Below are 115,343 nucleotides of genomic sequence, written 5' to 3'. Positions count from 1 at the left end.
GGCAAGGAAATGGAAGGACTTCGGAAGAAGTCCTTGGTCAGACTAGGCTTTCTTGTCAGCCTTCTTCTGCTTGGACCAGCGGAGGCGCTGAGCGGCGGCGATCTTCTCCTTGGCTTCAGGAGACATGACGCGCTTCTTGCGGCCGGTTGCCTTTTCAGCCTTGGCCAGTTTCTTCACCGCCTTGTCACCACCCAGAATGCCAGCCAGTTCAGATTGAAGCTTTTCGATCTGACGGGTGACTTCCAGAGCGCGGGTGAGTTGATCTACAGAAGGAAGAGAAGATGCCATAAGGTATTATTTAGTTGGATGAAACCGACAATTTCACTGTCTAAGTATTCCAAACCCTTGTCAATCAAAGGTTAGACCTTTTTACACCCTCTAGCTTATTCGTAAAAACACAAGCTTCCGGGGACTAACCACGGCTAAGATTGGGGAAGATAGCTGGCTTCCAGGTCCAGTTTAAATCTCCAAGTCACCACTTCATCTGGTTGCCCTTCGGCCCGCTTGAAACTCAAAGTCACCGCACAGTCCTGACGGCGCAGGCGATAAGGCAGGCGGTAAGTCACCGTCATGCTGGCCGGGTCATACACTGCGGGAACTGTCCCCAGGCCGGCGATGCGCAAGCGCACACTTCCAGGAACGACTGCCCCCACCCGCTGCAAGCTGGCGCGAATGGTGGGGCGGCGATCCTTGATGATTTCTTCGGGTGCCGGACTTAGCGTGATCAGTTGCTGACCTTCCGAATCCTTGGCATCAGCCTTCAAAAAGTGGTTGGATGTCACATCCCCACGGCCACGAAAACTGGTGGCCAGCTTAAAGTTGGTATCGCTTTCGCCGTGGATGATAAAGCGGCCAATCTTCCCCATCGGAGTATCCCAGTTCACCTTCTGGCTGTTCACGGTCACCAGCGTCTCATACCCCACCTGAAGCCCGGTTTCGGCCATGCTGTCGTCATAGATGCCAAAGGGGTAAGCGAAACTGGTGCATGGCACACCCAGGTTCTTTTCAAGGAACTCCTTGGATTCTTTCAGCTCTCCCAGCACCCACTGAAGGTGCTCGGCGTCTGTGCGCCCCTTCTTGGCCCGCAGGCTTTCATGAGAGACGCTGTGACTGCCAATCTCACAGCCAAACTTCATCATCTCTTTAATCTGATCCCAGCTCAAACTACGCCCACCAATGTTCACATACTTTTTGTAAACATAGACTGTGAAGGGAAAACCGTACTCTTTAAGTACTGGGTAGGCATAGGTATAGACGCCCTCCCACCCATCATCCATCGTGATTACAAGACACTCTTCAGGAATATTCTTCAGTCCCTTCCGCCAAGCCAGGACATCACTCAAAGGGATCACTGGAATTCCAGACTCTTTGATCGCCTTCATCTGTTCCCGGAACTTGGTCGCGGCGATAATCATCGGGCTGCCCCCACGTTCACGGAAGTCATGATACCCCAGGATGGACACCACGGCAGATTTATTCAGTTCAAAGGGTTCAGCCTTCGGAACTAGGTCCTCGGCTTTGGCCGCCTCAAAGACGGAGCTTTCCTGCAGCTTCTTCTCCATCGCCTCCTGGGCAGGAGTCAGCACAGGCTCAGCAGCCACCTTGGCCGGTGCTGGGGCGGGCTCCTGGGTGATCCCGGCGGCCCGCGCCAGGCGGTCCAGTTTGGATTCGATGCGTTTGCAGGCCGGGAATGCCAGAAGGCCGAAAAGGGAAATAGTAAGCGCGAAGTATCGCATCCTCAGAGCTACATACACCTGGGAGGGAATGCAACCTTGACGCGTGCCGGGCTTTAAGCACACTGGACGGTGCTCCGAATCCAGCTCAAATCCAAAATCCATCGCGCCACCGTCACCGATGCCAACATTCATTACGAAGGCAGCATCACCATTCCGGAAGATCTGATGGAGGCCTCGGACCTTTGGAATGGCGAAAAAGTACTGGTGACCAGCGTGACGAGCGGCAACCGGCTGGAAACTTACGTCATCCCAGGTCCCCGTGGTTCTGGCCAGATCGTGGTCAATGGGGCCGCCGCCCATTTGATTGATCAGGGCCAGGTGGTGACCATCATGGGCTTTGGACTTTCTGATCAGCCGATCCAGGCCAAGCGCCTGCTGATGAACGAGCGCAACGAAATCGTGAACACGACCGTGCTCTGATCACCCGCCCAGCCGGACGTAGAGCTTTTCCAGGCTCTCCGGCTTGCGGCAGGCAATGGCCGCTTCCGCCAGGATCATCGCGACATCCAGGCGGCTGATCTTGATGCCCTGCTGCACCTGCTCCCAGCTCGCTGCCTGCATACGCGCCACCGTCTTGATCCCTAGCAGAAGAGGCAAGGACGTAGCATACCTCAGTTTGCCATCGGCCACGTGCTGCACATAGCTCAGCCCGGAGCGCAAACGCTGACGGCAGATCCCCAGCCAATGCGCCCACGCCGTCTTCAGGGCCACCTCCCCCTGCAATCCCCCTGGGAGGTAGCAGCGGCCATCCCGCATGTCTTCACCGATGTCCCGCAGCACATTGATGAGCTGCAGGCCTTTGCCAAAGTCCGCGCCCCAGGCCTTCATTTGAGCCAGTGACACGCCAGCATCCAACGATTCAGGTTTCTCGACCGCGCACATCTCCGTCCAAAATTCGCCCACACATCCGGCCACCAGCCAGGTGTATTCATCCAGCTCTTCTGCATTGGCCAGCGCACGCACCTGCCCATCTCCAGGGAATCGTTGGATGTCGAGAATCTGCCCACGGATGATGTGGTGCAGCACCTCCCGAATCGCCTTCAAGGGTGCCCCTTTCATGGTCCCCAGCCAGGACAGGCCATCGGCAAACCGTAGCATGAGTTGCCTCTCGGCCTCGTCGGCCTGCAAGCTGACAAAGCTCGACTGAATCGTCGCCGCCAGATCGTGGCCCGAACTGTCCGCGCCTTGCACCAGCGCCTCATACTCATTCAGACAGCGCAGCCGCACCTCCGCGGGCACTGCGGCTGTATCCGCGATCGTATCCGCCGTGCGGGCCAGCAGATAAGCCAGCGAGATAGGCTCCCGCAACTCGCGCGGCAGAGCCTTGAGGGTAAGGTAAAAGGAACGTGAAACGGAGGCCAGGAGCTGCCCTCCCAGTTCGCGCTCGTGATGGGATTCATCCAACATGTTCGGCTCAGATAGGCCCGCAGAGGGCCGGGCTCCAGCACAAAAAAAAGAGACGGCTCAGCGCGTGTGCTTCACGATGAAGTCCACTATGGGGCTGCTGTCCTCCAAACCATGCGGGTGATGACCGACCCCCGGCTTGACGATCAGAGTGATACTGCCGCCCAGTGCCTTGTATCGCTCCGCAATCATACCGGTATTTTCATCCCACGGCACCACATCATCAGCATCGCCATACACGTGCAGCAGCGGCACACCGTTTTTAGCCAGAACAGCTAGTTGGTCCACCGGATTCACCTGGGCCGCCATCGCTTCGGCGTCATCTTTAAAGCCCCACAGCTTCAGCACCAGTGCCCAGTTTTTGGGGTCCCCCTTCCCTTTGCCTTTGCCACCGGGCCAGCTCTTAAAGTCACACACAGGCGCGTCGGCATAGATGCAGGAAACCTTGTCCGGATTCGCCGCAGCCCAGTTGTAGCAGTAAAGGCCACCCCGGCTCAGTCCCACTAAAGACGGCTTTTTGCTGAATCCATAACGGCCCGTCAGCTCCTCATGCAGGGCATTCCAATGCTTCACCGCCGGTGGCGAACCCAGCATGTCCTGCACCTTCATGTAAACGATGTGGTAGCCCTTGCCCAGCAAGGCAATGTCAGGCGCAGGCTTGTGGCCAAAGAACTCACCGTGCCAGACCCAGGGTTTCCCTTTCGCGACCTCTTTCGGCACCACGACGGAAACAACCTTGCCATCCACCACGAATTCATGCTTGGCATAGCCGTTCCAGTCCGAGACCGTTCCAGGTAGCCCGGCCGCCGTTTTTCCCAGGGCGAGGTCACGCGCCTTGGCATCCAGTTCTGCCGCCTGCTTTTCAGCTTCCGGCAGAGGCAGCCCGGCTTTCACTCCAGGCCGCTTGTGCCCGGTCTCCGTCAGCCACGCATCCTTCAGCAGATTTTGCTTCCGCTGGATGGCTTCAAAAATGGCGCTGCCACTCGCATGGTCAGGCTTCCCATCCGGGGTCACTTTCAGGCCCCAATGCTCAAGCAGTGGCCGGGCCATCACCAGATGCCCGTCCGCATTGGGATGGATGCCATCCTTGCAGAAGCTGAAGGCCGGATCCTTTTTGCGTGCCTCAGCCAGCGCCTTCGCCATGGCACCATGCACATCCAGCACCTGCCAGCCTGCGTTACGCTGTTCCAGCAGCCATTGAGCATAAGCGGCCAGGACTTCATCATAGCCCGCATAGGGTTGCGGGTAGTCCTTCAGGCCCGCAGGCAACACACGCGCCTGAATCGGCAAAGGATCAAACACTGGCGGAGTCAGATGAAGGATGGTCGCACCTGCAGCCGCCACTTTTTCACGCAGCTTTTTCATGCCCTCCTGATAGGCCTTCATGCGTTCCGGACTCAGCGGGTAATAGATGCCATCGTTCATCCCATAGCAGGCAATGACGAACTCAGGCTTGGTCTTGGCCAGGATGCGGTCCAGACGCTCGTGAAGATCGGGCCGTGGGAACTTCCCTCCCGCGTGACCTTCCTCTGACAGCCCGGAAACCGTCTCACTGGAAAGCCCGAGATTCAGGATCTCATAGCGTTCCCCGGGATGCTGCGCCACCAGCGCCGCCTCAATGATCTGCACATAGGTGCCGCCATAGGTGATGCTGTCGCCGAGAAAGAGAATCCTCCGGGCCTCCGGCAGGGCGGCATGCAAAGGCAGCAGGAAGAGGCACAGGCAGGAAAGCAAAAAGGCACGCATGTTGGGGAAGCAATTACGCAGACTGTGGCCAGAACTGATCACAGAATCAATGCTCCAGACACAGCTTCAGATGGGGTGCGCCCCCTTCTGTCTTGTAGGCTCAATGGGGAACTGCACCCTTCATGCTCTGTAGCATCTCCAAAAGGCGGGCAGTAATCTTGGTGCTGGCCTCCACTTCCAAACGATTGGTGCCCAGCCAGGTTTCGTAACCGCCCAACCGATGATGCTCCGGCGTGGGCAGATAACCAAAGTACCCGCCCGCGATGCTGTGGGTGAAGGAGGGTTTGAAGGGACTCTTTAATTTCAGTTCAAGCCCTGTTTCCACAAAGGTCTCGCAGGGGATGGCGCAGATGCCAGCCTCCCCAATGCGCAACGTCTGCAGAGGAAGATCAATGTGGGGTCCGACGGCGCGGAGCTTGAGCGTGCGCTCCGCATACACCACGTCCAGAAGAGCCTTGCCCCCGATGACACGGGGCTTGGCAACGATGCCTTCAGCCCGGGCTATCTGTTCTGCGGTCGGCCGGCGTGCATCCAGACGCAGCTCGCTGAAACGTGAATCCAGGGGCACCCAGTCACGGTAGGTGATGCCTTTCATGGCCTCAAAAGCCGCCTCGGCCACCTCATCCGCCACCGCTTTGATCTTGCTGTACGGAGGACCTGCCTTGGCGGCAGGTTTCGAATAGTCATTGTTATTGATGTTGCCGCTGGTGCCATTGCTCAGCATGGCAACGAAGGGCACCTCCTGCCGATCTGCGCCTAACAACTGTTGCAAACGATCACAGAAGACGGCGAAGTAATCCGCCGAAATATGGCCATTGCCCACATCGCCCACATAGTGAAGCGAGTAGTTCGCCAGCACGGCCAGGGGCTTGCCATCGGCAGTCTGCAGGGAGATCACGCAGACCTCGGGGTCCGTCGGCCCAGCGGGCTTCACCAGATTGGGTCCACGTGGGGGATTCATCTTCACCTGATCAATGCCGCCAAAGGGATTCGGCGGCACCGTTCCCTCCTTCATGAACCAGCGTCGGTTGAAGACCTGATCCGGCTCCTGGCCCACGGCCCAGCCAATCTTCACAGGGACCAGATTATTGACGGCCCGCGTCACCCCATCGGCAATGCGGCGTGCCACAAAGGCCTGATATTCATTCAACGGCTCGTCCAGGGAATAGCGGTTCTCGCTCAGGGCGCTGGAGGCGGAATGCGTGTGCGTGGCCGACATCAGCACACACTCACGGGGGATGCCCGTCTGCGCCTGGACCAGCCTCGCCGCCTCATCAAACATCTGGCGCGCTCCGCCGAGGAGATCGCACACCACAATGGCCAGACGCTTTTCACCATTGTCCAAAACGAGGCAGCGCGCATGCAGCTCATCGTGAATGTGGGTGGAGGGAAAAGGTGAAAATCCCCCAACAATGGCTCCGCCAATCGGTGGCGTGATATTGCTGGTGGCCGCCCCCGCCAGCAGCTTTTTGGCAGGTTCCTGGGCCCCTGCCGTGACAAGGCTGAGAGCGATCCAAACAAGGAGATGACGCATCTCAGCAATACGCCATCCCACCAGCAGATCCTTCGCCAAGTTCAATGGCTTGCCCCCGTCCTCAACGGAAGTAACCGCTCACCTTCAGCTTGCGGCCAAAGATCTTGTCTCCGGCAGCCACATACAGAATGTCGTGATCCTTGCCTGCAAACTCAGCGCTGACGATCTTGCCATCCATCACCGGCTTGGCAATGATCCCGGCGAGCCGTCCTGCCGGATCAAAGATCTGCACGCCGAGATCAGTCGTCACAAAGTAGCGTCCTTTAGACTCCGTGGTGGCCCCATCACCAGCCGCCGTTTCTTTGCCCACAGGCAGCCACATGGTCATGAAGGGAGCCCCGCCGCTTAGCGTGCCATCTTCCTCGATGCGCCACGTCCACACATGCTTGCCGCCGTGTTCGGAGACCACCAGAGTCGCTTCATCGGGAGAGATGGTGATGCCGTTGGGTTTCGCCACATGCCCTTCATCCGCCACCACGTGCTTCTTGTCCGCCGTGATCAGGTGGATGCGCTGAGTGGGGGTCTCCGTAAAATAAAGATTCCCCTTTTTGCTGACGACGAGGTCATTGCACTTCACGCCCGTCAGCAGGACCTCCACCTCGCCTTTCATGGTGATGGCGATGATGCGCTGTTCACGGTTGTGACAGGCATAAAATCGGCCATCGGGTCCGATCTGCAGACCGCTGATACCCGGCAGATTGTCGAGAAACAGGTCCGTCTTGCCCGTCGCAGCATCCAGCTTGTAGATCCCCTTCCCGGCCTTCACATCCGTGAAGAAGAGATTGCCAGCCGCATCTGTGCAGAGGCCATCGGTGAAGTTGTAGCCGGAGACCGCCTCTTTCCAGGGCTGGTCATCGCTGAGGTATTCATGCAAGGAAGTGTCCTGGGCGGAGGACAGCAGGGGCAAAAAGGCCAGAGAAAGAAAGGCGAGATATTTCATGCAAAGGATAACAAAAAGTGTGTACAAAGAACTGGAGGCTTACTTCTTCCACAGCCAGCGAAGCGTGTCTGGCAGCATGGCCGCGCCGTGCTTGCCATTGTGGGTGCCTTCCCCCAGAACAAACTGGTAGTCATAACCGGCAAATTTCAGCGCCGCCGCCATATCCTGATTGGCCAAGGGCCAGTTGCCAAACTGGTTGTCCAGATCGTTCTTGCCGTCCTGGAGAAACACCTTGAGGGGCTTCTTGTCCGTCTTGCGGATGAGGGCCGGGTAAACATGTCCACCGCGGATGTTCGTGAAGGAGCCGATGTGGCTCACCACCTTGCGAAAGGCGTCCGGCTTTTCCCAGGCCACCGTGAAGGCACAGATGCCGCCGCTGCTGTTGCCGCAGATCGCGCGCTCATCAGGATTCGTGGTCAGGCTGTAGTCCTTGGCCACGGCGGGAAGGATCTCCTCCAGCAAGAAACGGGCGTAAAGATCCCCCAGGGAATCATACTCAAAGCTGCGGTTGCTCCGGGCCTTCACCTTCGGGTCTTTGTTTGGAAAGGTGCCGGGCTGAATGAAAATGCCAATCGTCACAGGCATCTCCCCTTTGGCGATGAGGTTGTCAAAAACCACCGGTGCACGGAACTGGCCGTCGGGCTTCACAAATCCGCCTCCGTCACAAAAGACCATCACCGCGGCAGGCTTGTCCTTGGAATACTGGGCAGGCACATACACCCACCAGTCGCGGGTTGTTCCTGGAAAGATCTTCGAGTCTGTCCAGGCGGGCATCTGGGTCACCTTGCCCTGCGGCACCCCAGCCTGCACCTGAGAGTCAGGCCCCAGAACGTATTGGTCGTCCTGCGGCGCAGCATGGAGATTGAAACTGAGGGCGAGAAACAGACAGGCAGCAAAGAGCTTCATAGAGAGCCTCAACAAACGTCCCTCAAAGCCGCTTGTTGCAACTGCAAACCCGGATTTCCACCAAAAACTCAATGAGCAACCACCGTGACAGGAACGGGGGCCAGCAACTGCTGCAAAGGCTTCGGATAGACACCGATCACGACGATCACCACCGCCAAAACAATGGCACCGGCTTTCGTTCCCGTTGCAACCTTCAAAGGCTCGGCTGTCTGCGCATCCGTGGCATACATGACCAGGATGGCACGGAAGTAATAATAGAAACCCACAGCAGCACCGATCACCGCGCAGGCCAAAGCACCCCAGGCGGCCTGATCCACAAGGCCGAAGAACACGAAAAGCTTGCCCATGAAACCGGCCGTGAGAGGAAGACCTGCAAGGGATGCCAGAGACAAGGTCATCGCCAAAGCCAGCACCGGACTGCGGCGGGCCAATCCCCGGAAATCCTGGATATCTTCACCGCCGCCATTGGCACGGAGAATGGCCAGCACCAGGAAACTCAGAACCGTCATCGGCAGGTACGTTGCCAGATAAAAGGCCACCACCCCGCCGGAGCTGAGATCAAACCGGGCCGAACCTGCACCCAGTGCCAGGAGCAGATAGCCTGCATGGCTGATGCTGGAATAGGCCAGAAGGCGCTTGATGCTCGTCTGGAACATGGCAGGCAGGCTGCCCAGGAGAATCGTCAGCGCACCACCCACAATGAGCAAGCCCTGAACCTCAGCGGCAATCACCGAGCCTGTCGCCATAAATGATTCCACCGTGCGAGTCAGCACCACAAAACCAGCGGCTTTTGAGCCGACCGAAAGAAAGACCGTCACCGGAATCGGAGCTCCCTGATAAACATCGGGCACCCACATCTGGAAGGGCGCGGCAGCGACCTTGAACCCCAGACCGGAAAGCAGAAAGGCTGCCCCCAGAAGAGCGGCAGTCCGGGAAGTTTCAGGCAGAGCCAGTGCCGTCCCGATACCCTCGAAACTCAGAGCTCCCGTGGCACCATACACCCAGGCAATGCCATAAACGAGAACACCCGTGCTGAGTGCCCCCAGAATGAGGTACTTCACACCGGCCTCCAGCGCCAGATTGCTTTTGCGGGCAAAGGCCACCAGCACGTAGAAAGACACCGTCACCAGTTCCAGCGACACAAAGACCGTGATCAGGTCCTTGGCCGAAGCCATCCACATCATGCCGACACACACCAGGATGGGCAGGCTGAAGAGTTCACTGAAGTTGCCACCAGGGGTGAACTTCGTGAGGTAGGCCGAGCTTTCCACCGTCAGCCAAAGCACCAGCAAGGTGATGACCAGCGCAAAGCCTTTATAAAAGACCGCCAGCGTATCGAGCTGATGATAAGGCTGCACAAAGGCGGGCAGATCTGCCCCAGATTTCGAAGCAAACAGAAACAGCACAAAGGCCAAGGCCACGCCGCCAATGCTGATGCCCGCCAGCGTGCGACGAGTAAGCGTGGGGACAAGGGCCTCAAGGCACAGCAGCGCCAGACCAAAAACAACCAGGAAGATTTCGACGGAGAAAACAGACATGGATCGGAAAAAAATCAGTTTCTACATCACAGCCACCTTGGCCGCAGACAGCGACTTCAGCAGGTCCAGCAGAAGCCAGGGGCAGCAACCGACAATCAACAGGGCTGCGGCGAGCAGAATCAAAGGAATGCGCTGGCTGAAGGCCGGGTCATTCATGAACAGGCCCGCATTGGCAGAACCTTGGAAAATATCGCGGAAGGCACGCAACATGTAAACGGCCGACATCACCACGCCCCACAGAGCCAGGATGACCGTCCACTGCATGGGCCCAATAGCATGGCCACCATTGCTGCCGTAAGCACCCAGGAACACCATCACTTCACCGGCGAAGTTCGCCAGACCCGGAAGCCCCAAAGAAGCAAAGGCCCCAAAGGCAAACAACAGCGTGAAGACCGGTGCGTGGGAAGCAAGCCCGCCCAGCTTGGAAAGCTCCAGCGTGCCCAATTGATTCCGCATACGGCCTGCGAGAGCAAACAGCAGAGCAATCGAGATGCCGTGAGCAAACATGAGCAGCACGGCACCTTGCAGGGCGATCTCCGTCCCCGCAGCGATGCCGAGGAAGATGTAACCCATGTGCATCACCGAAGAATTGCCCAGCACCTGGTCCAAGGAACGCTGGGCGATGGTGACAAAACCAATGACCAGAATGTTACCCAGCAGCATGAAAAGCAACGCCTGCTGCACCCACTCCACCTGCGCACCTTGCGGCAACAGCGGCAGTGCAATGCGGATCAGACCATACAGGCCAAACTTTTTGAGCACACCCGCATGCAGCATGGCAACAGGTGTTGGAGCAGTGGCATAGGCGGGTGCCGCCCAGCTATGCAGAGGGAAAAGGCTGACCAGCGTGCCAAAACCCAGAAGCAGCACGAAGAAGATGAGACCCTGCTTTTCCACAGGCAAGGGCGTCGAGGCCGCCTGAGCACGAAGCGCATTCAGATCGAACGTCAGTTTCTGACCGCCGCTGTATTCCAGCACCAGCCAGGCAAGGCCAGCCAGAAGGACAAGGCTGCCAGCTCCAAGATAGATCGTTGTCTTCCAGGCCACCGCTTTGCGATGGGAGTCTTCACCATGGCCATAAAGGCCAATCATGAGGAAGGTCGGGATCAGCGCCAGTTCATGAAAGGCGTAGATAAAAAAGACATCCGTGGAAAGGAAAGCCCCCAGACCACCTCCTGCAATGAGCAGAGAGGCAATGTGATAAATGGCGGGCTTGTCCGAAGCAATCTGCCAGACAGCCGCAAACGTGACGAGCACGGTCAGCAAGGCAAGAATCAGAGAAACACCGTCCGCGCCCACTCCGAAGGAGATGGCCGGATTGTCCAAAACCACACGGGCGCTTTCGAAGGCCATGCCCGCACCTCCCGCCGAGGCCGACTTGAACTGGAAAAGGAGTCCCAGGACAATGAGCAGGTTAAGGATGGCCGAGCCCACCGAGGTGGCACGGGCCGGTGCCCCGAGCCAGATGGCTAGGGCGGCGACAATTGGTAGCAGGATGACGATTTCGAGAACGCTCATTCCATTCCTCCATCAATGGCCCACAGAGGGCAGGACAAACACGACGACATAAACAACAAGCAGGACGCCGAGACCCAGCAGGAAGGTATAACCCTGCAAGTGACCACCCTGAAGAATCCGCGCGGCAGAACCGACACGCGCGGCGAGGTAAGCTGGCAGGCGAGCCATGATGCCGTCCACAATCAGACGCTCAAGCCCCGCCACGATCCACGCCACCGCATCCTGAAACACTTTGACGATGACCGCATAGACCTCGTCCACATAAAACTTGTTGGCGAACAGCTTGATGTTCAGCGGGTCTTTGTCCTTGCCCTTGTAAAGGAACAAACCACCGAACAATCCGATGGCAAGAGCCACAATGGAAGCAATGACCACGGTCGGATGATCTTCGGCATGGGTAGGCTTCATGGCTTCAAAGACCCCGGCAAGTGGCACTGAACCAAGGGTGAGCAAAGCGAGAATGATCAGAGGCAAGACCATGATGATCGGGGCCTCGACGGCATGGTGTGCAGAGTCTGTACGAGGTTTGCCAAAGAAGGCCACAACAAATAGACGGGTCATGTAGAAGGCCGTCAGCATGGCGGTAACAACACCGATCCAAAACAGAGGTCGACCTCCTTCCACTTCAAAAGCGACGCCGAGAATGGCTTCTTTGCTCCAGAAACCGCTGGTGATATAAGGGATCCCCATGAGCGAGGCTGTGCCGATGGCGAAAGTCACAAAGGTGACCGGCATGTGCTTCATCAGGCCGCCCATCTTCCACATGTCCTGCTCATGGTGGCAGGCATAGATGATGGCGCCCGAACCCAGGAACAACATGGCCTTGAAGAAAGCATGCGTGTAAAGGTGGAACATCGCCGGGTGGCCAGGGCCTGCCTCGTGATGATGCCCGCCCACCTGCATGGCAAGAAGACCGACAGCCATAACCATGTAACCAAGCTGGGACAGGGTGGAGTAAGCGAGCACGCGCTTGATGTCATTCTGCTGAGTGGCCATCAGTGCGGCAAAAATAGCAGTGATGCCACCGATCCAGGCGATGACCTGGGCGGCATCAGGAGACGCCTCGATCACAAAGGCGCAACGCACTAGCATAAACACGCCGGCGGCCACCATCGTAGCCGCGTGAATGAGGGCCGAAACCGGAGTCGGGCCTTCCATGGCATCCGGCAGCCAGACATGCAGAGGCACCTGGGCAGACTTGCCTACAGCACCCATGAACAGGCAGAGAGCGGCCGCCATCATGAACGCAGGCTGGGAGGCGGCGAGGTGATGCAGCGTGCCACTGGCGAAACTCTCGCGGAGACCATCTGCACCCACAAAATCCACATTGCCATGATTGGCCGCGAACAACATCAGAATGCCGATCATGAAGCCAAAGTCGCCGATACGATTGGTGAGGAAGGCTTTCTTGGAGGCATCCGCCGCAGAGGCTTTCTCAAACCAATGGCCAATCAGCAGGTAGGAACTGAGACCGACCAGTTCCCAGAAGATGAACATCATCACCAAGTTTCCGGCGAGCACGATGCCCGTCATCGAAAACATGAACAAGGACAGCGCCCCGAAGAAGCGAACCTTGCCCGCATCTTCCTTCATGTAGCCCAGGGAGAAAACATGCACCAGCAGACCGATGGAGGTGACGATGAGCATCATGCCACGGCTTTGCTGATCAATCAGGGCATCAATCGCGATCTTGAAATTGCCAACGCTGATGAACGGCAGCAGGACTGGATTGGAATCCTGGGAATGCAGCAGCAGCACGCTGATCACAAAGCAGATCGTGGCGGAGGCCACGGAAAGGAACACGCTGACGTTTTTCAGCAGTTTGTGTCCAAGCAAGATGGTCAGTGCCGTAAAAAACGGCAGCAGCAGCAGCAATGAAGGGAGTGTGGGGGCGGCGTCCTGGGCGGGCATGGAGCGGGAGATTCTCGGTTGCGCTTAGCCTTGCAGCTTGGTGACGGATTCAGTTTCGACGCTCTGCTTCGCACGGTAGAGAGCAACGATGATGGCAAGACCGACGGCCACTTCGGCAGCGGCCACCGTAATGGTGAAGAATACCAGCGACTGGGCGGCGTAATCAGGTAGGCCATCCGTCACCCGAAAGCGGGAAAAGGCCACGAGCGTCAAGTTGGCAGCGCTCAGCATCATCTCCAGGCACATGTAGATGATGATGATATTGCGCCGTGCGATGACCCCGGCAAGACCGAGGGCGAATAGCATGCCGCTGACGATAAGGTAATGATTGAGTGTGACCATCAGGCGTCCTTGACTCCTTTCTCACGCTTGCTCAGCACCACCACGCCGACTGTGCCCACGAGGAGCAGCAGTCCGACCACCTGGAGGTGAAAGCCGTATTTCTGGAAAAGCGTCAGACCCATGAGCTTCGTATCCGGAAGCACACCAGCCTTGAGATCGTTGGCAATAGTCGGCAGCTTAGCCGTTTCACCCGCCTGCTGAAGGGCCAGAGGTGCATCCTTAATTTTGACTGCTCCGTTGTTAAAGCTACTGCAGACCGTGGTGATCTGAAGGGCCAAAATCACCGCCAGTGTGATGCCGCCGATGACCGCAGGCAGATTCGGCTTCTTGCCTTCCTCAGCCTTGATGTCCAAAAGCATGATGATGAAAAGGAACAGCACCATCACGGCACCTGCATAAACCAGGATCTGGATCGTGCCGATGAAGTAGGCGTCCAGCCCCAGGAAAAGGGCGGCCAGGCCGACAAAGCTGGCAGCCAAAGACAGGGCGCTGGTGACCGGATTCCGCGCAGTCACCACCAATAGGCCGAAGCCCAAGGTCATGGCGCTGAAGAGATAGAAGAAAATGGACGGCATGGCTCTACTTCAGTTCATTCCACTTGTTGACCAGCCCGATGCGCTTGCCGCCGATCTCATAGAGCTTCTTTTTATCGTGCACCAACTCAGCGCGTGACTCGCCCGTGATGGCGTAATCTTTGCGGAGGTAGATGGCCTGCTCGGGGCAGACTTCTTCGCACATGCCGCAATAGATGCAGCGGGTCATGTCAATATCGAATTCCTTCGGGCGCTTCTCCACCTTTGCCCACGGATCATCGCTCGGAATTTCCCCTGGCGTGATGCGGATGGCCTTGGGCGGGCAGATGAACTCGCAGAGCTGACAGCTCACACAACGCTCGCGATCCTGCTCATCAGTCACCAGGGCAGGCGCACCACGGTAGTAAGAAGGCAGGCTGGCATCCCACTTCTGCTCGGGATATTCCATGGTCACCTTCTCCTTGCCGCCGACGATTTCGCGGAAGGTTTTGAGGGCGTGTCCCAGCGTGATTTTCAGACCCTTAACGAGCGTGGAAATGAACCACCTCTCATGCCAGGAGAGCTTGGGGCGTTGGACGATAATTGTTGCCATCGGAGGGGAGAATTACTTCACAAAGCAAGCCATGATCACGGCAGTCAGGATGACATTGGCCAGGGCCAGTTCGAACATGAACAGCCAGCCCAACTTCATGAGCTGGTCAAAACGGAAACGCGGTAGCGACCAGCGAATGAGGATGAAGAAAAGGATGAAGACGATGACCTTCAGGAAGAAGGTGGCGATGTGCAGAAGGCCCAGCCAGATGGGGGTGGAACCAGCGGCGTAATGAAGCTGGAAGCTGCTGCCAAACCAGCCAAAAACCGTGTCCATCCCGATCTTCTGCCCGATGTATTCAAAGAAAGGCCAGAAAGGAATGCTCCATCCGCCCAGGAAAAGCGTCACCGCCAAACCCGAACCAATGATCATGGCCGCATATTCACCCAGGAAGAACAGGGCGAACTTCATGGAGCTGTATTCAGTGTGGTAACCGGCCACGAGTTCCGTTTCACACTCGGCAAGGTCAAAAGGTAGACGGTTGGTCTCGGCGAACATCGCCACCGTAAAGATGCAGAAAGAAATCACCATCGGCACCAGCAGCACCCAGCGCTCGAGCGTCAGCCCTTCGCCCCAGAAAGGCAGCAGCAGCCAGCCGTTGGCATCCTGGAAAGCGGACATCTTAGAAAGGTTCAGCTCACCGAAAACCATCAGCACCGGAATGATGGAGAGGCCCAGAGACAGCTCATAGGAGATCATCTGCGCCGAGGCGCGCACCCCACCGAGGAAAGGATACTTCGAATTGGACGACCAACCAGCCAAAACGATGCCGTAAACGCCCAGTGAAGCGATGGCGAAGGTGAACAGAGGACCGACATTGAGGTCGGCAATCACGGATTTCACCGGGGCGGTGAATCCTGTGCCACCCAGCTTTTCAATCAGGGGATTGAGGAAGGAAAGGTCCAGTTCGCTGCCAAAGGGAAGCACGGCGCAGGTCATCAGCGCAGGGACCATCGTCAGCGCCGGGGCGAGCCAGTAATAGAAGGTATTGACCGACTTGGGAGTAAAATCTTCCTTCAGAAGGAACTTCAGGCCATCTGCCATGGGCTGCACCAGACCGCCGATGCCGAAGATCTGGATGTCTTTCTTGAAACCAAACAAAGTCAGGGGAATCCCGGTTCGGTTCGGGCCGACACGGTCCTGGATGATGGCCGAAAATCGCCTCTCCGCATACACGGAGTAAGCGACCATGGGCAAGATGACCAAAAAGGTCAGGAAAACGATCTTCACCACCGAAGTGATGAGGAAGGCAAAGTCGAAGCTGGCGAGAAGTGCTGCCATGGGGGCGTGTGCATTATCAGGAAGGCTTTACGACGGGCAACCCGAATTTGTGAAAAATTTCACAAGCTCATGCTTTTGGGACCTCAAAATGGCCACTCCCCCCTCATTTTTAGCCTGATTGCGGGCTTGCTTCTACCATGAAAGCATGCAGCGGGGCGCGTATGGATGAGGGTCCTGTTCAGAATCGGCCTCAGTTGCTCTTCGATTTTTGTCCAAAACCATTCAGAATGCGCCGATGCCACCCTGGATCGAGTATTCCGCCTGCGCTGTCTGTGCCGTTTCAGGCGTCCTAGCTGCCGAAGGCAAGCGCATGGACCTTTTCGGGGCCGTGGTGCTGGCCCTCGTCACGGCCGTGGGCGGTGGTACCATCCGCGATCTTTGCCTGGGGGTGCGCCCCGTCTTCTGGATCCAGGCCCCAGATCACATCACTTGGTCGCTGGTGGCTGCGGTGGGCACCTTTGTGCTGGCCCGTTTCATTGAGATCCCCAGCCGTGCCTTGACCCTGGCCGATGCCTTTGGCCTGGCCCTGTTTGGCATTGTGGGAACGGAGAAAGCCCTACTGTTAGGCTCCCCTGGAGTGATCGCCGTCTTGCTCGGCATCGTCACCGGCGTGGCCGGCGGCATCCTGCGGGACGTTTTACGCAGTGAGATCCCGTGGGTGCTTCGGGCCGAGGTGGAGCTATATGCCACCGCCGTGGGCATTGGAGCCACGGTCTTTGTACTGTTGGAGAGCTATTTCCCGCCTTCGGAAAGCCATCGCTACGCAGCCATGTCGGTCATTTTGCTCCTGCGCCTGGCCGCCATGAAGTGGAAAGTGCGGTTACCCACCTTTCAAACACGACCCAAAAAGTAAAACGCCCCGCATCAGAGCGGCTCGCGTCCGGTGGCCTCGATGAACTGCTGGCGCAGGCTGTTGTAGCTGGTCTCCCACTGGTCCAGCGAGCGCTGATACTCCACGATCTGCTTTTCCAGAAGCCCCACACGCTGCTGCAGGACGGCATCGGTGCTGCCGCGCTGGAGGTCCGGCCACTGCGATCCCATCAGCGTGGTCTCGGCGCTGCGGGTATGACGCGGGCTGAAGCCAAAAAAGGCCTGGTCGGAAAGACGCGATTCCGTGGCATCCACGCAATTGATCAGCACCACATTTTCATCGATTTCCCCAGTCGCCAAAAATTCTTGAATCGTGGCCACATTGGTCGGCCCATACAGATACTGGTCCGGCATCTGAATGAGCCAGTCCATCTGCAGTTCCAGGATCATCGGCGCGCGCTGCCAGCTCCGTCGCCCGTCATTGGAAAGTTTGTCCATGGGCGAGATTTTGGCCTCGCTGGCCCAGCCCATCAGGGTTTCGGTGGTGATGGGGCCATACTCCTGCTTATCAGCCGCTTTGATGAGATGCCAAGTCGTGTCGCTCATGATCAGGATGCTACTCAAAAGCCCCCGCCTGCGGGAAGCAAAAAATGAGCAAAAGAGCCCGCCGGGCAGAACGCAATTCCCTCCATCTCCAAGGCCCTGGCGTGGCGAAGCACCCAAACCCGCTCAAGGACCGTCAAAAATCGTCGGATCAGAAGTCGGCGGTGGCGAGCCAATGCCTTTGGTATGGACGATCCCCAAAGCTTTGCGTTTGCGGGCATCGGCAAAAAAAGCCTTCAGCAAGGCGATGCTGTCCTCCGCCAAAACCCCTGGCGTGATTTCACTGCGATGATTCAAATTGGGCGCCTGCAGCAGATTCCAAAATCCCCCTGCGGCACCGCCTTTGCTATCGCCACAGCCAAAGATCACCCGGCGGATGCGGCAGTGAACAATGGCACCAGCACACATGGGACAGGGCTCCTTAGTCACGTAAAGATCGCAATCAGCCAGGCGCCAGTCTTCCATCGCGCTCTCTGCCTGAGTCAGCGCCAGCATCTCCGCATGGGCCGTGGCATCCTTGAGGGTCTCCACCTGATTCCAGGCACGCCCAATGATCTGCCCTTTGTGGACGATCACAGCACCGATGGGCACCTCGTCCTGGCGCGCCGCCTTTCGCGCAAGCCGCAGGGCTTCGCGCATGTAATGCTCGTCCGAGGCAATGTCGATCGTGACCGGCAGTTCCAGGCTCATAGCAGTTCCTCGACAAAACGTTGACTGTTGAAGGGCTGAAACTCCTCCACCTTTTCTCCCAGACCAATGTAGCGCGTGGGCACGCCCAGCTCCTGCTGGATGGTCACCAGGATGCCCCCCTTACCGCTGCCGTCCAGCTTGGTCACGATGACGCCGGTGAGAGGGATGATCTTGTTAAACTCACGCGCCTGCTGCAGGGCATTCGCCCCGGTGGTGGCATCCACTACCAGCAGCACCTCGTGCGGGGAGGTACTGTCCTTGCGACCCAGGATGCGATGGATCTTTTTCAGCTCCTCCATGAGGTTGTGCTTGTTGTGCAGGCGGCCGGCCGTGTCACACAGCAGGAAATCAGCCTGCGTGCGGCTGGCGAGGTCGTAAGCCTCAAAACAGACGGAGGCAGGGTCCCCATTCGGCGGCCCCTTCACCATCGGAATGTTCAGCCGCTGAGACCAGACTTCCAATTGCTCCACTGCTGCCGCGCGGAAGGTATCCGCCGCTGCCAGCACCACCGTTTTTCCGCTTTGATGGAGCAGATGCGCCAGCTTGGCTGTGGAGGTGGTCTTGCCGGTGCCATTGACGCCGATAACGAGGACGACCTTCGGCTTTCCTTCGAAAGGGGTCAAAGCAGCCGCCTTTTCAGGCAAGATCTTGCGGATGTGCTCGCGCGCCACCTGCACGATGTCCGCGCCATGCAGCTTGCGGCTCTGGGCCTTCAGGTCGTCCACGATCTGCATGGAGAGCTTGGGGCCCAGGTCCCCGGTGATCAGGGCAGCCTCCAGCTCATCCCAATCGATGTCGGGTTTGGTGAATCGTTGCAGGAGGGACTTGAAAAAACCGGCCATAGAAAAGGAGAGGAAAGGAAAAGGGGCTGTTTGCTAACTCCATTTTGGCGATCACGCCATCACGGAATGATGAATGCACGCCGGAAGAATACACGTTGCAGCGGCGTTGTTGTATGCCCTTGTTTCATTCTCCATCATGAAGTTCACGCCCCTGCTCTCAGCCATCCTTCTTGGCACCTTTTCATTCAGCGCCTCAGCCGCCACCTTCACGGTGGAAAAAACCGCCACCGGTGGTGCCGTGGTCAAAATTGACGGTGAATTTTTCACCGAATACGTCGTGGATCAGGCCAACAAACCCTACCTCTGGCCCATCATCGGCCCAGGCGGTCAGACGATGACCCGCGCCTACCCCATGAAGACCGTGGAAGGCGAGCAGCATGACCACCCTCACCATCGCGGCCTCTGCTTCGGCCATGAAAACATCGGCGGTTACGATACTTGGGCCGAGCGCGCCACCTTTGGCGACAAACCCAATGCCAAGACCGAGGAGCGCGTGAAGCACCTGGGGGCCATCAAGCACCGCGAACTCAAAGACATCCAGGCTGGCGAAACCGCCGCCTTCACCACTGTGGCCGACTACGTGGACGCCTCCGGCAAAAAGACCCTCGAAGAAGTCCGCCGCCACACCTTCAAAGTCGTCAACGGCACCCGCCTGATTGACGTGGACATCGACCTCATCGCCACCGAAGGCGACACCCTGGTGGACGACAAAAAAGACTCCGGCCTCAGCATCCGCGTGCCAACCAACATGGCCGTGGAAAAGGAAAAGAAAGAGCGCGGCACCGGCAAGATCATCAACAGCGAAGGCCAGACCGATGCAGACGCCTGGGCCAAGCGTGCCACTTGGTGTGACTACCACGGCATCGTGGATGGTAAGCACGTCGGCGTCGCCATGCTAAACCACCCGAAGAGCTTCCGCCACCCCACCCCATGGCACGTGCGCACCTACGGCCTCTTCACCGCCAACCCCTTCGGCCTTCAGTCCCTGGATCCGAAGTCTGAGAGTGGTGCCATGACCCTGAAAAAAGGCGAGAAGCTCACCCTCCGCCACCGCTTCATCTTCCACCTGGGCGATGAGAAGGCGGCCAAGATTGCCGAAGCCTACGCCGATTACGCCAAGGAGCCCTGAGGCCCTGCCAGCACGGCCTAACCAAGTTCAAAACAAAAAGTCTTCGGCAGAAATGCCGAAGACTTTTTTATGGAGATGTTAAGAGCGGGTTTCTACCGCGAGTGGATCAGGCATAGTCTTCCACCCGATAGGTCCAGGGCAGCGGGCCGTCGAAGCCGTTGTTGTAAGCAGCACTGTTCATGAAGTAGGCGATGTCATAACCAGCGCCACCATCCACATCAATGTAGCTTTTGAACACATTCCCCACGGTATCTACCACGGGGTTATGACCTGCCAGGAAAACGTCGTCACCATTGCCCAGGAGCACACGGACATAGCCGTCAAAGAAGCTTTTGATGGACGAGACGGCGGTATCCGTATCGAACTGCACATAGTCCACACCATTGCCCGTGGCCACGGTGACGTTGCGGTCAAAGATGCTATCGCGAACGATCACATCGCTGTCCGCATTGCCGCGCAGACTGACACCGACATTGCTCAGGAAATCACTTTCCAGGAACTGGACGGTATCCGCATAGCCGAAACCGGCATCCGTGATCACACTCAGGTTGCCCTCGATGAAGCCATTGCGCACCATCACTTCCGAATCGCCAGCCCCGGTGCTGATGCTCACCCCGCCACGAACAGTGATGAGATCGGAATTCCCTTCAAATTGGCCGATGTCCACAACGTCCGTGCCGGTACCACCGGTGTAACGAACGCCGCCCACACTGGCAGCCACGGCATTGATGCCCAAGGAGTTGCTCCCGCTGGAGGCATTCATCGTGACGATGCCACCCACGAAGACTTCGGGTCCATCGAGAATCAGGTCGTCCTGCCCAATGCCGCCGGTATAGGTCAGGGCACCGCTGGCACCGAAGTATTCAGACGTAAAAACATCCAGCTTGTTCGTTCCCGAACCCGCGCTGAAGGCAAAATTGCCCTCAATGATCACTTCCCGAGCTTCCAAAAGAAAATCGTCATCGCCCGTCCCTCCAGTGTAGGTAAACCCACGGGAAGAAAGCTCGTCCAAATTGGTGGTGATGACGGTATTGGCGCCATTCCCCATGCGCAGGGCCAGCAGGCCGCCGACATTCAGGTCACCGCGCAAAGTTACGATATCCTCTCCGCCGAGGGCGTGCAGCGTCATCGCCTTGGTCACGGTGAGGGAATCCGTCAGTGAGTCGCCAATCTCAAAGTCGGTGAAGCTGTTGGTCGTGGTTCGCAGAGTCAGCGCCCCATTCACTTGCCCAACGCCCGTTTTGAACAGGAACTCCTGCCCCTCCGAGACCGTGCCGCCTGCCAAGGCCGAGATGTTGCCATTGGAGGTCAAAGTGACCGCATTCACCTCAAAGGTATTGGATCCGTTGCCCAGGTTTACGCTCAGGCCCCTGCCAAAAAACAGGTCACCCCCGGCTGTGAAATAATCCCCACCATTGCCCATGACCACGGTGGCCGTACCACCCAGGGCCGTAGAGGTAAGATCCAGAATGTCATCGCCATCTCCTGTGTTCACATTCAGCGCACCGGGGAGTGAGATACCATCCAAAATCATCTCGTCATTGCCAGCGCCCAGAATGGCCTTGACGGACAAAGGCGCATCAAAGGTGAGCGAGGTGGATGCAGCTCCACCATTGAGCTGGAACTGCGTGTCTGTCGCGCCACCGGCCAAGGCGGTGATCGTCCATTGGTCGCCAGATTCTGTGATGACAAAATCATTGTGATCCGCATCGCCAGTGATGGTCAGGGCACCTGCGGCGGTTAGGTTTAGAGTCACCAGGCCAGCGGGGGCCAAGCGGGACTCCAGAGTCTCCAAAACGGAGGTGGGGTTGAAAGTTTTCATGGGGGGAAAGTGGCTGGTTTACCCCTGCATAGACCCCTCGATGGCCGGAAGTATTCACCCTTTCCTGAAATTCAGCGATTTCATGAACTTTGCATGATGACTTCGGAGGTTGCCAATCCGCTGATTTCCCATGCCTCGGAGCAGAGTTGGCCATGCCTTCGCGAAATCCAGGGAGACAAAGTCACGTATCTTCCTTCATACTGCCGTTTTACTCGTCATCATGAAGTCACGACTGCTCCTATTCCTGGCCCTTGCCACCGCCACCCAGGCTGCGCCTGGAGGGAATCTGCGCTACAACCGCGACATCCGCCCCATCCTCTCTGACTACTGCTTTGCCTGCCACGGGCCGGATAAAAACCACCGCGAGGCAGATCTGCGCCTGGATGTGCGGGAGGCGGCGATCGAGATGAAGGCCATCCTGCCGGGCAAACCCGAGGAAAGCAGCATCCTAGAGCGCATCCACAGCCACGATGAGGATGATGTGATGCCGCCTCCGGAATCGAAAAAAACACTGACCGAGGCCCAAAAGACCCTACTGGCCGAATGGATACGCCAAGGGGCCGAATACGAGCCGCACTGGTCTTACACACCTCTGGTTAGGCCCAATCTCCCGCCCACGAAAAAAGCCCAAGGCCATGCCAACCCGGTTGATGCCTACATTCAGGACACCCTTCAGAAAAAGGGCATCTCCCCTTCCCCCCTGGCCGCACCACGCACCCTGGTGCGGCGGCTCAGCCTGGACCTTGTGGGCCTGCCTCCCACCCCTGAGGAAGCGGCCGAATTTGAAAAGGCCTTTCAGATCAATCCCCAGACAGCCGTGAACACCCTGGCAACCCGGCTGATGAAGTCGCCCCACTTTGGCGAACGCTGGGCGGCCTGGTGGCTGGATGTCGCGCGCTTTGCCGACACCGTCGGTTTTCATGGCGACCAGAACCAGCGCATCTTTCCCTACCGCGATTACGTCATTGCCGCTTTCAATTCTAACAAGAGGTTTGACCAATTTACGCTCGAGCAGCTCGCGGGCGATTTGCTGCCCCATCCCACGACGGAACAACTGGTGGCCACAGGCTTCAACCGCCTCAACATGATGACCCGCGAGGGCGGTGCCCAGCCGAAGGAATACCTGGCCAAATACCAAGCCGACCGCGTGCGCACCGTGGGTGGCACCTGGATGGGGGCCACGCTCGGCTGCGCGGAGTGTCACGATCACAAGTTCGATCCCTACACCGCCCGTGATTTCTACTCCATGTCCGCCTACTTTGCCGATGTGAAGCAGTTCGGCGTCTATGCCAGCTACGGTTACACGCCCGTCGAAGAGCTGAAGGGCTGGAGCAACGAGCACCCCTTCCCGCCTGAGATCCTGGTGGACAGCCCCTACCTGAAAACCCGCCTGGAAAAACTGCGCAGCCAGATGCAGCAGCTCGCCCTCCACGCCATCCAGGCTGCACCCGCCGCGCAGGTGGCCTCATGGAGGCAGGAAACACTGGCGGTGCTGACCCGCTCGCAGGATCCCTGGCAGATTCCGCCGCTGGAGGCATCCACCCGCCTGGCACCCCCAACCAAAAAAGGCGCTCCACCACCCAAACCTGCGAAGGAGGCTCCGCCGCCACCGCCAGACCCTTCCACGATTACCCAGATGCCGGATGGCAGCCTCCTCATCGCCGCCAAAGCCGCACAGGCCACCACCGTCACCTTCAAGCCTGAACCAGGACGCATCGCCGCCGTGAAGATCGAGCTCCTGCCCCGTGCTAGCCATCAAGACAGTCTTGAGCTTTCAGGCACCGCCAATGGCCTGATGATCGCCCCTGCCTTCAGTCATCGCCCGGCCGCTACCGAAAAAGACACCCCACTGGCCGTCTTTTTCGCCGATGCAGATGTCAAAGAGCCCCTCTACGCCGGCACCGTGGAAAAACCCGGTGTCACCGCTGGCTGGAAGACTTCAGCCAAACAGGCCAAAAGCAAACAGACTGCGGTCTGGCTACTGGATGTGCCCGTGGAAGTGAAGGCTGATGAGACCTTCACTGTCCGAATCCCCAATCACAATGCTGGCTGCCTGCGCATCTCCCTCGCCCGCATCGCCCCGCTCAGCCCGTTGGCAGAAAATTGGCAGCTTCCGCTCATGGAAGCTTTGAAGAAGGGCGACCTTAAAGATGTCACTCTTGCCCAGGCCTGGCTGCGGCAGTCTGGCCAAAGCCCAGAGGCCAAGACCACCTGGCAGGGCCTTCATGACCAAGTTCTAGAATGCAATGAAGGCAAGGCCTGGACCCAGGTGACGGTGCCCATTAAGGCCCCCCTCACCATCCGCCGCCTGCCGCGTGGCAACTGGATGGATGAGACCGGCGAAATCTGCCCGCCTGCCCCGCCGCAATTCTTGACGGGTGGTTCAGCCAAAGAAGGCAGCCGCCAGTCTCGTCTGGATCTGGCACGGTGGCTGACTTCGGCTGAAAATCCCCTGACAGCTCGCACCTTCGTCAACCGCTTGTGGAAACAGTTCTTTGGCAATGGCCTCTCCCAGGCCGTGGATGATCTGGGAGCCCAGGGCGAAACGCCCAGCCATCCTGAATTGCTGGATTGGTTGGCCGTGGAGTTTCGGGACAGCGGATGGGACATCCAGCATCTCATGCAACTCATCGTCACCAGCCACACCTACCTTCAGGACAGCCGAACCCGCCCAGAACTGAAGGATGCAGACCCGGGCAATCGCCTGCTCGCCTTCCAAAATCCACGCCGTCTGGAGGCCGAATTTGTGCGCGACAACGCCCTCTTTGCCGCCGGTCTGCTGAATCTGGATCTCGGCGGCCCCAGCGTGAAACCTTACCAGCCTGGAGGCTATTACGAGAATCTACAGTTCCCCAGCCGGGACTACCTGGCCAGCACCGATGACCGGCAATGGCGCCGGGGTGTTTACATGCACTGGCAGCGCACCTTCCTGCATCCTATGCTGGCCAACTTTGATGCCCCAGCCCGCGATGAATGCACCGCCACACGCAATGTCTCCAACACTCCGCAGCAGGCCCTCACCCTGCTGAATGACCCCACTTTCGTCGAAGCAGCCCGCACCCTGGCGGAAAAACTCCCCGCTGGCAGTGACGCTGACCGCCTCCGAATCATCTTCCAGCGCACCTTGGCACGTCAGCCCAAGCCCGCCGAAGAAACCAGCCTCCTAGGATTTCTCAAAAGCCAGCGGGAGGTCTTCCAGACCACCCCGGAAGACGCCAAAAAACTCCTCACCACGGGCATTCGCCCCGCTCCCTCAGGCGACCTCCCAGAACTCGCCGCCTGGACCAGCCTCTGCCGCGTGGTGCTAAACCTCCACGAAACCATCACCCGCTACTGATCGCTTCATACCGACCTGACGAAATAAGAAGTCTAATACGATTGGCAAAAATCACCTCGATTCCTCACCCCTGCCTTCTCCTCTCTGGGGAGGGGGACGTCTTTTTGCCTTAAATATAGCAGACCAAGCGACTGTCCCTCTCCCTCTGGGAGAGGCTAGGTGAGGGGCTGGCGATATCGATCTACCAGATTAAATTTCAGGCTGGTGTTCGTTCGTCACCTTCATTGAATAAAGCGGTGGCTGCGCTGCATCTTATTTCGGCTTGCGGAGAGGTGCGAAGCCGCGAAGCGAATCTCCGCGCTCCCCTCGGGCGGCTGCGCCGGAAGGAAAAGACACTTCACACTCCCATTTTAGGCTGAATGCTATTTGGACGCCTCAGAAAAGGGGCAGGCGAATCAGACTTTGGCGGGTGCAGGCGGTGCGTCCTTGCGAGCAGCAGGGGTGTAGTAGTAGCTGGCGTAATTGTAATACGTGTACTCTTTGAGGCTGGTGGAAGCCCGGTTGAGGATCACGCCGCCGACATTGACCTGACGCTCATACAAGGAATCGAGCGCCTTACCGCTGAGTCGGGCCATGGTGGAGGACATGCGGACTACAAAGAGGACCGTATCCACTTTCGGGGCAAAGCTGCCCGTGTCGTCCGCCACGAGAACAGGAGCACTGTCGAAGACGACGTAATCGTATTCAGCCCCCATCTCATGCAGCACTTCCTCGGCTTTTTTGGAAAGCAGCATCTCGGAAGTCTGGTCGAACACTTCACCACGGGCCAGTAAGTGCAGATTGCGGGTGGAGGTTTCCTGAACGGCATCACGCCAATGCAGGCTGCCGCGCAGAACCTCGGTCAGACCTGGGCTGACAGGGAGCTTGAACAATTCGCTGACACCGCCACGGCGCAAGTCGCAGTCTGCCAGCAAGACGCGGGCACCGCCAAGGGCGAGCGTCACAGCGAGATTCGAAGTGACCGTCGTTTTACCTTCGTTCGGAACCGCACTGGTAATCAAGATCGTCTTGGGCATTTTACCCTGCCAGTTTTTGAATAGAATGGACGAACGAATGTTGCGGAATGCCTCTGCGTAGAGATGGCGCTGATCATTGGGCTGCAGCAATTGCACGTCGCCACGCTGGCGCTGATCGGGAACCTGACCCAGAACGGCCTCCCCAGGGAAAATGGACTGGAACTCACTGAAGGAGTTCATCCGGTCATCCAGATGATCAAAAATCAGGAGGATGATGACGCCCGCAGCCAAACCTAAAACAAGGCCAATGCTGAGAGGTGTCAGCCATTGAGCATCAGTCTTCAGGGCCAACGAAGCATGCTCCTGCACCGCCACGTAGTCGGTCTGAACGTTCTGCAACTGCTGGAATTCCTGCACACGCTCAAACATGCGGTCGTGGGCCAGCTTGGTCGCCTTAAACTCTTCCTCAAGGCGTTCGTGCTGGGCCAACTTGGACCCCAGCTCAATGGCCTCCTTTTCCTGGGCCACAATCTGCTGCTCCATACCGCGCACACGGCGCTCTAAGTCGGCCTGCTGGCCGCGAAGCTCCTTGATGATCTCCTCCTGGAAATTGGCGAGGAGAGCTTTCTCAGACTCGATTTTTTCATCCACATCCACCACCATCGGGTGCTGTCCCTTGAAGGACTTGAGAAGTTTCAGCCGCTCATTTTCCAATCGTAGGATGCTCTTGCGGGTTTCCAGGTAATCCCGCTCGACGGAAGTGAGTCCGAGACTGTTGTTGGTGGTCTCAACATTCGGTGCCGGTTTATCTGTGGGAGCTGGGGCCGCAGGGCTGCCTTGGGGAGCAGTGGTGAGAGAACGCTCACGGTTGATCATCGCCTGATCCACATCTGCCAGGGCCAGGGTGATATCGTTCAGTTCCGTCTCAAGAGACTTCTTTTTAATTTTGAGGCTGATGAGGAAGGCCGCCGCTTCGTTGTTGCCATTCGTCAGGGTCACGATGTTGTTTGCTTTGCGGAAGGCCTCCAGCTTCTCCCCACGATCTTCGAGTTCCTTGCTCTTTTTAACCACCGTCTCGGTGAAGGTGTTCAGGGCGCGCTCCAATCCCTGTTCGCGGATCTGCTGGCGGAAAGAGACAAACTCATCCAGCAGAGCTTCGAGGAAAATCTGCGTGTACTTCTGTTCTGCACCGATGGCAAAGACGTTAAAAATGGCCGAACCACGGGTCTGGCTGACCTTGATTTCCACCTCGGAGTCCTTGAGATCCGGGTGCAGGGCCTGCACGCGGGTAAGGGTGCGCTTCTTCAGATCGGCACTTTCCAGGGTCTCGGTGATCGTCCCGTAAAAGTCCTGCATGGTCTCCTGCCAGTTCAGGTCCCCCTGTGCCACCATGCGGCCACCAGCCACCAGTTTGGCCAGCGAGGTGTAGTTCACCGGCTTGTTCATGATCTGCAAGGCAGCAATGCAAACCCCGATGCTTGCAGTCAGCAAAAGAAACCACCAGCGGCGGGCCAGCAACAGGCGGTAGCGCTGAAACTTGGCCGAAGTCTCATGAATCCGGTTCAGGTTGGTGGACGGGTTCTGCCCAGGCAGAGCCAAGTTGGCATCCAGAAGGTTCGGAGGAGGATTATTCACGGCAAAAAGATAGAGTCATCTGTGGTGGCAGATGCATGGACATGCATGATGCCACGCCAAAGCGGCCTTTGCATTCGAAAGTTCAGGACACGCACAAGTTCAAAAAGACCCTATATCTAACCAGCGAGGGCCTTAAAAGTTCACTTTTTTCTCGTCCACGATGATCACATCGTTTTTGCGGAGGTAAACGTCGTAGTCGAGGTTTCCCTGGCGCATGATGCTGTCCAGATTCACTAGAATGGTCTTGTTGCCTTGGGCGGTCTTGCGCACCAGCTTGACCTTCTGAGGATTGGCAAACTGCGCAAAGCCACCCGCACGAAGGATGGCCTGGCTGATAGTGATGTCTTCGTCTTGAGGAAGCTCATACTTGCCCTGGCGGAGCACTTGGCCATAAACCGTGAAGAAATCGATCTCGGAGCTGCCGTAACGCACGCGAGCATTTGGATCGTCCTGACGCTTAAGGTCAATGGACACCACGACGGTAGCGGAATTGTAGTAGTTCTGCTCGAGACGGCGCTTCACTTCAAAAGCAAGCTGGCGGCAGGTGCGACCAGCAGCTTTGACGAGACCAATATGCGGAGCCGTCACTTCTCCCGTGGCACCCACGCGCATTTGCTGAGGTTCACGGCGATCTTCCACCACGCGCATGCTGATAAGATCTCCAGACTCGATGATTTGGGTGTCATCAAGGACATCCATCGAATTGAGAACGGCAGCAGAACGAGCGACGTCCCCGGTCGGGGCTGGTGTCGGCGTAGCAGCACGGCGCTCGTCAAGTTCACGAAAGCCCGGATCCTGCGCCAGAGAAAAGCTGGCGGAAGTGAAGAGAAGAAAAGCGCAGGTGCGAAAAACAGACATGGCAGTCAGATAAAAGAATCGAACGGGCGAGAAATACAGCCCGAAACAGATCAGAAGTTGTAATTGACGCCTAGAATGACGCGGTTCTGCTCAAAGTCCTGGTTATTGAAGCCTGGAGCTCCAGAGGTGACATCAGTGATGTAGTACCGATACCCCAGGGACACATTGCACTTCGGCGAAAGCACATACGTCAGGTCAAAGTTAAACGCGTGCTGATCGAAGTTGCCGAAGCTTGCAAATTCACCAGCGGCATTTGAATTGGTGCGGCCAAAGTGATAACCAGCACCGAGACTGATTTTAGAGGACAAGCGATGGGCGACGTGGAAGTCGAGACCATACTGGCTAAGGTCCTGAGCATAGGCACCGCCAGAAGCTTCAGCGTCTTCATAATAACCGCTGAGGGAGATGCGGCTACCTTTCCAGGCGATGACCGAAAGGCCATAGTTGATGTAGTCAGAGGTGATGAAGTTCGAAGTCACGTTCAGGGAAGACTCATGACCAAAGGACAGGGACTGGCTGACGCGGGAATTCAACTGATTGCTGATGGTTACGCCGTAGTAGAAGTCACTGAGGTCATTGTTGTCTTCGTTGGTCAGAGGGATGCCGCCAATTCGTGGGAATTGCGTTGAACCTTTGGCGAAGCGGACATCTTCAAAGTCGAAGTTCTGGTAGCCAGCCGCCAGACGGATGTAGGTGGTGTCCCCCACTGGCAGAACAAAGAAGCTGCCGAAGTTGCTGAGCGTGCCGTCGTTGTTGAAGCCACCATTGTAAAGGAGGCTAGTGATACCACCTTCGACGCCAGCCACCCAGCTACCCGTGGGGCTGTAGCTGAGGGAACCGTGAAGGGAATCTGTGGTGCGGCCAAAGTTCTGGGAGTCATTGACGGCGTCCACGGTGCCTTCTTCAGCTTCCTCAAGAGGATCGGCAAAAGAATGCATGTAGTTAAGGGCCAGTGTCCAATCGGAGTTGATGCGCCAGTTGGCAGCAACCCCTGTGTCATTCTGAAACACTCCGAACACTTGGTTTTGGGTCAAAGCGAAGTCATTGCGGACAGCCGGACGGACAGAAGTGCGGTTATAGACTGTGATGAACACTGGGCCGGCCTTGATATCAAAGGCGATGGTGCTGCCCGGAAGCACGTTCAGCACAAAATCGCCGCCGCCATAGGGGGCGAGATCGGGATTGTCGAAGTAATGGTCAAAGCCAATGGCCGTCGAAATGGACAGGCGGTTGTTTTGGGTGACCTGATAATTGGCATCAATGTTCAGCAAAGTGGTGCTGATGACATCCGACTGCGGGTTAGTGCCCGAGCGATTGACGTTGTCGTTGTATTCAAAACCCTGGTAGAGGCCAAAACCGACGTTGATGGGCCCCACCTTCACGTTGCGGCGACCGTTCAGGAATGGATCTGAAACGTAGGTCGGCGCGAAGAAGCCTGTCGGCGATGTGTACTGGCCAGCGTAGTTGGTGTAATCACCCACTGTGCGGGCAGAATAGGCTGCACCACCGCTGCGGACAGAAGGACGGGCGATCTCACGGGCGGCCTGGTAGTCGGTGGAGCGCTGCCCCATGCCTTCCTCTTCGTTGGAGCGATAAACGCCACTCTTGTAATCATAGGTCACATCGCCATCACGAGTGCCTGAATTCGTGGCCGCACGCTCTGCCTTTTGGCGGGCACGAAGGTCGTCGAAAAACAGGCCAGTCTGTGTGGGGGAGGCACCATACTGAGCCAAAGCGGAAGAAAGTCCCATCAACTGCACGCCGCCTAATGCGATGGCGATCAACAAAGAGCGGTGAGAATGGGGTGTGCAGGCTGTCATACGTGAGGGAAAGGCGGAGATTGGGGGGATAAATTCCGATTCGCTAAAAAGTGATAAAAGCAACTGTGGTGCCGCTTGTCTATCCTAAAAACGACCTTTGAAGCGAAGAGAATGTTTCAAATGTCACTTTTTTACCACTTGGAGCCCGATTCAAACGCATTGAGCCTCAGGGAAATTTCCTGATTTTTCATTCTTTAATCAGGTTTAATGCAATACTGAGGATTCGACGACACCCCCTTCCAGCCATCGCTGGCGGGCAAGCGCACCCCGCGTATCGCCAAAGTCGAGCTCGAGCTGTATGTCTCCCTGACGGCTTGACAGCAAATCCCGACGACGAACGAGCGATCCATTATCCGTATGGATCACTTGCTTGAGATGGCGAATGAGACGGGAGATCTTATTGTGACGCTGTTGGTTCATAAGCATTAAGTATTTAAAGAAATAGTTCTTTTGAACACACATGCAATAAATCATTTGAACAGTAGTCACATTTATTTCAAATCATGCCTTCTTCGTTGACGCTTTTGGGCGTTTCGGCTCTGTCTGCCCATGCCAAATTCCAAGACCCGACTGACGATCCCTGAATACGCGATGGCACTGGCCCACGTTGCCAGCCTGCGATCTGAGGATCCCTTTCGCAAGGTCGGGGCCGTGGCCATTGATTATGACAACCGCGTCATTGGCACCGCCTACAACGGTTTGGCCCCCGGCTACAACGCTGATCCAGAATTTTGGATCGACCGCGATGACCGCCGCAAATACATGCTCCATGCGGAGGTGAATCTGTGCAGCCTGTTTACCCGTGGCAATGTGAAGCTGGTGGCCTGCACGACCAAACCCTGCACGAGTTGCATGCAGATGCTCTGCGCCTACGGCATCAAGGAAGTCTATTATCGCGATGACTACCCGGAATCCGAGGCCGATGCGATTGCCAGTCGTTACAGCATTCAACTGGTTCAACTGACCGACTATCCTCAGGTGGTTTCCCCTTTCGACCAGTCACCGGGCTGATCGCCCTTCGGCTTTCAGGCGGGCAAAATACCGGTGGCTGACACCCACTTGCCTCGGGTGACGATGCGCTCCCAACGGATTCCCAAGGCGGTGGCCACGGCCAGGCACGGGGTGGCCTGGGTTTTTAAAATGCCAGAAACCATGAGTGTGCCGCCAGGCTTCACAGCGCGGACGATCTGGGGAAACCCCGCTTCTAGGATGTCGTAAAAGATATTGGCAATGACGATGTCGTATTGCTCGCGGGCCTTCCACTTCAGAATGTCGGTTTCGGTAAACTTGATGTCCGGGGTGCCATTGCGCTTGGCATTGTCCACAGAGACTTCCACAGCCTTGGGGTCAAAATCGCAGCCCCAAATTTTCGTGGCTCTGAGTTTGGCAGCGGCGATGGCGAGGATGCCGCTCCCGCAGCCCAGATCGGCCATTTTCCAAGGACGTCCCTGAAGGGGTGCCGCCGCATCCACCAGCATGCGCAGCACAGTGGCCGTCGTGGCATGGTGTCCTGTTCCGAAAGCCATGTCCGCAGGGATGCCGATGACTTCTTTTCCCGCGTGCTCCGACTGGGCTTTTTTGAGCTCGGCTGCTGTTCGGGCACTGCAAATGACCAGTTTGCCTCGCACCTGAATCGGGGGCATGGCACCAGCAGAAAGGGCTGCCCAGTTGCGGTTTTTAATTTCACGGACGCTGCCGCCAAACATTTTCTGCACAGCCAGGACTTCCTTGCGCTTCTCCGCGTAGGCTTCCACGCGGATCGTGGTTCGCCCAGGGACGGTGGTGATGACCAAATTCAGGGCGGTATTGCCTGCGAAACGTTCCTCCCAGGCATCGCTCCATTTTTCCGACGACAGCTTGGACCAAACGAACATGAAAATAAGGAAATTGGCTGAGGGTGCCTTCCAGTTCCTTATTAGTTAGAACTGGAGCGGGTGACGCGATTCGAACGCGCGACATCTTCCTTGGCAAGGAAGTGCTCTACCACTGAGCTACACCCGCTTTTTGCTGGGCTGTGAGTATGGATCAGATCCTGAGGCATGCAAGATGAAAATGCATCTTTTTGCGTTTTTTTCGTCTTTTTGACCTCGAATTGTTGTTTCAGCCCCTGTTTTCGGCCCTTTTGGGTCGTTTTGCGTGTTCATGGACTCCTCAACTATTAAAGGAAGGGCCGAAAACGACCGGGAATGCCGCCGACTTGGACTCTCCAGCTAATATTCCTACTGGCACGCAGGCTGAGAGCCGCCATCATAGGGGCACATGGCCCCACGCAAAGAAGTCACCTTATCGTTGCTCAGCTTCATCCTCCTCGTGGCGCTAGCCTTCGGCTTGGCCTACTTTTATCGTGCCTACAGCCTGGGCTTTCGCCCCATGCACACCGATGAGGCGATCCTGGGTATCAAGCTGGGGGAATTCTGGAACAGCGGCCATTTTCAGTATGACCCGAAGGACTTTCATGGTCCGGCACTCCATCAGGTGAGCATTCTCTGGGGCAAATTGGCGGGCTGGGCTTCCCCGGACACCTGGACGGAGGCCAATCTGCGAATGGTGGCGGCCCTCTGCGGACTCGGTGTCCTGATGACGGTGCTGCTGTTTGCCGATGCCCTGGGGCGCTATGGCACGGTGGTGGCCATGCTGCTGACGGCGGTTTCCCCCATGATGGTTTATTACAGCCGCTACTTCATCATGGAGATGCTGCTGGTGCTGCTGGTTTCGCTGACCTTGGGCTGCTTCTGGCGTTACTCCCAGGGGGGAAGCCGGCTATGGCTGATTCTCGGGGGCTGTGCGCTAGGCTTTCAGCATGCGACGAAGGAAACCTTTGTCCTCAATGTCGGAGCAGCCCTGGTGGGTTGGTTTGTGGCCCGCGCCCTGGTGGGTGAGTTCACCCCTCGCAAAGGCAACAGCATGAGCCTGGGGCCATCCCGTACCAAAAACAGACCCGCACGTCCCTGGCTGTGGGTGGTGCTGCCTGCCATTTTGGTTTCTGTGGCCGCCTTTTCCAATGGCTTCCGTGACTGGCATGGCGTCGCCGACAGCTTCACCACCTACATCAGCTACCTGGAGCGCAGCGGGGGCAGCGGCCATGAAAAGCCCTGGCATTATTACCTGATGCTGCTGGTCTGGCACAAAGATACCCTGGTCTGGTCGGAGGCGCTCATCGTGGGCCTGGCCGTCATCGGCATGGGATATTCGGTGGTCGGTGAGTTTAAAAACACCGGAAAACAGGCCTTTCTGGTCTTCCTCTCCGTTTACAGCCTGGTGCTGCTGGGCGGCTATTCCGTGCTCAGCTACAAGACTCCATGGTCCATCCTCAGCGTCCAGCATTCGCTCACCCTGCTCGCAGGTGTCGGTGCCATGGCGATTTGGACAGCGGTGCCAGGCCGGGTGATACGGATGCTCTTCAACCTCGCTCTCGCAGCGGGCCTGTATCACCTGTGCGACCAGTCCATCCGGCTGACAGGCACGCATCAGAACCCGCAGTTTGAATATTCGGCGGATCCCCGCAATCCCTATGCCTACTCGCACACGCAGAAGAGCCTGCTGAAAATGATGGGCGAGGTGAAAACCTATGTGGCTACCCGCAAAGGCGAGACCAAAATCCAGGTCATCACCCGGGATGCAGGCTGGCCCCTGCCCTGGTACTGGCGCACTTGGAAAAATGTGGGCTATCAGGACAAGGTGCCTGCGGCTTTGGATGCCGATGTGATCGTGGCCGACACTGAGTTTTACGATGAGGTGAAGTCCAAGATCCAAGCCGGTGAATACAGCGAACACTACCCCTACGGCCTGCGCCCCGGCATCATCCTGACCGTCTTCCTGCGCAAAGCAGCCCCGGAGCCGGTGAAAGTGCCAGAGATACCTCCTGCTGCCCCATCGCCGGCAGCCCCAGCCCCTTCCATGAGCCCCCCAGAGGGCACCATCTCCCTGCCGCCCTCCTTTTCTCCCACCCTGCCTGCATTCCCCGGCAGTCTCAACCTGCGACCATGATGGAGTACCATCGTTTCTCACATGATGCGATGGCCACCACTTTTGAGGTCATCATTGCCCAAGGGGATGTGGATGCGGTCTATGCAGCCCAGGCAGCCCAGGCAGTCTTTGCGGAAATCGACCGTCTTGAGGATGAGCTGAGCCGCTTCCGCCCAGGGAGTGATGTGGCGCGGCTGAACCAGTTGCGCGCTGGGGAATGCGTGTCCGTTTCCCTGGCGGCATGGGACTGCCTCAGCCTGGCCAAAACCGTGCATGAGGAAACCGACGGAGCCTTTGACATCACCATCGGTCCGCTGATGCATCTCTGGCGCAATGCCGAGGGTAATCTGGTGGAGCCGGAGGCAGAGCGCTTGGCACTCGCCCGCGACAGCGTCGGCAGCCAGTTGTTTGAACTTTGTGAAGAGGGATTCCTCGTTCGGGTGCTGGCAGACCACATGATTTTCGACCTGGGAGCCGTGGGCAAAGGCTATGCGCTGGACCAGGCCGTGCAGGTACTGCAGGACTGGAGCATCACCCGTGCTTTTTTGAATGCGGGAGACAGCACGCTGCTGGCCCTGGAAAGCCCCGAAGGCGAAGAAACCTGGGCGGTCACACTGGCGGATGAATCCCAGGAGAGGAAGCTGAAGGACCGCGCCCTCAGCGGCAGCGGCTTCATGGTCAAAGGGGCCCACATCATGAATCCGCGCACGCTGACGCCCGTGCCCATCCAGGGGAAACGCAGCTATGCCCTGGCCCCCACCGCGGCGCTTTCGGACGCCCTTTCCACCGCCTTCATGGTGATGAGCCCTGACGAGATCAGGACACTGTGCGAACGCTGTCCCGAAGTCGAGTGGCTGGAGATTTGAGCCTCCCCGCAGAGGTCACTTCTTCACGGCATCCCAGACACGGGTGTACTTCGCCAGATCTGCCCCCAGATCCTGGATGACTTCGCTCCTGGCCTTGATGTCTTCCGGAATGGTCACCGCCGGATTTTGCAGGAACTCCGGGCTCACTTTTTTCAGCGCTTCCAGGTTGGGGCAAAGGTAGCCCATCCACTCCATGTTCTCCGCCGCGATGTCAGGTTCGAGAAGGAAGTTGATGAAGGCATGGGCCAGGGCTGGCTGCTGAGCCGTCTTTGGAATCACCATCTCATCGCAGCTCATCGTCACCCCCTGCTGGGGAATCAGCAGGCGGACTTTGCTGTTCTCCTGGGCCACCTGAAAAAGGTCGCCGCTATAACCATGAACGAGCAGGAACTCGCCCGAGTCGAGCCCCGCCTTGTAACCTTCGTTGTCAAATTTGGCGATGTTGGGCTTCCATTTCAGCAACACGTTACGGGCTTCCTGAAGCTGTTTTTCATCGCGTGTATTGATGCTGTAGCCCAGGCTTTTCAGCGCGGCACCGATGGTCTCGCGCATGTCATCCAGCAGCGTCATGCGGCCAGCCAGGGACTGGTGCTCAAAGACCTTCCAAGTGTCTGGATCTGCGGGCAGCTTGTCCTTGCGGCAGGCCAGGATGGCATAGCCCACCGTGTAGGGCACACTGCGTTTCATGCGGCGGTCATGGATCTTTTCCAGGACCGATGGATCGACATGCTTCATGTTAGGCAGCAGGGTGCTGTCGAGATCCAGCAGCATGCTCTCCGTCTCCATCACCTGGATCATGTAGCTGGTGGGAAAGATCACATCGTAACCGGAAGCGCCCGCCTTCAGCTTGGCAAACATTGCCTCATTCGAATCAAAGGTGTCCACCACCACCTTGCAGCCATGCTTCTCTTCGAACTTCTCCACAACCTCAGGCGAGACATAGTCGGCCCAGGTATAAACATGCAGAGTCTCGGCTGCGGCCAGAGGCAGCGCCGCGATCAGGAATAGGAACAACTTCATCATCCTGGGATGAAACGCGGTCCACGCCCGACGGCAAGCGAATGCATGCAAAACAAAAAAAGGGCTGCACCGCCCGGTATCGCCCGAGGGTGCAGCCCTAAAATGCAGCCTGTTATTTGAACATCGCGTTCGCCTTGTCCCCACCGCTGAGGACGTAGGCGAGGAGGTCGAGAATCTCTTCCTTCTTCAGCATGGCCAGCAGCATCGGAGGCATTGGGGAAACCTTGCTCGGCTCGATGCTTTTCACCTCTTTGCGGTCCACATTGGTACGCTGGTTGGGGTCGCTGAGGTCCGTGTTCAGAGTGACGCTGTCACCGCTGAGATTGACCACCACGCCGCTGAACACTTCACCATTGTTCTTGGTGACCACGATGGGGGCAAACTGCTCGTTGATCTCCTTGCTTGGATTGATGATTTGATCCAGCAGATCGTGCGGGCTGTAACGTCCGCCGGCACCGGTGAGGTCAGGTCCATTCATGCCGCCGGCATTGCCAAAACGGTGGCAGGCATAGCAGGCGGCAGCGCCAAACATTTTGCGACCATTGTCGAAGTCCCGGCCCTTCATGCCAGTCTTCGTGGCAGCGCTGAGTTCCTCCAAGGTCCACATGGTGGGCGTGCGGCCGACCAGCATGGCACCGACGTTTTCGATGGCGGATTTGCGCTCCGGCTTTTTGGCGATGAGGGCAGCGAGCTGGGTCTTCTCCGCCTCCGTAAAGGTGGCGAGGCTGTCATTGCGGATGAACTCGATGAATTTGTCAAAGCTCGCGCCTCCCTTGTAGTTGGCCGCTTTCAGGAACCACTCGAGCTGGGCCGTGCGCAGCTCCGGCGTCCAGCCTGCTTTCAGCATGCGGAGGCTGCGGGCGAATTCCATCTGGGGCTCCTGGCTGTCTGCCGCGGCAATGAGGGCCATGCCTTTGGCGGCAGTGTTCGGTGCCTGGAGATAGGCCAGGGTTTCGCACAGGAGCCAGTTCAGCTCAAAGCTCTCGGCTGGAAAAGCAGGATCCAGTTTGGCAATGATGGCGTCCACGGTGGACTGATCCGGATTGCCAAAACGATGGAGGATGATCTGGGTGAGGCGCACGTAAGTGAGACGCTGTTCAGCAGAGAGGCTGGCCCAGTCGAGCTTCAGCATAGCCGCCAACATCTTATCACGGCTGGCGGTGTTGATCGCCGCACCTTCCGGGCGGTGCCCCACACTGCTGCCCGTCACATGAGCCAGGGCCAGCAAGGCTTCCAATTGGCGACCAGCATCGGACTCTGCGAGAGCCTTGGCTTCCCACTCAGCCACGGGCTGGTGCTCCAGGACCACGCGTGCAGCGGTGCGGATAAAACGGTCCTTGTGGTTCAAATACGGCCAGGCTGCTGCCACCGCTTTGGGGTCCTGCTTGCCGTGATAGGCCTCAAGCTGATGACGCAGGCTACGTTCAGGCGTGGTCTTGGCCGTCATGTCCACAGGGGAAGTGTCCTCACTGCCCACGTAAGTGACCCGGTAAAGACCCGACTGCACACGGCGACCACCGATGGCAAAGTACATGGCGCCATCTTTCGGATGAACGATGGCATCCGTCAGCGGCAGCGGCGAGCCTGTGATAAAGTCTTCTTTGACCGCGCTGTAGGTAGAGCCGTCTTCCTTCAGATGCACGGCATAGAGTTTCCCCCAGCTCCAGTCCATGATGTAATAGGCCTTCTGGTACTTGGCAGGAAACTTTGCCCCATAACCAAAAGTGGTACCGGTGGGGGAACCTGGGCCAATATTCAGCGTGGCCGGCAGATTGTCCGCGTAGAACTCAGGATACTTCCCTGCCCCGTTGCGCCAGCCATACTCACCACCGCTGACGACGTGATTCACACGGGTCGGGCGGTACCACGGCGTGTTAAAATCATACTCCATGTCCGCATCATAGGTGAACAGTTCACCATCGCTGTTGAGGCCCGCGTCATAGATGTTGCGGAAGCCGGAGGCAAAGATCTCAAACTGCTTACCGTCCAGGGACACGCGGTAGATGATGCCGCCTGGGGCCAGCACATGACGGTTGTGACCACGGCCATCCGGCATGCGTGGCAGCAGATGATCGTCCCCCCAAACTTTCGGCACAGGAGAACTTGCGGGCGTGCCGGTGATCGGGCCTTCGTTGAGCACGGCATTGTTGCCCGTGATGAGATAAAGGGCCTTGCCATCCGGCGTGGGCAGCACGGCATGCACGCCGTGGTCGCTCTTGGAATCAAAGGCGCGCAGCAGCTCCACCTTGTCCAGTTGGTCGTCCGCATCGCTGTCGGAAATGCGGTAGAGACCGCTCTGGGTCTTCTGCTCGTAGTCGTTCACACCAGCGTAAAGAGCGCCAAAGGCAAAGACCATGCCGTTGATCGCACGAATGTTGACTGGCACCTTCTGCACGTCCTCAGGCTTCAGCACCTGGCCGACCGCAGGAGGGGCAAAGCGATAAAGATCGCCATACTGGTCACTCACGTAAATGCGCCCCTTGTCGTCATTGCAGAGGGCCACCCAGGAGCCCTGCTCACCACCTGGAACGGAGTACAAAAGCTCCACCTTGAAGTCTTTGGCGGCCTTGATCCGGGCCACGGGGGTCGCCTTGTTTTCACCGATGGCAGGGCCGACGGCATCGGGCCGACGTGCCTTGGCTGGTGCTGCCGCTGCTTTGTCCTTGCCAGCACCTTTGCCTTTGCCTTTGGCGGGAGGACCTTTCTTGGCCGCTGCCGCAGGTTTTTCGATTCTCTGCGCATCATTGGGAATGTCTGCCTTCGCAAAGGAAAGCTTGCCGCCCTCAGGCAGCTCTTTGAACATCACGTCCTTGATTTGAACCTGCATGGCTGGGCCACGATGAATCTGGAAAGCCAGCAGACCAGCCAGGGACAGCGCCTTTTCCTCATGATCCACGAGGTCAATGGTGACTTTGCCATTGAGCTTGTGGATGAGGTGGTTTCCCTGAGCGATGACGGTGTACTCATTCCACTGGGCCACATCGGCGGCCACGGGATCGCGCTCGGCCACCAGCCACTTGCCCCCCTGAGGATCAATCACCACGCTCTGGCCATTCTGGCAGATGATGCCGCGCCCGCGCTCCTCATACACCATCGCATTGTTAGGCGCGGCGGGATGGATGTCGCACTGATAACCCCCGATGGACCATTTGCCCACTTCGGTCAGCTCCTTGCTGCGGTATTGGATGCCCGTGTTGTTGCCGGTGACCTTCACCTGTACGCGGAGTTCGAAGTTTTTCACTTCGCCACCACGCCAGATGAGAAACTGATTGTAGGCGAGCTGTTCGGGCCCGGTGGTCTTGCCAGTGATGCAGCCGTCTTCGACGGTCCACAGTTCAGGATTGCCCTCCCAGCCAGTGAGGTCCTTGCCGTTGAACAAAGGATGAAATCCTTCCTGGGCGTGGACTGCAGAGAGTCCGAAGGCACCCAGGGCGAGGGTCAATAATACGGTCAGTTTCATGGTGGTTGGAGGCACAGCGGCGTGCGTGGTTGCGATATTTGAAACGTCATCTTTCACCAAAACCCACGGCAAAAGATGTGTCTAATTCGGCAATCGAGCCTCCGCAGCCTGGCCTAACCGGGACTTTAGAAAGCTGCGCATGGCATAGCGGAGCAATTGGGAACTGGGTCCATACAGAGGATAATCAAGGGCATGAGTGGCCCAGGGCAGGTCCAGGAAATGATGCGCCACCCCTTTCTGCCGCAAATGCTCAGCCAGACGCCGACTTTGCAACTGCCACACCAGAATGTCGCGCTGCCCATGTATCAGCAGCACGGGAGGACAGGCCGCGTCTGCCGTCAACGTGGCCGAGGCGGACTGATAAAGCTCCGGCAGAGCCTCAGGCTCTCCACCCATGTATTGGCGGATGAGCTTGAAGGAATCCAGCACGTCCTCAGGATCCGCAAAACGACGGGCAAAAACCATGTCCGCTGGCGCATAGAGGCTGATCACGCCACGGATCGCCGGATCCCGCAACTGCACGGCTGCAGCGGTGGCGATCTGGCCACCCGCGCTGCGGCCCAGCAATACGATGCGGCTGGCATCCACATGCCATTCCTCCGCGTGAGCCTTCACATACGCCAGGGCATCCCTGACATCTTCCAGAGGCGCGGGCCAAGTCCATTTCGGAGCCAGACGATACTCCAACGAGACCACGGCATACCCTTCCGCCGCCCATTGGCTGCTCCATTCAGGAAATTCCTCGGCGGAGCCATTTTGCCAGCCCCCGCCGTGGATGACGAAAATGATCGGCGCTGGCTGAGGCTGGTCTGAAGCTGCCGGGAAAAGGAGCAGCCGCCTAGAAACTCCGGCATCCGTATCGGGCAACCGATGTTCAGTGGGAGTCACGCGGGCTGCGCCGAAGCCTAACAAAAGGTCTTTCAACGAAAGGGGTGCCCCCGATTCGGCATGACCAAAGGCTGCCGTCATCTGGGCAGGAAGATCCCTGGCCAGCAACAGAGCCGTCAGCAGCGGGGTCAGCAAAACAAGGGTCGCTGTGCTGGCCAGAACGGTCGCCAGCACCTCCTTGCCCCGCCAGCACCCGATGGCCAGCAAGGCCGTCAGAACGGCCAGACGATGACCATACTCCCCGACGATGAGCGTCGCCTTCCAAAACCACAATGTTTGGAATGTGACCAGCAGGGGCAGCGGGAGCAACAGGCTGAAGATGGCCAGGGTAAGACGCAACATCGGCTGAGAATGCGCGCCTCAGGCAAAGCCGGTTTCAAAAAACTCAGGCCCCATTTGCCAATCAGCGATGCTCGATCACGACAGCCGGTTCAAAGCGCACCTTCGGAAGGCTGGCATAACGGTCATCTGAATGACGGTAACCAGCCGGGCAAAGCACGGCCGTGGTCCAGCCCTGGACATCCAGGCCTAGAATTTCATCAAACTTGGCAGGCACAAAACCTTCCATCGGGCAGGTATCCACACCGTGCAGCGCAGCGGCCAGCATGAACTGCCCCAGGGCAATGTAGGACTGGAGTTTGGCCCACTGTTCCAGCCCGCCTTGAGCCTCCATGCCATCACGGAACCCGGTCAGCATCTTGCGAAAACCCATGAGCGCATCCGGCGTGCCACCGCGCACCTCGGCCATGCGCATGAGGTTGGCATCAATGTGCGATTCGGGCATCACTTTCGGCACGGCCATGACGACGAGGTGGGAGGAATCCGCCACCTGGCGCTGATTCCACGCATGCGGCACCAGCCGCTCCCTCAATGAAGCATCCTGGATGACGATGAATTTCCAAGGCTGCAGCCCGAAGCTGGAGGGCGTGAGCACCAACGAATCCTCAAGGGTCTGCCAAAGGTCTGCTGGGATCTTTTTGGCGGGATCAAAAACCTTGCAGGCATAGCGCCAGTTGAGGGCGGAAAGGATGTCGGACGGGGTGCTCATGAGATATTCAGGTCTGTGCCTGCTGCCCTTCACAGGTCAAACAGGAAGTCTTGCCAAAAAGCATTCTTCAATCTGGCTGCACTTAAACTCCGGGAGAATGCGCCTTCGGGTCGAGCTGCTTATACACGCCGAAATCGTGGTAAAAGTAACGTTTGGCAATTTTGTACATCCAGTGTTTTTCGGGGATCTCCTCCTCTTCGCGCCACTGGCTGGTGCGGGGCGTCATGGCCTCAATCTCGGCCATGGCAGTCTGGCGGATGGTCGTGTCCTTCGCCCCATGCTTGAGGGCCAGGTTTTTGACCAAGTCCGGGCGCTCCAGCACGATGCAGCCACGGGTATGCTGGGCGGCCGTTTCACGGAAATCCTTGAGAAAGCCGGACTCATTGAAGACATCAAAAATGTCGCGGTCGGTGCGGATGTTTTCCGTGGCAAACTGGATGATTGGGCAGGGCTCCAGACCACCGGTGGGCCCGATGTGGTGGCTGATCCCCGTGGCCATGGGGCAGAGCGCCTTGCCGTTGTGATCGTAGTAGGCATCCACAATGGCGATGGGCATCTCAGCCCGCATGCTGGTGACGAAACGGCGTACCTGGGTGATCTGCTCCGGAGTCAGCGCCAGTTGGTCATTGATCTTCGGGCCCACGGGCCGGTAGGTGTGGTACCAGGTGTAGTGGACGCCCATATCAATGAGCTTTTGCAGCCACTCGCGGGTGAGCAGGTCATGGATGTTGGTCTGGCAAAGACTGGTGGCCACCCCGGTCATGAGCTTGGCATCCAGGCAGTTTTGCAGGCCGCGAAGGGTCTTGTTCAGCACATCCTTTTTACCGCGACGCTCATCACTTACTGTGCTGTTGCCCTCCACACTGACGAGAGGCGTGGCATTGCCCAGCTTGCGCAAGACCTCGGCCGTCTTCGCCGTGATGAACTGGCCGTTGGTAAAGATCTGGAAGTAACAATCCGGATGCATCGCCAGAAGATCCAGGAGTTCTGGATGCATGAAGGGCTCCCCGCCCAGAAGGCCGAAAAAGGCATTCCCATGCTTCTTGGCGTCGTTGATGATCTTGTTGAGCTCATCCAAGCTGATCGCCTCTCGAGGCTTGTCCACATCCACCCAGCAGCCTTGGCAGCGCAGGTTGCAGGAATTCAGAATGGAGATGTAGAGAAACGGCGGGAAGTAAGTCCCCTGCTCCATGCGCTTTTTGAAAAGCAGAACTGAACGCGCGCCTTTGTAACCAAAGTTCCAGGCGATCTTCGTGAGACATTTCGGGTCCACGGTGCGCAGCATGCGGGAGGTAAGAGAAAAAATCATCTGAAGAGGAATACGAACAGAAATGGGAACAGGCAGAGGTAACGCTGCAACGGCACAGGTTCATGACGGCAATTGCATGAATTTCGTCTCGCCCCCGGCCCGGAACGATGGCCCTACCTTAAGGCCTAAAAGACAAAAGGCAGCCGGGAAAGGCTGCCTTTTGAAAAGGGATCTTGGGTGAGGCTTAGCGGCTCTGCGGCATCATGGAGCCGTAGCGGGCGTTGCCTTCCCACTTGGGTGGCCGGTTCCAGGGCAGGCTGCTGTCGCCCACGGCCGGAGGGGGAACCCGCTCGCGGCGTTTGGGCTTGTCCGAAGAAGAACAAGATGCAAGCACCTGGACCATGGCCAGTGCGAGCAGAGTCTGAAGGATGAAACGGGGGTTCATGAACTCAAACTACGCACGTTTTTCAATTACTGATACAGGTTTTCCAAAATGACGCGGTCACCAGGGGCGATGGTCATTCCTTCAGCCAGTGTATCAGGCAGGATGTTGGCAATCGTGCGATTTCCCTGGATGGAGACAATGCTCAGCTTGCCCACGGTCTGGGTGCCACGGGTAACCAGCAGTTTGGTTGCTTCGGTGATGCCTTTGCTCTGGCCGGCATTCACCACCACAAAACCCCAGTCGCTGTTCACGGCGACCACCTGGGCGGTGAGGCCATTGCGCTCAAAGGATTTTTTGCGGTCTTCGATCTTGCGAACGAGATCGTCCAGGCCTTTGCGGGCTTCGACCACCTTCACTTCTTCGGCGTCCACTTCCTTCTTTTTCAGTTCTGCAGCGACCTGGAGTTCAGCAACGGCCTTCTTGATGTTGTTCTTGTCTTCTTCCAGGGTTTCTGGCTTCACGCCCTGAGGAAGCTTGGCCAGCTTGGTTTTGAGCTCATCCAGCTTCTTGTTGCGGGTGTTCAGGTCTTCCTGGGTGCGCTTGGTGTCATTGTCAGCCTGGGTGATCTTCAGCTTCTGGGATTTGACCTTTTCGGCCTCGACATCGATTTCCTGCTTCACTGCGTCCACGTTGTTGGAAACATCGGTGACTTGTTTGACGATGGCGGTCGCGGCATTCAGCTCGCTCTGCAATTTAACATTGGTGGTCGAGACGCTCTGACGAACATCGACGAAGGCCCGGCCATTCTGATAGGCAAAGAAAGAGGCAACGAGGATGACGACCGCGCTGAGGATGAAGAGGACTTTGGTCATTGGGGAGGAGTAAAAAAAGTGGCCTGAGGGGTGACTGTAAAACCAGAAACCCAGTTCTTAATTGGCAGGAGCAGGAGCGGGAGCAAAAGGATCGGTCGCGGGAGCCGCTGGGGTTGCGGGAGCGGCTGGGGCTGCAGGTGCACCGAAAGGATCGGAATTCATCGGGGCGGCTGGCGCTGCTGGAGCGGCTGGTGCACCAAAGGGATCCGAATTCATCGGGGCTGCAGGTGCGGCTGGAGCAGCAGGGGCACCGAAGGGATCGGAATTCATCGGAGCGGCAGGAGGAGCCGCAGGGGTGGCTTCGCCTGTCGGAGTGGCAGGTGTAGGGGTGTTGCTCTTCTTGTCATCTTCGACGCTCTGCTTGGCAGCAGCGACCACCACATCACCGGTGCGGATGGCATCACCTTTGGCCAGAGTTCCTGGAATGAGGTCAGCGATGGAACCATTCTGCTCGACGTTACGAACCTTGAGCTTGGCGATGACCTGACGGCCACGCTTCACTTCGAGGTCGGCATTGGCAAAGACGCCCTGGGAATTGCCCTTGGTCAGGATGGCGAAATCCCACTCAGGGAAGTATTGAGCGATGCGGGCGGTGAAATCCGGAGCCACCACACCTTTGCGGCCCTGGGCCTCGGTGTCGCGCAGCTTGGTCATCTGGCTGACCACATAATCATATTGCTCTTTGGCAGCAGCGACGCGCTGGCTCTGATTGGCCACCGCACCTTCAGCATCCTGCTGTTCTTTTTTGAGCTTTTCGATCTGGGCCACCAGTTTTTCGATGTCGCCTGCGTCATCAATCTGCTTTTCCACCGAAGTCACCTGGGAGGAGACCTGATCGAGATTGCCTTTGATCACTGCGAGAGCGGCTTCTTTTTCCTGAGCCTCAGCCGTCAGCTTCAGCACTTCTTCGCGTGCCGTGTCACGGTCTTTCTGAGCGGCGATCAAAGCCTCCTGCTTCACTTTGAGGGCAGCGTCACCTTCAGTTTTGCGCTCCTGGGCTGCCTTGAGGTTGGCATTGGCCGCAGCAAGGCGGGTCCGCTCGTTTTTCAAGTCCGCTTGATTGGACCATGCGAAGTAGGCGGCACCTGCGAGGCAGGCAGCGGTGAGTGCAGATAGAATCTTCCAGACCATGATATTGTTGTTGGGAAATGTGAATTAAGTCCCGTCTTCTACCGAATCTGTGCTTTTTCGACAACACCATTTTTCACATCTGGTGATTTCGTGTGATTTTTATCCGAGAAACTTCATTTTTGCCGCTTGTCGAAGTGCTTTCTCTGCACTAATCCAAATGTGTCAGGGGCCGCGGATGTCCAGCTTGTGAATCCCGCCAGGTCCTGACGGAAGCAACGGCAGCATGCCTGTCCATGCTGCGGTTCCCTGACACTCCTTTGCTCCACGATTGAGCGGGAGTTGCCATGTGCGGCAGGCTCGCCACAGTCGTAGCCCTTTCCCAATCATGTCGAAATCATCCGCCCCTTCCTCCCCAGGCATCTGTTACCTTGTCGGCGCCGGCCCTGGCGATCCCGGCCTGCTAACGATCAAGGGCAAAGAATGCATCGAGGCCGCCGATGTCCTGGTCTATGATTACCTCTGCAACCCAGAGTTCCTGCGCTATGCACGCCCTGGCACCGAACGCATTTATGTGGGGAAAAAGGCCAAAGACCACACTCTGACGCAGGACCAGATCAATGAACTGATCGTCAAGTTGACCCGTGAGGGCAAAGTGGTGACACGGCTCAAGGGCGGTGACCCAGTTCTCTTTGGGCGCGGGGCGGAAGAAGCGGCCGAACTGGCCGAAGCCGGTGTGCTTTTTGAAATCGTGCCCGGCATCACCAGTGCTATCGCAGGCCCGGCTTATGCAGGCATTCCGGTGACCCACCGCGACCACGCCAGCCAGCTCACCATTTTCACCGGCCACGAAGACCCGACCAAGGAAGAAACCAGCCTGGATTATGCCAAGCTGGCGAAAGCAGACGGCACCAAGGTGTTTCTCATGGGCGTCGAACGCATGGAAGAAATCACCGGGAAATTCATCGAGAACGGAGCCGATCCTGAAACGCCCATGGCCTTGGTCCGCTGGGCCACGCACGGTCGCCAGCAGACGCTCATTGCCACCCTGGGGACCATGGCCGCCAAGGTCAAAGAGGCAGGCTTTAAGGCCCCCGCAGTAGCCGTCGTTGGCGATGTGGTGAAGGAGCGCAAAAACATCAACTGGTTTGAAAACCGTCCTCTTTTTGGCAAACGCGTGGTGGTCACCCGCACCCGGCAGCAGATCGGCGTGCTGAGCAAAAAGCTGCGCACCCTCGGCGCAGATGTCATCGAACTGCCGACCATCCGCATTGAGGAGCCGCATAACCTAATGGCCTTTGGTGAACTGGTGCAGGATTGCCACACCTATGAATGGCTGATTTTCACAAGCCCCAATGCGGTGGATGCGTTCTTCAAAATGTTTTACAAGATCTACAACGATGCCCGCAGCATCGGAGGAGTCCGCATTGCCGTTGTGGGACCAGGCACGGCAGAAAAAGTGAAGGAACACCACCTGGCCGTTGATCTGATGCCGGAAAAGAATTTTGTGGCTGAAGGCCTGGTGGCCGCCCTCAAGGACTTCCAAAACATGGAAAACGTCAATGTGCTGTGGGTGCGCGGCGAGGAAACCCGCGAGGTCATCGCCAACGAACTCACCGGCCTGGGAGCCATCGTGGATGAGGCCATCGCCTATCGCACGGTCCCCGAGAAGGATGACAATCTGGAAGCCATCGCCCGGCTGGTGAACGAAGGTGCCGACATGATCACCTTTACCAGTGCCAGCACGGTGGAATGTTTCCTAGACCTGAACATTCCCCTGCCCGCCGGCATCCAGGTGGCCAGCATCGGCCCCATCACCTCCGAGGCAGCCCGTAAACGCGGCCTGACAGTGGATGTGGAGGCCAAGGCCAATACCATTCCTGGTCTTGTCGAGGCCGTGTTGGAAGCATTGAAGTAGCCATTCGTTTTCAAACGGGGCACCTGGAAACAGGTGCCCCGTTTTAGTTATTGCGACGCAATCGCGTAATTTCACTTGCACGCTTTTTATCCTTCTTCACCATCAAGGCGGTCAAAATGCGACCGCTTCTCAGTCGCATGAGGCCCCATTCCCAACCTTCATGAAACGACTTTCCCGCCTTTCTGCCCTGCTCCTTCTAGGTAGCAGCAGTGCCTTTGCCCAAACGCCTCAAGCTGAAGCACCTGCTTCAGCAGAAACGACCGTGTTGGAAGAAATCACGGTGTATGGCGAGGCCGAAAATGATTCCGTCATTCAGAATCCCTTTCTGGCACCCGTGGAAGGAACCAAGGTCTTTGCGGGCAAACGAGCGACCGTGATTGACCTGGATGCTCTGCCAAAAGTGCAGGCGAACAATTACCGCCAGGCCCTGGCGCTGACCCCCGGCCTGCTATTTTCTGAAGAAACGACACCTCTCGTTAGTCTGGGTTATCGCGGCATCGGGGAACCCCATCGCATGCAGTTCATGCAGGTGCTGAAGGATGGCATCCCCATCCATGCCGATCCTTTTGGTTATCCCGAGGCTTACTACACACCGCCGCTCGATACGGTGGACCGGATCGAATTCATTCGTGGCGGCGGCTCCCTCATGTATGGCCCCCAGCCGGGCGGTGCCCTGAACTACATCACCTACATGCCAAACCGGGAGTCCCCTTTTTCATTCCGGACCCAGAACATTGTCGGCTCCGATGATCTTTTCTCCAGCTACACGGCGGTGGACGGGACGCTGGGCAGCCTCGGCTACTACGGCTACTTCAATCACCGGGAATCCAACGGCTTCCGTGAGGCAAACAGCGACTACCGACTGGACGGGGGGCACTTCAAGCTGGCCTGGGACATTGATGCCGATACCCGACTCATCTTCGCCTTTGACGGATACGAAGAAGAACACGGGGAACCTGGTGGACTGACCGCTTCCGATTTTGCCAAAAATCCCGACAAAACCACGCGCTTCAATGATCAATTCCGCCTGAAGCGCTACGCAGGCTCTTTGGAGCTTCAGCACACCTTCCAGCCCGGCACTGAACTGAGCGTCAAATCCTGGGCGAGCTACTATCAGCGCTGGAGCAAACGCCAGCGCGGGGGTGGCTTCGGCACCCTGCCCACAGGCCCGAACGCCTTGACCAACACGATCGAAAACCAGGAGTTCTACACCTTTGGCATCGAGCCCCGCATCCGTCATGACTGGGAAGCCTGGGGAAACACCCACACCTTGGCTGCGGGCATGCAGTTTTACTACCTGACCTCCCCCCGGCAGGACCAGCGCGGCTTTGAGCCGGATGCAGACAATGGCATCACCACCCAGGATTCCCTGCGCGAGACGGTTTACGGCTCTCTCTTCGTGGAAAACAAATTCACCTTTGGCAAATTCTCCATCACTCCCGGCTTCCGCATGGAGATGATCAATCAGTCGGTCAACGTGCAGAATTACAACCCAGCCACAGGGGCGCTGACCAGTGAAGCGGCCCGCGCTGACTTCGAGGCCCAGCCCCTGTTTGGCATCGGTCTTTCCTATGATCTGGGCAGTGACACAGAACTCTACGCCAACGTTTCCCAGAGCTACCGCACCACCGTTTTCAGCGAGGCCATCGTGGCCGAAACCGGTGTGACCACCACCGATGCCGGCCCTGGGGTCGGCTGGAACTATGAGCTGGGCTATCGCGGCACGCCGCGCACCTGGATCACGTATGACACCAGCCTCTTCCTGGTGGATCTGGACAATCGCTTCGGTCTCAATGGCAATGTTCTGCGCAGTGTCGGCCGCAGCATCAACTACGGCTGGGATGGTGCCCTGCAGGTGGACGTCATCGGCCTGGCAGATCAGCTCAACGGAACCAACAACGTCGAGCGCATCGGCTCCCTCAACGTTTATGCCAATGCCACCCTCCTTCAGGCCAAGCTCTACGGCGGCCCGAATGACGGTGCCACCCCTCAGTATGCCCCAGAGTACATCATCCGCACCGGCCTGATCTACAATTTGAAGAACAAGGTCAAGATCTCCTTTCTCGGCACCTTCGTGGATGACCATTTCGCCGATGACGCCCAGACGGCCAACCGCTTCATCCCCGGTTACATGACCTGGGATTTGACCGCTGAAGTGAAAGTCACCAAAAACTTCACCGCCATGGCAGGCCTGAACAATGTCTTCGACGAAAGCTACTACTCACGGGTACGCAATGACGGCATTGATCCGGGCTACGGTCGCAATTTCTACGTGGGCGGCTCTTTCCAATTCTGATCCCCCTTCGTGTTTCCTCTCAAGGTGCCTGTGAAAGCAGGCACCTTTTTTATTTGCCCTTCATCCAGGCAACCCGCGCTACTTTGCCGTGGCCGCAGCCGTCAGCATCTGGCGCTCCGTTTCATTGAGGCCCTCCGCCCGAAGGGCCAGGAGCAAGGAGGCGCATTCACGTGCCTGGGGCAAATTGGGCGAATCCGCATGCAGGCAGAACTTCAGCGTTTCGCACATTTCCTTTGAATCGAGGGTCCTGACGGCTGTCTTGCCCACCAGTTCACGGACTTCAGGATCACTCGGCGGATCCAGCATGAGCCAGCGCAGCAGGGCCCGGTGCTGACGGCTGCCCTGGGAAGCCACCATGGTGCGCCCCTGCACATGCGGGATCGCCTCCCGCAAGCTGCCACTTTTCACCAGGCTATGCAGCCGGGTGAGGTCAGGCATCGCCCCAGCGATTTCCGCAGCCTCGGCGAGGCGGGATTGCATGGCGGGAGAAAGCACCACAGGAACGACCGCCGGGGCAGCAGGTGGTTCAGGCCGTTTGACACTGGCGATTTTCACGGGCGGGGCCTCCACCGCTGGCAGGCGATCTGCCAAAGGTTGCGGGGTCTTTACCGGAGGCTCCACGGCATGGAAGGAAAAGACGGGAGGCGTAGGCTCCGACCGCGAGGGAGCTATCTGGCTGGCGATCCCTGCGGTCTCCTGCTGTGATTCCCCAAAATATACCCATTCAGGCAGCGGCAGCTTATACAGCACCCACCAGCCGGTCAGCATCATGCAACCGATGCCAGAGACCAGCCCCAGGACGAAGGTGGAAAGTGACCGCGCCCGTGGCCCTGCGGGCAGCGGTACCGTCCCCTGCCCGGCCCGCCAGAGAGACCACCAGCAGCGCGGCAAGGCCGCCTGGAATAGCGGCAAGGTTTCATGCTGCATCGGCAGCAGCGGGGCCAGACGCTGAAGTGCATCCAGCGCCTCATTGCTCTCCCAGTCCCAGTCGCTTTCGGGTTCACGCAACCGACGGTTCCAGAACAGCCTATCCTCCTGGGGCAGCGGCAGCAGAAGCTGGCCTACTTCCACCCATTGGGCAGCCTCCTTCAGCAGGTGCGGATCCACGGAGTCCTTCAACAATGGACGGCAAGCGGCCAGCCAGCGAGGTGCCTGGACGGGACGCAGCACGCCTAACAAACTCGTTAGCAAGGCCATGATCTGCCCCGCCTCATGGGTGAGCACAGGCGGTTGGGCCTCCAGCAAAGCCTCCGCCAGACGCACCAGCTTGTGAGTTTCTCCCTGCCGTGTCCATTGCGTGACCACCACACGTGTGAGCTGGCAGCAATTCTGGCGCAGTTCCGCCACCAGATGCACAGGCTGCACCAGACTGGCCAGCCACAGGCCGCTGTCATCAAAGGCCCGTAAAAGCGCCACGCTGCCCAGACTGGCTGACTCAGGATTGACGAAAGCCTGCTCACAAAAACGCGTCATGCCAAACTCGGCTCCGGATTTGACGACCTCCGGATTGGGAATCTGGGCGGAAGCTGGCCCCTCTGGAAACACCTGGGGATCCGCTGCGAAAAGCGCCCCCCCCTGATCTGCTCCGGGCAGCCTCGGCAGTTCCTGGTCATGAGGCGGCGCACCACCCAGTGCTGTGGTGACATTTCCCTGATCCGATTTGGAGTTAAATTCCATGCAAAAAGCAACCTTCAGCGCGAGGGGCCTGCGTTATCAAGCACGAACCTTGCCCACAAGCACATGTGAGGTTACACTAAAGGATGCTCCCCTGGCTGCATAGCGATCATTTTCCTCTCTACCTGGCCCCGATGGCCGGTGTCACCGACGTGACTTTCCGTGCTCTGTGCAAAGAAATGGGGGCCGATGTCATGGTCACGGAATTCGTCAGTGCCGAGGGCATCCTCCAGCGCGACGACCGCACGCGCCACTACACCGAGTTTGACGATGTCCAGCGCCCGCTGGGCGTACAACTCTTCGGCGCGGACGGTGTGCGCATGGGCGAGGCTGCCCGCAAGATCATTGACTGGAAGCAGCCCGATTTCATCGACATCAACTTTGGCTGCCCGGTGAACAAGGTAGTGTCCAAAAACGGCGGCTCCTCCTTGCTCAAGAATTGCCCGCTGCTCGCCGAAGTGGCGCGTGAGGTGGCCAAGGCGGTACCCATCCCCGTCACCGCCAAAATGCGAATCGGCTGGGATGCGCAGACCATCAATGCAGTCGAGGTCGCCCGTATCTTGGAGGACAATGGCATCCAGGCCATTACCGTCCATGGTCGCACACGCGCCCAGGGCTACACCGGTGTGGCAGACTGGGACGTGATTGGCCAGGTGGCAGATGCCGTCAAAATCCCCGTGATCGGCAATGGTGACGTTGCCAGTGGCATGGATGTGGAAGTCCGCCGTGCCCAGACCAATGTGAAGGGCATCATGATCGGTCGCGCAGCGATGGCGAATCCCTGGGTCTTTCAGGAGGCCAAGCATTACCTGAGCACTGGCGGGCATGCCGTCCCGGCCTCCGTCCAGCAGCGTTTTGCCCTGATGCGTCGTCATTGTGAGATGGCCGTCGCCCGGAGCACCCGTGGGGGTGAATTTGAAATCGTGCGTTCCATGCGTTCCCGTCTCATGAGCTACACCCGCTGCATTCCCGGCGGGAAGTTTTTGCGTGGCCGGTTTGGCCAGATCGCCAGCATGATGGAACTGGATGACATCCTGGCTGAGTACCTGACCCACAGCGACCGCTTTCACCAGCGGCCCGACGTGGACGACGACATCACGGTGGAGTCAAACTGAGCCGTCATAGGTCTTGGCAAACGCCTGCATCCGAGGCATGATGCAACCATGGCAGACGAGCCCTCCCCGCCTATCCCTCGTGATCTTCATTGCGAATACGAGGAGCGTGCCTTCCGCCACTGCACCCGCTGTGGTGAAACTCTGGAGGACGATCAGGGCGGTTTCCAGATCTCCAAAGCCTATAAAAAGGGCGAGTGTGTGATGGAGTACGCCCTGTGCGACCACTGCCGCATTGCCATGATGGAGGAGTTTTCCCAGGAGTCAAAAAAACGCCTCTCGGACTATCAGCATGAAAATGTGGATCTGCACCGGGGCCTCCATCATTGCTCCGTCTGCGGGGTGGCCCGGAGCGAGGAAGGCATGGATGATTTTGTCATCACAGGCATCTGCGAAGGAGTCCATCTCATCCACAGCATCATGGTCTGCGGCAAATGCGGGGATGGCATCCAGGAGCTGATCTCCGTCAAAACTCGCGATACCTGGCGTCGGTTTGTGGATGAAAACTTTCCGGGTCCTCCCAGCGAAGGGGAATACCCGGAGATCGAAGAAGTCCCCTCCCCTCACGCCATTCCCGTCTTCACCACCCAAGGCTGACGCCACCTTGGCACGCCCCTTGCACATCACGCCGCCATGCCCCACCTTCGCCCATGGTTTGCCCTCGTTCTCCTGGCCCTTTTGGCCTCCTGCCAAAGCCAACCGGGGAACGGCAAACGCAGCACCTATGGGGACCGGCCCGGACCTCAGGGATTTAAAACGGTGATAGTGGATGCCGGCCACGGGGGCAAGGATTCCGGCGCCCGTGCCCGGGGACTGGTGGAAAAACAACTGGCCCTTGATGTGGCCAAAAGGCTACGCTCTGAGCTTTGGCCCGGCTTCAAAGTGGTGCTGATGCGCGAGTCCGACCGCTTTGTGGAACTGGACAGCCGCGTCTCCATCGCCAATCGCTACCCGGATGCCATCCTGGTGAGCATCCATTTCAACTATGGCAGCCGCCGCCGGGCTGGCCCGGAGACCTACTACTGGCGCAGCGACAGCTATGCGCTGGCCAAACGGGTGCAGAGGAATCTCTCCGCCGTCGCTCCCTATGAATCAGGCAACGCGGGACTCGTGCGCCGCCGCCTGCGCCTGACTCGCAATCCCTCCATTCCCTGCATCCTGGTGGAGTGCGGCTACCTCACCCACGCCAGCGAGGCCCGCCTTGTCGCCACCTCCTCCTATCGGGAAAAACTCGCCGATGCCATTGCGAAAGCCATCCGCGACCAGTCCACCTACGGCGATGCGGGCATGGGCCCCATTCCCCGGCCTATCTATGCGCCCCCCAGCCGAGCTGGGGATGCGCGGGGGTAGTTTGATGGCCGTCACTCCCTGGCTGGGGTACAGAGTTATTGCGCCTTTCTGCCAGGTGGCCGTGTAATCTATCTTGACCGCCAGGGAGACCAGCAAGTGGCCTGGTTTCCAGGCAAGCAGACTGGATGAGTGCAGTAATCATCACTCGAAGAGTGATGAGTCTGGGAAGGGCCGATGACAGAGCGCAGGTCAGTGGCAAAGCGATGTCCAATAACGCATCACTCGGAGAGTGATGACTACTTTATTCGTACCGCAACTGCGCACTCACGGTGGCAGCCGTATCGCTGATGCAACGGAGCCAGTAGGCGCCGTAGCTGGAGGGGAAGGTGTGCTTGGTTTCGCTTCCAGGTTTCACCTCAAACTCCTGATAGGTGACCCACATGCCCGTGCCGGTGATGTCCGCTTCGATACGAATTTTGGCGGGTTTGTCGCTGGTCAGGGTGAGGTGCTTTTGATCGTAGCCAGTGAAGAGGTAGGGATCGCTGGGAACGTCGGCGGTGACAGCGCTGTCTTTCCAGGGACCACCTTCACCACGGGGTTTGCCGAACTGCCAGAGATCATCCACCGCACCCACCCAGAGAGCGGTTTTGCCATCGGTGGAACGCACGATGTGCTCGCCTGCGGCGTCCGCTTTGACACCGCTCATGACCAGCAGTCCGCGATAGCTGGCGTAGTCCTTGATGCGGCGGTTGTGCGTAGTGACGGGACGGACTTTGGCAAAGCCACCTGCGTTTTCAGCCGGCAGTTCAAAGAAGGTGCCGCCCGCATTGAACAGGTCGCGCTCCGTGCAGACTTCGCGGCACACCCGCTCAGCACCCAGAGGACCGACCTGGTCGAGAGCCGCCGTTCCGCGAGGCAGACGCCAGCGGCCCTTGTCATCCACATACAGGATGGAGGCTGCATCATGTTCGAGGACACCTTCAGGAATGGCAGCATTCTTCGATGTCCAGGCCAGCCCCTCTTTGTCGTCTTGGGCCACGAGATCAAAGGCGCTGCCGAGATCATACACAGCCTCCGCTTGTCCCGGAGAAGCAGAAATGAAGCGCAGGTTTTTAAACTCGGCCCCACGTGCGTGGAGGACGCCGCCGGTGACAGCTTGATCTTCCGCCCCGGCGAGGCCGTCAAACATGGAGGCCGCTTCAGCGATACTAGCATCGTCATTGCGGTAGTGGAAAATGGCGCTGAGCTTTTCGGCATCGGCTGAAGACTGGAGGGCCAGCCAAACACCCGGCTCGTCACTGGCAAAGCTGATCCACTGGCTGCCTTTGGCCGGAATCTTCACCGTCTGCTTTTCCTGCCACTGCCCATCGCCCTTCAGGTCCACCTTGATCGCAATGACCTGCTCCTGATCGCTGCCGGAAACTAGGTGCAGCGAGCGCTGCTTGTAGCCGGAGAAAAGATAGGGTTCGCTCAGCTCGCCCGCCTTCACACTATCTTCCACCCAGACGGCCCCACGGCCGATGACGGGGCCGATCTGATCCAGCTTGTCCGGCTTGACAAACCAAAGGTTGGACTGGGATTTGCCGGGACCTGCGAGGTGCCCCTTGGCCTTGCGAACATTGAGAAACTCCTTGTTAGCCGTATCGTCACATCCCAGCACCAGCCGGTCTCCCCAGCGGGTGAAGTCGCCAATGACTTTGAGATAGTTGCTGCGGGGCGCGATGCCCTGGCTGCTGCCGGGGGCAAAGGCGCGCGGGAACTTCCAAAACGTGCCGTGCATGGTCATCAGCAGATCCTCCTCGCCGATGTCGCGGATGCGCGGCCACTCCGTGTTCCAGCCGTGGGCTCCGTCGTAGCTGTGGCTGGACTTAGGCAGGCGGTAGCTTTTCCAGATGCCTTCATGGAGACACATCAGGATCAGCGAACGGTGATCCCAGCCGATGCTCCAGATGGGGTCCTTCTCTGGATTCGCATTGCCGGAAATGCCGCCGGGGCCGGTGACTTCAGTGAACTGGTTGCGGCGCACGAGCTGCCAGTCCTGGCCCGGAGTGGTCCACTCGCCAAGGGCACCGCTGGGGGTGGCTGGATCCGTCAGCACCCGCTTGTCGCGGTCGCCATTGTTGGCATACACCACACGACCATGACCGCTGAATAATCCCTTGCCATGATAACCCGGAAGCTGTGAAGCCAATGTGGCCGGAGATGTTTCCTGGGAAAAGCCCTGCTTGGGCTTGTTGCCATCCTGAATGAATCCGGTCACCGCCAAGCTGTGAACGTCCACCTCGTAGAGTCCTTCTTCCATCGTGGCGTAGTAAACTTTGTTTGCAGGATCTGTGAGGTGACGTGCATTTCCGGTCAAGCGGCCAGGCATCTTGTTAGGCGGGATCACGCGCACCTTGCGTTGGGCATCAATCACGTAAGGCCCGATGAGCAGTTGCTGGGATTCTTGGTGGATCATCCGGTTGGCAGGCGTTCCGCCGATGCTCTCTGGCCGGATGACTTGCTGAAGCTCCGGCGTGATCTCATACAGCTTGTCACTGGAACCGAAAGGAAGATGAGGCCCATAAGTGATGACCCAAAGCCGATCCGCCCAGGGTACCACCGCCCCAGTGCCGCATTCGCCCTCATTGTTAAACATGGCGAGGTGCGGATAAATGCCGCTGATCTGGCGGGGCTCATCGCCCTGGGCGAAGGTCATCGTGGCTGCCAGAAGCATGGCCGCAAAGGTGGATTTCATCCGCCCACTTCAGCATGGAAGACAGCCCTCTGACAAGCACGCAGACTTACATCTGGATGAAATCACTTACATCCGTAACGAAGCCTGGAAGACTGAACGCGAACCGCAGGCAAGGACTCTTCGGTTGCGCGTTCGGATGTCTGCGCTCCTTTGCCCGCACATGCCTCCGCCGCCGCTCCTCCCGCCGCCCCTTTGGCAGGGCATTGGCTGTGAGTGGCTGTGGGTCTATCATGGCATCGCTCCACGGGTCCGGGTTTGGTCACAGGAAATCACCGTTCCTTCAGGGGTGTTTTTTGTGGAAGGCGGCGCTGTGAAAATCCGTGCGGAAGGCAGGGAGATCCTCGTGCCGCCCAAACATGTCTTTTTCTCCGCACCCGGTCTGCGCCAGCAGTGGTTCGAACCTGAAACACGGCTCCTATCCGTGGGCCTGCGCTGCCAATGGCCCGATGGAGTGCCTATGTTCAAAGCCGGGCTCAACATCGCCCTGCCGACAAGCCGGACTCCGAAGCTGCTGAAGAGCACCCGCACTCTGCGGGCCATCGTTCATGGGCGGAGAAAACAAGTGTCTTATCTGGAAGCCACCGCCCCTCAAAACCGTTCCCTCGCAGGCTGGGCGGAGCATGAGGCGGGCTACCAGGGTTGGTTTGCAGAATATGTGCGCACTCTGGAGCGGCTAGGCATCACGCCCACCGCCCGCGCAAGCACGGGTGACCGGCGGCTGGAATTTCTGCGTCAATGCCTGCACACCTGGCCTCTGGACCGGGCGCTGGATCTCACCACGATGGCCCAAGAAGTCGGTCTCAGTCACCGCCGCATCCATGATCTGCTAAAACAGGATCTCGGCATGACGGCCCAGGTTTATCTAGAGAAACGCCGCCTGGAGCAGGCGCGTCTGCGACTGATCCATGAAGACACCGCCCTCAAGGAAATCGGCTTTGCGCTCGGCTTCCGGCATCCGCCGCATTTCACCGCCTGGTTTCGCCGCCATACCGGCATGACGCCCACCGCTTACCGTCAAGGCCACGGCATGGATGGGGCCTGAAAAAGTGGCTGCTATCCATCCGGCTTTTCAGACGTTTCCTCTTTCCACCCCTGCCGCGCGCTTCTACCCTCACCCATCATGTCTTTGATCACCCTGAGTCACCTTTCGAAATCTTATCGTGAGCCCGGCAGCGGCAATGAGGTGCCAGTGCTGCGCGATGTGTCCCTGAGCATCACGGCAGGCGAGTCTGTGGCCATCGTCGGCCCCTCAGGCTGTGGGAAAAGCACCCTGCTCAACATCCTTGGCACCCTAGATGTGCCGGATCAGGGTGATTACACCTTTGACAGCACCTCCATCGCCGGCTGCACACCGGCTCAACTGGCCGCACTGCGCAGTGAAAAGATCGGTTTCATCTTCCAGCTTCACCACCTCATGCCCCAGTGCACGGTGCTGGAAAACGTGTTGCTGCCCACACTGGCCCTGAAGGCAAAGCCAGATGCCGCCACCTTGCAGCAGCGCGCAGAAGCCCTATTAAAGGCAGTGGGTCTTCAGGATCGGCTGGGGTGGAAACCGGCCCAGCTTTCAGGCGGCGAACGCCAGCGTGTCGCCGTTGTCCGGGCACTGATCAACCAGCCCAAGCTCATCCTCGCCGACGAGCCCACCGGTGCCCTCGATGAAAAGAACGCGGAGTCTTTGACCTCCCTGCTTTTGGAACTGCAGCAGACCACCGGCACCACCCTCGTCATGGTCACCCACCATCCTGCCCAGGCCGAAAGGATGGGGCGTACGCTGAGGCTGCACGAAGGAATCTTGGTTTAAACCAGCTTGCTTCGTTCAGTCATCACCGCTCACACGCCCGCGATTCTTCTTCACGCCAGACCGCGTTTTCTTCTCTTTCAGGATGCGGTTCTTCAAACCCCGAGGCCGAGGTCGGTTCTGACGGCGAACTTTTTCCCGTTCGTTTTGCAGCGCCAGTTTAGCTTCAGCCAGGGCGGTCTCCAGCCGGTCGCAAAGTTCCACCCGAGCCCAATGCCGATTCATGACCTGGGACCGTTCGCGCTGGCAGCGCACCTCCAGGCCGCTGGGGAGGTGGCGAAGCACGACGGTGGAGGAAGTCTTGTTGATCTTCTGGCCACCTGGACCACTGCCACGCACAAATTCCTCCTGCAAATCCTCCTCGCGGATTCGCAGCTTGGTCAGGCGCTTTTGCAGCGCTTCCTCATTCAGCAGGGCCATGTCTGAAAATGGACTCGGAGCGGCGAAAGGAAAGTGCCTGAATTGGATACTTTTATGTGAGCATCCATACCCATTCACTGAAAAACAGCCGGATGACAGGATATTGACATCCTTTCGCAAGATAAGAAGTGCGGAATTTTTGATGTGCGGCTTGCACGGATGGCGCGTATTGCCAAGGTGAAAACACACCACCCATGAGCGCCGTTTTAGACTCTTTATCCCGATTTTACAGCTCCTCCATTGGCAAGAAATTCCTTGTCGCCCTGACGGGCCTGATGCTCGTCGTTTTTATTCTGGGGCATATGATTGGGAATCTCCTGGTCTTTGCAGGACCGGATGCAATCAATGAATACGGCCACATGCTGCAGACATCCCTGCATGGAGCCGGAGTCTGGATCGCGCGACTGGGACTGCTGGCCGCCGTGCTGATCCACATCGTGGCCACCATCCAGCTCACCCGAGCTAATCGTGCCGCCCGAAAGGATCGCTACGGCAAGGAAGCCCACAAGGTCTCCAGCACGGCCTCCCGCACGATGATCTTCAGTGGCCTCACCATCCTGGCCTTCATCGTTTATCACATCATGCATTTCACCGTGCGTGTGGGCAATGAGTACAACAACCCCGCCCTCTACAGCACCGAACTCCATGGTGAGCAGGTGCACAACGTCTACAAGATGGTCATCGACGGCTTTTCCTGGTGGCCCGCATCCGCCTTTTACATCGTGGCCATGCTGCTGCTCTGCAGCCACCTCAGCCACGGCGTCGCAAGCATTTTCCAGACGCTGGGCCTCGCCACCCACCGAACTTGGCCGCTCTTTCAGAAGCTTGGCACCGCCTTCGCCCTGCTAATCTTGGTTGGCAACTGTTCCATCCCGATCGCCATCCTCGTTTTTGGCTACGGCAGATAATCTTTTCGGCACCCACCCCACGCGCACCCGTTCTCTTCCCTTCCCCGCCATGCCTCTCGACTCCAAGATTCCCTCCGGCCCGATGGCTGAAAAGTGGTCCAAGCACAAGCAGGACTCCAAGCTCATCAACCCGAAGAACAAGCGCAAATACACCGTGCTGGTCGTCGGCACGGGCCTCGCTGGAGCTTCCGCCGCAGCCACCCTGTCCGAACTGGGGTATCAGGTGAAATGCTTCTGCTTCCAGGACAGCCCCCGCCGCGCCCACTCCATCGCCGCCCAGGGCGGGATCAACGCCGCGAAGAACTACCAGAACGACGGCGACAGCGTCCACCGTTTGTTTTATGACACGGTCAAAGGCGGCGACTTCCGCGCCCGTGAAGCCAACGTCCATCGTCTGGCTGAAGAAAGCGTCAACATCATCGATCAATGTGCCGCCCAAGGCGTGCCCTTTGCCCGTGAATACGGTGGTGGACTGGCGAACCGCTCCTTTGGCGGTGCCCAGGTCAGCCGTACCTTCTATGCCCGTGGCCAGACCGGGCAGCAGCTCCTGCTAGGTGCCTATTCGGCCTTGAACAAAGAGATCGCCCGCGGTGGCGTGAAAATGTACTCCCGCATGGAAATGCTGGAACTGGTGGTGGTGGATGGCCACGCCAAAGGGATCATCACTCGCGACCTCGTCAGCGGAAAGATCGAAGCTCACTCCGGTGACACCGTGCTGCTTTGCACCGGTGGTTATGGCAATGTTTTTTACCTCTCCACCAATGCCATGGGCAGCAACGTCACGGCCACGTGGCGCGCCCACAAAAAGGGGGCCTACTTTGCCAACCCTTGCTACACGCAGATTCACCCGACCTGCATCCCCGTCAGTGGCGACTACCAGAGCAAGCTGACCCTGATGTCAGAGTCCCTCCGCAATGATGGCCGTGTCTGGGTGCCCAAGAAGTCGGCCGATATCGGCAAGCCCCCGCATCAGATTCCTGAAGCAGACCGAGACTACTACCTGGAGCGCAAGTACCCGAGCTTCGGCAACCTGGCTCCGCGTGACATCTCTAGCCGCGCTGCCAAAGAAGCCTGCGATGACGGACGTGGCGTTGGCCCGGGCGGACGTGGTGTTTATCTCGACTTCGCCGAGGCCATCGGCCAATACGGCCAAAAGACCATCGCCGAGCGCTATGGCAACCTCTTTGAGATGTATCAGCGCATCACTGGTGAAAGCGCTTACTCCCAGCCGATGCGCATCTATCCTGCGGTGCACTACACCATGGGCGGCCTGTGGGTGGACTACAACCTGATGAGCAACCTGCCAGGCCTCCATGTGCTGGGCGAGGCCAATTTCTCCGACCATGGTGCCAACCGCCTGGGCGCCAGCGCCCTTATGCAGGGCCTGGCCGACGGTTACTTCGTCATCCCCACCACGATTGCGCCTTACCTCGTCACCCAGAGTCCTGGTTCCGTTACCACCAGCCATCCTGAGTTCCAAAAAGCCCTCGAAGACTGTCAGTCCCGCACCAACCGCTTGCTCAACATCAAGGGCAAGCGCAGCGTGGACAGCTTCCACCGCGAACTGGGCCTCCTGGTCTGGGACAAATGTGGCATGGCTCGCGACAAGGCCGGCCTCGCCGAAGCCCTAAAGCGCATCCCCGAACTTCGTGAAGAATTCTGGAACAACGTCACCGTTCCCGGTTCCGGCATTGCCGCAAACCCAGAACTGGAGAAGGCTGGGCGCGTGGCCGACTTCATGGAATTTGCCGAACTCCTCTGCCTGGACGCCAGCGACCGCGAAGAAAGCTGCGGCGGCCACTTCCGCACAGAGCATCAGTACCCGGACGGCGAAGCCAAACGCGATGACGAAAACTACTGCTACGCAGCAGCCTGGGAGTACACCGGTGATTTCTCCAAACCGATCCTGAACAAAGAACAGCTTACGTTCGAGGAAGTTCATCTTTCCGTCCGCAGCTACAAGTGATCTGACCACCCTCCCCTCTCGCTTATTTCACCCCCTTTCGGTTTATGTCACTCCTCAATCTTCACCTCAAAGTCTGGCGTCAGAACCAAGGCCAGTCCGGTCACTTTCAAGACATCGAAGCACCTGAGATTCCAGACCACGCTTCCTTTTTGGAAATGATGGACATCGTCAACGAGCGTCTGATTCAAAAGGGCCAGGACCCCATCGCCTTTGACCACGACTGCCGCGAAGGCATCTGCGGCATGTGCTCGATGACCATCAACGGCATGCCTCACGGCCCGGAAAAGGCCACCACCACCTGCCAGCTCCACATGCGCAAATTCCGCACGGGAGACACCATCTGGGTCGAACCCTTCCGCGCCCGTGCCTTCCCAGTGATTAAGGACCTGATTGTGGACCGTGGCGCTTTCGACCGCATCCAGCGTGCCGGTGGCTACGTCAACGTCCGCACTGGTGCCGCACCTGATGCCAACAGCATCCTGGTGGGCAAAGACGTGGCCGATGCCGCCATGGATGCCGCTGCCTGCATCGGCTGCGGTGCCTGCGTGGCCGCCTGTAAAAATGCCAGCGCCATGCTTTTCGTGTCCGCCAAAGCTGGCCAGCTCAATTCCCTGCCCCAGGGCCAGCCTGAAAAAACCCGCCGCACACTCGGCATGGTCCGTCAGATGGACAAAGAAGGTTTTGGCAACTGCACCAACCAGTATGAGTGCGAAGCCGCCTGCCCAAAAGAAATCAGCGTGCGCTGGATCACGAAGCTGAACCGCGACTACGCCATCGCTGCGGCCAAAGAAGGCTTCGGTGGTGGGATCGAACGTGCCGAAGGCGGGGATTGATCCAGGTTGGTTCTCACCGAACTTTCTCCAAATAGGCCTTCCTCCGGGAAGGCCTATTTTGTTGAATACCGCTGGTAAATGAGCCTGTGTTTTGGTGTGTTCATTCACGACAAGCTTTCTGTTAGACCGTTTCACCTCACCTCGGACAATCTCGGGTCACCCAGATCCAGGCGATACATCACCTGGTTGTAATCATAACGCGGGGTCGCTACCGGATTGCCGGAAAAGGTCTCCGTGTAGGTGCCTTCAAAGTAAATGACCCGTCCGCCTTCCTGATCAAAAAAGACATGGTGGCGTGGATTGTAAAAGGTGTACTTTGGATGGCTGGCGATCTTGACCGCCTTCTTCCAAGGGCCATCCGGGGCGGGCGCTTCCGCATACCAGACTTCACCGAGCATGGACTCCGCGCCCAGATTTTGCGAGGCGATCATGATCCAACATTGGCGGTAGGCGTTCCAGTTGATGGAGGCCCGGTGAATGAGCACGGGTTTGCCTGTGGCCGCATCCTGTACCTGCAGCCGGGCTTTCTCCGCAGGCATCTTTCCATCGCGTATCATTTTGGCCTCGGCTGCCTGCGTCACCGGGGGCTGCTCCGACTGCCATTGGTAGGACTGCTTCTCTTCCGACCAAGCCAGGGCCTGATAGCTGGTAGTCTTCAAAACACTGTCGTAATCAGCCTTGGCGCGAGTGTTGGCAAAGCCCTCGGCAAAGTAAAAATAATCTCCCTCTTCCGAAGTCACCCGGACGGCGTTCCCCTCCGGATGCCGCCAATCCGACTCGTCGCCCAATTGCACCACCGGCTTGAAGTGCCCAGCCGCCTCATCGAATTCGACCAAGCCATGCTCCACCCGTTTGTCCAGACGTTCAAAACGGCCATAGTGGCCTAACAAATGATCTTTCTCAGCCTTGTCGGCCACGGCAAGAAGACCAAACACCCACACCACGCCTTTCTCCTCGGTGGGCACCATTTTGCGGACACGTCCCTCCTGGGTCGTCAGGTATTCCAGATTCACGCCCTGCTCCGGTTCCAGCCCGCCTTTACCGGGAAGATCTGACCAAGCGCAGGTGCTGTGGAAATTGCCCAGGGGATAGCCGGCCACATTCGTGTCCCCCCAAAGCCAAAAGAGCCGCCCTTTCCAAGGCAGTGCCTGCACGCTGTCCTGACCTGTGACTCCGGCATTGAGATTGGGTTTGGACAACGGACTTCCCAGCCCCAGCAAGGCAGAGTCACGATAGATCCCTTGCCCGGTGATCCGGTAAAGCCGCTCGGCGATGTTATGGCGCTGCACTTTGATTTCAGCCTTTTCACCGGCCTTTGGATTCAGACGCACGCCGGCATAACCAAAACCATCCTTGGCCACGGAGTATCCTGGACCGCTGACATGGAAAAAAACTTCCGTCTCCATCAGCCCCGGCTCCTGAAAGGCCACCCAGCCTGCGCTGTCCGTGACAAAGGCCTGATGATTGGTCGTCGTCAGCGTCATCAGGGGCACCCCGCGTCCCGTTTGGGCATCCACCACCTGGATGCCAAAAGGCGGTTCCGAGGCAGCACCCAGGAGCATGGGCAGCAAAAAAACGGCATAAATGAGGCGCATTCCAGGTGTTCTAGCAGCCCGTTTCCCTGGGTAAAAGCACCAAACACGATCTCTCATTCACAACTTCATCCGCGAACGGCTTGTATCCGGTCACAAAAAGGGCTACATGCCCGGTTCATGTTTGTCGATCAAATCAAAGTCTATGCCCGCGCCGGTAAAGGTGGGGATGGGAGTATGCACTTTCACCGGGGCAAGTTCCGCCCCAAAGGCGGCCCGGATGGTGGCGATGGAGGCAAAGGGGGCGACATCATCCTCCTGGTGGACTCCAGCACGAACAGCCTGCGCCAGTACTTTTTTAATGCCAAGCTCATCGCCGCAGACGGGCAAAAAGGCGGCGGTAACATGTGCTCAGGCATCAGTGCAGACGATGTCGTTTACAAGGTCCCTAGCGGCACTGTCGTCTCCAAGATCGTAGAAGAAGAAGATCCTGAAACCGGTGAACTCGTGACCCGTTACGAGCCCTACGCCGACCTTACTGAAGTGGGCCAAACCTTCGTTCTTTGCAAAGGCGGTAAAGGCGGTAAGGGCAACGTCCACTTCAAAACCAGCACCCACCAGGCTCCGCGCGAGTTCACCCCCGGGGTGGATGGTGAGGAAAGCTACTTCCACTTTGAGCTGCGCAGCATCGCCGACGCGGGTTTTGTCGGCTTCCCGAACGCGGGCAAGTCCACCATGCTCTCCAAGCTGAGCGCGGCCAAGCCCAAGATCGCCAATTATCCCTTCACCACCCTGCAACCGATGGTGGGCGTGATCCATTTTGGCGACCATCGCCGTGGCACATTGGCAGACATCCCTGGGCTCATCGAAGGTGCCCATCAGAACATCGGCCTGGGACATGACTTCCTTCGCCACATCATGCGCTGCCGCATTCTGCTCTTTGTGGTGGATGCTGCGGGCACCGAAGGTCGCGATCCAGTCGAAGACCTGGAAACCGTGCGCAAGGAGGTCTCCCTCTATTCCAAGGAACTCTCCAAGCGCCCTTGGCACATCCTAGCCAACAAGATCGACGTGGAAGGTGCTGAAGAAAATGTGGAGCGGCTGAAGGAACGCTTCAAGCGCGTGAGAATCTTCCCAGTCTCGGCTGAAACCGGCCTGGGCCTGGACAAACTGCGTGACTTCCTCGACAAGAAAATCGGCCAGACCTTTGAGGTCTTGAAGTAAACCGCCCAATCTTCCTTTGAGCAGCCATCGTTTTCGATGGCTGCTTTTTTGTGCCTGGGACTCTTCAGTTTGCCCCGGAGGTCGCCGGATCCGGTTCCCGTTTCAGCTCTGCAGATTGCACCGGCGGGACTGGTGCGGGATAAAACAATTCCACCGCGCGGCGAAGTTCCGGCGACTGACGGCTGGACTGATAAATGAGGTCAGGGCTGCCACGATTTTTTGCCAGAAGATGATAGGCTCCGATGACCTCGAAGGAAGCATTGAGAGAGCCGATCATCGGCAGATAACTGTGCCCGGTGATGCAGATGGTTTCCACCATGCCCCAAGGCGGAAAGTAGCCTGCTTTTTCCATGCGCTCCAAAAGAGCATATGTATCGGCAGGTGCCGTCAGCGCTGCGGACATGAGGATGTAGTGAGGGTGGATCATTGCCTGGTTCGGCAGGTCCACCCCGCCCACGTGGTAGCGGTCGCCATGCTCCCCCTCGCCTGCTGAAAGTCCATACATGCCGATCTTGGCCGCGAGGCTGTCCGGCCAGGTACGTTGGATGTAGTCGCGCTGTGACTGCAGCATGCGGGTGCGCGCACTCAGCCACTTCACCCCGTCCAGAGCATCCGGCACATCCTGGTCGAAGTCCGGATAAAAGAGGCTTTGCACTTCTGGGATGAATCCCGTGCCCTGCCAGGATTGGCCGGGCCGCTCCATCTTCACGCGCGGTGCATTGTCATTGGAGATGCGCTCCAGCATCATGACGAGGGCGGATTCACCGCCCCAGTCTGTCCAGCCATGAGGCAGCAACGTCTTGCCATCGTCCTTCATTCCATGGCTGAGGCTGCCATTGGGCAGACGCAGGGCCTTGAAATCAATTTGGTCCACGGCTGAAGCCAGTTCCTGATGCAGCTCCTCATCTCCCACACCCTGCGCAGCCAGCAGCAGGCTGTGGTAAAAAATGGCCGTATCCACCGTGCTGTACTCGGTGCCAGGGTGGATGACATAACCCGTCGCACTGCGCCGGACAAAGTGCGGCAACAGTCCCAGGGGACGATCCAGGGCACGGGCCGAACGGTGGATCGTGCGGATGATTTTAGCCGCCTCCTTGGGGCTCACCAGTTCCAGCGGCGGCTGAGACAGCGCTGCCGTGGCCAGAGCAAACATGCCCGTGGAAGCAAGAGACTCAAAGGCACCGTCTTCAGTATGCGCACGGTCTTTGACAAAACCAGACGCGGGATCATAGCAACGCGCCAGCTTGGCATAGGACGCAGCCACCACGTATTCATCGAAGGGAACCGCAGGCAACTCCATGCCCAGGTTCAGGCTCGTCACACAGATTTCACTGCCAGGTTCAGCCGTCCAGTTGATCAGCTTGGCATTCGGCATGGCCAGCGTGGGCACGGGCAGCACATAGGTTTCGCCATTCGGTGCCTGCACATCCAGCATGTGCTCCCAGAGCATCTGCTGCTGATTGGACTTAATTTCTAGTTTCAGGCGCCCCTGCCCCTTGGCCTGGATCATCACACTGCTGACTTTCGGCTGGTAACGGGCACTGATGAAGGACGGCCAAGGCGCGGCAAAATTCAGCGACTTGGCATTCTCTCGCGCCAGCCCGGCCAGGCTGTGCCAGATGCCAGCCCACGCATCGGGGTTCTGCCCCAGGCTCACGCAAATTTCGTCCGTCTGCCACTGGATGGTGTGTGCCGCAGGACCATGAAAGCCAAAGTCCGTGCCGAGATGCGTGTAAGCTACGAAGGAATTCAGCCGCTGAGTACCCTCCACCGGCACGGGAGCCTTGCCGGGCTGGATGCGGATGAAATACTCCTGCACGGGCTGCCACACCAGCCGTGAAGCGGGTGCTGCGTGGACAGCCAGGGACATGCAGAACCAGGCTGCGCTGAGTGGAAGGAAGCGCATGGAAAAAATGACTGTAAAGGAACTACGCACCCAAAGGCAACGCCGTTTATGATTGTGCCCACTTATCTGGATGAAAATGGCCAAGCAGCCCCCTGGTGAAAGAGCCCTTGACCCGGCACCGTTTGCTCTCACCGCCCATGCTGAACGCCGTTTCTCGCCTTGCCTGCCGGATTCTGCCCCTCCTGCCCGCCGTGGGTCTGGGAGCGGTGGCTGAACCGTCGGAATTTTTTGAAAAACGCATCCGCCCGCTGCTGATCGAGCACTGCACGGAATGCCATGGTGCCGACAAGCAAAAGGGCAGTCTCAGGCTGGATCACCGGGACGGCTGGCAGACCGGCGGCGATTCCGGCCCCAGCATCATCCCGGGCAACATCGAACAAAGCCTCCTTTGGAAAGTGGTCAGCTATGAGGACCGCGACCTGAAGATGCCGCCCAAGAAAAAGCTGCCCGCCGCCGCACTGGAAGATCTGAAAACCTGGATCGCCAGCGGTGCCCATGATCCGCGTGACGAAGCCCCCGCAGCCAAGGGAGGTCACAGCAGTCCCAAAGCCGATGGCAGTTTTTGGTCCTTTCAACTGCCCGTCGCCAAACCCCCTGGCCCGATCAAACAAAGCAACTGGCCGCGCAATGCCATTGATCATTTCATCCTCGCACGACTGGAGGCAGAAAACCTCCAGCCTGCCCCCGATGCGGATGCCGCCACTCTGGCACGCCGGCTTGCCTTTGATCTCACCGGCCTCCCACCTCAGTCCATCCCCGCACTCGCAGACCATCAGCCTGCCTTGGAAGATCGGAAACTCGAAACCCAGGTGGATGCTCTCCTGGCTTCGCCCGCCTTTGCGGAACGCTGGGCCTCGCATTTCATGGACATCACCCGCTTTGCCGAATCCTCAGGCGGCGGCCGTTCCCTGCCCTTCAAAGATGCCTGGCGCTTCCGTGATTATCTTCTGGAGGCCATCCAGTCCGACGTGCCCGTGGATCACATGATCAAGCAGATGCTGGCAGGTGATCTCTTGCCTGCCAAGAATGCCGCCGAGCGCCGCCAGAACCTCACCGCCACCGGCTTCCTTGCCCTCGGCCCAACCAATTATGAGGAACAGGACAAGCAGATGCTGCGCATGGACATTGTGGATGAGCAGCTCGACACCATCGGCAAGTCCTTCATGGGCATGACCATCGGCTGCGCCCGCTGCCATGACCATAAGTTCGATCCCATCCCCACCCGCGACTACTACGCGCTGGCTGGCATCATGCGCAGCACACGCACGCTGAAAAACTACACGGACAATGTGGCCCACTGGATTGACACCCCGCTGCCCTTTGAGGGTGAGGAAGAACAGAAGATGCAGGCCAAGGAAAAAGAAGTGTCCCGGCTGACGCAGGAGATCGCTGCGCTGAAGGACACGCTCCGCGACGTCGGCGGAGTCGCCCTGCGCAAGCGCAAAACGCTCAACGCCGCAGACCTGCCAGGAGTGGTCGTGGATGACAGCGAAGCCCAAAAAGTGGGCGACTGGAAAACCAGCCGCCGCTACCCACCCTTCATCGGTGGCGGTTATGCCCATGATGACAATCTGGGTCGTGGAGAAAAGACCATCTCCTTCACGCCAAAGCTCCCCGTGGCGGGCCGTTATGAAGTGAGGGTGGCCTTCAGTGCAGGCCCAGGCCGTGCCGAACGCATCCCCGCCACCATCTTCCATGCCGATGGCGAAGAACTGGTTTATTTCAAACAGGCCACCGAGAGCTTTGAAGGGCTTCAGTTCATCTCAATCGGCACCTTCCGATTTGAGACCACCGGACAAAACTTTGTCATGCTATCCAATGCCGGTGCCGAAGGTTATGTGACGGTGGATGCCGTGCAGTTCGTGCCTGCGGATGCGGACATGCCCGCCATGCCTTCCCCAGTCGCCAGCAATGAGGAAAAGGAACTCAAAGGCCGCATGGCCGATCTGCAAAAGCAGCTCAAACTCATGCAGATGGATGGCCCCAACCGGTTGGAGGCCATGACGGTGGCTGAAGATGAAAAGCCGGAGGATGCCCGCATCCACGTGCGGGGAAACATCCGCAACCTTGGGGCTCCCGTTCCACGTGGATTCCTTCAGGTGGCCCTCAAAGCCGACATGCCCGCCATCCCTGCCGAGCAGAGCGGCCGCATGCAACTGGCCGAGTGGATGACCGCCCGCCATCATCCGCTGACCGCCCGTGTCTTTGTCAACCGTGTCTGGCATTGGCTCTTCGGGGCAGGCATCGTCCGCAGCACCGACAACTTCGGCATCACTGGCGAGCAGCCTTCCCATCCTGAGCTGCTGGATCATTTGGCCGTGAAATTCATGGAAGACGGCTGGAGCCTCAAACGGCTGGTGAAGGAAATGGTGATGAGCCGCACCTACCGCATGAGTTCCGAAGGTGAACTGTCCCAAACAGATCCTGACAACCGCCTGCTCTCGCGAATGAACCGCAAGCGTCTCGATGCCGAGTGCATCCGCGATGCCATGCTGGCTGCGGCCAATGCGGTGGACGGACGCTGGGCCGGCCCTAACGTGGGCGATGCCAAGGCGGTGAACTCCAATGACACCAAGGTGCAAAATCTGGAGTATGGCTATCCCTTCAACGACACACGGCGCAGCGTTTACACCGCAGCCTTCCGCAACGTGAGGCACCCGCTGTTTGAGGTGTTTGATTTTGCCGACATCAATCAGCCCATCGCCCAGCGCACCACCAGCACCGTGGCCACCCAGGCCCTGTATCTGATGAACCATCCGCAGGTCATCGAGTTCGCCCGCAGTGCCGCCACGCGCGTGATGGCGGCAGGAGAGATCGAAAAAGGGATTCAGCAGGCCTATCGCCATTCCTTGAGCCGGGAGCCTTCCAGCAAGGAGGCCTCCATTGCCAAGGACTATCTCGAAGCTTCCATCTCAGGAAACGCCACCGAAGAGGAACGCTGCGACGCCTGGGCCCGCCTCATTCAAACGCTCTGGGCCACGCCCGAGTTCCGCCTGCTGAGATAAGCCTAACCAAGGATCAAACCTTGCACCCGCCCTGGCAGGCAGCGGCTTCATCACGGTAGGCCTTGGCCAGCAAGGTCACGGGCTGCGTCACCTCGGCATTCGCCCCCAGGCCGTTTGCCAGTTGCAGGTGACACCCAGGATTGGAGGTCGTGACCACCGTGCATCCGGTCTGTGCGATGTTTCCCACCTTCCGCTTCAGCAGCTTGGCCGACTGCTCAGGCTGCGTGATGTTGTAAATCCCTGCGCTGCCACAGCACCAGTTGCTCTCGGGCAGTTCCTTCAGCACCAGGCCTGGAATCGCCTGCAAAACCTGGCGTGGCTGGCTGACCACCTTTTGCCCGTGGCACAGATGGCAGCTTTCGTGGTAGGTCACCTCGGTCACACCTGCGCCGTGCTCCGGCTTGCGAATGCCCACCTGCACCAGCCACTCATGAATGTCCTTCACCTTGCGGTCCCATAGGTGGGCGCGCTCGGCATAAAAGGGATCGTCATGCAGCAGATGACCATAGGTCTTCAAATGGGACCCGCATCCCCCCGCATTGGTGATGATGGCATCCAGGCTTTCCAGGTCAAAGCTGTCGATCTGCCGACGCGCCAGTTCTTTGGCCAATTCCACCGCCCCATTGTGGGCGTGCAGGGAGCCGCAGCAGGACTGGGCGCGCGGTGTCACCACCTCGCAGCCATTCGCCAGCAGCACGTCCGCCGTGTCCCGGTTGATGTTGGAAAAGGCCAGATCTTGGATGCAGCCCGTGAGCAAACCCACGCGGTATTTTTTTGCGTCGGGAGTTTCGATGGGCGCGATGAGGGCATCGGAAAAGGCGGCGGCCACCTGGGGTGTCTGCGGCTCCAGATCGCGCAGCTTGTTCGGCAGCAGTCCGAAAAATTTCACCCGCCGCAGCCGCACATCCATCCCGCTCTTCTGCCATAGGCGAAGCCCCCACCCGGCCAGGCGCAGCAGTCTGGGGTGCATGAAAAGAACATTCAGCGTCAGCCAGCGCCAGAAGTCGCGCTCCGCACTTTGGGAGACTCCTGCACGCTCCACCTCGGCACGGGCCGTTTCAAAAAGCTCCGCATACTTCACGCCTGCCGGGCAGGCCGTCTGGCAGGCCAGGCAGCCGAGGCAGTAATACATCTCATCCGAAAAGGCCTGGGTAATCTGCAACTCGCCATCGGCCACACTGCGCATGAGGGAGATGCGGCCACGCGGGCTGTTGCGCTCCTTCTTCGTCTCCATGTAAGTGGGACAGGTGGGCAGGCACATCCCACAGTGCATGCACTGCTGGAGGACGGAGTAGTCGAGCGATTGAAGCAGATTCACGAGGCGAAAATGGGGGTGGGAGATAGCGGTGGGACCGTCCGTAATCTTCCATCTTTTCAGAGGATGGGCCTGTTTGTCACGGAGCTTTCTCAGGCATTCCCAGGACGGCCTGTTTAGGGACTGTCAACGCCGGCCGCGACGATGCGGTTGAGCAGGGCACGCTGCGTGGGCGACCACGCATCCCTGCTGTCATGCTGGGTGCGCAGGGCCGCCTCCTGGATGTCCTTGGCATTGAGGGAGCCTGGATACACCAGTTTTTCCCACAGCTCGATCACCGTACTGTCCTGCCGCAGGGCGGCGAGCAGCAGCGGGACCTGACTGCGGATTTCAGCATTGGAGGGCGGATCCAGATGCAGCCACAGCAGCAGTTTTTGATAATTGGGATTGTCCTTGGGCAGCTCCGGAGATTCGCCACTCAGCAGGGCTTCAAACTGCGGCCATTCGCCAAGTTCGATTTTCTCCACCCACGGCCTCAGCTCAGGCACCTCGGCGGCCAGAGAGGCAGCCTGCTCTTTGCGCCAAATCTCGTTCGGATGTTCCGGAGCTTTCTCCACGGGGGCTGCTGGCACGGGCACCCCCTGTTGAATCCCAGGCGCACCGGGCACCATCGATACCACGGGGGCCGCTGTCTCACTGGATGAGCGGACCAGATCGTAAGGCCCAGCCCAGATCCCCAGTGCCAGCGCCCATGCGCCCACAATTCCTCCGATAAAAAACGGCACCGCTCGCCAGATGATGATGGGCTGGCGGACCACGGTCTTGGGTGCTTCCTGTGGGGACTCTTCCTGCGGCTGGCTGCGCTCATGGGCCACGGCTTTCGCAGCGGCCAGGGAGGCTTCATAGGCGGCCCCTTCCTGGGATCTCGCGATCAGCAGCGACCACCAGCAGGCGGGCACGACGGCTTGGAAAAGCACCGCCGCCTCGCTTTTCGGATCCAGGCACTCCGCCAGTTGGGCGAGGGCAGAACACTCCTCCGGGCTGCTCCAGGTCCAGGCCACGCGGGGCCGCCGCAGCCGCACATCCCAGAGATCCCGCGCCTCCTGCGAGCTGCCGCGCACGATGCCACCAGCACCTAACCACAAGTGTGCTTCATCGAGGGCGTCACGCTCATCTTCCGTGGCATGGGCGCTCGCCGCAGCCAGCAGTTGCTCCGCCCGTGAATAACGGCTGATGGCTAAAGAAGTCGTGAGTGCCAGCATGAGGTCCACCACCTCCGGGCTGTTCATCTTCGACTGGGTGGCAATCAGCGCCTCCGCCAGCCGCGTGAGGCGGGCCAGGTCCGCCTTGGCCGCCCAGCGTGAGGCCACCATGAATGTCAGCGTGTAGTGGCCAGAGCCCAGCTCAATGATGAGGTCCGGCACGCGCGTCATCTCCGCCAGGACATCCTGCTGATCTTCAAAAAGAGTCGTCAGATACTCGCTCGCAGCACCGGCCCATTCCGGTTTGACGTAAGCTGCCGCGCAAAAGCTCGCAAAAGCTCCCTGGCGCTGTGCGGGATCGTTCAGCATCCTTTCAAGGGTGCGGGCGACATTTTTGAGTTCAGGAGGCAGCGGCGGCAGCTCGGGAAATGCCGCTTCAATCACCGGCGCGGGTTCCACAACTTCCTGCCTGTCTGGCTCCTGTTTGATCTCCTCATGCGCCTCGGATTCCAGAGTCTCAGTTTCAGCAGCTTCTGGCTCAGAGTGCATAGCAGGCAGCGTCTGCTCATCCGCTTCAGGAAAGAGCTGAAGCTCCATCGAAGTGGCCGATGCCGTGGATGAATCGGATGCAGGAACCGCCATGAGCAGGGATTATTAAAACTGGAGACGCTCTCATGCAACGCCCCTCTCTTGTTAAATATATGGAAGTGTTAAGTTCCTACAACGTAACGCGTTAAGATCGTAAGGAAACGAAAAAATGGCCGTCTGCCAAAGCAGACGGCCATTTAGAATTTTCCAAATCTCCGTAAAATCAGCTCACCTGGAGCACGCCCGAGCTATCTCCCACGCGCTCAGCCCGCACACCCAGGCGGTCCAGCATGGACAGATACAAGTTGGTCATCGGGGTCTCTCCTGGCAGCACAATGCGTTTGCCCGGCGTCCAGGTGCCACCCGCACGGCCTGCAAGCAGGATGGGCAGATTGTCATGATTATGACGGTTGCCATCGCCGATGCCGCCGCCGAAAACGATCATGCTATTGTCCAAAAGATTGCCATCGCCCTCTTTCGTCGCCTTCAGCTTATCCAGGAAGTAGCCAAACTGACGCATGTAAAAGCGGTCAATCTTGGCGATTTTTTCCAGCTTTTGCTCATCGCTCTCATGGTGGGAGAGATAATGGTGGGCATCCGGCACACCGATCTGGGGGAAGCTGCGGTTGCTGCCGTCATGGGCAAGCATGAAGGTGCAGAGACGGGTGGTGTCCGTCTGGAAAGCCAGCGTCAGGAGGTCGAACATCATGTGGATGTGCTCCTCATAGGATTCAGGGATGCCTTCCGGCACTGGGTAATCTTTCGGCAAGCTGGCCGTGAATTTCTCCGCACGTTCGATGCGCAGTTCGATGTCTCGCACACTGCTGTAGTATTCATCCAGCTTGCGTTTGTCATTCCCGTTCACCTTGCCCTGCAGGGACTTCGCCTCGCCCAGCACGGTATCAAGGATGCTCTTCTGCAAGCGCTGGCGGCGGGCACCATCGGCCCCTTTGGCTCCCGAAGCACCATAACCAAAAAGACGTTCAAAGACCAGCCGGGGGTCCATTTCAGGGGCCATCGGCATGGTTTCATTTTTCCAGGCCAGGTTGAACTGGTAGGCGCAGGAGTAGCCGCTGTCGCAGCGGCCGGAGCTGCGCTGACCATCGGTGCTCAGTTCCAGAGACGGGAGGCGCGTCAGGTGGCCGATCTTCTGGGCAGCGATCTGGTCCACCGAAACACCCAACTGGATGTCGGAGCCAGCCGTTTTCTTCGGCATGCAGCCCGTCAGGAAGGTGGAGGTAGCACGTGCATGGTCACCGCCGCCATTGCCATGGGAGCGGGCCTTGTCCTGGGCCAGCCCAGAGACCACCATGAACTCATTGCGATGACGTTCGATTTCCTTCAGCGTCGGGCTCAGCTCGTAGCCAGTGCCTTCGCCCGTAGGAAACCACTCTTTCACGTTCACTCCATTCGGAATGTACAGCCAGGCCGCACGCATGGGAGCTTTGGCTGGTGCCTGCGCCGCAGCAGACGCAAAGGCCTTGCCGCCCAGGGATTCCAGGAAGGGCAAAGACATCATCGTACCCAGTCCGCGGAGGACATGGCGACGGCTCATCTGGTGCGCGGCGGCGGCTGTTTCGTGAAAGGGATTCATGGGGGATTACACTCTATACGTGATACGTCGCTGAAACTTTCCTTGACGCAAATCGCAAAGTTCAGTCCAGGCAGACGAAATTGGTTGAAAATCTGACCCTTCGACGCCCGATTAGCGTACTACCCCCGTTAAACCACAACTCATGAAGAAACTAGCTGCCCTTACCGCCTTCGCCCTGATCTCCTTGAACGTGTCCGCCCAGGAGGCTGAAGTCGCCACCATTGAGCTCAAGCCTCACGCCAGCAATCCCCTGGGTTATGACAAGACCGACCTGACCGTGAAAGCTGGCCAGAAAGTCAAATTGACCCTCAACAACACCGGCAGCGTCGCTCCCCAGCCGCATAACTTCATCCTCGTCAAGCCAGGTAAGGACCAGGCCGTGGGCGCCCAGGCCAACGCCATGATGACCGACCCCCAGGCCATGGCCAAAAGCTATGTGCCCGATGCTTCCAAGGACGACATCCTGGCCAACACCAAGCTGGTCATGCCAAATGGCACGGAGACCATCGAGTTCACCGCCCCTGCCGAAGCTGGCGACTATCCTTACATGTGCACCTTCCCCGGCCACTGGCTGCTGATGAAAGGCGTGATGCACGTCACCAAGTAAGCTTTGATTTTCTCCAAGGGCGGACTCACAAGTCCGCCCTTTCCATTTAGACACCCACCATCCAGCCCACCATGAAACGACTGCTCACCACCCTGGCCCTCCTCACCATCGCCACCTCCGGCCTGCGCGCCGAAGAAGGCAAGGTCTCTGCCGGGAACCTGAACTTCACCCTGCCCTCCAACATGTGGACCTCCGTGCCCACCAGCAGCCCGATGCGCGCAGCCACCCTGCAGATCACCATCGAAGGCACGGACAAACCCCTGGAAGCCGTGTTCTACTACTTCGGCAGCGGCCAGGGAGGCGATACCAAGGCCAACATTGACCGCTGGCTGGGCCAGTTTGAAAGCCCTCCCACCTCCAAGACCGAAGAGCTGGATGCCAATGGTACCAAGGTGAGCCTGGTGACCGCCACCGGCACCTACATGGACGGCGCGATGTTCGGCCCCAAAACCGCCAAGGCTGACTATACCCTCCTGGGTGCCATCATCCCCGGCCCTGACGCTCCCGTCTTCATCAAGCTGACTGGCCCCAAGGACGCCGTCGCCAAGATCACCGAAGACTTCAAAAAGCTCGCCACCAGCCCCTTCCCGGCCAAGTAAGCGCGCAACGTCTAACAATTGATTGCATCACAAAGGCAGGCCGCAAGGCCTGCCTTTTTTCTTGCCCTTTTGGCGTGTCTAACCCGCTGTTGCCTCCCGTCATTACAACCGCTTAGAAGCCTGGGAAATAGGGCGACAAGCCAGAATCGGCAGAAGCCGTGTCGGATCGGCGGGCCGTGCGGCCCAGCTTTCGCAGCAGGTGGCTGCAAGAATCACACACTGTCAGATCTCCGGTCATCTGCACCCGCACGATGCTGCCCTCAATGACCACCATCGCATGCGCAGCCGTTTGCACGGGAACCTCCAGCTCCAAGCGTTGGGCCAGCTCCGCCAGGTAGGTTTGCAGCGCTGCTTTGTGATCCCGGATCACGCCATTGAGACGCTCCTCAGCGGCTGGCGTTTCGGCCTGCGTGTTGATGAAGGCACATCCTCGAAAATTCGGTTCTTCAAACCATTCCCTCAGCACTTCAGCGATCACTTCCAGGCCCGCTCCCGGCTGGGCCAGCCGCTGTTCAACAGCCGCAACAAACCACTTCATCCAGGATTCATGACGCCGCTGTAGATACTCGGCCACCAGGTCATTTTTCGAGGGGAAGTGACGGTAAAATGACATCTTCGCCACCTCAGATTCGGCGATGATTTTATCAATGCCAGTCGCCCTCACTCCATCCTGATAAAACAAGCGCGACGCAGTCAGCACAATGCGCTCCCGGGCACTCAGCGGGACGGTTTTTTTGGCAGGGGCTTTCTTCTTCGAGGCAGGCACGCGCCTAACAAAGCATTGACAAACAGACCTGTCGATCTATTGATGCCGCCACACAATAGACAGACCTGTCTATCTCATTTCAATTCATTCAAAAAACTCCTTCTCATGAGCACCACCCCCAAGCCCCCTCTTGTGCCTCCCTTCACCCATGAAACAGCCACCCTGAAAGTGCGCGCTGCCGAGGATGGCTGGAACTCACGTGATCCCCAGCGAGTCTCCCTCGCTTACACCCCAGACAGCCAATGGCGTAACCGCGCCGAATTTGTTCGCGGGCGGGAGCAGATCGTCGAGTTCCTCACTCGCAAATGGCGCAGGGAGCTGGACTACCGCCTGATCAAGGAGCTGTGGGCCTTTGACGGAGCCCGCATCGCCGTGCGCTTCGCCTATGAATGGCACGATGACTCCGGCCACTGGTATCGCTCCTATGGCAATGAAAACTGGGAGTTCGATGAAGCGGGCCTCATGCATCACCGCTACGCTTGCATCAATGACCTGCCCATCCAGGCCAGCGAGCGGCTCTTCACCTGGGATGCTTCCGGCCCACGTCCTGCAGACTTCCCCAGCCTGTCTGATCTTGGACTGTAAACAGGCAGCAAAAGGGCCAGTCCGGTTAACTCGGACTGGCCCTTTTCGGTTTAAAGATTCGGACGTTACTTGGCTTTCACAAACCCGTCCTTCAGCGCCACTGTGCGGTTAAACACAGGCTTGCCGGGCAGACTGTCTTTGGGGTCGGTGTAGAAGTAGCCCACGCGCTCAAACTGATAGTGCGTGCCGGGTTTGGCCTCGGCCACGGAAGGCTCAAGCTTGGCCGTCACGACCTCCAAGGACTGAGGGCTGATGAGTTGCGTAAAGTCGCCGTCTTCTCCGGCGGCCTCTTCCGGCTGCTCGTCCAAGAAAAGCTTGTCGTAGAGACGCACTTCCACATCCAAGGCATGCGCAGCACTGACCCAATGGATGGTGCCTTTGACCTTCGGCCGCCCCACCGGCTTCACGCCATGACGGGTAGCATCGTCATAGGTGCAGCGAAGCTCGACAATGTTGCCTGCTTCATCCTTGATGACTTCCTGGCAGATGATGCAGAAGGCATACTTCAGACGCACTTCCCCACCCGGCACCAGACGGTGGAAACCCTGGATCGGTGTTTCCATGAAGTCATCGGCATCAATAAACAGTTCACGGCTCAGCGGCACCTGACGTTTGCCGTCGGCTTCGTTTTCCGGATTGTTCACCAGCTCCACATGCTCCACCTGGCCTTCAGGGTAGTTCGTCAGCACCACCTTGATCGGGCGGATCACCCCATACACGCGCTGGGCGTGCTTGTTCAGGTCCTCACGCACACAATGCTCCAGAAGCGTCAGCTCCGTCAGGGAAGGATATTTGGTTAGGCCGATCGTTTTGCAAAATGTCCGGATGGCCGATGGGGTGTAGCCACGGCGGCGGATCCCGCTGATCGTCGGCATGCGCGGATCATCCCAGCCATTGACGAGACCTTCCTTCACCAGACGCAGCAGCTTGCGCTTGCTCATCACTGTGTTGGTCAGGTTCAGGCGGGCAAATTCACGCTGGTAAGGCTGCCCCGGCAGGCCGCTGACATTGGCGATCAACCATTCATACAAGGGGCGATGATGCTCAAACTCCAGGGTGCAAAGACTGTGGGTGATGCCTTCCAGCGCATCGCTCAACGGATGCGCATAGTCATACATCGGGTAGATGCACCAAGCATCGCCAGTGCGGTGATGATGCGCGCGCAGGATGCGGTAGATCGCCGGATCACGCATGTTCATGTTCGGCGATGCCATGTCGATCTTGGCCCGCAAAACCCGGCTGCCTTCTTCAAACTCCCCGGCGCGCATCCGGGCAAAAAGATCCAGATTCTCGGCAGGTGAACGGTCACGATAGGGGCTGGCCGTGCCGGGTGAAGTCAGCGTGCCGCGTGTAGCGCGCATTTCTTCCGGCGTCTGGTCATCCACATAGGCGAGACCTTTTTCGATGAGCTGGACCGCGAAGCCGTAGAGCTTCTCAAAATAGTCGCTAGCGTAGAAAAGATGGTCACCCCAGTCAAAGCCCAGCCATTTCACATCCTCCTGGATGCTGTCCACATACTCCACTTCTTCTTTCGTAGGATTGGTATCGTCAAAGCGCAGGTGGCAGCGCGCCTTGGGGGCGTTTTCCAGGCTGAGGCCGAAGTTCAGGCAGATGCTCTTTGCATGGCCGATGTGCAGATAGCCATTCGGCTCCGGCGGAAAGCGGGTGATGACCCAGCCGTCATTGCGCTGAGCAGCCACATCGGCAGCGATCATTTCGCGGATGAAATCCAGGGAGGCAGGGGCGGCAGCAGGGGCGTCAGACATGGGAGGCGGAGATTTGGGCCGGAAGGCTCAGGAGTCAAGACGACGTACAGCCTGCATCAGGGCTCCAGACGGATTGTACATCTTCTCGGCTCACATGTTTCCTACCAGAAACTTTGCGGGATCAATAGATCAGTTTGGCTGCTCAAGGTTTCGTGGTTGGCACACCCTTTGGTGGAGGTGCCACAGGCACAGTCGGAAGATTCAGAGGCAAATTGATGGGCAGACTTCCTCCAGATGACGGAGGTCTCTGCAGCACAGCCGCGGCGGAGATACCTCCAATCATCTTGTCCTTCTCTAATTTTGCCGCCACCTGGGCCTGCTGCAACTGACGGCAGTGGTTCAACTGAGTCTTGAAATTCGTCACCAGCGGAAAGCTTTCCCCTTTGGACTTGATGAGCGTTTCCAACGTCTCGGTCAGAAGTGCAATGGCTTCCTCCACTTTGTTTGTGGAGGACAGGGCACGGGCGTACGTGGAATGATAATGGAAAAGATCCACATCGTCGGGTTTCAGGTTCTCCCGCACATTCGGCAGCCCTTCCCGCAACATCGCCTCAGCCTCCACAGCGCGGTTCTGCCTCAGCAGATTGGCACCGAGCGAACGAAAAGCAATCATCGTCTCCGGATGGGTTTTCCCGCGAATCCGCAGCCTGATGTCATAAATGATCCTGTATTGTTTTTCCGCCTCTTCGTACCGAAGAAGCGATTCCAGCCTCAGGGCAATGTTAAACCTCACCGTCACTGTCTCGATGCCTTTCGGCCCGTGGATTTTCAAAAGGTCCTGAAGGATGTCCTGATACTGCTGCAAAACCACCTCAGGATCATTTTCCTTAATCATCAGGGCGGTCAAATTGTTGGAGGCAGCCCGAGTCAGGTCATGGTTGGGACCCAGGAGGCGCAGGCGTGCTAAATGGGTGATCAAATATTGCTTTTCGGCGAGTTCGAACTTATTTTGCTTTTCATAAGCAATTCCCAGATTGTTGCGAGTTACCAACGTATCCAAATGATCATGCTGCAGGTTCTTTAATTGCCATACCAGCACCTTTTTGAATACCGCCTCTGCTTTGTCGGGCTGGTTCATTTCATTGTAGCACACACCTAGGTCATTGTAGGTCTTCCAGGATTCCTGGTCATTCACTCCCAGCACCTTTTGCTCTTCCTCATATAGCACCTGAAACTGGGTGGCGGCCTCGGCAAAACGCCCCGTGCTGTAGTAGAGAGAGGCCAGCTTCCGACGGCCCATCAGGCAATGATAATGATCCGGCCCCAGATACAGCCGGATATATTCTAACAAAGAGCGTATCTCTTTCTCGGCATCGCTGAATTTCTTCCCTTCCACCACGATGTCCACCAGGCGAAACCGCGTGCGCATCACATCCTCATGGGTCTTTCCCAGGGTGCTCCGCTGGGATTCCAAAACTTGCCTCAGTAAAGCCTCGGCTTCATCACAGCGCTTTGAGCTTTCCAGCACAGAGGCCAAGTTTTTCCGCACCGAGATCAGCGCGGCGGAGTTCGCATCCTCCTTCTCTTCCAAACTCTGGAGCATCTTGCGATACTCGGCTTCCGCCGCCGCATCCTGGCGCTGATCGTACAAGGCTGCTGCCAGCTCGTTGTGATAGCGCAGCGTTTCCAGGTGCCCAGGCCCCAGGGTCAGACGATAACGTTCCATGACCTCCCGCAGGGTCTTTAACTGGGCCGGATAGTCGGCCAGCAAAAAATGGGTGTAGGCAAGAGCCGTCTGGATCTGGGTCCAGGCTCCCAGATCGGTTTCGGAATCCGTTTCCAAAGATGCCACCGTGAAGTACTGTTTGGCATCGACATACTTCTGCTGTTCCAGGGCAGCATAACCCGCCAGTTCCAGGGCAGCCGCCACATTTGCCGAGATGCGAGGTTTGGCATGGTGTGCTTCTTCTCCTGCAATCAGCGCCACATCCACCACCTCACTATAGCGCTGGATCATGAAGTAAAAGCGGGCCAGTTCCGTGCCCGTCAGGTCTTTTTTCAGAAGACGGCCCAGCACATAGCTCCTCATCGCCTCATACAGTCCTTCAGTTGGCAGATTAAACCGTTCAAAAAGCGGTTTGGCGGCCTCCACATAGCGGTACCTCTGTCCATCCTCGGTGGACTCAGGCGGACGGAAAGCAAGAGCGCGTGGAAACTCGCGGATCAAGGCCGCCACTTTGGACTCCAGCCCCTTGAAGGCCGAATTGCCGGGTCGCTTTTGCACATCGGCCGCCTGGCTTTTTACCGGAACGGTGCTGACCATCAAGGCTGATCCGCAGAGGCTTGCGCAGCCTTTGGAAAATCGTAGCAACCGTTTCATTGAAACCACACGCGAAAGACGGATCCGGCTACTTTTTAAAATAGGCACGCTGTTTCTCGCTGATGGGCAGCCCGGTTTTCTCCATCACCTGCAGCATGTCTTCCCACACCTGGCGTTTGGCCACGCGACCACCATCGGCCATCTTTTCTTCCCGCAGGATGTAGCTGGGGTGAAAGGTCACCATCGTCGGCAAGCCCTGCACTTGATAAAACTGGCCACGCAGCTTGCTCACCGGCCCGCTCAGGCCCAGGCCCTCAGCCGCAGTTTTGCCCAGTGCCACCAGGATCTTGGGCTGGATGATGGCGATCTCCGTGTAGATGTAGGGCAGGCAGGTCTGCATTTCCACAGGCGTCGGCGGGCGGTTGGACCAGCCCTGATTTTCCATGGCCGGGCGAAATTTGCAGATGTTGCTGATGTACACCTCGCTGCGGTCCAGCCCCATCGCCTTGATGATGCCCGTGAGCTTTTGCCCGGCGGGCCCCACAAAGGGTTCCTGCTGGCGCTCCTCTTCAGAGCCCGGCGCTTCACCGATGAACATGATTTCCGCATCAGGACTGCCCACAGCAAAGACCATCGTCTCGCGCAGGGTGCCCAGAGCACGCGCCTCAGGCGACTGCTCGGCGATCTGGGCCAGAGCCGCCAGCTTTTCAGCCTTGGTCGCACCGGGGACTTCGATCAAAGCAGGCGCTGTCGCAGATGCCTTCGCCGCCACCCGGGCCGGAGGCTGCACCGGAGCCGATGCCACCGCAGGAGCCACGAAGGCTTCGCGTAGCAAGGACGCTGGAGCCGCCCGCTCCTCAGAGAAAGATTCCGCCACCCGTCTCCCTTCAGGTGCGCGTTGAGGAGCCACCGCTGGGCGGGCACTGCGGCCCGTCATTTTGTCCAGCACGCCTGGGCGCAGGCCCACATGGGTCTGCCCGGCCACCTGGCGCTGTTCCAGGTATTGTTTGAGAAGTCCGGCGGCGACTGGCTGAGGCATAAAAAGGAGGGTGACTGAGCTAACACACACTGACGCAGGACACGATCACTTTTTGCGGCCCGCCTTCGGCTCCGTGCCCGCCAGGATGCGACCAATGTTCGCCCGATGCCGGACAATCACCAGCACCATGATCAGCACGCCAAAACCCAGCATCACCGCATCCCATCGTCCATCGCGGGCCATCACCGCCACCATCGTCGCCACCACGCCCACGCCCGCCATCATGGAGGCCAGGGAAACATAACGGGTGGTAAAAAAGAACAGCAGCCACACCACTAGACCGCCCAGCATGGCCAGCGGAGCAATGCCCAGGAGCACCCCCGCCGTTGTCGCCACGCCCTTGCCGCCTTTAAAGCCGAGCCAAAAGGTAAACATGTGCCCCAGCACCGCCGAAAGGCCCGCCACCACGGCCCCAGCAGAGACGATCTCCGTGGCCGCCCCCTGCTTGGCCAAAAAAGAAGCCGCCAGCCACACCGGCAACCAGCCTTTGAGCGCATCCAGAATGAACACCGGAATGCCGATCCCCTTCCCGAGCACCCGGATCACATTGGTCGCGCCGATGTTGCCGCTGCCATGCTGACGGATGTCCATGCCCTTCAACTTGCCGGCCCAATAGCCAAACGGCATCGCACCACTGAGGTAGCCGACGACTGCGGAGATCAAAATTGCCACTGCGGGATTCATTGTCCCGTATGTATCCCCAGCCTGCGCCTCCGCGCCAAGTGAAAAGAAGGCCAGCCTTCAGTCTCTTCCCTCCAGACCATTCCCGCCCGGAAGACCCGGCAACTATTTTCCAGCGCTCCCCATTTTTCTGCTCAAAATTGGTATTTTAGCGCGATTCTATGGGCCGCCTTTCTCACTCATGCTCCGCACCGCCCTTCTTGCCCTGTTTGCCATCGCCCTGGTCACTGCCACCCACGCGGCAGAGACCAAGCCCCTCAAGGCCCTCCTCATCGCCGGTGGCTGCTGCCACGACTACGCCAAGCAGCACGAGATCCTCAGCAAAGGCATCCAGTCCCGCGCCAATGTGCAGGTGGACGTGGTGTGGACCGATGACAAATCCACCAATCCGCCCCTGCCTCTCTACGACAATCCCGACTGGGCCAAGGGCTACGACATCATCATCCACGACGAATGCGCCGCCGGCCTGAAGGACATCGGTACCATCAAGCGCATCCTGGATGTTCATAAAACCATCCCCGCCGTGCATCTGCATTGTGCCATGCACAGCTTCCGCCCCGGCAATGACTCCTGGTACAAGCACCTGGGCATTCAGTCGAATTCCCACGGCCCGCAGGAGCCCATCGCCATTACCTATGTAGACAAGGACCACCCCATCACCAAGCCCCTGGCTGACTGGACCACGATCAAGGAAGAGCTCTACAACAACGTCAACATCTTCGATGCCCATCCCCTGGCCATGGGTAAGCAGACCGTCAAGCAGAAGGACGGCACCACCAAGGACGTCGAATACATCGTCGCCTGGACCAACGAAAAGCAGGGAGCTCGTAGCCTCAGCACCACCATCGGGCACAACAACGACACTGTCGCCGACTCCCGTTACCTCGATCTCCTCACACGCGGCCTCCTCTGGGCCTGCGACAAGCTGACCCCTGATTACCAGACCGCCTTCAAAGGCGAAAACAAGGTCACCTTTGTCAAAGGCAACCCCGAGCCGCCCAAGGCTCAGCCCAAACCCGCCGCTGCCACACCACCGCCCGCAGCCAAGGACGCCACACTCGTCACGGTCACCGCCAGCAGCGAAGAAAGCGGCAAGAACAACTTCACCTGGCGCGCCGTGGATGGCGATGAAGCCACCCGCTGGTGCGCCAACAGCGGTGAATATCCTCAGTGGTTTCAGCTCGAGTTTGAAAAACCCCAATCCCTCACCGGCATAACCACCACCTGGGAAAACAACGGCGTCTATCGCTACAAGATCGAAGCCTCCACCGATGGCAAAGCCTGGAACGTCCTCGCCGATGCCTCCACGAACACCAAAGGTGCTCCATACACCAACGACTTTGCCAAAACGGATAACCTGAAGTTCGTCAAAATCCACGTGCTTGGCAAAAACGGCGGCGGCTGGGCCAGCATCCGCGAAGTGAAGCTCAAAGGCGACGGCATCAAATCCCTCGCATCCAAGATGAACGCCCAGCAGCAGGCCACAGCAGCGAAGGTGGTGAAAGAAGAGTCCGACCCCTACAAAAACGAAGGCAACATCGCCCCTTCCATCGTCAAGCTCACCGCTGCTCAGGAGGCTGAAATCCTCAAGGACGTCAAAGTGGCCGAAGGTTTTGAAGCGACCCTCTTCGCCAACTCCGCCGCCGCCAACTACCCCGTCTATGTCGCCGCCGCACCCGATGGCACACTCTACGTCAGCAGCGATGGCAACGGCTCCCTGGGCCGCCAGCCCAAGCGGGGCCGCATCATCCGCCTGCGCGATCTCGATGGCGATGGCAAGGCCGATGAAACCAAGGTCTTCTGCGAAGTGGACAGTCCTCGCGGCCTCGTTTGGGATCACGACCGCCTCTATCTGGTGCACCCGCCGCACCTCAGCGAATTCATCGATGCCGATGGCGACGGCGTCGCCGAAAAACAAAACATCCTCGTCAAAGACATCGCCTTTGGTTTCAAGGACCGCCCTGCCGACCACACCACCAACGGCCTCAGCCTGGGCATCGATGGCTGGCTCTACATCGCCGGCGGCGACTTCGGATTCATGAAGGCCACGGGCTACGATGGCAAAACGCTGCAGCATCGCGGTGGCGGCGTCATCCGAGTTCGCCCTGACGGCACCGGCCTGGAGATCTACTCCACCGGCACCCGCAACATCCTGGAGGTGGCCATCAGTCCGCTCATGGACATCTTTGCCCGTGACAACACCAACGACGGCGGCGGCTGGAACGTCCGCTTCCACCACTTCACCGGCCTGGACGACCACGGCTACCCCCGCCTCTACAAGAACTTCAACGACGAGTGCATCCAACCCCTCGCCGACTACGGCGGCGGCTCCGGTTGCGGTGCCGTTTACATTGACGAACCCGGCTTCGGCGAAGCCTGGAACAACGCCCCGTTCACCGCCGACTGGGGCACCGGCGCCATTTACAAACATTCAGTTAAACCCAAAGGCGCCACCTTCGAGGAAACCGCCAAGCCCGAGCCCTTCATTAAAATGACCCGCCCCACCGATGCCGACGTGGACGGCTTCAGCCGCGTCTATGCCTCCAGTTGGAAAGGCGCCACCTTCAACTGGGTCGGACCCGATGTGGGGTATATCGTGCAGGTGAAACCAAAGGGCTTCAAACCAGAGCCTATGCCAAATTTCGCCAAGCTTGGAGACAAGGAACTTGTTCTCATGCTCGATCTATCCAAACCAGAGAGTTATCGCCGCCGCATCGAAGCTCAGCGTGAACTGCTTCGCCGCGGAAGCAAGATGAGCGAAGTCTATCAACAACAGTTCGCTGATAAACGAACTCCCGAACGTAACCTGATTGATCAAATTCGAGGAATGGTTCCAGCCACTGAAGAATCTGAAATTGAGAGCTATGTCAATCATCAGGATCCTGTCGTTGCTCACACAGCCATTCGTGCATTGGCGGCCCGCAACAAACCCGCAGAAATCATATTTGCCCTTTCTACGGTGCTGAGCCATCAGCAAGATGATAATACGTATTCTTGGGCAGAAGGTATTTTTAAAGCTCTTGCACAAATTCATTCGCCAGTAGTGGTCGAGGCTCTGATTGATGGTCTCAATGCTCAGATAAATTCGCGTATGCGCCAGGGCATCCTCGCTGCGCTCTGCCGCCTGCATTTCCATGAAGGCGAATGGAAAGGCGACTCCTGGGGCACACGCCCAGACACACGCGGGCCTTATTACCAGCCGGAGCCTTGGAGTGAAACGCCGAAGATCGCCGAAGCCCTCAAGACCGCCCTCGCAAAGGCCAGCCCCGAAGAGGCCGCCTTCTTGGTGAAGGAAATGAACCGCAACCGCATCCAGTCCAACGTTGCCCTCCAGCGCATCCTCACCCTGGCCAAACAAGACCCCAAAGTCATCCCCGATGCCGTCGCCCAGCTCGCCGTTGCCGAGACCATTCCCGCCGATGCCATCCCGATGTTGGTGAAGGTTCTGGCTGAGGCCGCCCAAGCCCCCGGCCATACCACTGCCACCCTCTCCCAGGCCATCATCGCCCTCACCAAAACCGACAGCGCCGATGGCGTTAGCGCCACCCTGGCGGTCCTGTCCCCCATGCAGAAGATGCCAGAGTACTTCAAGGATTTCGAAGCCGCCTCAGCCGCCTTCTTCGCTTCGCCGAAACTGGAAAACCATCACCTGCTCATCGAACAGATCGCCGAGAAACTCGACGGCCCAACTTCCCGTTATGCCGATGCCGCCCTGCTGAACCTCGCCGCACGCACCACCGGCAGCCCTGAGTCCCGCGAGCTTTCCCAAAAAGCCCTCGACCACGGCTGGCAGGAGGCCAAACGCCGCGCCCAGATCCTAGATGCCATCTCCGCCATCAAGCACATGGCCTCCGCGCCGAAAGTGCTCGCTGCCACGGACGATCCAGATCCCAAAGTCAAAGACGCCGCCAACCGCGCCATGAAGGCCATGCGGCTGACCAAGGTGGAAGACAAGACCCCGAAGCTCGCCACCCTGAAGCCCGAAGAAGTCATCGCCATCGTCCTCAAGACCAAGGGTGATCTCGCCCTGGGCGAGCAGATCTTCACACGCGCCACCTGCATCGCCTGCCACACCACCAAGGAATCTGAAGCGCAGAAAGGCCCCTACCTCGGCAACATCGCCCAGACCTACAAGCGCCCGGAACTCGCCCAAAACATCCTGGACCCAAACAAGACCATCGCCCAGGGTTTCGCCAGCGAACTCATCACCATGAAGGACGGCGCTCAGCAGATGGGCTTCATCACGCTAGAGGGAGCCAGCGAAGTGAAGCTGCGCAACATCGCCGCCCAGGAGTTCACGTTCAAAACGACCGACATCAAAGAGCGCCAAAAGCTCCCCATGTCCATGATGCCTCCCGGCCTCATGATGAACTTCACCGTCCGCGAATTCGCTTCCCTTCTCGACTACCTCGAAGCCCTCGCGAAAAAGTAAGCGGTCCAAAGCTAGTAGCCGTTTGCCTCATTCATCCTTGGATGATCAGGCCCTGTGCCGCAGAGTGCCACAGCCTAACCACAAAGCTTAGAGCCAAAATCCAGTGTGCCGCAGAGCGGCACTCGTCTCTTAGCCCGGCCTTTCAAGGCCGGGAAAAACGGCTTCGTGTTTCCTCGTAACGAAGCGTCGCAGAGCGACGCCCGAACCGGCCGCAGCTATCATTCAGTCCTAGGCTTCAAGGCCGACCTCGCTGCCCCGCCTAACCAAAAACATGTTCACTTCCTCCACTCCGCCAGCACCTGGGGCAACAACTTGTGCTCCTGCTCCTTGATGCGCGCATGCAGCTTCTCCGGCGTATCTCCAGGCAGGACCGGCACCGTCGCCTGGGCCAGGATGCGTCCCGCATCAATCTCCGCCGTCACCAGGTGCACCGTGCAGCCCGTCTCCGCATCCCCGGCTTCGATGGCCAGTTGAGGGGCATTCGCACCCTTGTGCTTGGGCAGCAAGGATGGGTGGACGTTCACGATGCGATCCGCATACAGGCTCAGCGTTGGCTCCTTGAGAATGCGCATGAAACCGATGAGCACCACCACGTCCACCTGGGCACGCTGCAGATGCTCCGCGATCTCCTTTTGCGCCGCATCGCCAAACCGGCGCGGATTCGGCCCACCGTCCACATGGATGGCGGGCACCCCTGCTTCACGGGCAGTGTGAAGGAACTTAGAATCCGCCTGATCTGAAAGCGCCACGCTGATGTCCGCCTGCAAAGTCCCGGCCGTGATGGCTGCCAGGATGGCACGCAGATTGGACCCCTCGCCAGAGCCCAGCACGCCGATGCGCAGGCGGCTTCCCGCCCCTTCACAGCTCATGCGCTGCACTGTGCGGGTGGTCGAGCGTCCCGGCACCAGCGGCAGGATGCGGATGGCCGTCCCGGCCGCGTCCAGCGCGGCCCGTTCCTCGGGGTTCAGCGAGTCCACCGTGTAGTCACCTCCCTTCGCATAAATGTGCGGCTGGATGGTCTCAATGAGGGCCGTGGCCCGCTTGTCGCCGAAGATCACCACGGCATCCACCGCGCGCAGGGCCGCCATGACTTCGGCGCGGTCGTTTTCACTGTTGATCGGGCGCGTAGGCCCCTTCAGTTCACGCACAGATTCATCCGAATTCAGCGCCACCACCATCGCATCTCCCAGCGCCCGCGCCTCGTTCAGATAGCGCACATGCCCGGCATGCAGGAGATCAAAGCAGCCGTTGGTGAAGACCAGCTTCTTGCCCTGGGCATGCAGTTCATCCCGCAGGTAGCGGACCTGGGCGGCAGTCATGGGGGAAAAGTCGTCGGCGTGCATGGAAGGCTGTTTCTATGATACGCACAAGCCCTGGGGACAAGGAAAAGTCGAGTGTACTCCTGGCCCGACCTCGGCGGTGAGTTCCCATTCCGGGCATGGCCTTGACACAGGGCCCTCGTTCAGGCATCATTCTGGCTGACATGCGTCTTCGCCTTTCCATCTCCATGCCGATCCTCCCGATCATTATTGGCGCCCCTTCAGGGCAGGAATAGACGTGCGCAAACTTCATCAAACGCCCTTCTCTCCTTCACCCTGAGTCTCGCCACTCAGGGTTTTTTGTTTTCTCCCTTCTCATGAACGCCCCTACCGATCATTCCGTCCCGCTTTCAGACATCATGGCGGCACGTCTCCGCCTGAATGGGGCGGTCACCCGCACCCCTTGCGTGGAATCCGCCGCACTCAGCGAACTGACCGGGGCACGCATCTTCTGCAAGCAGGAGCACCTGCAGCGCACGGGCAGCTTTAAGGAACGCGGCGCACGCAATGCCCTCTCCCAACTCAGCCCGGAACAGGCAACCCGCGGAGTCATCGCCGCCTCCGCAGGCAATCACGCCCTGGGCCTTTCCTGGCACGGACGGGCGCTGGGCATCCCCGTCACCGTCGTCATGCCCCGTTTCGCCCCCTTGGTGAAACTGGCCCGATGCCGCCAGTTCGGGGCTACGGTGGTGCTGCATGGAGATACCTTTGATGAAGCACGCCAGGAGGCCGACCGCCTCTCTGCCGAGCGTCAGCTCACCTACATCCATCCCTTTGATGATCCCCAGGTCATCGCCGGCCAGGGCACCATGGCCTTTGAAATTCTTGAGCAGGTGCCCGATGCCGAGGCCATCATCGTGCCTGTGGGCGGCGGCGGCCTGCTGGCGGGCGTGGCCACCGTGCTCCGCGCCTTGAAACCGGATCTCCAGATCATCGGGGTGGAACCTGCCAATGCCGCCTGCTTTGCCGCAGGTCTGGCCTCCGATGCGCCCGTACGCATCACCACCCGCTACACCCTGGCCGATGGCCTGGCAGTGGCGGAGGCCGGGCAGCATACCCTGGCCATCGCCCGCCCGTTGGTGGATCGCATGGTGATGATCGGCGAAGAGGAGCTGGCCCTGGCCATGCTGCGGCTCGCCGAATTGGACAAATGCGTTATCGAGGGTGCCGGGGCCGCAGGTCTGGCCGCCTTCCTCGGCGGGCATCTCCCAGACCTCGTCGGCCGCCGGGTCGTCCTCCTGCTCACGGGTGGAAACATCGATCCCCTCGCCCACAGCCGGGTCATCGAACGTGGCCTCGCGGCTGATGGCCGCATCTATCGGTTTGACGTCCTCATCAGCGACCGCCCCGGCGGCCTCGCCCACCTTTCAGCCGTGCTCGCCGCAGCCGGGGCCAATGTCACCGAGATCGTCCATAACCGGACCTTCTCCGGCCCGGATCTCTCCCGCGTCCATGTCCTCTGCACTGTGGAAACGCGGGACCGCGCCCACATTGCCGAAGTGCAGCAACGCCTCGCCGAAAACGGTGTGGAAATTGCCGCCCCTGGCCGGTCCATGCTGCCCGCTTGACGCCTCTTTAAAAAACCGCCACCCCCTCGGCCCGCATCTGGTGGAACCATTCCACATAGCTCGGCACGCCCTGGGCAATGGTCGTCGTCGGCTTGAAGTTCAGCAGTTGCCGGGCCTTGCTCACATCGGCCGAGGTCAGCGGCACATCCCCCGGCTGCTCCGGCAGTTGGTTGATGATCGCCTTCTTGCCCACGGCTTCTTCGATGGTGAGGATGAGATCGTTCAGCGTGACCGTCTGCGAGCCGCCGAGATTAAAGATGTCGCAAATCGGCCCCGTGCGGTAGTTCAGCGCGCCGAGAATGCCGTCCACAATGTCATGGATGAAGGTGTAATCACGGGCCGTGTGCCCCGTGCCAAACTTGTCGATAGGCTTCCCATCTTCGATCAGACGGGTGAATTTCGAGATGGCCAGGTCCGGCCTCTGGCGCGGTCCATAAACGGTAAAGAAACGCAGGCACACCGTCTTGATGCCATACAGATGACTGTAGTTGGAGCACATCTGTTCGCCAGCCATCTTCGTCATCGCATACGGGCTGATGGTCTGCAAAATCGGGTCTTCCTCACTGAACGGCACCTTTTTGTTCACCCCATAGACCGAGGAGCTGCTGGCAAAGACAAAGTGCTGGCATCCCGTCCGGCGGGCGGCTTCCAGCAGGTTGAAGGTCCCCTTGATGTTCGTGTCAATGTAGAGCTCCGGCTGCTCAATCGAAGGCCGCACCCCGGCTCGCGCAGCGAGGTGGATGACGGCATCGAACTTCCCTTGTTCAAAGATCCGCTGGATGAAGGACGCATCCGTCAGCTCTCCCTCATGCACCGTCACCTTGCCGGCAAAGGCACGCACGTTGCTGCGTTTGATCGCCGGATTGTAATAGTCGTTAAAACTGTCCAGAATGCTCACCTCATGGGTTCCGTCCTGCAGCAGACGTTCGACGGTGTGGGAGCCAATGAATCCGGCGCCGCCGGTGACGAGAATCTTCATGGATGGTTAGAATAGCCATACTGTCCGACAAAGACTCTCCCTTTGCAACCAGGACTGACCGACGAAGGCCAAAAGCCCGGCCCGCTTACAGGTCCCCTTTCGCTTCGCTGTAATGGCGCACCTTGTAGCCACGGGCCTTCAGCAGTTCGATCAGCCCCTTTTCAGCCGCGAAATGCCCCGTGCCCACCAGCAGCATTACCTTCTCCCCCTTTTGCAGCATTTCCTCCAGCCGCCCCATCCAGGCCTGGTTTCGGTTGAAAAGGAAAAGGTCCATCAGGTCAGGAAACTTCGCCTGCTCCCGGAACAGCATTTCACCCAACTCATCCAAGCGTCCGTGTTTCCAGGATTCGATCATGCTCGCATACTCCTGCGGCAGCGTGCTCACCTCGCCCAGTGTCTGCTCCAGCATTTCCTGCTGTTGATCAGGCGTCAGCCCCGCAAAGAGCTGGAGCTGAAACTCCACCGTCTCCAGGCCCGAGGCCGGTTTCCCATCCCGTTTCGTCCGGGCTTCAAAATGGTTGTCCACCCCCCACTGCGGTTTCGCCCCCAGGGCCGCGTATTCGGAGGAGGTGATCAGCAAGGCCACAAACCAAGGCCTAAAACGGTTGAGTGAAGAGGCTTCGATACCCCGGCTGGCCGCCCATTTTTTCACCGCATCCCAGGTTTCCGGCTTCACGCTCGACTCCAGCGATCCATCTGCTGGGTACTGCCCCAACTCCCGCATCCGCGTGGTCATGGCACTGTCCTCTCCCGCACCCGGCGGCAATTCGAACACCACCCGGTCCGTATTCGCATAGGCCGCCTCATAGGCCGGGGAGAGCGGGTAGTCGTCCTCCCGCAGAATATGGATCGTTCCGCAAAGAAACACCCGGCCTCCCGTTTTCGGCGCATCCACCACCCACACACTGCCCGCAGGATCGGCGGCAGAAACCGGCGTATCGGGAGTACGGTGGTCGGACACACGACAGGCCGTGAGAAGGAGTAAAAGGGCTAGGCCAAGCGTGTGGCGGATGGAAAACACAGGGGACTCAAACACCGCCCGCACCCGAAAGGCAACCCGGATGTGCGGCGACTTCACCCTCCTCCCGGCTGGCCAGCGGTTGCGGTCCCAGTTCACCTTTTCATCACTTCCCTGTTGCTCCCCTGCCCTGGAACTTCTACCCAGTCACCAGATTTCCCATGACCCACGAAACACCGCTCATCCTGCCTTCCCTCCTTGCTGCCGACTGGTCCCGTGTCGCTGCTGAAGTGAAACGTGCCGAGGATGTCGGCGTGCAGTGGCTGCACCTGGATGTCATGGACGGTGCCTTTGTGGACAATATCTCCTTCGGCCCCCAGATGGTGCAGACCGTGCGCAAGTGCACCTCCATGTTCCTGGACGTGCATCTCATGATCCATCGTCCCGACCATTATGTGGACCGCTTCATCCATGCCGGGGCCGACAACATCACCATCCATGTCGAGGCCCGATATGACAGCTCCGTCCTCGAGACCCTGCGTCACATCCGTGCTGCGGGCAAGCAGGCTGGCATCGCCCTGCACCCAGACACCCCCTTTGAGGCCGCCCTCCCCTACGTCAATGACATTGACCTCCTCCTCGTCATGACCGTGGTCCCCGGCTTCGGCGGGCAGCCCTTCATGGAAAAGGAAACCATGCCCAAGCTGGCCGCCGCCCGCGATTACCGCGATGCCCACGGCCTGAAGTACCACCTCGAGGTGGATGGTGGCATCTACACCCACACCGCCCCCATCGCCAAGGCCCACGGAGCCAATCTCTTCGTCTGCGGCACCTCCTTCTACGGCCCCTCAGACACCGCCGCCGCCATGGCAGAGCTGAAAGCCTGCGTGGCCTGATCCTCCACCTTTTGCCCCGCGTGCGTGACTACCTGCTTTTGCATTTGGTGATCCTCGCCTGGGGCTTTACCGCCATCCTGGGCAAGCTCATCACGCTGCCGCCCATCGAGGTCGTTCTCTGGCGCACGGCCATCGCCTCGGCAGGCTTTGCCCTTCTGGCCCGCTGGCTCCGCCAAAACCTCCGCATCTCCCGTACCGACCTTTGGAAAATGGTGGGCGTGGGGGCCATCTTGGGCCTGCACTGGATCCTCTTTTTCCTCTCTGCCCGTCTCGCCACCGCCAGCGTCAGCCTCGCCGCCCTGCCCACCGCCATGCTCTGGTGCAGCCTCATCGAGCCCTATGCCGATGGCACTCGCCGCTGGAGACCTCTGGAGCTCCTTGTCGGCACGATCATCGTCGGGGCCGTGTGGATGATCTACGAGGTCGAGTTGCGTTATTGGTTAGGCTTCACCGTCGGCATCGTCTCCGCCCTGCTCGCCGCCTTGTTTGCCGTGATGAACAAGCAGTTGGTCGCACGCAGCCACTACGCCGTCATGGGTTATTACCAGATGCTCGGTGCCCTGGCCATCACCGCCCTGGCCTGGCTGGTGGCTACCCCCGGCCAGCTCACCCTCCCCGGGGCCTGGGATGGCTTGTGGATCTTCATCCTGGCCACCGTCTGCACCGTCGGGGCCTATGCAGGCTACATGGCCGTGCTTCGCCGCATGTCCGTCTTTACCGTGAATGTCGTTTACAATCTTGAGCCCGTCTATGGCATCATCCTCGCCGTCCTCATCTTCGGTTCGCAGGAGCACATGAGCGGCGGCTTTTACATCGGTGCCTCCGTCATCATGGGCAGCGTCCTCATCGTCCCCTGGCTCAGCCGCTGGGTGGAGCGCAAACCCGCTGTTAAAGAGCACCCCTTCATCCCGTAGTGGGAGGATGCGCCACACCTCCTCCCGCCGTGCCTTCTTGAGCCGCAGCCTGGGCACCCTCGCCACCGCCGCCCTCGCCCAGGAAACCGCCGCGCCGGAGCCCGTGGTGGATATCCACCAGCACACCCACTACCGGCAGCGCAAGGACGAGCACCTCCTGGCGCACCAGCGGGCCATGGGTGTCACCACCACCATCCTCCTGCCCGCAGGCACCCCCATGACCCGCCCCTCCACCCACGAGGGCAAGTCCAACGGCCTCGCCGCCGAATGCTGGGGCAACGAAAGCTGCATGCAGCTCGCCCAGGCCCACCCCGGCGCCTATCTCTGGGGCGCTAATGAAGTCACCGACCTGGACACCGCCCCTACGGAAATCGAAAAATGGCTGAAGCTCGGTGCCTGCATCATTGCCGAACAAAAATTCGACGTGCAGTGCGACTCCGCCCACAGCCAAAAGCTCTACGAACTGGCCGCCGCCTACCAGGTGCCCATCCTTCTCCATTTCCAAAACGAAACCTACAACCGCGGCTACGAGCGTTTTCACACCATGCTCGCCAAGCACCCGAAGACCACCTTCATCGGCCACGCACAGACCTTCTGGGGCAACATTGACAAGCTCCACGAACCCAAAAACCTCTACCCCAAAGGCAAAATCACCCCCGGTGGCCTCACCGACCGCTACCTCGCCGATTACCCCAACATGTTTGCCGACATGTCCGCCGGCTCCGGTCTCAATGCCCTCACCCGGGATGAGGCGCACACCACCGCCTTCTTCCAGCGGCATCAGGACAAAATCCTCTACGGCAGCGACTGCACCGACCACTTTGGCCGCGGCCCCGGCTGCCAGGGCGCCCAGACCATCGCCATGATTCGCAAGCTCGCTCCCGGCAAAACCGTCGAGCGAAAAATCCTCTTCGAAAACGCCCGCAAGCTTTTCAAAATCGCCTAGTTCAGCAGCGCCGCCGCCTCATCGCCCAGGCCACCCCGCCCACCAGCACCAGCATCAGTCCCGAGGGCTCAGGCACCGGCGCAAAGTAATTCCCCACCACGTAGTCGCCCACCGCCGTGCCAGCCGCAGCCGCATCCGCATGGGCGCTGCCATAGCTCACCCCGCCCCAGATCTGGCTCATCCCCGCCTCCTCCGCCGCCTGGCTGAAGGAATCAAACGGCCGCGTGAAATCCGCCACGCCATCCCCGTCCACATCGCTCTCCAGCACAAAGGCCACATCATCGCCCAAAAACTCCGCCAGCACCCGCGCCGCCGCCGCGCTCAGCGCACTCTGCTCAGAAAAATACGCGGGTGAATTCAGTTCCGCCAGCAGCGCCGTCCACGCCGCATCCCCCAGCGTGTCCACATTCCCGTCCGCCGCCCCGTTCACGATCGCCAGCAGCGGGCTCCAGAAGTCCACATCGTATTTCGTGTCCCAGGTCACGATCGCCGCATCCGCCATCGCCACATTCAGCGCCGCAAAAAGTCGCGCACTGTCCTGCAGGTCCAGCCCCTCGCTCGCCGCCACCGTCTGCGCCACCTGATTCCACAGGCCCGCCGTCGTCCCCGTCCCCGCCACAGCCGCCCAGAAAAGCGCCGCATTCGTCTGGTCCGCCGAGCGCGTACCGCTGCTGCTGGATCCCAGCGCCTTCACCTGATTGTAGTCCGCCGCATACTGCGCAGACTGGATATAGCTCTCGATCGTCGCCGGTAGGCTCCCCGTGTAGCCCGCCGTGCTCGCGATTCCAAACGTCGTCACCGCCCCCCAGCCCGGCAGCACCTCCCCATTCGCCACCGTCGGCTGCCAGCGGCCCGCCGTCCCCCCCGGTGCCGGAATGTACAGTGCCGTATTACCAGCCCCGGCAGATCCATCCCCCGTGCGCCAGTTCAGAATCCCATTCGCCACCACCGTCCCAAAGTCCATCCCGTCCAGCCGCGCCTGGTCGTCCGCCATCCCGCTCAGCTGGGCCGAATACAGCACCGCAAAATCCCCAGTCAGGCTCGGGTACAGCCCCTGCAGCAGCGTGAACGCCGCCGATGCCGCCGCCGCCTCCATCGAGGCCCCGTTCACCGCCGTCTCCGCCGGGCCCGTATAGCTGCCCGTCGTGTAAAGAAAATGATCCCCCGCGATCCCCTCCACCGCATTGTAGATCGCCGCATTCAGCATCGCCAGCGCCCGTGCCGCCTCCGGCCCCTCCTGCGTCTCCGTGCGGATCGCCGCCAGCGCCTGCGCATTCCAGTCGCTGATCAGGTCCGCCCGCGAGGTCATCGCCGCGCCAGCCAGGCATAGGCCCGCCAGCCAACCAGCTCGAAGGAGATAAAAGGAGCGCCGCATCATCAATTTCCCAGTATTTTGCGCTCCACGAACCTTTATTTCAAGCAATAATTAGAATTTCCATAATATCATCCCCCGCCATCTCCACGAAATACGCTTTGACGAAACCTCCCCCCGTCCGGTATATCCTCCCTTGTTACGACAGGGGCGTCCCATTGCAGGGGCTGAGATCTCGCCAGCGCGGGAAACCCTCCGAACCTGATTGCGGGTCATGCCGCCGAAGGGAGTCGCTCGGAGGGAAAATCAGTGCCTGCCCCCAGGGCCCCACAGCACATCTCACCCCTATTCCATCCTCCAAAAGATTGACTAACCCAAGTCAATCCCCGCTCACCTCTTCCGCCCCCGCCTTGACCGCCTTGACAGTTGACCCTTGACCTCCCACCCCCGCCTCTTCCAAACCACCGCTCAACAACGGCTCAGCCACCGCTCAACGCTCGCTTGCGAGCCCTCAACTCCCCCTCCCCTCTTCCCACATGATCGCCTCCAAAGACTCCTTCGAACCGCACTCCAGCGAGCAGCTCCCCGCCTCCTCCCGCGTCTATGTCCAGGGCAGCCTGCACCCAGATGTGAAGGTGCCCATGCGCGAGATCAAGCTCAGCCCCACCAAAAGCTTCAACGGCAAGATCGAAGAAAACGCCCCCGTCCGTGTCTATGACACCTCCGGCCCCTGGGGCGATCCCGACTACCAGGGCACCGTCGAGACCGGCCTCCCCGCCCTCCGCAAACCCTGGATCGAAGGCCGTGGCGACGTCGCCCCCTACGAAGGCCGCGCCGTCGAGCCCCGCGACAACGGCTACCTCACCGAAAACCACGCCGAATACGCCGCCGCCAAGCGCGAAGGCCTCCTCAGCCCCCTCAAGGCCCCCATCAATGCCCAGCGCCAGCCCCTGAAGGCCAGCAAAGGCCACCCCGTCACCCAGCTCTGGTACGCCCGCCAGGGCATCATCACCCCGGAGATGGAGTTCATCGCCATCCGCGAAAACATGCGCCGGGCCAAGATCGCCGATCACGGCCAGGACATCCTCCGCGCCGATCTCGACAAGCAGCACGCCGGCTCCACTCAGATCCAGAACGAATACACCCCCGGCATCTTCAAGCGCTTCCCCCAGCGCATCCCGGACGAGATCACCCCCGAATTCGTCCGCTCGGAGGTCGCCGCAGGCCGCGCCATCATCCCGGCCAACATCAATCACCCCGAGCTTGAGCCCATGATCATCGGGCGCAACTTCCTGGTGAAAATCAATGCCAACATCGGCAACAGCGCCGTCGCCTCCTCCATCGAGGAAGAAGTCGAAAAAATGCGCTGGGCCACCAAGTGGGGCGGCGATACCGTCATGGACCTCTCCACCGGCAAAAACATCCACGCCACCCGCGAGTGGATCCTGCGGAACTCCCCCGTGCCCATCGGCACCGTCCCCATCTACCAGGCCCTCGAAAAAGTGAACGGCAAAGCCGAAGACCTCACATGGGAACTCTTCCGCGATACCCTCATCGAGCAGGCCGAGCAGGGCGTCGACTACTTCACCATCCACGCCGGCGTCCTCCTCCGCTTCGTCCCCATGACGGCCTCCCGCATGACCGGCATCGTCAGCCGCGGCGGCTCCATCATGGCCAAGTGGTGCCTCGCCCACCACAAGGAAAGCTTCCTCTACACCCATTGGGATGACATCTGCGACATCATGGCCGCCTACGACGTCTCCTTCTCCATTGGCGACGGCCTCCGCCCCGGCTCCATCGCCGATGCCAACGACAAAGCCCAGTTCGGCGAACTCGAAGTCCAGGGCGAGCTCACCAAGCGCGCCTGGGCCAAAGGCGTCCAGGTCATGAACGAAGGCCCCGGCCACGTCCCCATGCACATGATCGAGGAAAACATGGCCAAGCAGCTCGAATGGTGCCACGAAGCCCCCTTCTACACCCTTGGACCCCTGACCACGGATATCGCCCCCGGCTACGACCACATCACCTCCGGCATCGGTGCCGCCATGATCGGCTGGTACGGCTGCGCCATGCTCTGCTACGTCACCCCCAAGGAGCACCTCGGCCTGCCGAACAAAGAAGACGTCAAAGTCGGCGTCATCACCTACAAGCTCGCCGCCCACGCCGCCGACCTCGCCAAAGGCCACCCCGGAGCCCAATACCGCGACAACGCCCTCTCCAAAGCCCGCTTCGAATTCCGCTGGGAAGACCAGTTCAATCTCGCCCTCGACCCCATCACCGCCCGCGAATACCACGACGAAACCCTCCCCCAGGACGGCGCAAAGTCGGCTCACTTCTGCTCCATGTGCGGCCCCCACTTCTGCTCCATGAAGATCACCGAGGACGTCCGCAAATACGCCGCCGAACTCCAAATCTCCGAAGACGAAGCGCTGGCCAAAGGCATGGAAGAGAAGTCGAAGGAGTTTGTTGAGAGCGGGGCGGAGGTTTACACGAAGGCGTAATGCTGGTTCACTTGGTACTTGCCTTTAGCCCATAAAGATTCATGTTCTCATGAACATCTCAAAACCTTAAATCCATGAAAACATTTTCGGAACCGCAGTTGTCTCTCATCTCTGAGACAACCAAGCTTCCTGATGAGATCGCAAATTTCCCGCGATTCCGATACATGGGTAGCAAGTTCCGGCTGCTTCCGTGGATTCATGAAACACTTGCTGAAATCGGTTTCGAAACAGCAACGGACGCATTTTCTGGTTCGGGGGTGGTGTCGTATTTACTTAAGGCTATGGGGAAGCAAGTCCGAGCCAATGATACGCTCGCGTTTCCTTCAGTTCTGACATCGGCGACGGTGGCGAACAACGCTACTCGTCTGAATGCACCGGACCTTGAACTTCTCCTTTCTGCGAAGGCCCGCTCGCAGTCTGAGCAGTTCATTCGGAAAACTTACGAGGGCATTTTCTACACGCCTGAAGAACTTTCATGTCTTGACGACCTTTGGTCCGGCATTCGCCAATTGGAGTCTCCATTCAAACGCGCTATGGCCTTGGCCGCCCTGCTACGCTCGGCAATTAAACGTCAACCGCGCGGACTTTTCACGATCAGTGATCCAACTCGCTACCAGGACGGCAGGCGAGATCTTCAATTGAACATTCGGGAACACTTTATCGAGCAGGTTGCCATCTACAACGCGGCTGTGTTCAGCAACGGCCAACGAAATTCTGTTACCAGTAGCGATGTATTCCACGTGAATCCTGGCAGTGATTTGGTTTACATGGATCCGCCCTATGTGCCGTTAGCTGACGATAATTGTTATATAAAGCGTTACCATTTCCTCGAAGGCTTGGCTTGCTACTGGGAAGGCAAAGAGCTGATGATGCACACAAAAGTGCGGAAAATTGTCAAACCCTTCACTCCTTTCTCATACAGGCAAACAGCGCTTGAAGCCTTTGACCGTCTTTTCCGCCATTTTTCAGATTCCATTCAAGTTCTTTCCTATTCATCGAATGCTTATCCTGATCTTCCAACTCTTTGTTCGATAATGAGGCGCTACAAGAAGTCCGTCGAAGTACTTGAGAAAAATCATCGATACCACTTTGGGACCCATGCGGCGGCCAAACGAAACGTCGTCAAAGAGTATCTCATCATTGGCTCATGAAACGGTACCGACAAACCTTTGAAGAAATCTCAGCATCTTTGATACCGATAGAAGCGTCATGGCTGGACAGCCATGCTGAGGGAGTCATTGCTCTGCTTAAACATTTGCCAGAGAAAGCAGCTTACGCAGATGCAGATGTGGCTGCATTGCTGGCTACCAACTTCGAACAGGCAACCACTGCTATTCGTCTCTTCCTAGACGTTTCAAAAGACGACTACACGCATCGGATGCAAGAACTTCTGGGCCCGGGAGGTATTGGAAAAAAAAGGTATTTGGCGGATCCCCCTGCTTACCTCAAGGCACTTAACCAGCTTGAATTATGTAAACTCATGACTCAGGCTATCCACCAACCCCTTCACTGGTCGGATGTACTGATCGAACGCCTCAAGGGTGGGCGAGGCAGTGCCATCAAAGGGCAGACAAGGGGCCGTGGTATGGAAGACTTTGTCGAAGGCATTGTGAGGTCTATATTTTCAGACGAACAGGTTGCAGTTCGTTGTCGCTTCACCGGTGCCAAAGGACAGAGCACGGAGAAAGCTGACTTTGCGATTCCCTCCGCCAATGACCCTGTAATCCTTATCGAGGTGAAGGCATATGGTGCAACTGGAAGTAAACAGACAGATGTACTCGGTGATATCGCCCGTATTGTTGAAGAGAAGCGACATGACACGGTTTTACTTCTCGTGACTGATGGAATCACTTGGAAGCAGCGAACCAATGACTTGCGAAAACTAGTAGCGCTTCAGAATGAAGGAAAAATTCATCGTATTTACACTAAATCGATGGCCGAAGATCTCAGGAGTGATCTGGAAACTTTGCGATCAGAAAATGATTTTCAGCCGACACCATGAATTCCCCGTCGGACTCAAGAAAGAAATAACCAATATAGCCTCAGGCATCGGTGCCGCCATGATCGGCTGGTACGGCTGCGCCATGCTCTGCTACGTCACCCCCAAGGAGCACCTCGGCCTGCCGAACAAAGAAGACGTCAAAGTCGGCGTCATCACCTACAAATTCGCCGCCCAAGCCGCCGACCTCGAGTGACAGTTCTGCCGCCCTTACCATCGAATTGATGGCCGAAAGCTAGTGAATTTCAGCCACTATAACACGGGGTGGCTGATTTGCGCAGAACTAGCGGTTCTGAACAGCCGCCAAATCGCTCAAGCATCTTTAGATCTTCTATTTTTCATAAAGTCTCGAAATTTCTCTGCCAGAACGTCTACAGAAAAATCCGCTGCTTTCCACGCCAATTGTCCGGCTAAAAGAGGATTTGTCTTTGATACCTGTTCTTTGTCGACCTTATACCAAAGGGGTAGAACTCGAGAGTTTCCATCGGCATCTTCCATAGCAAACAGGGCATTCACCTCTCTGTCAGGCCATGTTTTTTTTACACTAAAAAAGCTTGGGGACAAAACCACCAAGCCATATCTTGATTTAGTTAAGCCTTCATTAATCTTGTTTGTCAACTTGTCACCGATAGTCATTTCAGCTTCATCGTACCAAACACTTACACCCACCTTAACGAGCGCTTGAACTAATGGTCGCACAAATGCATCCTTATCTTCAGAGGCGTGCGAAATGAATAAATCACGCATTGATAGTTCACTATTTTCTTTTTCCATAACCTTTTGATATTCGGGATAAACATTCACGAACTGTCTTTGCAAATTTCGACGCACAGGATCGTCAATGCCTTTAACCATTCTTAAAAAATTTAATTTTCCTTCTATGATCCGCGGAAGGGGTGGTTTTAATCCAGCGATCAGTGCTCTACGGTAGTGTTTCTCATGGTGACTTTTTTCTGCAGAATCCAGTCCGTTCTTATGCCAGTCAGAAATCATTGCGCGAATATTTCTGATAAATTCGCGAGGGACATTAACTCGTCTATTCACCACAAGGCCAGTAACAGATTGGCGAGTGGTATTTCTATAGAGATGAACTTTATCTGGATGGATTGAAAAACCGTTACTATCTATAATTCGACGGAGTTCATTACCCACAACAAAATCGCCATTAGCATCTTCGCTAGCGATATCGGAAGGCATGTTGCCCTTACGCCTGGAGAATGTTATATCGTCGGCATACCTGCTAAAAATACACCTATGATTTTTAGCCAGTTTTTGCAGTTGAGTGTCTAACCGCATGCATATCAAATTGGAAACCACCGGTGATGTAGGAGCACCTTGAGGAAGAACCCCTTCATGGCAACAGAGCTGGGCTATGACAGTAGCTATCTTTTCGGGGGCACCAAACGGAGCTGCCATAAAAAGGCCTCGCACTCTACCAAAATTAATTGTTGGGAAGAAGTCTTTTAGATCTATGTTAAATACTGTGCGATGGCGAACATGGAGGAGTGCATTAGTTACAACACTTCTGGATCGCACAAAGCCATGCGCACAAGCCCTTGGTCGAACACGGTCTTGAATCAATGAAGCAAGGCGCCGCTGAATGCATTTCAACTCAACTCGAGGGGCCTTGATCAAGCGGGTTCCACCTTTTCGTTTTGCTATGCTGAAGATAGTATATTTTGAATAATCTGAACATCCATACAACAAAAACCGTAACTGCTTTGGTGATGCCCCAAGCATTTTCGCCAAGTCATCAAATGAAGCTATTCTCACAAAAATAGCTTCAACAGTTTTATCTAAATTCATCGCGAAAATAGTAGACTCCGAGAAGCACCGAATTTTTCTTTCCGCAAACCTGTCGTCCGTATAACCGGAAGCTGTAGTCGTCGGAATAATGATAAGCTGGTCATCTAGCGTAATCTAGATACATTGGTAAAAACAGGTTGCAGGAACAACAACCCAACAAGTAATTCAAGCATTTCTCGGAGCCAAATTCAGAAATTTTCAATCATTGTAATGTGACTCCATATTCCAGCACTATTGGTCATGCATTTCAAGAACTATTAAGCCGAATTCAACAAATTCGTCTCCGCCTGCTCTTAAGGCATGGAAGAAAAAAACGCGAGCATTGCTGCTCGCGTCTAAAATCTTCTTCGGTTAACAATCGCCTCCCATTACAGAATATTTTGAGATTTGATTGTAGCCGCTACAATAGATCGTAAAGAACTACCTTCGAAAACAAATCCATCCCATTGATCCTCTGTGAATTGAATGCGGTAGCTACCCTTACCGTTCGTGGAAGAACGGCTCCTGTAGACCAGCCATTTCCCCGGGCAGACTTCACAGAGTATCCAGGAATCTTTACTATCCCCAGTCACAGACTGAAACAGTTCAAATTCAGGACCCCGAAGCACATTTGCTCGCGCTTCGTGATTTGCTCGGCGGGTCGCCCATCCTTTGTAGGATGAGAAACTCCGATTTGAGTCCGGCACCTCCTCTTTTTCGCAAGCGGAAGCGGCAGATTTTGACTTGAATGACTTTGCTCTTTTAATAACCGACTTTTGCCTCGGTAAGGCCATGTGTTTTTTTGACATATGGCGCCGTCACCAGGTCTCGACCCTGGCAGCAAGAAGCAGGCGAAACTGCTCTCGTTCGTGTTCATCTTTGACGGCGTAATTATCATCCATAGCAAAAAACGCACGACTTTTGCCCTTCTTAGATTTTCTTGCAGCTGTTTTGCCTGGCATTTTAGCCGGAAGCTGCGTGTAAATGCCCCCCATTGATTGGCGCATGCACTCCATCCTCCTGATGCAGCCGGAGGGCCATTGCATGCCGGAGTGGAAGGCCGGGGCGGCGGTGAAGGTGGCCAGTAACTAGTATCACCGACGCGCTGGCGGGTATTTATGTCAAGGGGCGCAAGCACCCGACCTCCCGCATCTTGCGGGACAATTACTGTCCGTGACTGGTAGGTATGCGCTAAGCTGGGTCCGAAATTTCCTTGGCCTCAGCGCATGTGGAAGACGACAACCCGGCGGTCCAGACGGCGGGTAGCTTCGTTGGCATCTGCCGGGGAGGAGGCTTCGGCTTCACCATAGCCCACGGGCATGAGACGCTCGGCACTGACGCCATGATAAACCAGCTCCCGGGAGATGCGTTCCGCGCGTTCTTGGGAAAGCTGGAGATTCTGCCCATAGTCGCCTTGCCGGGCATTTCATGGGTCCATGAAAAACCGCCCAAACCGCTGATTCATAAAACCCTGCGCTAGAGGAGCAACTGGTGTTCACGACAAAACAGCCCCCTACCCTGCCTAGCGTTCTTGGTCAGATGGCTGACGGCGGAAGATCCACCCCCGATCTCCCAGGTTGCCACCCATCGCAAAACATTATATTGTATATAAATCATTCGAACCTCGAACCCTTCCATGCACACTCTCCCCGATCCTCGCCACGAAACCTTCGCTTCCCTCCGCGCTTCCGGCCACGACGTCGCTTCCGCCTACGTCCACGCCGGATACAGCGTCAAAAACATCAAACAACGCTCCCGCAAACTCCTGCAAAACCCCGCCATCCAGGCCCGCATCAATCACCTGAGGGGCTGCCTACCCCGCATCGCCGAACTCCACGACCACCACTGCCCGTCTCTCCTCCTCATGCCCGAAACCCGGCATGAAATGCTCGTCTGGCTCTGGCAGGTCATGAACGGCACCCGCGAAGTCCGCCCCGCCCAGATGCGCGCCGCCACCCTCTACTGCCGCATGCGCGGCTGGCACCTCGGCAAAGGCCTCCCCTCCGCCGAATCACCCGCCCCCGCCGACATCACCCCGGCCGAGCAAGCCCTCCTCGCCATGGCCAGCCGCGAAAACATCGCCCACGAACGCACCGGCACCCCTCGCTCCCCCGAAAGCCTCACCCGCTTCCAAACCCTCATGGCCGACCACGCCCTTCCCAGCCTCCGCCAAGACACCCTCGGCCGCCCCATCCCCACCCCCATCCCCACCCCCACCCCCGCCCCCGAAGCCATCCTCACCCCATTAGCCGCCCACGCCTCACCCCACGAATCCCGCAACCAAAATCCCCCTCCTGTATATCCTGCCCATTCTGCAATCCTGTCCAAAATCCCCCTCCCAGAATCCGAATCAGCCTCTCACTCCTTCCCCCCCAGCCTCTTCCTCCATCAATCATCCCCCCTCGAATCCCCAACCAAATCCCCACCCCAACCCGCTGTCTCTCAACACCTTAACCTCCTCCCATCCCCATCCCCGCAACCTTTTCCATCCCCACACATCGTCACCGCGCTGCCCAGCGCCAAAATCCCCCGTTCCGTTCCTGCTATCACCCGCCCTCGCCGCCGCCACCTAGCCACCCATTCCATCTGACCCAGCCCCACTCATGGCCTACTCTGCGGCCTTCCAATCTCAGCGGTGTAAAATACCCGCCCCCCAGCCGCCCTCAAATCCGGCCCAGAAGAACTTTACACGCCCCCAACCGTCTCCATTCATGAAGGTCCCGTTTCAGCCAACCCTCCGATGACCACGAGACTCGACCCCAAGTTCACCGCCCTCCTCAGCGACACCGCCGCCCGGCTTGAGTCGCTCGAACTCCTGCCACGCGTGCCCACCGACGCCGCCCCGGTCCTGACCGAAACCGCCCAGAACCTCGCCCGCCAGTTGCGCGAGTTCACCACCCAACTGGCCCAGGCCCAGGAAGCCAAATTCGCCGCCGACATCGCCGCCAAAGAGGCCATCATCCTCGCCCGCGAGCAAGCCATTGCCGAAAAAGCAGCAGCACACGCTGCCGAGAAAGCCCGCATCGCCGAAGAGAAAGAAGCTGCTCGAGTGGCCAAGGAACAAGCCGCTGCCGAAAAGGCGGCCGAGAAAGCTAGACTCCAGGCCGAAAAGGAAGCCACCATCGCCGCCCGCGAACAAGCCGCAGCCGAAAAAGCAGCAGAGAAGGCCCGCATCGCCGAAGAGAAAGAAGCCACCCGGTTAGCCAAAGAACAAGCCGCAGCCGAGCAGGCCGCTGAGAAGGCTCGCCTCCAAGCCGAAAAGGAAGCCGCCATCCTCGCCCGCGAACAAGCCGCAGCCGAAAAGGCCGCCGAAAAAGCCCGTCTGGCCGAAGAGAAAGAAGCCGCCCGCTTGGCCAAAGAACTGGCCGACGCTGAGAAAGCCGCCGAGAAGGCACGCATCGCCGAAGAGAAAGAAGCTGCCCGCATGGCCAAGGAACAAGCCGCTGCCGAAAAGGCGGCCGAGAAAGCTAGACTCCAAGCCGAAAAGGAAGCCGCCACTCTGGCCCGTGCCCAAGCAGCCGCAGAGAAAGCTGCCGAGAACGCCCGCCTCCAGGCCGAGAAGATCGCTGCCCGTCAGGCCGCCGCCGAAGCCAAGGCCAAAGCCGATGCCGAACGCGAAGCCGCCAAGGAAGCCGCCCGAGAACTGGCACGCCGTGAAATCGAAGCCGTGAAAGCAGCAGCAGCCGCCCTGAAGGCCAAGCAGGACGTTGAAAAAGCAGCCGCCCGCCAAATCGAAGAAGAAGCCAAAGCCCGCCGCGAAGCCGCCGCCGCCAAGGCCCGCGCCGAGCAAGAGGCCAAGGAACGCGCCCGCCGCGCCGCAGCTCTGGCCGCCATCGCCGCCGAAAAAGCCGCCATGGAAGCCGAACAACAACGCCCCGAAGCCTCCGCCTAAACAGTCGGGGCCACCTTAGCTCTTTGAAATAACCCCGTAGCTGCCCGCGCCAGCGGGTGGCCCTCCGATCTGCACACTCCCCCCGTAGCTGCCCGCGCCAGCGGGTGGCCCTCCTCTCTGCACACTCCCCCCGTAGCTGCCCGCGCCAGCGGGTGGCCTTGGTTAAGCCTCATCCGGAATCTCAGGCTCGACTAACTGGGCAAGAAGAATCAGCGACTCCTGCCACCCTTGATAGCAGGCCGCCGCAGGGATCATAACAGGCACACCGGCCTGCGTGATGTTCAGCTCCGTGCCGCAGAAGACCTCCTTCAGCTCCACCGTGACATGCATCTCCCCCGGCAGATTCGGGTCCTCGAACTTGTCCGTGTAGCAGAGGCGCTCATTCGGCGTCAGCTCCGTGTAAGTGCCGCCAAACGAGTGACTGGAGCCGGTGGTGAAATTGGTGAACGACATCCGGTAAGTCCCACCCACCCGGGCATCCAGATGATGCACCTTGCCCGTGAAGCCATGCGGCGGCAGCCACTTGGCCTTGGCATCGGCATCGAGAAAGGCGCGATAGACGCGCTCAGGTTTGGCACGCAGGACGCGGTGCAGACGGATGGTATGGGTGTCAGTGTTCATGATGGGGCGATGTAAGATTCCAAGACAATGACGAACGAGGATCAAGACAAAGGACATGCTTCGGCCAACTATTTGCGCAGGCCGCCAGCATTCGCAGAATGCTTTTCCACCAAAGCGTTTTGATGATAACCCAACAGACGGTCCTCCGTAATCTAATCCCCCCTTTTTTGAAGATCCGAATGACGAAATCCGAATTGACCAGCCCTGGCCTGATGTTTTTCAGTGTGTTGAGCCTTGGGCTGATGCTGGCGAGGCCTAGTAGGATGCCAGCCGAGGGGGTGGCAGATGCGGAATTTGCCGCGCTGCAGGCGGAGGCCAAGGAGTCGTTCAAGAAAGGCGTGGTGCCCTTTGTGAAGACGTATTGCAGTGAGTGCCATAGCAATCGGCGCACGAAGGGCGGGCTGAACTTTGAGCCGGCGCTGAAGAATCCAGGCGAGTCTTCCGCGAGCCGGAAGTGGATGCAGGCCTTTGCCAATGTGAACGCGCATGACATGCCGCCGGATGATTCGGACCAGCCTGCGGCTGAGGAGCGCGAGCTGTTTCTGCAAAGCCTAGGCAAGATCAAGTACCTCAGCGCGAAGGATCCGGGCCCGTTTGTGATCCGTCGCCTGACCAAGGTGGAGTATGGCAACACGCTGCACGATCTCTTCGGTGTGGACCCCGCGGTGGCGGAGGAGTTACCGGATGAAGTGGCCGGCCAGGGGTATCTGAATTCCCTCTCGCCCATGCAGACAGAGCAATACCTCGGCATCGCCAATGAAGTACTGGACCGCATCTTCGCCACACCGGAAAAGCCGCCCACGGAATGGCAGAATCGTTTGTTAGGCAAACCACCAACCCCAGGAACGGACGAACGCGAAGCCGCTCGGAAGGTGGCTCGTTCGCTGGCACGAAAGGCTTACCGCAGGCCGCCCTCGGAGGCGGAGGTGGCCACGCTGACGGGCGTGTTTGATCTGGGTCGGTCTAACCAACTAGATTACCAGGGGTCACTGCGGCTCATGCTCAAGGCGCTTCTCGTTTCCCCTCAGTTCCTTTACATCACTCCGGCAAAGGAAGCGGAGGCGGGCAAGAAGATCGTGCCCCTGGATGATTACCAACTCGCCTCCCGTCTGTCGTACCTGCTGTGGGCCACGATGCCGGATGAGGAGCTGTCCGCACTGGCGGATGCGGGCCAGCTTCATGAGCCTGCCGTGCTCAAGGCCCAGGTGAAGCGCATGCTGGCCCATCCTCGTGCGCGGGCCTTGTTTGATGGCTTCGGGTCACAGTGGCTGGGTTTGGGCAGTCTGGAGGGCAAGACGTTTGATCCGAAGAAGTTCCCGCAGATGACACCCGCGCTGCGCACGGCCATGTATGATGAGGCGCGGCTGTTCTTTGACAGCATCGTGCGGGGGAACCTCAGCGTGGTCGCCTTTGTGGCCAGCGACTACACCTTCCTCAATGAGACACTCGCCAAGGTCTATAGCCTGGAGAAGGACGTCACCGGGCCCAAGATGCGCAAGGTGAAGCTGACCAATGCGAATCGCGGTGGCATCCTCGGCATGCCGGGCATTTTAGCCACCACCTCTTTCCCCAACCGCACCAGCGCGGTGAACCGGGGCGTGTGGGTGCTGGAGCAGGTGCTGGGGGAACACGTGCCCCCTGCCCCACCGAATGTCCCGGCGCTGGAAAAGCAGGACCAAAAAAAGGTGGCCAATCTGACCCTGCGGCAGCGCACGGAACTGCACCGCACGAATGCCGTGTGCGCCAACTGCCACAAGATCCTGGACCCCATCGGCTTTGGCCTGGAAAACTTCGATGCCATCGGGCGCTGGCGGGACAAGGATGATACGGGAGGCGCCATTGATGCCGCGGGCGAGCTGCCAGGGGGCAAGCGGTTCTCCACCCCTGGCGAGCTGAAAAGCATCATCGCTGCACGAAAGGACGATCTGGCCCGTAACTTAACGGAGAAACTCATGGCCTATGCGCTGTGCCGGCAGCTTGAAGGTTATGACAAGATCGTGGTGGATCAGCTCATGAAAACCATCGCCCAGGATGGCTATCGGATGCAGACCCTCATCACGGAGATCGTCACCAGTTACCCCTTTCTGAATCGCCGCGTCCAAGACTGAGTTTAGCCCCCCTTCCATTGTCACTGCCATGACCCGCAAGAACCTCATTGATCGCCGCACCTATTTGAAAGGCATTGGAGCCAGCCTGGGCCTGCCGCTTTTGGAAACGATGGGCTGGGCAGACTCCGTGAAGGGGCGCGCGGCGGTGAAGCCACCCGTGCGCCTCGGGTTCATGTACATGCCGCATGGGGTGATTCCAGATCAGTTCTGGCCTGCCACGCCGGAGAGCTACCTCAGCTCCCCGCCGCCTGCGCTGGAGTCCCTGCGGCCCATTCTGGATCAGTGCCTGCTCATGAAGGGCATCTCCGGGGTGCCGATTGCCCCCTTCAATGGCGCTCCGCATGCGCTGGAGCTTTCCACCTGGCTCACCGCCTGCCTGCCGGACCCGAGCAAGCGCAACCAGATCCACATCGCCATCTCGGCGGATCAGATCGCCGCGAACTACGTGGGCGCGATGACTTCCCTGCCCTCGCTGGAACTGGCCACCATGCCGCAGACGCACAAGGAGAATCAGGAGGGCCTGAACGAAGGTTACTACTCGCACTGCAGCTACCGCTCGCCCACGCAGGCCGTCCCGGCGGAGATCAATCCGCGCAACGTACTGAATCGTTTGTTCGGCAAGTCGGACTCCTCCGGCAGCAGCCGCAAGGCCGATCCGCTGGAGCGGCAGATGCTGGACCTGGTGATCAGCGGTGCGCGTGACCTGCGCAAGAAGCTGCCGCAGAACGACCAGCACAAGCTGGACGAATACCTGGACAGCGTGCGCTCGGTGGAGCGCCGCATCGCCGCCATCGAGATGCGCCAGAAAGAATCCGCCCTGGAGAAAGCCGGCGTCGCCTCCAGCAAGCGCAGCGCCACGGATTCACCGCCCATCGAGATCCGCATTCCCGAGGGCGACAAACGTAGCGAATACATGCAGGTCATGTGCGACCTCAACGTGCTCGCCTTCCAGACGGATACCACCCGCGTCAGCACCTACATCGGCTCCACGCCCAACGGCGTGTCGTATCCCGAACTCGGCTTCACCGACTCGCATCACTCCCAGACGCATCACAACCACAAGGCGGATCAGGTCGCGAAAGTCGCCGCCATCACCGCCTTTAACATCACCCAGTTTGCCTACATGGTGAAAAAGATGGCCAGCCTCCGCGAAGGCAACGGTACCCTCCTGGACAACTGCCTCATGATGTGGGGCTCCGGCCTGGAAGACGGCAACGACCACAGCCGCAAAAACCTCCCCTTCATCATCGCCGGCAAAGGCGGCGGCTCCGTGAACACCGGCCGCTTCCTCGCTGATACAAAGGGCAATCAGGGGGATCTGCTCACCACGCTACTGACCTGCGCAGGCGTGCCCCTGGACCGGCCGATTGGGATCGCGACGAAGCGGATGGAGGAGATGGTTGGCGGATAAAGCTGATCTGCCACACTCTTGGCTGAGTAGGGTGACGATGGTGGAAAGTATGTCGGAAATCTGTAGAAATTGCCCGCCTTTGCCGCACCCGCGGCAAACTGGCCGATCAGGTATTTCCTGGATGAAGTTTTTACAGAACCTGTAATTGACGGGTGACGACCAACCATCTACAGAAGCTGTAATGCAAGTTGAACAAACTCTTGAACTCTTGCCGACCTCACACCGTTCGGCTTTTCAAAACATCCGCAATTTCCTTGCAGGCCGACTTCTTGGGGCCACCCGAGACCGCGCTTTGATGGATGAACTGTTCAAGTGCGTGTTTGCGAAGCACTGGCTGTTAAAATCGCCAAGATTGACGGTCTCTGGGGATTTGTCGAAGTCTTACCGCGCATCGTTCGCCCATGTGAAGAGTGTGCTTCCTGGAATCTTTCTTCTCGCCGACGAAATCGAACTAGATCCAGTTTCGCTGCAGTATGTAGATCGTCAATTTGACATTATCGATCTTGAGAAGTGCCGAGCGGACATTTTCAGCGAACTCTATGAAGCGTTTGCTGGGTCGGGTGTGAAATCCAGCGAAGGACAATTTTTCACTCCAACTGTCGCCGTCGATCTGCTTGTGAGTTTAGTAAATCCGAAGTCGAACCAGACTATCTGTGACCCTGCGTGTGGCGCTGGCGGTTTTCTTATAGCTGCGGCGAAGCACCTCGTCGGGGCCGGGGCCGACCCAACTGATGTAGCCGCTTCACTGCGTGGTGTGGACAAGGACGCTTACCTCGCCCGTATTACTCGCGGACGTCTGGCTCTTTATCTCGATAAAATGCCAGAGGTCATTTGCGGTGACTCTTTGGCCGACATCTCTCAAGACGGTATTGCAATCGAAGACAAGTTGTTTGACGTCGTTCTCACCAATCCACCATTTGGCGCAAAGATTGTTGCCGCCTCGCCAAACACCTTGATGCGTTACGACCTAGCGCGGAAATGGATCAAATCCGATGGGGCAAAAGAAGCGTTCGTTCCGAATGGGGCGATGAATCCGTCTACGCCACCCCAGGTTCTGTTTGTTGAGCGATGCCTAAAACTTGTGAAGCCTGGCGGATTCTTGGGAGCAATTCTCCCAGAGAGTATCGTATCGTCCAAATCGCATGCGTATGTTGTTCAGTATATGCAGAGTGTCGCGGACCTTGTTGCAGTGGTCGGAATGCCGGAAGCGCTGTTTAAAACATCAGGAAAGGGCGGAACTCACACGAAAACGGTCGCGGTCGTGCTACAAAAAAAGCCGTCAAAGAGCAAACGGAGTTCGGTATTCTTTGCCGACGCAAAATGGTGCGGCCATGACAGCCGCGGGCGGTCAGTGCCTCTAAATCATGTTCCTCAAATTGCGGCAAATTTCGCTGATTTCCAGAAGACAGGCGTTGGAAACCATGGGCACATGGGAATTTTGGTTCCCAAGGACCGGCTTGGGCTAAATCTCGCTCCTCGCGCATTTGAATTCGATGCTGAAAGCGAGTCAGAACGGCTAACGGAAACGCACGACATTGTTTCGTTTGGAGACTTGATCAAGGACGGGGTGCTTTCGCTCTCCACTGGTGACGAAGTGGGTAAACTAGCTTACGGCACGGGTGAGATTCCATTCGTTCGCACGTCGGATATTTCGAACTGGGAGGTAAAGAGCGATCCAAAGCACTGCGTCTCGGAAGAAATCTATGAGCGCTACCGTCCACGTCAGGATGTTCGCGAGAATGATATCCTCATGGTGAGAGACGGGACTTATCTGATTGGCACATGCGCCGTAGTCACTGGATACGACCTACCGATGCTCTACCAAAGTCATATCTACAAAATCCGTGTCGAGAAGCCGGAGAAGATGACGCCATTCTTGCTTTTAGCTGCCCTGACATGTCCATTTGCACAGCGACAGATCAAGAGTTTCTGCGTCAGCCAGGACATTATTGATTCGCTGGGTAACAAGATCCACGAAATTCGCTTGGCACTCCCAAAAGCAAAAAAGACAAGGGATCGGATAGCTAACCTCGTCGAGAAAGCTATCCGAGATCGAACCGAAGCTCGTGAGCTTGCGCGAAAAGCCTGCGAGGAGGTCATGGCGGGCTGATTTCACCCGATGCAATCAGGGCTTCATAGTTTCGGGATATTCTCAGCAGGAGTTCGCGCGTTTCTTTCAACGTGAGGTGGCCTTGTATCCTGTTTCCGTCCTCGGTGATCCAAGAAATGTTCGCGGGCGCGTGACGAAACTCCTCTCCTTCACCGGCCTTCAAGGGATTCAAATGCCCCACTTGGTAGGCGGACCTTCCGAATGTTGGATCTGCGACCTCTTGAGCCAACAATTCAAAGTCGAGGGGATCGAGGGTCACCGGACAGCGGGCAACCTTTCGCTCCGGGTTTATCAGTCCTTCCGCTTCCAAATAACGAATCGTTCCGGGCGGGAAAGACTCGAAATGGATTAGCTGCTCGATCAGACAAAGCTCAATTGCGAGACAGTCGCGACGGTATGCGAATTGCGGCGATGCAGGATGCGCTTCCCAACGTTTCTCTCGGTTTGTTTTATAGCCTCCCGTCAAGGCACGGTCGGTCAGGTAGCTCTTTACTCGGATTTTGTCGAAGATTCCGACGAAGAGCTGAAAATCAGGGTTCAGTGTAGGATCTAAAAGCGAGCGTCGTATTCTTAACAACCGAGAATAGTTCGGGTCACGGAGGACGCTGAGATTAGCTGTCGAATGAATCGGACGTGCATTCTTGGTCTCATAGTCGAGTGGGATTTCGTGCGGCGACAAACCCCAACGGACAACCAACGCAAATTCCGTTCTGAAGACCTCATCATTTAAGAGTTCATGGATTTGGCGGCATATCTTTTCATAAATTTCACAGCATTGATCAAAGGTGGCAATCCGTGGGTCGCCTTCCGGAAAACGTTCAGCCCACCGAACGTCATATTTTGTCGAGGTTACGTCCGCCTTGACAAGTTCAATGAAGAATACTGCACGAACAAGCCTGCGGTGAATGACCTGGCATTCTGCGGCGGAGATAAAAGACCCCAACGTGACTTGTAGGTCCTTTGCGGGTGCCCATTCCCGCAGTAGTTCCGATTGGTCGTAAACGTTTCGGTCACTGAATCGGGTGGCTTCGACAGCGGCTTCGAACACTTGTCTGATTGGTGTTAATGGCATTTTGTAAAGGATAGATGTTGAGGTTACTTTTCGCTTGTCGTGTGCGGGAAATTGGACTCTTCAAGCAGGCATTTGCTGCTTGTCCTATAAAGCGGTCCCGCGCCCTGGTGGCAAGCAAGATGCATGAACGAGGGGTGGATTCTTGGCGGATCGTAGGGGTGGTAATGGCTATGCATCCTCTCCAGGCCAAAATCCTGCCAGGAAAATCAAAATGCAGGTCTGCTTTTCAAAAAAAGCAGACCAGAAAAACCAAAAAGCAGGCCGGAAAACGAAAAAAGAATCGTGTTTGCAAACGCACTGCTGTCCTGCGAAGGGCGCTCGACAACCTTCGATCAATTCCCCGCCTCGGGCAGCATGGCTTTCAGCTTCGCCCAAACCATGTCGGCAATCTTCTGTTGGCCTTCGGCGGTGGGGTGGATGCGGTCGGGTTGGTTGAGTTTTTCATCGCCGCCGACGCCTTCGAGGAGGTAGGGGAGGAGGTCGGTTTTTTCGGTGGTGGAGACTTTGGGGAACACGGCTTTGAAGGCCTCGACGTATTTGGGGCCGAGGTTGTCGGGCATTTGCATGCCGGCGATGAGGATTTTGATGGTGGGGTTTTTGGCCCGGGCTTTGGCGACGATGCCAGTCAGGTTCTTTTCCGTCTGATCGGGGGAGACGCCACGCAGGCCGTCGTTGCCACCGAGGGCGATCACGAGCACGTCCGCTCCTTTCGGGCCCAGGGCCCAGTCGATCCGCCGGAGGCCGCCTGCGGTGGTATCGCCACTCACACCGGCATTCACCACCTCATAGGGCAGGCCCTCGGCATCCACTTTCTTTTGCAACAAAGCTGGGTAGGCCTGATCACGATCCAGGCCGTAGCCGGCGGAGATGCTGTCGCCTAAAACGACGATTCTTTTTTTTGCTACGGCTGGAGTTTGAGCGGGCAACGTAGCCATCCAGCCCCCCGACACTGACATCAGCAGTCCGAACACCAGCCATTTCATCCATGTCATCTGCCAGACTAGAATCATCGACTGCGGCTGTCAAACGGCCCATCCTGGAGATCCAGGCGCTCCAAAAAATCTATCGCAGCCCCCAGCATGAGCTGACGGTGCTGAGCGACATCCACCTGACGCTGGAAGCGGGCGACACGCTGGCGATCACCGGCCCCTCAGGAAGTGGCAAGACCACGCTGTTAGGCCTATGCGCCGGGCTGGACGATGCGACGTCCGGCTCCCTGAAACTCGACGGGCAGGCTTTTGAAAACCTTTCCCAGGATGCGCGGGCGGCGCTGCGCAACAAGCTGGTGGGTTTCGTTTTCCAAAACTTCCAGCTCATCCCGACACTGACGGCCCTGGAGAACGTGCTGGTGCCGCTGGAACTGCGGGGCGAAACAGGTCGCCAAAAGGTGGCGGAAGCCCTACTGCATGAAGTGGGTCTGGGCAAGCGGATGGGGCATTACCCCGCCCAGCTTTCGGGCGGCGAGCAGCAACGCGTGGCCCTGGCGCGGGCGTTTGTGCATCGCCCGAAAATCTTGCTGGCCGACGAACCCACCGGCAACCTCGACGCCGCCACCAGTGCGCCCATCGTGGAGATGCTGTTCCGGCTGAATCGGGAAGCTGGCACGGCGCTGGTGATTGTGACGCATGACCCCGGCCTGGCTGCGAAAGCCCGG

The 115,343-nt window shown here is 58.3% G+C and carries 87 protein-coding genes, 1 tRNA gene, 1 other RNA gene, 2 pseudogenes and 1 riboswitch (1 of these 92 cut by a window edge); of the genes and pseudogenes, 38 read left to right on the top strand and 53 right to left on the bottom strand.

The features are described from left to right. Nucleotides 1-42 precede the first annotated feature (42 nt). Nucleotides 43-288 carry a hypothetical protein gene (locus ABEB25_RS11140; RefSeq protein ID WP_345736482.1) on the bottom strand — a complete coding sequence of 82 codons (246 nt, stop codon included), beginning with the start codon at nt 286-288 and terminating at the stop codon, nt 43-45. Nucleotides 289-422: 134 nt separating this feature from the next. Beyond that, nucleotides 423-1,736 carry a polysaccharide deacetylase family protein gene (locus ABEB25_RS11135; protein WP_345736481.1) on the bottom strand — a complete coding sequence of 438 codons (1,314 nt, stop codon included), beginning with the start codon at nt 1,734-1,736 and terminating at the stop codon, nt 423-425. A gap of 69 nt (nt 1,737-1,805) precedes the next feature. On the opposite strand from ABEB25_RS11135, the gene panD reads away from it, so the two are divergent. Continuing rightward, nucleotides 1,806-2,156 carry an aspartate 1-decarboxylase gene (gene panD / locus ABEB25_RS11130; protein WP_345736480.1) on the top strand — a complete coding sequence of 117 codons (351 nt, stop codon included), beginning with the start codon at nt 1,806-1,808 and terminating at the stop codon, nt 2,154-2,156. Here the strand turns inward: panD and ABEB25_RS11125 are convergent, their stop codons facing one another. The 12 genes from ABEB25_RS11125 to ABEB25_RS11070 form a co-directional block, all read right to left on the bottom strand. Next, entirely contained in the window at nt 2,157-3,143 is a 987-nt protein-coding gene (locus ABEB25_RS11125; protein WP_345736479.1) for a phytoene/squalene synthase family protein, read from the bottom strand. 57 nt (nt 3,144-3,200) lie between these two features. After that, nucleotides 3,201-4,886, bottom strand: coding sequence for an SGNH/GDSL hydrolase family protein (locus ABEB25_RS11120; RefSeq protein WP_345736478.1), 1,686 nt, complete (start codon nt 4,884-4,886; stop codon nt 3,201-3,203). Nucleotides 4,887-4,986: 100 nt separating this feature from the next. Further along, nucleotides 4,987-6,420 (bottom strand): neutral/alkaline non-lysosomal ceramidase N-terminal domain-containing protein, encoded by a 1,434-nt coding sequence (locus ABEB25_RS11115; RefSeq protein ID WP_345736477.1) that lies wholly within the window; start codon nt 6,418-6,420, stop codon nt 4,987-4,989. 61 nt (nt 6,421-6,481) lie between these two features. Next, nucleotides 6,482-7,360, bottom strand: coding sequence for an SMP-30/gluconolactonase/LRE family protein (locus ABEB25_RS11110; RefSeq protein WP_345736476.1), 879 nt, complete (start codon nt 7,358-7,360; stop codon nt 6,482-6,484). Between the two features lie 39 nt (nt 7,361-7,399). Then, complete coding sequence (locus ABEB25_RS11105) at nt 7,400-8,266, bottom strand: alpha/beta hydrolase (protein ID WP_345736475.1); 867 nt, start codon at nt 8,264-8,266, stop codon at nt 7,400-7,402. A 68-nt stretch (nt 8,267-8,334) separates the two neighbouring features. After that, complete coding sequence (locus ABEB25_RS11100) at nt 8,335-9,804, bottom strand: NADH-quinone oxidoreductase subunit N (RefSeq protein WP_345736474.1); 1,470 nt, start codon at nt 9,802-9,804, stop codon at nt 8,335-8,337. A gap of 21 nt (nt 9,805-9,825) precedes the next feature. Further along, nucleotides 9,826-11,322: a complex I subunit 4 family protein gene (locus ABEB25_RS11095; protein WP_345736473.1), complete on the bottom strand. Its 1,497-nt coding sequence runs from the start codon at nt 11,320-11,322 to the stop codon at nt 9,826-9,828. 12 nt (nt 11,323-11,334) lie between these two features. After that, nucleotides 11,335-13,233, bottom strand: coding sequence for an NADH-quinone oxidoreductase subunit L (nuoL, locus tag ABEB25_RS11090; RefSeq protein ID WP_345736472.1), 1,899 nt, complete (start codon nt 13,231-13,233; stop codon nt 11,335-11,337). 24 nt (nt 13,234-13,257) lie between these two features. Continuing rightward, on the bottom strand, nt 13,258-13,575 hold the full coding sequence (gene nuoK / locus ABEB25_RS11085; RefSeq protein ID WP_345736471.1) for an NADH-quinone oxidoreductase subunit NuoK: 318 nt from the start codon (nt 13,573-13,575) through the stop codon (nt 13,258-13,260). After that, the gene (locus tag ABEB25_RS11080) at nt 13,575-14,150 is read right to left on the bottom strand and encodes an NADH-quinone oxidoreductase subunit J family protein (RefSeq protein WP_345736470.1); all 576 of its coding nucleotides are present in this window, start codon (nt 14,148-14,150) and stop codon (nt 13,575-13,577) included. Before ABEB25_RS11080 ends, nuoK begins: the two co-directional genes overlap by 1 nt. A gap of 4 nt (nt 14,151-14,154) precedes the next feature. After that, nucleotides 14,155-14,700: a NuoI/complex I 23 kDa subunit family protein gene (locus ABEB25_RS11075; protein ID WP_345736469.1), complete on the bottom strand. Its 546-nt coding sequence runs from the start codon at nt 14,698-14,700 to the stop codon at nt 14,155-14,157. Between the two features lie 12 nt (nt 14,701-14,712). Beyond that, nucleotides 14,713-15,981 carry a complex I subunit 1/NuoH family protein gene (locus ABEB25_RS11070; RefSeq protein ID WP_345736468.1) on the bottom strand — a complete coding sequence of 423 codons (1,269 nt, stop codon included), beginning with the start codon at nt 15,979-15,981 and terminating at the stop codon, nt 14,713-14,715. A gap of 208 nt (nt 15,982-16,189) precedes the next feature. On the opposite strand from ABEB25_RS11070, the gene ABEB25_RS11065 reads away from it, so the two are divergent. Further along, nucleotides 16,190-16,834, top strand: coding sequence for a trimeric intracellular cation channel family protein (locus tag ABEB25_RS11065; RefSeq protein ID WP_345736467.1), 645 nt, complete (start codon nt 16,190-16,192; stop codon nt 16,832-16,834). Between the two features lie 11 nt (nt 16,835-16,845). Here the strand turns inward: ABEB25_RS11065 and ABEB25_RS11060 are convergent, their stop codons facing one another. From ABEB25_RS11060 to ftsY, 3 genes are all read right to left on the bottom strand, one after another. Next, complete coding sequence (locus tag ABEB25_RS11060; protein WP_345736466.1) at nt 16,846-17,397, bottom strand: hypothetical protein; 552 nt, start codon at nt 17,395-17,397, stop codon at nt 16,846-16,848. Nucleotides 17,398-17,520: 123 nt separating this feature from the next. Then, nucleotides 17,521-18,084, bottom strand: coding sequence for a tRNA adenosine(34) deaminase TadA (gene tadA, locus ABEB25_RS11055; protein WP_345736465.1), 564 nt, complete (start codon nt 18,082-18,084; stop codon nt 17,521-17,523). Beyond that, nucleotides 18,081-18,926, bottom strand: coding sequence for a signal recognition particle-docking protein FtsY (gene ftsY / locus ABEB25_RS11050; protein WP_345736464.1), 846 nt, complete (start codon nt 18,924-18,926; stop codon nt 18,081-18,083). The genes tadA and ftsY overlap by 4 nt, the downstream gene beginning before the upstream one ends. Before the next feature lie 136 nt (nt 18,927-19,062). Here ftsY and ABEB25_RS11045 point away from each other — a divergent pair, with 136 nt between their 5' ends. Further along, complete coding sequence (locus ABEB25_RS11045) at nt 19,063-20,055, top strand: DUF6807 domain-containing protein (RefSeq protein WP_345736463.1); 993 nt, start codon at nt 19,063-19,065, stop codon at nt 20,053-20,055. A gap of 106 nt (nt 20,056-20,161) precedes the next feature. Here the strand turns inward: ABEB25_RS11045 and ABEB25_RS11040 are convergent, their stop codons facing one another. After that, on the bottom strand, nt 20,162-21,877 hold the full coding sequence (locus tag ABEB25_RS11040; RefSeq protein WP_345736462.1) for a hypothetical protein: 1,716 nt from the start codon (nt 21,875-21,877) through the stop codon (nt 20,162-20,164). 220 nt (nt 21,878-22,097) lie between these two features. Between ABEB25_RS11040 and ABEB25_RS11035 the strand changes: the two genes are divergently transcribed. Then, nucleotides 22,098-25,214 (top strand): PSD1 and planctomycete cytochrome C domain-containing protein, encoded by a 3,117-nt coding sequence (locus ABEB25_RS11035; protein ID WP_345736461.1) that lies wholly within the window; start codon nt 22,098-22,100, stop codon nt 25,212-25,214. Between the two features lie 395 nt (nt 25,215-25,609). Here the strand turns inward: ABEB25_RS11035 and ABEB25_RS11030 are convergent, their stop codons facing one another. The 3 genes from ABEB25_RS11030 to ABEB25_RS11020 form a co-directional block, all read right to left on the bottom strand. Further along, nucleotides 25,610-27,805: a polysaccharide biosynthesis tyrosine autokinase gene (locus ABEB25_RS11030; protein ID WP_345736460.1), complete on the bottom strand. Its 2,196-nt coding sequence runs from the start codon at nt 27,803-27,805 to the stop codon at nt 25,610-25,612. A gap of 132 nt (nt 27,806-27,937) precedes the next feature. Further along, the gene (locus tag ABEB25_RS11025; protein ID WP_345736459.1) at nt 27,938-28,663 is read right to left on the bottom strand and encodes a polysaccharide biosynthesis/export family protein; all 726 of its coding nucleotides are present in this window, start codon (nt 28,661-28,663) and stop codon (nt 27,938-27,940) included. Nucleotides 28,664-28,713: 50 nt separating this feature from the next. Further along, nucleotides 28,714-30,483 carry a hypothetical protein gene (locus ABEB25_RS11020; RefSeq protein ID WP_345736458.1) on the bottom strand — a complete coding sequence of 590 codons (1,770 nt, stop codon included), beginning with the start codon at nt 30,481-30,483 and terminating at the stop codon, nt 28,714-28,716. A gap of 549 nt (nt 30,484-31,032) precedes the next feature. Between ABEB25_RS11020 and ABEB25_RS11015 the strand changes: the two genes are divergently transcribed. Beyond that, complete coding sequence (locus ABEB25_RS11015) at nt 31,033-31,494, top strand: deoxycytidylate deaminase (RefSeq protein WP_345736457.1); 462 nt, start codon at nt 31,033-31,035, stop codon at nt 31,492-31,494. 14 nt (nt 31,495-31,508) lie between these two features. On the opposite strand, the gene ABEB25_RS11010 is transcribed toward ABEB25_RS11015, so the two are convergent. Both ABEB25_RS11010 and ABEB25_RS11005 read right to left on the bottom strand, forming a co-directional pair. Further along, nucleotides 31,509-32,357, bottom strand: a complete 849-nt coding sequence (locus ABEB25_RS11010; protein ID WP_345736456.1) for a 50S ribosomal protein L11 methyltransferase — start codon at nt 32,355-32,357, stop codon at nt 31,509-31,511. 52 nt (nt 32,358-32,409) lie between these two features. Continuing rightward, nucleotides 32,410-32,484, bottom strand: a tRNA-Gly gene (locus ABEB25_RS11005). Nucleotides 32,485-32,742: 258 nt separating this feature from the next. Between ABEB25_RS11005 and ABEB25_RS11000 the strand changes: the two genes are divergently transcribed. Then, on the top strand, nt 32,743-34,470 hold the full coding sequence (locus tag ABEB25_RS11000) for a flippase activity-associated protein Agl23 (protein WP_345736455.1): 1,728 nt from the start codon (nt 32,743-32,745) through the stop codon (nt 34,468-34,470). A 29-nt stretch (nt 34,471-34,499) separates the two neighbouring features. Beyond that, entirely contained in the window at nt 34,500-35,315 is an 816-nt protein-coding gene (locus ABEB25_RS10995; protein ID WP_345736454.1) for an FAD:protein FMN transferase, read from the top strand. Between the two features lie 15 nt (nt 35,316-35,330). On the opposite strand, the gene ABEB25_RS10990 is transcribed toward ABEB25_RS10995, so the two are convergent. From ABEB25_RS10990 to ABEB25_RS10955, 8 genes are all read right to left on the bottom strand, one after another. After that, nucleotides 35,331-36,338, bottom strand: a complete 1,008-nt coding sequence (locus ABEB25_RS10990) for a polyamine ABC transporter substrate-binding protein (RefSeq protein WP_345736453.1) — start codon at nt 36,336-36,338, stop codon at nt 35,331-35,333. A gap of 109 nt (nt 36,339-36,447) precedes the next feature. Next, nucleotides 36,448-39,795, bottom strand: coding sequence for a 3-keto-alpha-glucoside-1,2-lyase-like domain-containing protein (locus ABEB25_RS10985; protein WP_345736452.1), 3,348 nt, complete (start codon nt 39,793-39,795; stop codon nt 36,448-36,450). Between the two features lie 81 nt (nt 39,796-39,876). Beyond that, nucleotides 39,877-41,025: an alpha/beta hydrolase gene (locus tag ABEB25_RS10980; protein WP_345736451.1), complete on the bottom strand. Its 1,149-nt coding sequence runs from the start codon at nt 41,023-41,025 to the stop codon at nt 39,877-39,879. 61 nt (nt 41,026-41,086) lie between these two features. Next, entirely contained in the window at nt 41,087-41,731 is a 645-nt protein-coding gene (locus tag ABEB25_RS10975; RefSeq protein ID WP_345736450.1) for an NAD(P)H-dependent oxidoreductase, read from the bottom strand. Between the two features lie 82 nt (nt 41,732-41,813). Beyond that, the gene (locus ABEB25_RS10970; protein ID WP_345736449.1) at nt 41,814-43,040 is read right to left on the bottom strand and encodes a radical SAM/SPASM domain-containing protein; all 1,227 of its coding nucleotides are present in this window, start codon (nt 43,038-43,040) and stop codon (nt 41,814-41,816) included. Nucleotides 43,041-43,224: 184 nt separating this feature from the next. Beyond that, complete coding sequence (locus tag ABEB25_RS10965; RefSeq protein WP_345736448.1) at nt 43,225-43,425, bottom strand: hypothetical protein; 201 nt, start codon at nt 43,423-43,425, stop codon at nt 43,225-43,227. 26 nt (nt 43,426-43,451) lie between these two features. Beyond that, nucleotides 43,452-44,237 carry a hypothetical protein gene (locus ABEB25_RS10960; protein WP_345736447.1) on the bottom strand — a complete coding sequence of 262 codons (786 nt, stop codon included), beginning with the start codon at nt 44,235-44,237 and terminating at the stop codon, nt 43,452-43,454. 57 nt (nt 44,238-44,294) lie between these two features. Then, nucleotides 44,295-45,368, bottom strand: coding sequence for a hypothetical protein (locus tag ABEB25_RS10955; protein ID WP_345736446.1), 1,074 nt, complete (start codon nt 45,366-45,368; stop codon nt 44,295-44,297). 160 nt (nt 45,369-45,528) lie between these two features. Here ABEB25_RS10955 and ffs point away from each other — a divergent pair. The 3 genes from ffs to ABEB25_RS10940 all read left to right on the top strand — a co-directional run bounded on the left by ffs (nt 45,529) and on the right by ABEB25_RS10940 (nt 49,519). Next, an RNA gene (ffs, locus tag ABEB25_RS10950) (signal recognition particle sRNA small type) lies at nt 45,529-45,623 on the top strand. A gap of 70 nt (nt 45,624-45,693) precedes the next feature. Further along, nucleotides 45,694-47,223, top strand: coding sequence for a uroporphyrinogen-III C-methyltransferase (gene cobA / locus ABEB25_RS10945; RefSeq protein WP_345736445.1), 1,530 nt, complete (start codon nt 45,694-45,696; stop codon nt 47,221-47,223). Nucleotides 47,224-47,383: 160 nt separating this feature from the next. Further along, complete coding sequence (locus tag ABEB25_RS10940) at nt 47,384-49,519, top strand: TonB-dependent receptor family protein (RefSeq protein ID WP_345736444.1); 2,136 nt, start codon at nt 47,384-47,386, stop codon at nt 49,517-49,519. A 78-nt stretch (nt 49,520-49,597) separates the two neighbouring features. Here ABEB25_RS10940 and ABEB25_RS10935 read toward each other — a convergent pair whose 3' ends face one another. Next, nucleotides 49,598-51,196: a hypothetical protein gene (locus ABEB25_RS10935; RefSeq protein ID WP_345736443.1), complete on the bottom strand. Its 1,599-nt coding sequence runs from the start codon at nt 51,194-51,196 to the stop codon at nt 49,598-49,600. Between the two features lie 83 nt (nt 51,197-51,279). Here ABEB25_RS10935 and dusB point away from each other — a divergent pair, with 83 nt between their 5' ends. From dusB to ABEB25_RS10920, 3 genes are read left to right on the top strand one after another with little or no spacing between them, the layout of a single operon-like run. Further along, nucleotides 51,280-52,308, top strand: coding sequence for a tRNA dihydrouridine synthase DusB (gene dusB, locus ABEB25_RS10930; RefSeq protein ID WP_345736442.1), 1,029 nt, complete (start codon nt 51,280-51,282; stop codon nt 52,306-52,308). A 48-nt stretch (nt 52,309-52,356) separates the two neighbouring features. After that, nucleotides 52,357-52,902, top strand: a complete 546-nt coding sequence (locus tag ABEB25_RS10925; RefSeq protein ID WP_345736441.1) for a hypothetical protein — start codon at nt 52,357-52,359, stop codon at nt 52,900-52,902. A 36-nt stretch (nt 52,903-52,938) separates the two neighbouring features. Beyond that, on the top strand, nt 52,939-53,655 hold the full coding sequence (locus ABEB25_RS10920) for an N-acetylmuramoyl-L-alanine amidase family protein (protein ID WP_345736440.1): 717 nt from the start codon (nt 52,939-52,941) through the stop codon (nt 53,653-53,655). 241 nt (nt 53,656-53,896) lie between these two features. Here ABEB25_RS10920 and ABEB25_RS10915 read toward each other — a convergent pair whose 3' ends face one another. Then, nucleotides 53,897-56,332: a hypothetical protein gene (locus tag ABEB25_RS10915; RefSeq protein ID WP_345736439.1), complete on the bottom strand. Its 2,436-nt coding sequence runs from the start codon at nt 56,330-56,332 to the stop codon at nt 53,897-53,899. 136 nt (nt 56,333-56,468) lie between these two features. Between ABEB25_RS10915 and ABEB25_RS10910 the strand changes: the two genes are divergently transcribed. Beyond that, nucleotides 56,469-57,374: a helix-turn-helix transcriptional regulator gene (locus ABEB25_RS10910; RefSeq protein ID WP_345736438.1), complete on the top strand. Its 906-nt coding sequence runs from the start codon at nt 56,469-56,471 to the stop codon at nt 57,372-57,374. 84 nt (nt 57,375-57,458) lie between these two features. Continuing rightward, nucleotides 57,459-58,133 (top strand): ABC transporter ATP-binding protein, encoded by a 675-nt coding sequence (locus tag ABEB25_RS10905; protein WP_345736717.1) that lies wholly within the window; start codon nt 57,459-57,461, stop codon nt 58,131-58,133. A gap of 15 nt (nt 58,134-58,148) precedes the next feature. On the opposite strand, the gene ABEB25_RS10900 is transcribed toward ABEB25_RS10905, so the two are convergent. Continuing rightward, nucleotides 58,149-58,550 carry a peptide chain release factor-like protein gene (locus ABEB25_RS10900; protein WP_345736437.1) on the bottom strand — a complete coding sequence of 134 codons (402 nt, stop codon included), beginning with the start codon at nt 58,548-58,550 and terminating at the stop codon, nt 58,149-58,151. 194 nt (nt 58,551-58,744) lie between these two features. On the opposite strand from ABEB25_RS10900, the gene ABEB25_RS10895 reads away from it, so the two are divergent. From ABEB25_RS10895 to ABEB25_RS10885, 3 genes are read left to right on the top strand one after another with little or no spacing between them, the layout of a single operon-like run. Then, nucleotides 58,745-59,458, top strand: coding sequence for a succinate dehydrogenase cytochrome b subunit (locus ABEB25_RS10895; RefSeq protein WP_345736435.1), 714 nt, complete (start codon nt 58,745-58,747; stop codon nt 59,456-59,458). A gap of 49 nt (nt 59,459-59,507) precedes the next feature. Next, nucleotides 59,508-61,424: a fumarate reductase/succinate dehydrogenase flavoprotein subunit gene (locus ABEB25_RS10890; RefSeq protein ID WP_345736434.1), complete on the top strand. Its 1,917-nt coding sequence runs from the start codon at nt 59,508-59,510 to the stop codon at nt 61,422-61,424. Nucleotides 61,425-61,468: 44 nt separating this feature from the next. Next, on the top strand, nt 61,469-62,257 hold the full coding sequence (locus ABEB25_RS10885; RefSeq protein WP_345736433.1) for a succinate dehydrogenase/fumarate reductase iron-sulfur subunit: 789 nt from the start codon (nt 61,469-61,471) through the stop codon (nt 62,255-62,257). A 131-nt stretch (nt 62,258-62,388) separates the two neighbouring features. Here ABEB25_RS10885 and ABEB25_RS10880 read toward each other — a convergent pair whose 3' ends face one another. After that, entirely contained in the window at nt 62,389-63,852 is a 1,464-nt protein-coding gene (locus ABEB25_RS10880) for a hypothetical protein (protein WP_345736432.1), read from the bottom strand. Nucleotides 63,853-63,969: 117 nt separating this feature from the next. Between ABEB25_RS10880 and obgE the strand changes: the two genes are divergently transcribed. Next, a complete protein-coding gene (gene obgE / locus ABEB25_RS10875) occupies nt 63,970-65,013 on the top strand; it encodes a GTPase ObgE (RefSeq protein WP_345736431.1) in 1,044 nt (347 codons plus the stop codon). Nucleotides 65,014-65,077: 64 nt separating this feature from the next. Here obgE and ABEB25_RS10870 read toward each other — a convergent pair whose 3' ends face one another. Beyond that, nucleotides 65,078-66,919: a hypothetical protein gene (locus ABEB25_RS10870; protein WP_345736430.1), complete on the bottom strand. Its 1,842-nt coding sequence runs from the start codon at nt 66,917-66,919 to the stop codon at nt 65,078-65,080. A gap of 137 nt (nt 66,920-67,056) precedes the next feature. Between ABEB25_RS10870 and ABEB25_RS10865 the strand changes: the two genes are divergently transcribed. Beyond that, a complete protein-coding gene (locus ABEB25_RS10865; protein WP_345736429.1) occupies nt 67,057-69,924 on the top strand; it encodes a DUF1553 domain-containing protein in 2,868 nt (955 codons plus the stop codon). 13 nt (nt 69,925-69,937) lie between these two features. Here ABEB25_RS10865 and ABEB25_RS10860 read toward each other — a convergent pair whose 3' ends face one another. From ABEB25_RS10860 to ABEB25_RS10850, 3 genes are all read right to left on the bottom strand, one after another. Continuing rightward, nucleotides 69,938-71,242 (bottom strand): (Fe-S)-binding protein, encoded by a 1,305-nt coding sequence (locus ABEB25_RS10860; RefSeq protein ID WP_345736428.1) that lies wholly within the window; start codon nt 71,240-71,242, stop codon nt 69,938-69,940. A gap of 113 nt (nt 71,243-71,355) precedes the next feature. Further along, nucleotides 71,356-73,023, bottom strand: coding sequence for a hypothetical protein (locus tag ABEB25_RS10855; protein ID WP_345736427.1), 1,668 nt, complete (start codon nt 73,021-73,023; stop codon nt 71,356-71,358). 169 nt (nt 73,024-73,192) lie between these two features. After that, nucleotides 73,193-74,563, bottom strand: coding sequence for a DUF1552 domain-containing protein (locus ABEB25_RS10850; protein WP_345736426.1), 1,371 nt, complete (start codon nt 74,561-74,563; stop codon nt 73,193-73,195). Between the two features lie 142 nt (nt 74,564-74,705). Between ABEB25_RS10850 and ABEB25_RS10845 the strand changes: the two genes are divergently transcribed. Together ABEB25_RS10845 and ABEB25_RS10840 are read left to right on the top strand one after the other, a co-directional pair. After that, entirely contained in the window at nt 74,706-75,170 is a 465-nt protein-coding gene (locus ABEB25_RS10845; protein ID WP_345736425.1) for a plastocyanin/azurin family copper-binding protein, read from the top strand. A 71-nt stretch (nt 75,171-75,241) separates the two neighbouring features. Further along, nucleotides 75,242-75,769, top strand: a complete 528-nt coding sequence (locus ABEB25_RS10840; protein ID WP_345736424.1) for a hypothetical protein — start codon at nt 75,242-75,244, stop codon at nt 75,767-75,769. Between the two features lie 112 nt (nt 75,770-75,881). Here the strand turns inward: ABEB25_RS10840 and ABEB25_RS10835 are convergent, their stop codons facing one another. After that, the gene (locus tag ABEB25_RS10835; RefSeq protein ID WP_345736423.1) at nt 75,882-76,535 is read right to left on the bottom strand and encodes a TetR/AcrR family transcriptional regulator; all 654 of its coding nucleotides are present in this window, start codon (nt 76,533-76,535) and stop codon (nt 75,882-75,884) included. A 105-nt stretch (nt 76,536-76,640) separates the two neighbouring features. On the opposite strand from ABEB25_RS10835, the gene ABEB25_RS10830 reads away from it, so the two are divergent. Continuing rightward, nucleotides 76,641-77,120 carry a nuclear transport factor 2 family protein gene (locus tag ABEB25_RS10830; RefSeq protein ID WP_345736422.1) on the top strand — a complete coding sequence of 160 codons (480 nt, stop codon included), beginning with the start codon at nt 76,641-76,643 and terminating at the stop codon, nt 77,118-77,120. A 65-nt stretch (nt 77,121-77,185) separates the two neighbouring features. On the opposite strand, the gene ABEB25_RS10825 is transcribed toward ABEB25_RS10830, so the two are convergent. The 4 genes from ABEB25_RS10825 to plsY form a co-directional block, all read right to left on the bottom strand. Next, nucleotides 77,186-78,886 (bottom strand): glutamine--tRNA ligase/YqeY domain fusion protein, encoded by a 1,701-nt coding sequence (locus ABEB25_RS10825; protein ID WP_345736421.1) that lies wholly within the window; start codon nt 78,884-78,886, stop codon nt 77,186-77,188. A 142-nt stretch (nt 78,887-79,028) separates the two neighbouring features. Then, on the bottom strand, nt 79,029-81,149 hold the full coding sequence (locus ABEB25_RS10820; RefSeq protein WP_345736420.1) for a tetratricopeptide repeat protein: 2,121 nt from the start codon (nt 81,147-81,149) through the stop codon (nt 79,029-79,031). 85 nt (nt 81,150-81,234) lie between these two features. Then, nucleotides 81,235-82,185 (bottom strand): uracil-DNA glycosylase, encoded by a 951-nt coding sequence (locus tag ABEB25_RS10815; protein WP_345736419.1) that lies wholly within the window; start codon nt 82,183-82,185, stop codon nt 81,235-81,237. A 45-nt stretch (nt 82,186-82,230) separates the two neighbouring features. Beyond that, nucleotides 82,231-82,869 carry a glycerol-3-phosphate 1-O-acyltransferase PlsY gene (gene plsY, locus ABEB25_RS10810; protein WP_345736418.1) on the bottom strand — a complete coding sequence of 213 codons (639 nt, stop codon included), beginning with the start codon at nt 82,867-82,869 and terminating at the stop codon, nt 82,231-82,233. Between the two features lie 178 nt (nt 82,870-83,047). On the opposite strand from plsY, the gene ABEB25_RS10805 reads away from it, so the two are divergent. Next, nucleotides 83,048-87,298, top strand: a complete 4,251-nt coding sequence (locus ABEB25_RS10805; protein ID WP_345736417.1) for a DUF7133 domain-containing protein — start codon at nt 83,048-83,050, stop codon at nt 87,296-87,298. Nucleotides 87,299-87,573: 275 nt separating this feature from the next. On the opposite strand, the gene purN is transcribed toward ABEB25_RS10805, so the two are convergent. Beyond that, entirely contained in the window at nt 87,574-88,617 is a 1,044-nt protein-coding gene (gene purN / locus ABEB25_RS10800) for a phosphoribosylglycinamide formyltransferase (protein WP_345736416.1), read from the bottom strand. Nucleotides 88,618-88,934: 317 nt separating this feature from the next. Between purN and ilvA the strand changes: the two genes are divergently transcribed. Then, nucleotides 88,935-90,185, top strand: coding sequence for a threonine ammonia-lyase (gene ilvA, locus ABEB25_RS10795; RefSeq protein WP_345736415.1), 1,251 nt, complete (start codon nt 88,935-88,937; stop codon nt 90,183-90,185). Between the two features lie 7 nt (nt 90,186-90,192). Here ilvA and ABEB25_RS10790 read toward each other — a convergent pair whose 3' ends face one another. Both ABEB25_RS10790 and ABEB25_RS10785 read right to left on the bottom strand, forming a co-directional pair. Beyond that, the gene (locus tag ABEB25_RS10790) at nt 90,193-91,164 is read right to left on the bottom strand and encodes an SDR family NAD(P)-dependent oxidoreductase (RefSeq protein WP_345736413.1); all 972 of its coding nucleotides are present in this window, start codon (nt 91,162-91,164) and stop codon (nt 90,193-90,195) included. A gap of 85 nt (nt 91,165-91,249) precedes the next feature. After that, a complete protein-coding gene (locus ABEB25_RS10785; RefSeq protein WP_345736412.1) occupies nt 91,250-92,281 on the bottom strand; it encodes a TraB/GumN family protein in 1,032 nt (343 codons plus the stop codon). 62 nt (nt 92,282-92,343) lie between these two features. On the opposite strand from ABEB25_RS10785, the gene rpe reads away from it, so the two are divergent. Genes rpe through ABEB25_RS10770 form a run of 3 tightly spaced genes read left to right on the top strand, consistent with a single transcriptional unit; the run spans nt 92,344 to nt 94,878 of the window. Then, nucleotides 92,344-93,018 (top strand): ribulose-phosphate 3-epimerase, encoded by a 675-nt coding sequence (gene rpe, locus ABEB25_RS10780; protein ID WP_345736411.1) that lies wholly within the window; start codon nt 92,344-92,346, stop codon nt 93,016-93,018. Between the two features lie 20 nt (nt 93,019-93,038). Then, nucleotides 93,039-93,932, top strand: coding sequence for a DMT family transporter (locus ABEB25_RS10775; protein ID WP_345736410.1), 894 nt, complete (start codon nt 93,039-93,041; stop codon nt 93,930-93,932). 7 nt (nt 93,933-93,939) lie between these two features. Beyond that, nucleotides 93,940-94,878, top strand: coding sequence for an amidohydrolase family protein (locus ABEB25_RS10770; protein WP_345736409.1), 939 nt, complete (start codon nt 93,940-93,942; stop codon nt 94,876-94,878). Between the two features lies 1 nt (nt 94,879). Here ABEB25_RS10770 and ABEB25_RS10765 read toward each other — a convergent pair whose 3' ends face one another. Further along, nucleotides 94,880-96,256, bottom strand: a complete 1,377-nt coding sequence (locus ABEB25_RS10765) for a PEP-CTERM sorting domain-containing protein (protein WP_345736408.1) — start codon at nt 96,254-96,256, stop codon at nt 94,880-94,882. A gap of 130 nt (nt 96,257-96,386) precedes the next feature. Next, a riboswitch (TPP riboswitch) is annotated at nt 96,387-96,496 on the top strand. A gap of 230 nt (nt 96,497-96,726) precedes the next feature. Between ABEB25_RS10765 and thiC the strand changes: the two genes are divergently transcribed. From thiC to ABEB25_RS10745, 4 genes and pseudogenes are all read left to right on the top strand, one after another. Beyond that, nucleotides 96,727-98,691, top strand: coding sequence for a phosphomethylpyrimidine synthase ThiC (thiC, locus tag ABEB25_RS10760; protein ID WP_345736407.1), 1,965 nt, complete (start codon nt 96,727-96,729; stop codon nt 98,689-98,691). A 74-nt stretch (nt 98,692-98,765) separates the two neighbouring features. Further along, nucleotides 98,766-99,842, top strand: coding sequence for a DNA adenine methylase (locus ABEB25_RS10755; protein ID WP_345736406.1), 1,077 nt, complete (start codon nt 98,766-98,768; stop codon nt 99,840-99,842). Next, nucleotides 99,839-100,693 carry a DpnII family type II restriction endonuclease gene (locus tag ABEB25_RS10750; protein ID WP_345736405.1) on the top strand — a complete coding sequence of 285 codons (855 nt, stop codon included), beginning with the start codon at nt 99,839-99,841 and terminating at the stop codon, nt 100,691-100,693. Before ABEB25_RS10755 ends, ABEB25_RS10750 begins: the two co-directional genes overlap by 4 nt. A 31-nt stretch (nt 100,694-100,724) precedes the next feature. Continuing rightward, a pseudogene (locus tag ABEB25_RS10745) lies at nt 100,725-100,880 on the top strand (phosphomethylpyrimidine synthase ThiC); the annotation flags it as partial. Nucleotides 100,881-101,002: 122 nt separating this feature from the next. Here the strand turns inward: ABEB25_RS10745 and ABEB25_RS10740 are convergent. Together ABEB25_RS10740 and ABEB25_RS10735 are read right to left on the bottom strand one after the other, a co-directional pair. Continuing rightward, entirely contained in the window at nt 101,003-102,496 is a 1,494-nt protein-coding gene (locus ABEB25_RS10740) for a TIR domain-containing protein (protein WP_345736404.1), read from the bottom strand. Nucleotides 102,497-103,694: 1,198 nt separating this feature from the next. Further along, nucleotides 103,695-103,880 (bottom strand): annotated as a pseudogene (locus ABEB25_RS10735) (OmpA family protein); the annotation flags it as partial. Nucleotides 103,881-104,111: 231 nt separating this feature from the next. On the opposite strand from ABEB25_RS10735, the gene ABEB25_RS10730 reads away from it, so the two are divergent. Further along, nucleotides 104,112-105,065 (top strand): terminase small subunit, encoded by a 954-nt coding sequence (locus ABEB25_RS10730; protein WP_345736403.1) that lies wholly within the window; start codon nt 104,112-104,114, stop codon nt 105,063-105,065. A 150-nt stretch (nt 105,066-105,215) separates the two neighbouring features. After that, nucleotides 105,216-106,367: a hypothetical protein gene (locus tag ABEB25_RS10725; protein ID WP_345736402.1), complete on the top strand. Its 1,152-nt coding sequence runs from the start codon at nt 105,216-105,218 to the stop codon at nt 106,365-106,367. 162 nt (nt 106,368-106,529) lie between these two features. Here the strand turns inward: ABEB25_RS10725 and ABEB25_RS10720 are convergent, their stop codons facing one another. Continuing rightward, complete coding sequence (locus ABEB25_RS10720; RefSeq protein WP_345736401.1) at nt 106,530-106,988, bottom strand: SRPBCC family protein; 459 nt, start codon at nt 106,986-106,988, stop codon at nt 106,530-106,532. Nucleotides 106,989-107,167: 179 nt separating this feature from the next. Here ABEB25_RS10720 and ABEB25_RS10715 point away from each other — a divergent pair, with 179 nt between their 5' ends. From ABEB25_RS10715 to ABEB25_RS10705, 3 genes are all read left to right on the top strand, one after another. Beyond that, the gene (locus tag ABEB25_RS10715) at nt 107,168-109,096 is read left to right on the top strand and encodes a DUF1592 domain-containing protein (RefSeq protein ID WP_345736400.1); all 1,929 of its coding nucleotides are present in this window, start codon (nt 107,168-107,170) and stop codon (nt 109,094-109,096) included. Nucleotides 109,097-109,124: 28 nt separating this feature from the next. Next, a complete protein-coding gene (locus tag ABEB25_RS10710) occupies nt 109,125-110,507 on the top strand; it encodes a DUF1552 domain-containing protein (protein ID WP_345736399.1) in 1,383 nt (460 codons plus the stop codon). 181 nt (nt 110,508-110,688) lie between these two features. Further along, nucleotides 110,689-112,617: an N-6 DNA methylase gene (locus tag ABEB25_RS10705; protein ID WP_345736398.1), complete on the top strand. Its 1,929-nt coding sequence runs from the start codon at nt 110,689-110,691 to the stop codon at nt 112,615-112,617. Here the strand turns inward: ABEB25_RS10705 and ABEB25_RS10700 are convergent. Both ABEB25_RS10700 and ABEB25_RS10695 read right to left on the bottom strand, forming a co-directional pair. After that, nucleotides 112,604-113,665 (bottom strand): hypothetical protein, encoded by a 1,062-nt coding sequence (locus ABEB25_RS10700; protein WP_345736397.1) that lies wholly within the window; start codon nt 113,663-113,665, stop codon nt 112,604-112,606. The two genes, ABEB25_RS10705 and ABEB25_RS10700, sit on opposite strands and share 14 nt — an antisense overlap. A gap of 356 nt (nt 113,666-114,021) precedes the next feature. Continuing rightward, the gene (locus ABEB25_RS10695) at nt 114,022-114,624 is read right to left on the bottom strand and encodes an arylesterase (RefSeq protein WP_345736396.1); all 603 of its coding nucleotides are present in this window, start codon (nt 114,622-114,624) and stop codon (nt 114,022-114,024) included. A 50-nt stretch (nt 114,625-114,674) separates the two neighbouring features. Between ABEB25_RS10695 and ABEB25_RS10690 the strand changes: the two genes are divergently transcribed. Further along, nucleotides 114,675-115,343, top strand: partial view of an ABC transporter ATP-binding protein gene (locus ABEB25_RS10690; RefSeq protein WP_345736395.1) — the 5' portion only. The gene runs 57 nt beyond the window's last position; only the first 669 of its 726 coding nucleotides appear in the window; its start codon is at nt 114,675-114,677; its stop codon lies off the right edge, out of view.

Origin of the sequence: Prosthecobacter algae (assembly GCF_039542385.1) — a bacterium.
Lineage (GTDB): Bacteria > Verrucomicrobiota > Verrucomicrobiia > Verrucomicrobiales > Verrucomicrobiaceae > Prosthecobacter > Prosthecobacter algae.
This window is presented reverse-complemented; position numbering and strand designations above follow the sequence as displayed.

Excerpts from the sequence above, each read along its gene's own strand:
- ABEB25_RS11140 (WP_345736482.1), bottom strand. The coding sequence starts at position 288 with ATGGCATCTTCTCTTCCTTCTGTAGATCAACTCACCCGCGCTCTGGAA.
- ABEB25_RS11135 (WP_345736481.1), bottom strand. The coding sequence starts at position 1,736 with ATGCGATACTTCGCGCTTACTATTTCCCTTTTCGGCCTTCTGGCATTC.
- ABEB25_RS11125 (WP_345736479.1), bottom strand. The coding sequence starts at position 3,143 with ATGTTGGATGAATCCCATCACGAGCGCGAACTGGGAGGGCAGCTCCTG.
- ABEB25_RS11120 (WP_345736478.1), bottom strand. The coding sequence starts at position 4,886 with ATGCGTGCCTTTTTGCTTTCCTGCCTGTGCCTCTTCCTGCTGCCTTTG.
- ABEB25_RS11115 (WP_345736477.1), bottom strand. The coding sequence starts at position 6,420 with ATGCGTCATCTCCTTGTTTGGATCGCTCTCAGCCTTGTCACGGCAGGG.
- ABEB25_RS11110 (WP_345736476.1), bottom strand. The coding sequence starts at position 7,360 with ATGAAATATCTCGCCTTTCTTTCTCTGGCCTTTTTGCCCCTGCTGTCC.
- ABEB25_RS11105 (WP_345736475.1), bottom strand. The coding sequence starts at position 8,266 with ATGAAGCTCTTTGCTGCCTGTCTGTTTCTCGCCCTCAGTTTCAATCTC.
- ABEB25_RS11100 (WP_345736474.1), bottom strand. The coding sequence starts at position 9,804 with ATGTCTGTTTTCTCCGTCGAAATCTTCCTGGTTGTTTTTGGTCTGGCG.
- ABEB25_RS11095 (WP_345736473.1), bottom strand. The coding sequence starts at position 11,322 with ATGAGCGTTCTCGAAATCGTCATCCTGCTACCAATTGTCGCCGCCCTA.
- nuoL (WP_345736472.1), bottom strand. The coding sequence starts at position 13,233 with ATGCCCGCCCAGGACGCCGCCCCCACACTCCCTTCATTGCTGCTGCTG.
- nuoK (WP_345736471.1), bottom strand. The coding sequence starts at position 13,575 with ATGGTCACACTCAATCATTACCTTATCGTCAGCGGCATGCTATTCGCC.
- ABEB25_RS11080 (WP_345736470.1), bottom strand. The coding sequence starts at position 14,150 with ATGCCGTCCATTTTCTTCTATCTCTTCAGCGCCATGACCTTGGGCTTC.
- ABEB25_RS11075 (WP_345736469.1), bottom strand. The coding sequence starts at position 14,700 with ATGGCAACAATTATCGTCCAACGCCCCAAGCTCTCCTGGCATGAGAGG.
- ABEB25_RS11070 (WP_345736468.1), bottom strand. The coding sequence starts at position 15,981 with ATGGCAGCACTTCTCGCCAGCTTCGACTTTGCCTTCCTCATCACTTCG.
- ABEB25_RS11060 (WP_345736466.1), bottom strand. The coding sequence starts at position 17,397 with ATGAGCGACACGACTTGGCATCTCATCAAAGCGGCTGATAAGCAGGAG.
- tadA (WP_345736465.1), bottom strand. The coding sequence starts at position 18,084 with ATGAGCCTGGAACTGCCGGTCACGATCGACATTGCCTCGGACGAGCAT.
- ftsY (WP_345736464.1), bottom strand. The coding sequence starts at position 18,926 with ATGGCCGGTTTTTTCAAGTCCCTCCTGCAACGATTCACCAAACCCGAC.
- ABEB25_RS11045 (WP_345736463.1), top strand. The coding sequence starts at position 19,063 with ATGAAGTTCACGCCCCTGCTCTCAGCCATCCTTCTTGGCACCTTTTCA.
- ABEB25_RS11040 (WP_345736462.1), bottom strand. The coding sequence starts at position 21,877 with ATGAAAACTTTCAACCCCACCTCCGTTTTGGAGACTCTGGAGTCCCGC.
- ABEB25_RS11035 (WP_345736461.1), top strand. The coding sequence starts at position 22,098 with ATGAAGTCACGACTGCTCCTATTCCTGGCCCTTGCCACCGCCACCCAG.
- ABEB25_RS11025 (WP_345736459.1), bottom strand. The coding sequence starts at position 28,663 with ATGTCTGTTTTTCGCACCTGCGCTTTTCTTCTCTTCACTTCCGCCAGC.
- ABEB25_RS11020 (WP_345736458.1), bottom strand. The coding sequence starts at position 30,483 with ATGACAGCCTGCACACCCCATTCTCACCGCTCTTTGTTGATCGCCATC.
- ABEB25_RS11015 (WP_345736457.1), top strand. The coding sequence starts at position 31,033 with ATGCCAAATTCCAAGACCCGACTGACGATCCCTGAATACGCGATGGCA.
- ABEB25_RS11010 (WP_345736456.1), bottom strand. The coding sequence starts at position 32,357 with ATGTTCGTTTGGTCCAAGCTGTCGTCGGAAAAATGGAGCGATGCCTGG.
- ABEB25_RS11000 (WP_345736455.1), top strand. The coding sequence starts at position 32,743 with ATGGCCCCACGCAAAGAAGTCACCTTATCGTTGCTCAGCTTCATCCTC.
- ABEB25_RS10995 (WP_345736454.1), top strand. The coding sequence starts at position 34,500 with ATGGCCACCACTTTTGAGGTCATCATTGCCCAAGGGGATGTGGATGCG.
- ABEB25_RS10990 (WP_345736453.1), bottom strand. The coding sequence starts at position 36,338 with ATGATGAAGTTGTTCCTATTCCTGATCGCGGCGCTGCCTCTGGCCGCA.
- ABEB25_RS10985 (WP_345736452.1), bottom strand. The coding sequence starts at position 39,795 with ATGAAACTGACCGTATTATTGACCCTCGCCCTGGGTGCCTTCGGACTC.
- ABEB25_RS10980 (WP_345736451.1), bottom strand. The coding sequence starts at position 41,025 with ATGTTGCGTCTTACCCTGGCCATCTTCAGCCTGTTGCTCCCGCTGCCC.
- ABEB25_RS10975 (WP_345736450.1), bottom strand. The coding sequence starts at position 41,731 with ATGAGCACCCCGTCCGACATCCTTTCCGCCCTCAACTGGCGCTATGCC.
- ABEB25_RS10970 (WP_345736449.1), bottom strand. The coding sequence starts at position 43,040 with ATGATTTTTTCTCTTACCTCCCGCATGCTGCGCACCGTGGACCCGAAA.
- ABEB25_RS10965 (WP_345736448.1), bottom strand. The coding sequence starts at position 43,425 with ATGAACCCCCGTTTCATCCTTCAGACTCTGCTCGCACTGGCCATGGTC.
- ABEB25_RS10960 (WP_345736447.1), bottom strand. The coding sequence starts at position 44,237 with ATGACCAAAGTCCTCTTCATCCTCAGCGCGGTCGTCATCCTCGTTGCC.
- ABEB25_RS10955 (WP_345736446.1), bottom strand. The coding sequence starts at position 45,368 with ATGGTCTGGAAGATTCTATCTGCACTCACCGCTGCCTGCCTCGCAGGT.
- cobA (WP_345736445.1), top strand. The coding sequence starts at position 45,694 with ATGTCGAAATCATCCGCCCCTTCCTCCCCAGGCATCTGTTACCTTGTC.
- ABEB25_RS10940 (WP_345736444.1), top strand. The coding sequence starts at position 47,384 with ATGAAACGACTTTCCCGCCTTTCTGCCCTGCTCCTTCTAGGTAGCAGC.
- ABEB25_RS10935 (WP_345736443.1), bottom strand. The coding sequence starts at position 51,196 with ATGGAATTTAACTCCAAATCGGATCAGGGAAATGTCACCACAGCACTG.
- dusB (WP_345736442.1), top strand. The coding sequence starts at position 51,280 with ATGCTCCCCTGGCTGCATAGCGATCATTTTCCTCTCTACCTGGCCCCG.
- ABEB25_RS10925 (WP_345736441.1), top strand. The coding sequence starts at position 52,357 with ATGGCAGACGAGCCCTCCCCGCCTATCCCTCGTGATCTTCATTGCGAA.
- ABEB25_RS10920 (WP_345736440.1), top strand. The coding sequence starts at position 52,939 with ATGCCCCACCTTCGCCCATGGTTTGCCCTCGTTCTCCTGGCCCTTTTG.
- ABEB25_RS10915 (WP_345736439.1), bottom strand. The coding sequence starts at position 56,332 with ATGAAATCCACCTTTGCGGCCATGCTTCTGGCAGCCACGATGACCTTC.
- ABEB25_RS10910 (WP_345736438.1), top strand. The coding sequence starts at position 56,469 with ATGTCTGCGCTCCTTTGCCCGCACATGCCTCCGCCGCCGCTCCTCCCG.
- ABEB25_RS10900 (WP_345736437.1), bottom strand. The coding sequence starts at position 58,550 with ATGGCCCTGCTGAATGAGGAAGCGCTGCAAAAGCGCCTGACCAAGCTG.
- ABEB25_RS10895 (WP_345736435.1), top strand. The coding sequence starts at position 58,745 with ATGAGCGCCGTTTTAGACTCTTTATCCCGATTTTACAGCTCCTCCATT.
- ABEB25_RS10890 (WP_345736434.1), top strand. The coding sequence starts at position 59,508 with ATGCCTCTCGACTCCAAGATTCCCTCCGGCCCGATGGCTGAAAAGTGG.
- ABEB25_RS10885 (WP_345736433.1), top strand. The coding sequence starts at position 61,469 with ATGTCACTCCTCAATCTTCACCTCAAAGTCTGGCGTCAGAACCAAGGC.
- ABEB25_RS10880 (WP_345736432.1), bottom strand. The coding sequence starts at position 63,852 with ATGCGCCTCATTTATGCCGTTTTTTTGCTGCCCATGCTCCTGGGTGCT.
- obgE (WP_345736431.1), top strand. The coding sequence starts at position 63,970 with ATGTTTGTCGATCAAATCAAAGTCTATGCCCGCGCCGGTAAAGGTGGG.
- ABEB25_RS10870 (WP_345736430.1), bottom strand. The coding sequence starts at position 66,919 with ATGCGCTTCCTTCCACTCAGCGCAGCCTGGTTCTGCATGTCCCTGGCT.
- ABEB25_RS10865 (WP_345736429.1), top strand. The coding sequence starts at position 67,057 with ATGCTGAACGCCGTTTCTCGCCTTGCCTGCCGGATTCTGCCCCTCCTG.
- ABEB25_RS10855 (WP_345736427.1), bottom strand. The coding sequence starts at position 73,023 with ATGGCGGTTCCTGCATCCGATTCATCCACGGCATCGGCCACTTCGATG.
- ABEB25_RS10850 (WP_345736426.1), bottom strand. The coding sequence starts at position 74,563 with ATGAATCCCTTTCACGAAACAGCCGCCGCCGCGCACCAGATGAGCCGT.
- ABEB25_RS10845 (WP_345736425.1), top strand. The coding sequence starts at position 74,706 with ATGAAGAAACTAGCTGCCCTTACCGCCTTCGCCCTGATCTCCTTGAAC.
- ABEB25_RS10840 (WP_345736424.1), top strand. The coding sequence starts at position 75,242 with ATGAAACGACTGCTCACCACCCTGGCCCTCCTCACCATCGCCACCTCC.
- ABEB25_RS10830 (WP_345736422.1), top strand. The coding sequence starts at position 76,641 with ATGAGCACCACCCCCAAGCCCCCTCTTGTGCCTCCCTTCACCCATGAA.
- ABEB25_RS10825 (WP_345736421.1), bottom strand. The coding sequence starts at position 78,886 with ATGTCTGACGCCCCTGCTGCCGCCCCTGCCTCCCTGGATTTCATCCGC.
- ABEB25_RS10820 (WP_345736420.1), bottom strand. The coding sequence starts at position 81,149 with ATGGTCAGCACCGTTCCGGTAAAAAGCCAGGCGGCCGATGTGCAAAAG.
- ABEB25_RS10815 (WP_345736419.1), bottom strand. The coding sequence starts at position 82,185 with ATGCCTCAGCCAGTCGCCGCCGGACTTCTCAAACAATACCTGGAACAG.
- plsY (WP_345736418.1), bottom strand. The coding sequence starts at position 82,869 with ATGAATCCCGCAGTGGCAATTTTGATCTCCGCAGTCGTCGGCTACCTC.
- ABEB25_RS10805 (WP_345736417.1), top strand. The coding sequence starts at position 83,048 with ATGCTCCGCACCGCCCTTCTTGCCCTGTTTGCCATCGCCCTGGTCACT.
- purN (WP_345736416.1), bottom strand. The coding sequence starts at position 88,617 with ATGACTGCCGCCCAGGTCCGCTACCTGCGGGATGAACTGCATGCCCAG.
- ilvA (WP_345736415.1), top strand. The coding sequence starts at position 88,935 with ATGAACGCCCCTACCGATCATTCCGTCCCGCTTTCAGACATCATGGCG.
- ABEB25_RS10790 (WP_345736413.1), bottom strand. The coding sequence starts at position 91,164 with ATGAAGATTCTCGTCACCGGCGGCGCCGGATTCATTGGCTCCCACACC.
- rpe (WP_345736411.1), top strand. The coding sequence starts at position 92,344 with ATGACCCACGAAACACCGCTCATCCTGCCTTCCCTCCTTGCTGCCGAC.
- ABEB25_RS10770 (WP_345736409.1), top strand. The coding sequence starts at position 93,940 with ATGCGCCACACCTCCTCCCGCCGTGCCTTCTTGAGCCGCAGCCTGGGC.
- ABEB25_RS10765 (WP_345736408.1), bottom strand. The coding sequence starts at position 96,256 with ATGATGCGGCGCTCCTTTTATCTCCTTCGAGCTGGTTGGCTGGCGGGC.
- thiC (WP_345736407.1), top strand. The coding sequence starts at position 96,727 with ATGATCGCCTCCAAAGACTCCTTCGAACCGCACTCCAGCGAGCAGCTC.
- ABEB25_RS10755 (WP_345736406.1), top strand. The coding sequence starts at position 98,766 with ATGAAAACATTTTCGGAACCGCAGTTGTCTCTCATCTCTGAGACAACC.
- ABEB25_RS10750 (WP_345736405.1), top strand. The coding sequence starts at position 99,839 with ATGAAACGGTACCGACAAACCTTTGAAGAAATCTCAGCATCTTTGATA.
- ABEB25_RS10740 (WP_345736404.1), bottom strand. The coding sequence starts at position 102,496 with ATGAATTTAGATAAAACTGTTGAAGCTATTTTTGTGAGAATAGCTTCA.
- ABEB25_RS10730 (WP_345736403.1), top strand. The coding sequence starts at position 104,112 with ATGCACACTCTCCCCGATCCTCGCCACGAAACCTTCGCTTCCCTCCGC.
- ABEB25_RS10725 (WP_345736402.1), top strand. The coding sequence starts at position 105,216 with ATGACCACGAGACTCGACCCCAAGTTCACCGCCCTCCTCAGCGACACC.
- ABEB25_RS10720 (WP_345736401.1), bottom strand. The coding sequence starts at position 106,988 with ATGAACACTGACACCCATACCATCCGTCTGCACCGCGTCCTGCGTGCC.
- ABEB25_RS10715 (WP_345736400.1), top strand. The coding sequence starts at position 107,168 with ATGACGAAATCCGAATTGACCAGCCCTGGCCTGATGTTTTTCAGTGTG.
- ABEB25_RS10710 (WP_345736399.1), top strand. The coding sequence starts at position 109,125 with ATGACCCGCAAGAACCTCATTGATCGCCGCACCTATTTGAAAGGCATT.
- ABEB25_RS10705 (WP_345736398.1), top strand. The coding sequence starts at position 110,689 with ATGCAAGTTGAACAAACTCTTGAACTCTTGCCGACCTCACACCGTTCG.
- ABEB25_RS10695 (WP_345736396.1), bottom strand. The coding sequence starts at position 114,624 with ATGGCTACGTTGCCCGCTCAAACTCCAGCCGTAGCAAAAAAAAGAATC.